At 71.4% G+C, this 112,239-nt stretch carries 107 protein-coding genes (2 of these 107 running past the window's edge); 79 read left to right on the top strand and 28 right to left on the bottom strand.

Annotation, left to right across the window (positions count from 1 at the left end):
• From ACYVAQ_RS05175 to ACYVAQ_RS05160, 4 genes are all read left to right on the top strand, one after another.
• Window positions 1–335 carry the 3' portion of a tyrosine-type recombinase/integrase gene (locus ACYVAQ_RS05175; RefSeq protein WP_460787410.1) on the top strand. The gene continues 310 nt to the left of window position 1, outside the view, so the window shows 335 of its 645 coding nt (coding positions 311–645); the start codon falls outside the window, past its left edge; it ends in the stop codon at window positions 333–335.
• Window positions 332–778, top strand: a complete 447-nt coding sequence (locus tag ACYVAQ_RS05170) for a DUF6262 family protein (RefSeq protein WP_460787409.1) — start codon at window positions 332–334, stop codon at window positions 776–778. The genes ACYVAQ_RS05175 and ACYVAQ_RS05170 overlap by 4 nt, the downstream gene beginning before the upstream one ends.
• A gap of 250 nt (window positions 779–1,028) precedes the next feature.
• A complete protein-coding gene (locus ACYVAQ_RS05165) occupies window positions 1,029–1,562 on the top strand; it encodes a hypothetical protein (protein WP_460787408.1) in 534 nt (177 codons plus the stop codon).
• 171 nt (window positions 1,563–1,733) lie between these two features.
• The gene (locus ACYVAQ_RS05160; RefSeq protein ID WP_460787407.1) at window positions 1,734–2,267 is read left to right on the top strand and encodes a hypothetical protein; all 534 of its coding nucleotides are present in this window, start codon (window positions 1,734–1,736) and stop codon (window positions 2,265–2,267) included.
• 62 nt (window positions 2,268–2,329) lie between these two features.
• Here the strand turns inward: ACYVAQ_RS05160 and ACYVAQ_RS05155 are convergent, their stop codons facing one another.
• Window positions 2,330–2,611, bottom strand: a complete 282-nt coding sequence (locus ACYVAQ_RS05155; protein ID WP_460787406.1) for a hypothetical protein — start codon at window positions 2,609–2,611, stop codon at window positions 2,330–2,332.
• Between the two features lie 94 nt (window positions 2,612–2,705).
• Window positions 2,706–3,383: a lipoyl protein ligase domain-containing protein gene (locus ACYVAQ_RS05150; RefSeq protein WP_460787405.1), complete on the bottom strand. Its 678-nt coding sequence runs from the start codon at window positions 3,381–3,383 to the stop codon at window positions 2,706–2,708.
• A 315-nt stretch (window positions 3,384–3,698) separates the two neighbouring features.
• Here ACYVAQ_RS05150 and ACYVAQ_RS05145 point away from each other — a divergent pair, with 315 nt between their 5' ends.
• Entirely contained in the window at window positions 3,699–4,946 is a 1,248-nt protein-coding gene (locus ACYVAQ_RS05145; protein ID WP_460787404.1) for a hypothetical protein, read from the top strand.
• Window positions 4,947–4,955: 9 nt separating this feature from the next.
• On the opposite strand, the gene ACYVAQ_RS05140 is transcribed toward ACYVAQ_RS05145, so the two are convergent.
• Complete coding sequence (locus tag ACYVAQ_RS05140; protein ID WP_460787403.1) at window positions 4,956–5,522, bottom strand: TetR/AcrR family transcriptional regulator; 567 nt, start codon at window positions 5,520–5,522, stop codon at window positions 4,956–4,958.
• Between the two features lie 101 nt (window positions 5,523–5,623).
• On the opposite strand from ACYVAQ_RS05140, the gene ACYVAQ_RS05135 reads away from it, so the two are divergent.
• The 6 genes from ACYVAQ_RS05135 (at window position 5,624) to ACYVAQ_RS05110 (ending at window position 12,345) form a co-directional block, all read left to right on the top strand.
• Window positions 5,624–6,826 (top strand): multidrug effflux MFS transporter, encoded by a 1,203-nt coding sequence (locus ACYVAQ_RS05135; protein ID WP_460787402.1) that lies wholly within the window; start codon window positions 5,624–5,626, stop codon window positions 6,824–6,826.
• 73 nt (window positions 6,827–6,899) lie between these two features.
• Window positions 6,900–7,925 carry an ABC transporter substrate-binding protein gene (locus ACYVAQ_RS05130; protein ID WP_460787401.1) on the top strand — a complete coding sequence of 342 codons (1,026 nt, stop codon included), beginning with the start codon at window positions 6,900–6,902 and terminating at the stop codon, window positions 7,923–7,925.
• A gap of 9 nt (window positions 7,926–7,934) precedes the next feature.
• Window positions 7,935–8,783, top strand: a complete 849-nt coding sequence (locus ACYVAQ_RS05125) for an ABC transporter ATP-binding protein (RefSeq protein WP_460787400.1) — start codon at window positions 7,935–7,937, stop codon at window positions 8,781–8,783.
• On the top strand, window positions 8,764–9,606 hold the full coding sequence (locus ACYVAQ_RS05120) for an ABC transporter permease (protein WP_460787399.1): 843 nt from the start codon (window positions 8,764–8,766) through the stop codon (window positions 9,604–9,606). The genes ACYVAQ_RS05125 and ACYVAQ_RS05120 overlap by 20 nt, the downstream gene beginning before the upstream one ends.
• Window positions 9,607–9,626: 20 nt before the next feature.
• Window positions 9,627–10,994 carry an LLM class flavin-dependent oxidoreductase gene (locus ACYVAQ_RS05115; protein WP_460787398.1) on the top strand — a complete coding sequence of 456 codons (1,368 nt, stop codon included), beginning with the start codon at window positions 9,627–9,629 and terminating at the stop codon, window positions 10,992–10,994.
• A gap of 103 nt (window positions 10,995–11,097) precedes the next feature.
• On the top strand, window positions 11,098–12,345 hold the full coding sequence (locus ACYVAQ_RS05110) for a cytochrome P450 (RefSeq protein ID WP_460787397.1): 1,248 nt from the start codon (window positions 11,098–11,100) through the stop codon (window positions 12,343–12,345).
• 80 nt (window positions 12,346–12,425) lie between these two features.
• Here ACYVAQ_RS05110 and ACYVAQ_RS05105 read toward each other — a convergent pair whose 3' ends face one another.
• On the bottom strand, window positions 12,426–13,568 hold the full coding sequence (locus ACYVAQ_RS05105) for an ROK family protein (RefSeq protein WP_460787396.1): 1,143 nt from the start codon (window positions 13,566–13,568) through the stop codon (window positions 12,426–12,428).
• A gap of 175 nt (window positions 13,569–13,743) precedes the next feature.
• On the opposite strand from ACYVAQ_RS05105, the gene ACYVAQ_RS05100 reads away from it, so the two are divergent.
• Genes ACYVAQ_RS05100 through ACYVAQ_RS05090 form a run of 3 tightly spaced genes read left to right on the top strand, consistent with a single transcriptional unit; the run spans window position 13,744 to window position 16,239 of the window.
• Window positions 13,744–14,676: a TauD/TfdA dioxygenase family protein gene (locus tag ACYVAQ_RS05100; protein WP_460787395.1), complete on the top strand. Its 933-nt coding sequence runs from the start codon at window positions 13,744–13,746 to the stop codon at window positions 14,674–14,676.
• 28 nt (window positions 14,677–14,704) lie between these two features.
• A complete protein-coding gene (locus tag ACYVAQ_RS05095; RefSeq protein ID WP_460787394.1) occupies window positions 14,705–15,226 on the top strand; it encodes a hypothetical protein in 522 nt (173 codons plus the stop codon).
• A 32-nt stretch (window positions 15,227–15,258) separates the two neighbouring features.
• Window positions 15,259–16,239: a DUF2332 domain-containing protein gene (locus tag ACYVAQ_RS05090; RefSeq protein ID WP_460787393.1), complete on the top strand. Its 981-nt coding sequence runs from the start codon at window positions 15,259–15,261 to the stop codon at window positions 16,237–16,239.
• Here ACYVAQ_RS05090 and ACYVAQ_RS05085 read toward each other — a convergent pair.
• Window positions 16,236–17,117: a sigma-70 family RNA polymerase sigma factor gene (locus tag ACYVAQ_RS05085; protein ID WP_460787392.1), complete on the bottom strand. Its 882-nt coding sequence runs from the start codon at window positions 17,115–17,117 to the stop codon at window positions 16,236–16,238. The genes ACYVAQ_RS05090 and ACYVAQ_RS05085 overlap by 4 nt on opposite strands.
• Window positions 17,118–17,215: 98 nt before the next feature.
• On the opposite strand from ACYVAQ_RS05085, the gene ACYVAQ_RS05080 reads away from it, so the two are divergent.
• Both ACYVAQ_RS05080 and ACYVAQ_RS05075 read left to right on the top strand, forming a co-directional pair.
• On the top strand, window positions 17,216–17,722 hold the full coding sequence (locus ACYVAQ_RS05080; protein WP_460787391.1) for a mycothiol transferase: 507 nt from the start codon (window positions 17,216–17,218) through the stop codon (window positions 17,720–17,722).
• Complete coding sequence (locus ACYVAQ_RS05075; protein ID WP_460787390.1) at window positions 17,715–19,061, top strand: threonine/serine exporter family protein; 1,347 nt, start codon at window positions 17,715–17,717, stop codon at window positions 19,059–19,061. Before ACYVAQ_RS05080 ends, ACYVAQ_RS05075 begins: the two co-directional genes overlap by 8 nt.
• 81 nt (window positions 19,062–19,142) lie before the next feature.
• On the opposite strand, the gene ACYVAQ_RS05070 is transcribed toward ACYVAQ_RS05075, so the two are convergent.
• The gene (locus ACYVAQ_RS05070) at window positions 19,143–20,447 is read right to left on the bottom strand and encodes an MFS transporter (RefSeq protein WP_460787389.1); all 1,305 of its coding nucleotides are present in this window, start codon (window positions 20,445–20,447) and stop codon (window positions 19,143–19,145) included.
• A 99-nt stretch (window positions 20,448–20,546) separates the two neighbouring features.
• On the opposite strand from ACYVAQ_RS05070, the gene ACYVAQ_RS05065 reads away from it, so the two are divergent.
• Together ACYVAQ_RS05065 and ACYVAQ_RS05060 are read left to right on the top strand one after the other, a co-directional pair.
• Window positions 20,547–20,909, top strand: coding sequence for a YciI family protein (locus ACYVAQ_RS05065; protein WP_460787388.1), 363 nt, complete (start codon window positions 20,547–20,549; stop codon window positions 20,907–20,909).
• Between the two features lie 2 nt (window positions 20,910–20,911).
• Entirely contained in the window at window positions 20,912–22,141 is a 1,230-nt protein-coding gene (locus tag ACYVAQ_RS05060) for an RNA polymerase sigma factor (protein ID WP_460787387.1), read from the top strand.
• Between the two features lie 13 nt (window positions 22,142–22,154).
• Here ACYVAQ_RS05060 and ACYVAQ_RS05055 read toward each other — a convergent pair whose 3' ends face one another.
• Both ACYVAQ_RS05055 and ACYVAQ_RS05050 read right to left on the bottom strand, forming a co-directional pair.
• Window positions 22,155–22,715 carry a YceI family protein gene (locus tag ACYVAQ_RS05055; protein ID WP_460787386.1) on the bottom strand — a complete coding sequence of 187 codons (561 nt, stop codon included), beginning with the start codon at window positions 22,713–22,715 and terminating at the stop codon, window positions 22,155–22,157.
• Window positions 22,716–22,896: 181 nt separating this feature from the next.
• A complete protein-coding gene (locus ACYVAQ_RS05050) occupies window positions 22,897–23,028 on the bottom strand; it encodes a hypothetical protein (protein ID WP_460787385.1) in 132 nt (43 codons plus the stop codon).
• A gap of 271 nt (window positions 23,029–23,299) precedes the next feature.
• Between ACYVAQ_RS05050 and ACYVAQ_RS05045 the strand changes: the two genes are divergently transcribed.
• The 7 genes from ACYVAQ_RS05045 (at window position 23,300) to ACYVAQ_RS05015 (ending at window position 31,261) form a co-directional block, all read left to right on the top strand.
• A complete protein-coding gene (locus tag ACYVAQ_RS05045) occupies window positions 23,300–23,563 on the top strand; it encodes a hypothetical protein (RefSeq protein ID WP_460787384.1) in 264 nt (87 codons plus the stop codon).
• A 61-nt stretch (window positions 23,564–23,624) separates the two neighbouring features.
• Window positions 23,625–25,457: a glutamine--fructose-6-phosphate transaminase (isomerizing) gene (gene glmS, locus ACYVAQ_RS05040; protein ID WP_460787383.1), complete on the top strand. Its 1,833-nt coding sequence runs from the start codon at window positions 23,625–23,627 to the stop codon at window positions 25,455–25,457.
• A 112-nt stretch (window positions 25,458–25,569) separates the two neighbouring features.
• Window positions 25,570–26,010: a hypothetical protein gene (locus ACYVAQ_RS05035; protein ID WP_460787382.1), complete on the top strand. Its 441-nt coding sequence runs from the start codon at window positions 25,570–25,572 to the stop codon at window positions 26,008–26,010.
• A gap of 80 nt (window positions 26,011–26,090) precedes the next feature.
• The gene (locus ACYVAQ_RS05030; protein ID WP_460787381.1) at window positions 26,091–27,827 is read left to right on the top strand and encodes a DEAD/DEAH box helicase; all 1,737 of its coding nucleotides are present in this window, start codon (window positions 26,091–26,093) and stop codon (window positions 27,825–27,827) included.
• Between the two features lie 17 nt (window positions 27,828–27,844).
• Window positions 27,845–28,465: an aggregation-promoting factor C-terminal-like domain-containing protein gene (locus ACYVAQ_RS05025; protein ID WP_460787380.1), complete on the top strand. Its 621-nt coding sequence runs from the start codon at window positions 27,845–27,847 to the stop codon at window positions 28,463–28,465.
• 77 nt (window positions 28,466–28,542) lie between these two features.
• Window positions 28,543–29,349 (top strand): SGNH/GDSL hydrolase family protein, encoded by an 807-nt coding sequence (locus ACYVAQ_RS05020; protein WP_460787379.1) that lies wholly within the window; start codon window positions 28,543–28,545, stop codon window positions 29,347–29,349.
• Between the two features lie 31 nt (window positions 29,350–29,380).
• Window positions 29,381–31,261 (top strand): penicillin-binding transpeptidase domain-containing protein, encoded by a 1,881-nt coding sequence (locus tag ACYVAQ_RS05015; RefSeq protein ID WP_460787378.1) that lies wholly within the window; start codon window positions 29,381–29,383, stop codon window positions 31,259–31,261.
• On the opposite strand, the gene ACYVAQ_RS05010 is transcribed toward ACYVAQ_RS05015, so the two are convergent.
• Window positions 31,262–31,918, bottom strand: a complete 657-nt coding sequence (locus ACYVAQ_RS05010; protein ID WP_460787377.1) for a pirin family protein — start codon at window positions 31,916–31,918, stop codon at window positions 31,262–31,264.
• A gap of 16 nt (window positions 31,919–31,934) precedes the next feature.
• On the opposite strand from ACYVAQ_RS05010, the gene ACYVAQ_RS05005 reads away from it, so the two are divergent.
• Both ACYVAQ_RS05005 and ACYVAQ_RS05000 read left to right on the top strand, forming a co-directional pair.
• On the top strand, window positions 31,935–33,284 hold the full coding sequence (locus tag ACYVAQ_RS05005) for a glycoside hydrolase family 1 protein (RefSeq protein ID WP_460787376.1): 1,350 nt from the start codon (window positions 31,935–31,937) through the stop codon (window positions 33,282–33,284).
• Window positions 33,285–33,289: 5 nt separating this feature from the next.
• Window positions 33,290–34,696: a GH1 family beta-glucosidase gene (locus tag ACYVAQ_RS05000; protein WP_460787375.1), complete on the top strand. Its 1,407-nt coding sequence runs from the start codon at window positions 33,290–33,292 to the stop codon at window positions 34,694–34,696.
• Here the strand turns inward: ACYVAQ_RS05000 and ACYVAQ_RS04995 are convergent.
• The 3 genes from ACYVAQ_RS04995 to ACYVAQ_RS04985 form a co-directional block, all read right to left on the bottom strand.
• Window positions 34,653–35,798, bottom strand: coding sequence for a MalY/PatB family protein (locus ACYVAQ_RS04995; RefSeq protein ID WP_460787374.1), 1,146 nt, complete (start codon window positions 35,796–35,798; stop codon window positions 34,653–34,655). The genes ACYVAQ_RS05000 and ACYVAQ_RS04995 overlap by 44 nt on opposite strands.
• Window positions 35,799–35,884: 86 nt before the next feature.
• Window positions 35,885–37,900 (bottom strand): FAD-dependent oxidoreductase, encoded by a 2,016-nt coding sequence (locus tag ACYVAQ_RS04990; RefSeq protein WP_460787373.1) that lies wholly within the window; start codon window positions 37,898–37,900, stop codon window positions 35,885–35,887.
• Complete coding sequence (locus ACYVAQ_RS04985; protein WP_460787372.1) at window positions 37,897–38,436, bottom strand: PadR family transcriptional regulator; 540 nt, start codon at window positions 38,434–38,436, stop codon at window positions 37,897–37,899. The genes ACYVAQ_RS04990 and ACYVAQ_RS04985 overlap by 4 nt, the downstream gene beginning before the upstream one ends.
• Before the next feature lie 74 nt (window positions 38,437–38,510).
• On the opposite strand from ACYVAQ_RS04985, the gene ACYVAQ_RS04980 reads away from it, so the two are divergent.
• Window positions 38,511–39,476, top strand: a complete 966-nt coding sequence (locus ACYVAQ_RS04980) for an NADPH:quinone oxidoreductase family protein (RefSeq protein WP_460787371.1) — start codon at window positions 38,511–38,513, stop codon at window positions 39,474–39,476.
• Between the two features lie 3 nt (window positions 39,477–39,479).
• Here ACYVAQ_RS04980 and ACYVAQ_RS04975 read toward each other — a convergent pair whose 3' ends face one another.
• Window positions 39,480–40,001 carry a CAP domain-containing protein gene (locus ACYVAQ_RS04975; protein WP_460787369.1) on the bottom strand — a complete coding sequence of 174 codons (522 nt, stop codon included), beginning with the start codon at window positions 39,999–40,001 and terminating at the stop codon, window positions 39,480–39,482.
• A gap of 115 nt (window positions 40,002–40,116) precedes the next feature.
• Here ACYVAQ_RS04975 and ACYVAQ_RS04970 point away from each other — a divergent pair, with 115 nt between their 5' ends.
• From ACYVAQ_RS04970 to ACYVAQ_RS04940, 7 genes are all read left to right on the top strand, one after another.
• Window positions 40,117–42,054, top strand: a complete 1,938-nt coding sequence (locus ACYVAQ_RS04970; RefSeq protein ID WP_460787368.1) for a M13 family metallopeptidase — start codon at window positions 40,117–40,119, stop codon at window positions 42,052–42,054.
• A 36-nt stretch (window positions 42,055–42,090) separates the two neighbouring features.
• Complete coding sequence (locus ACYVAQ_RS04965) at window positions 42,091–42,786, top strand: hypothetical protein (RefSeq protein ID WP_460787367.1); 696 nt, start codon at window positions 42,091–42,093, stop codon at window positions 42,784–42,786.
• Window positions 42,787–42,847: 61 nt separating this feature from the next.
• Window positions 42,848–43,108, top strand: coding sequence for a hypothetical protein (locus ACYVAQ_RS04960; protein WP_460787366.1), 261 nt, complete (start codon window positions 42,848–42,850; stop codon window positions 43,106–43,108).
• A 31-nt stretch (window positions 43,109–43,139) separates the two neighbouring features.
• The gene (locus ACYVAQ_RS04955) at window positions 43,140–45,350 is read left to right on the top strand and encodes a DEAD/DEAH box helicase (protein ID WP_460787365.1); all 2,211 of its coding nucleotides are present in this window, start codon (window positions 43,140–43,142) and stop codon (window positions 45,348–45,350) included.
• 41 nt (window positions 45,351–45,391) lie between these two features.
• Complete coding sequence (locus ACYVAQ_RS04950; RefSeq protein WP_460787364.1) at window positions 45,392–46,630, top strand: hypothetical protein; 1,239 nt, start codon at window positions 45,392–45,394, stop codon at window positions 46,628–46,630.
• Window positions 46,631–46,640: 10 nt separating this feature from the next.
• Window positions 46,641–49,406 (top strand): DEAD/DEAH box helicase, encoded by a 2,766-nt coding sequence (locus tag ACYVAQ_RS04945; RefSeq protein WP_460787363.1) that lies wholly within the window; start codon window positions 46,641–46,643, stop codon window positions 49,404–49,406.
• Complete coding sequence (locus ACYVAQ_RS04940) at window positions 49,403–50,086, top strand: SWIM zinc finger family protein (protein WP_460787362.1); 684 nt, start codon at window positions 49,403–49,405, stop codon at window positions 50,084–50,086. Before ACYVAQ_RS04945 ends, ACYVAQ_RS04940 begins: the two co-directional genes overlap by 4 nt.
• Window positions 50,087–50,155: 69 nt before the next feature.
• Here the strand turns inward: ACYVAQ_RS04940 and ACYVAQ_RS04935 are convergent, their stop codons facing one another.
• Window positions 50,156–50,818 (bottom strand): enoyl-CoA hydratase-related protein, encoded by a 663-nt coding sequence (locus ACYVAQ_RS04935; RefSeq protein ID WP_460787361.1) that lies wholly within the window; start codon window positions 50,816–50,818, stop codon window positions 50,156–50,158.
• Window positions 50,819–50,832: 14 nt separating this feature from the next.
• Complete coding sequence (locus tag ACYVAQ_RS04930) at window positions 50,833–51,561, bottom strand: PaaX domain-containing protein, C- domain protein (RefSeq protein WP_460787360.1); 729 nt, start codon at window positions 51,559–51,561, stop codon at window positions 50,833–50,835.
• 30 nt (window positions 51,562–51,591) lie between these two features.
• Between ACYVAQ_RS04930 and ACYVAQ_RS04925 the strand changes: the two genes are divergently transcribed.
• From ACYVAQ_RS04925 to ACYVAQ_RS04915, 3 genes are read left to right on the top strand one after another with little or no spacing between them, the layout of a single operon-like run.
• Entirely contained in the window at window positions 51,592–52,530 is a 939-nt protein-coding gene (locus ACYVAQ_RS04925; RefSeq protein WP_460787359.1) for a crotonase/enoyl-CoA hydratase family protein, read from the top strand.
• 19 nt (window positions 52,531–52,549) lie between these two features.
• Window positions 52,550–54,184: an acyl-CoA dehydrogenase family protein gene (locus ACYVAQ_RS04920; RefSeq protein WP_460787358.1), complete on the top strand. Its 1,635-nt coding sequence runs from the start codon at window positions 52,550–52,552 to the stop codon at window positions 54,182–54,184.
• Window positions 54,181–54,942, top strand: coding sequence for a crotonase/enoyl-CoA hydratase family protein (locus ACYVAQ_RS04915; RefSeq protein ID WP_460787357.1), 762 nt, complete (start codon window positions 54,181–54,183; stop codon window positions 54,940–54,942). Before ACYVAQ_RS04920 ends, ACYVAQ_RS04915 begins: the two co-directional genes overlap by 4 nt.
• 6 nt (window positions 54,943–54,948) lie before the next feature.
• Here ACYVAQ_RS04915 and ACYVAQ_RS04910 read toward each other — a convergent pair whose 3' ends face one another.
• Window positions 54,949–55,518, bottom strand: a complete 570-nt coding sequence (locus ACYVAQ_RS04910) for a TetR/AcrR family transcriptional regulator (RefSeq protein WP_460787356.1) — start codon at window positions 55,516–55,518, stop codon at window positions 54,949–54,951.
• 24 nt (window positions 55,519–55,542) lie between these two features.
• Window positions 55,543–55,767, bottom strand: a complete 225-nt coding sequence (locus ACYVAQ_RS04905) for a hypothetical protein (RefSeq protein ID WP_460787355.1) — start codon at window positions 55,765–55,767, stop codon at window positions 55,543–55,545.
• Between the two features lie 108 nt (window positions 55,768–55,875).
• Here ACYVAQ_RS04905 and ACYVAQ_RS04900 point away from each other — a divergent pair, with 108 nt between their 5' ends.
• From ACYVAQ_RS04900 to ACYVAQ_RS04890, 3 genes are all read left to right on the top strand, one after another.
• Window positions 55,876–57,408 (top strand): carboxyl transferase domain-containing protein, encoded by a 1,533-nt coding sequence (locus ACYVAQ_RS04900; RefSeq protein ID WP_460787354.1) that lies wholly within the window; start codon window positions 55,876–55,878, stop codon window positions 57,406–57,408.
• A gap of 131 nt (window positions 57,409–57,539) precedes the next feature.
• On the top strand, window positions 57,540–59,363 hold the full coding sequence (locus ACYVAQ_RS04895; protein WP_460787353.1) for an acetyl/propionyl/methylcrotonyl-CoA carboxylase subunit alpha: 1,824 nt from the start codon (window positions 57,540–57,542) through the stop codon (window positions 59,361–59,363).
• Entirely contained in the window at window positions 59,360–60,298 is a 939-nt protein-coding gene (locus ACYVAQ_RS04890) for a hydroxymethylglutaryl-CoA lyase (protein WP_460787352.1), read from the top strand. The genes ACYVAQ_RS04895 and ACYVAQ_RS04890 overlap by 4 nt, the downstream gene beginning before the upstream one ends.
• A gap of 127 nt (window positions 60,299–60,425) precedes the next feature.
• Here the strand turns inward: ACYVAQ_RS04890 and ACYVAQ_RS04885 are convergent, their stop codons facing one another.
• Entirely contained in the window at window positions 60,426–61,115 is a 690-nt protein-coding gene (locus ACYVAQ_RS04885) for an EcsC family protein (RefSeq protein ID WP_460787351.1), read from the bottom strand.
• A 56-nt stretch (window positions 61,116–61,171) separates the two neighbouring features.
• On the opposite strand from ACYVAQ_RS04885, the gene aat reads away from it, so the two are divergent.
• From aat to ACYVAQ_RS04870, 3 genes are all read left to right on the top strand, one after another.
• Entirely contained in the window at window positions 61,172–61,894 is a 723-nt protein-coding gene (gene aat / locus ACYVAQ_RS04880) for a leucyl/phenylalanyl-tRNA--protein transferase (protein WP_460787350.1), read from the top strand.
• Window positions 61,895–61,924: 30 nt separating this feature from the next.
• The gene (locus tag ACYVAQ_RS04875; RefSeq protein WP_460787349.1) at window positions 61,925–62,389 is read left to right on the top strand and encodes a hypothetical protein; all 465 of its coding nucleotides are present in this window, start codon (window positions 61,925–61,927) and stop codon (window positions 62,387–62,389) included.
• Window positions 62,390–62,479: 90 nt separating this feature from the next.
• Window positions 62,480–62,881 carry a hypothetical protein gene (locus tag ACYVAQ_RS04870; RefSeq protein WP_460787347.1) on the top strand — a complete coding sequence of 134 codons (402 nt, stop codon included), beginning with the start codon at window positions 62,480–62,482 and terminating at the stop codon, window positions 62,879–62,881.
• 9 nt (window positions 62,882–62,890) lie between these two features.
• On the opposite strand, the gene ACYVAQ_RS04865 is transcribed toward ACYVAQ_RS04870, so the two are convergent.
• Both ACYVAQ_RS04865 and ACYVAQ_RS04860 read right to left on the bottom strand, forming a co-directional pair.
• On the bottom strand, window positions 62,891–63,229 hold the full coding sequence (locus tag ACYVAQ_RS04865) for a rhodanese-like domain-containing protein (RefSeq protein ID WP_460787346.1): 339 nt from the start codon (window positions 63,227–63,229) through the stop codon (window positions 62,891–62,893).
• A gap of 11 nt (window positions 63,230–63,240) precedes the next feature.
• Complete coding sequence (locus ACYVAQ_RS04860) at window positions 63,241–64,125, bottom strand: Fpg/Nei family DNA glycosylase (RefSeq protein ID WP_460787345.1); 885 nt, start codon at window positions 64,123–64,125, stop codon at window positions 63,241–63,243.
• Window positions 64,126–64,188: 63 nt separating this feature from the next.
• On the opposite strand from ACYVAQ_RS04860, the gene ACYVAQ_RS04855 reads away from it, so the two are divergent.
• From ACYVAQ_RS04855 to ACYVAQ_RS04845, 3 genes are all read left to right on the top strand, one after another.
• Window positions 64,189–64,425 carry a hypothetical protein gene (locus ACYVAQ_RS04855; protein ID WP_460787344.1) on the top strand — a complete coding sequence of 79 codons (237 nt, stop codon included), beginning with the start codon at window positions 64,189–64,191 and terminating at the stop codon, window positions 64,423–64,425.
• A 67-nt stretch (window positions 64,426–64,492) separates the two neighbouring features.
• Window positions 64,493–65,689, top strand: a complete 1,197-nt coding sequence (locus tag ACYVAQ_RS04850; protein WP_460787343.1) for an ATP-binding protein — start codon at window positions 64,493–64,495, stop codon at window positions 65,687–65,689.
• Between the two features lie 10 nt (window positions 65,690–65,699).
• Entirely contained in the window at window positions 65,700–66,344 is a 645-nt protein-coding gene (locus ACYVAQ_RS04845) for an NADPH-dependent F420 reductase (RefSeq protein ID WP_460787342.1), read from the top strand.
• A 4-nt stretch (window positions 66,345–66,348) separates the two neighbouring features.
• On the opposite strand, the gene ACYVAQ_RS04840 is transcribed toward ACYVAQ_RS04845, so the two are convergent.
• The gene (locus ACYVAQ_RS04840; RefSeq protein WP_460787341.1) at window positions 66,349–67,896 is read right to left on the bottom strand and encodes an acyl-CoA carboxylase subunit beta; all 1,548 of its coding nucleotides are present in this window, start codon (window positions 67,894–67,896) and stop codon (window positions 66,349–66,351) included.
• An 82-nt stretch (window positions 67,897–67,978) separates the two neighbouring features.
• Between ACYVAQ_RS04840 and ACYVAQ_RS04835 the strand changes: the two genes are divergently transcribed.
• Both ACYVAQ_RS04835 and ACYVAQ_RS04830 read left to right on the top strand, forming a co-directional pair.
• Window positions 67,979–68,455 carry a MarR family winged helix-turn-helix transcriptional regulator gene (locus ACYVAQ_RS04835; protein ID WP_460787340.1) on the top strand — a complete coding sequence of 159 codons (477 nt, stop codon included), beginning with the start codon at window positions 67,979–67,981 and terminating at the stop codon, window positions 68,453–68,455.
• Between the two features lie 39 nt (window positions 68,456–68,494).
• Window positions 68,495–69,778 (top strand): YibE/F family protein, encoded by a 1,284-nt coding sequence (locus ACYVAQ_RS04830; protein ID WP_460787339.1) that lies wholly within the window; start codon window positions 68,495–68,497, stop codon window positions 69,776–69,778.
• Here the strand turns inward: ACYVAQ_RS04830 and eccCb are convergent.
• Complete coding sequence (gene eccCb, locus ACYVAQ_RS04825; RefSeq protein ID WP_460787338.1) at window positions 69,748–73,272, bottom strand: type VII secretion protein EccCb; 3,525 nt, start codon at window positions 73,270–73,272, stop codon at window positions 69,748–69,750. The two genes, ACYVAQ_RS04830 and eccCb, sit on opposite strands and share 31 nt — an antisense overlap.
• 185 nt (window positions 73,273–73,457) lie before the next feature.
• On the opposite strand from eccCb, the gene ACYVAQ_RS04820 reads away from it, so the two are divergent.
• The 4 genes from ACYVAQ_RS04820 to ACYVAQ_RS04805 are packed head-to-tail and all read left to right on the top strand — an operon-like array spanning window position 73,458 to window position 75,272.
• Entirely contained in the window at window positions 73,458–73,784 is a 327-nt protein-coding gene (locus ACYVAQ_RS04820) for a WXG100 family type VII secretion target (protein ID WP_460787337.1), read from the top strand.
• Window positions 73,785–73,794: 10 nt separating this feature from the next.
• Complete coding sequence (locus tag ACYVAQ_RS04815) at window positions 73,795–74,094, top strand: WXG100 family type VII secretion target (protein WP_460787336.1); 300 nt, start codon at window positions 73,795–73,797, stop codon at window positions 74,092–74,094.
• Between the two features lie 9 nt (window positions 74,095–74,103).
• Complete coding sequence (locus ACYVAQ_RS04810) at window positions 74,104–75,072, top strand: EsaB/YukD family protein (RefSeq protein ID WP_460787335.1); 969 nt, start codon at window positions 74,104–74,106, stop codon at window positions 75,070–75,072.
• A complete protein-coding gene (locus ACYVAQ_RS04805; RefSeq protein WP_460787334.1) occupies window positions 75,069–75,272 on the top strand; it encodes a hypothetical protein in 204 nt (67 codons plus the stop codon). The genes ACYVAQ_RS04810 and ACYVAQ_RS04805 overlap by 4 nt, the downstream gene beginning before the upstream one ends.
• Here ACYVAQ_RS04805 and ACYVAQ_RS04800 read toward each other — a convergent pair.
• Complete coding sequence (locus tag ACYVAQ_RS04800; RefSeq protein WP_460787333.1) at window positions 75,258–75,923, bottom strand: TetR/AcrR family transcriptional regulator; 666 nt, start codon at window positions 75,921–75,923, stop codon at window positions 75,258–75,260. The two genes, ACYVAQ_RS04805 and ACYVAQ_RS04800, sit on opposite strands and share 15 nt — an antisense overlap.
• A 126-nt stretch (window positions 75,924–76,049) precedes the next feature.
• On the opposite strand from ACYVAQ_RS04800, the gene ACYVAQ_RS04795 reads away from it, so the two are divergent.
• The 17 genes from ACYVAQ_RS04795 (at window position 76,050) to ACYVAQ_RS04715 (ending at window position 96,593) form a co-directional block, all read left to right on the top strand.
• The gene (locus tag ACYVAQ_RS04795; protein ID WP_460787332.1) at window positions 76,050–77,183 is read left to right on the top strand and encodes a VOC family protein; all 1,134 of its coding nucleotides are present in this window, start codon (window positions 76,050–76,052) and stop codon (window positions 77,181–77,183) included.
• Complete coding sequence (locus ACYVAQ_RS04790; RefSeq protein ID WP_460787331.1) at window positions 77,180–78,136, top strand: fumarylacetoacetate hydrolase family protein; 957 nt, start codon at window positions 77,180–77,182, stop codon at window positions 78,134–78,136. The genes ACYVAQ_RS04795 and ACYVAQ_RS04790 overlap by 4 nt, the downstream gene beginning before the upstream one ends.
• Window positions 78,133–79,668, top strand: a complete 1,536-nt coding sequence (gene mhpA, locus ACYVAQ_RS04785; RefSeq protein WP_460787330.1) for a bifunctional 3-(3-hydroxy-phenyl)propionate/3-hydroxycinnamic acid hydroxylase MhpA — start codon at window positions 78,133–78,135, stop codon at window positions 79,666–79,668. The genes ACYVAQ_RS04790 and mhpA overlap by 4 nt, the downstream gene beginning before the upstream one ends.
• Before the next feature lie 206 nt (window positions 79,669–79,874).
• Window positions 79,875–81,290: a tyrosine-type recombinase/integrase gene (locus tag ACYVAQ_RS04780; protein ID WP_460787329.1), complete on the top strand. Its 1,416-nt coding sequence runs from the start codon at window positions 79,875–79,877 to the stop codon at window positions 81,288–81,290.
• An 87-nt stretch (window positions 81,291–81,377) separates the two neighbouring features.
• Window positions 81,378–81,824 (top strand): TOBE domain-containing protein, encoded by a 447-nt coding sequence (locus ACYVAQ_RS04775; protein ID WP_460787328.1) that lies wholly within the window; start codon window positions 81,378–81,380, stop codon window positions 81,822–81,824.
• Window positions 81,825–81,962: 138 nt separating this feature from the next.
• On the top strand, window positions 81,963–84,350 hold the full coding sequence (locus tag ACYVAQ_RS04770; protein ID WP_460787327.1) for a xanthine dehydrogenase family protein molybdopterin-binding subunit: 2,388 nt from the start codon (window positions 81,963–81,965) through the stop codon (window positions 84,348–84,350).
• Complete coding sequence (locus ACYVAQ_RS04765) at window positions 84,347–85,066, top strand: DsbA family oxidoreductase (protein ID WP_460787326.1); 720 nt, start codon at window positions 84,347–84,349, stop codon at window positions 85,064–85,066. Before ACYVAQ_RS04770 ends, ACYVAQ_RS04765 begins: the two co-directional genes overlap by 4 nt.
• A 44-nt stretch (window positions 85,067–85,110) precedes the next feature.
• A complete protein-coding gene (locus ACYVAQ_RS04760; RefSeq protein WP_460787325.1) occupies window positions 85,111–86,346 on the top strand; it encodes a PucR family transcriptional regulator in 1,236 nt (411 codons plus the stop codon).
• 202 nt (window positions 86,347–86,548) lie between these two features.
• Window positions 86,549–88,018, top strand: a complete 1,470-nt coding sequence (locus tag ACYVAQ_RS04755; RefSeq protein ID WP_460787324.1) for an APC family permease — start codon at window positions 86,549–86,551, stop codon at window positions 88,016–88,018.
• A 196-nt stretch (window positions 88,019–88,214) separates the two neighbouring features.
• A complete protein-coding gene (gene gabT / locus ACYVAQ_RS04750) occupies window positions 88,215–89,549 on the top strand; it encodes a 4-aminobutyrate--2-oxoglutarate transaminase (protein ID WP_460787323.1) in 1,335 nt (444 codons plus the stop codon).
• On the top strand, window positions 89,546–91,030 hold the full coding sequence (locus ACYVAQ_RS04745; RefSeq protein ID WP_460787322.1) for an aldehyde dehydrogenase family protein: 1,485 nt from the start codon (window positions 89,546–89,548) through the stop codon (window positions 91,028–91,030). The genes gabT and ACYVAQ_RS04745 overlap by 4 nt, the downstream gene beginning before the upstream one ends.
• The gene (locus ACYVAQ_RS04740) at window positions 91,027–92,202 is read left to right on the top strand and encodes a CaiB/BaiF CoA transferase family protein (protein ID WP_460787321.1); all 1,176 of its coding nucleotides are present in this window, start codon (window positions 91,027–91,029) and stop codon (window positions 92,200–92,202) included. The genes ACYVAQ_RS04745 and ACYVAQ_RS04740 overlap by 4 nt, the downstream gene beginning before the upstream one ends.
• Window positions 92,199–93,389 carry an acyl-CoA dehydrogenase family protein gene (locus tag ACYVAQ_RS04735; RefSeq protein WP_460787320.1) on the top strand — a complete coding sequence of 397 codons (1,191 nt, stop codon included), beginning with the start codon at window positions 92,199–92,201 and terminating at the stop codon, window positions 93,387–93,389. The genes ACYVAQ_RS04740 and ACYVAQ_RS04735 overlap by 4 nt, the downstream gene beginning before the upstream one ends.
• A 90-nt stretch (window positions 93,390–93,479) precedes the next feature.
• Entirely contained in the window at window positions 93,480–94,349 is an 870-nt protein-coding gene (locus ACYVAQ_RS04730) for a 3-hydroxybutyryl-CoA dehydrogenase (RefSeq protein WP_460787319.1), read from the top strand.
• A gap of 2 nt (window positions 94,350–94,351) precedes the next feature.
• Window positions 94,352–95,629, top strand: coding sequence for a Glu/Leu/Phe/Val family dehydrogenase (locus ACYVAQ_RS04725; protein WP_460787318.1), 1,278 nt, complete (start codon window positions 94,352–94,354; stop codon window positions 95,627–95,629).
• The gene (locus ACYVAQ_RS04720; protein ID WP_460787317.1) at window positions 95,626–96,024 is read left to right on the top strand and encodes a hypothetical protein; all 399 of its coding nucleotides are present in this window, start codon (window positions 95,626–95,628) and stop codon (window positions 96,022–96,024) included. Before ACYVAQ_RS04725 ends, ACYVAQ_RS04720 begins: the two co-directional genes overlap by 4 nt.
• Entirely contained in the window at window positions 96,021–96,593 is a 573-nt protein-coding gene (locus tag ACYVAQ_RS04715; RefSeq protein ID WP_460787316.1) for an NADPH-dependent FMN reductase, read from the top strand. Before ACYVAQ_RS04720 ends, ACYVAQ_RS04715 begins: the two co-directional genes overlap by 4 nt.
• 5 nt (window positions 96,594–96,598) lie before the next feature.
• Here the strand turns inward: ACYVAQ_RS04715 and ACYVAQ_RS04710 are convergent, their stop codons facing one another.
• From ACYVAQ_RS04710 to ACYVAQ_RS04690, 5 genes are read right to left on the bottom strand one after another with little or no spacing between them, the layout of a single operon-like run.
• Window positions 96,599–97,711 carry a vWA domain-containing protein gene (locus ACYVAQ_RS04710; RefSeq protein WP_460787315.1) on the bottom strand — a complete coding sequence of 371 codons (1,113 nt, stop codon included), beginning with the start codon at window positions 97,709–97,711 and terminating at the stop codon, window positions 96,599–96,601.
• A 2-nt stretch (window positions 97,712–97,713) separates the two neighbouring features.
• On the bottom strand, window positions 97,714–98,598 hold the full coding sequence (locus ACYVAQ_RS04705) for an AAA family ATPase (protein WP_460787314.1): 885 nt from the start codon (window positions 98,596–98,598) through the stop codon (window positions 97,714–97,716).
• Window positions 98,595–99,767 (bottom strand): XdhC family protein, encoded by a 1,173-nt coding sequence (locus ACYVAQ_RS04700; RefSeq protein ID WP_460787313.1) that lies wholly within the window; start codon window positions 99,765–99,767, stop codon window positions 98,595–98,597. The genes ACYVAQ_RS04705 and ACYVAQ_RS04700 overlap by 4 nt, the downstream gene beginning before the upstream one ends.
• A 17-nt stretch (window positions 99,768–99,784) precedes the next feature.
• Window positions 99,785–101,230 carry an NAD(P)/FAD-dependent oxidoreductase gene (locus ACYVAQ_RS04695; protein ID WP_460787312.1) on the bottom strand — a complete coding sequence of 482 codons (1,446 nt, stop codon included), beginning with the start codon at window positions 101,228–101,230 and terminating at the stop codon, window positions 99,785–99,787.
• A gap of 2 nt (window positions 101,231–101,232) precedes the next feature.
• Entirely contained in the window at window positions 101,233–103,413 is a 2,181-nt protein-coding gene (locus tag ACYVAQ_RS04690; protein WP_460787311.1) for an oxidoreductase, read from the bottom strand.
• 162 nt (window positions 103,414–103,575) lie between these two features.
• Here ACYVAQ_RS04690 and ACYVAQ_RS04685 point away from each other — a divergent pair, with 162 nt between their 5' ends.
• From ACYVAQ_RS04685 to ACYVAQ_RS04645, 9 genes are all read left to right on the top strand, one after another.
• On the top strand, window positions 103,576–103,875 hold the full coding sequence (locus ACYVAQ_RS04685; RefSeq protein ID WP_460787310.1) for a Dabb family protein: 300 nt from the start codon (window positions 103,576–103,578) through the stop codon (window positions 103,873–103,875).
• Window positions 103,875–104,804: a cyclase family protein gene (locus tag ACYVAQ_RS04680; protein WP_460787309.1), complete on the top strand. Its 930-nt coding sequence runs from the start codon at window positions 103,875–103,877 to the stop codon at window positions 104,802–104,804. Before ACYVAQ_RS04685 ends, ACYVAQ_RS04680 begins: the two co-directional genes overlap by 1 nt.
• Before the next feature lie 31 nt (window positions 104,805–104,835).
• Window positions 104,836–106,026: an FAD binding domain-containing protein gene (locus ACYVAQ_RS04675; RefSeq protein ID WP_460787308.1), complete on the top strand. Its 1,191-nt coding sequence runs from the start codon at window positions 104,836–104,838 to the stop codon at window positions 106,024–106,026.
• Window positions 106,027–106,123: 97 nt separating this feature from the next.
• Complete coding sequence (locus tag ACYVAQ_RS04670) at window positions 106,124–106,834, top strand: SRPBCC family protein (RefSeq protein WP_460787307.1); 711 nt, start codon at window positions 106,124–106,126, stop codon at window positions 106,832–106,834.
• Between the two features lie 40 nt (window positions 106,835–106,874).
• Window positions 106,875–107,726, top strand: coding sequence for an FAD binding domain-containing protein (locus ACYVAQ_RS04665; protein WP_460787306.1), 852 nt, complete (start codon window positions 106,875–106,877; stop codon window positions 107,724–107,726).
• A 1-nt stretch (window position 107,727) separates the two neighbouring features.
• A complete protein-coding gene (locus ACYVAQ_RS04660) occupies window positions 107,728–108,228 on the top strand; it encodes a (2Fe-2S)-binding protein (protein ID WP_460787305.1) in 501 nt (166 codons plus the stop codon).
• Entirely contained in the window at window positions 108,225–110,612 is a 2,388-nt protein-coding gene (locus ACYVAQ_RS04655) for a xanthine dehydrogenase family protein molybdopterin-binding subunit (RefSeq protein WP_460787304.1), read from the top strand. Before ACYVAQ_RS04660 ends, ACYVAQ_RS04655 begins: the two co-directional genes overlap by 4 nt.
• On the top strand, window positions 110,609–111,439 hold the full coding sequence (locus ACYVAQ_RS04650) for a carbon-nitrogen family hydrolase (protein WP_460787303.1): 831 nt from the start codon (window positions 110,609–110,611) through the stop codon (window positions 111,437–111,439). The genes ACYVAQ_RS04655 and ACYVAQ_RS04650 overlap by 4 nt, the downstream gene beginning before the upstream one ends.
• Before the next feature lie 83 nt (window positions 111,440–111,522).
• Window positions 111,523–112,239, top strand: partial view of an NAD(P)-dependent oxidoreductase gene (locus tag ACYVAQ_RS04645; protein ID WP_460787414.1) — the 5' portion only. The gene runs 195 nt beyond the window's last position; only the first 717 of its 912 coding nucleotides appear in the window; the start codon lies at window positions 111,523–111,525; its stop codon lies beyond the right edge, outside the window.

The following is a 112,239-nucleotide window of genomic DNA, read 5'->3' as shown; positions in this document are numbered from 1 at the left end:
TACTTCCCAATGGCTGGTGCATGCTGCCCCCGCGCCAGACCTGCGACAAGGGCAACGCCTGCCTGTCATGCAGCGCCTTCGCCACCGACGAGACCCACCGTCCCGAACTCGAAACTCAGTTGGCCTCGACCCAGGCGCTCATCGCGACCCGCTCTGAAGCCTTCGAGCAGCGTCATGGCTGCCCCATGCCCGAGGACAACATCTGGCTCGTCGGCCGCCGCAACGAAACGCGCGCCATCCAACAGGTCCTTATCAGCCTGGACGAGATCAAGACGACGCCGACCGCAGTCCAAGGCTCAGGAGCCATCGACCGACGATCAGGGGACACCTCGTGAGCATCGAACACCTGAAGCAAGCAGCAGCCGACAGGTCGAAGGCCGCTGAGGACCGAGTGCGATCCGCCCTCACAACGATGGGGCGCACCGCCGTGCCCATCAGCTTCGCAGCGGTGGCCCGGGAAGCAGGCGTATCCACCGACTTCCTATATCGGCACCCGCAGTTCCGTCGGGCGATCACAGAGATGCGCCAAGCGAACAAGGGAACCAGACGAGGGCCGACCACCGACACAGTTCTCGCGGAAGACGACTCTTCCGGCGGGACGGTCCGAGCACTCGCGGCGCTACTTCGCGAGATGAAGGCCCGGCACCGCGATGAGGTCGCGCGGCTGAACAACGCCCTCGCCGCAGCGCACGGCGATAACCTCCTGCTGCGCCGTCGAATCGAAGGGTGCGCGCGCTGCTCAGCCAGCCGTCACGACTCCGGCCTCGATAACACTTGACACCCTCAGCCCAAGGACGTCTGATTGCCCTACCAGACGTGGGCGCGCTAGCCGCGATCACTCTCACCGACTCTTGGGGGCTGTCATGCGACGCTCTGTGGGAATCATCGGATCGCTATTGCTCGGTGGCACTGTGTTGGCTGCCTCAGCCCCCGGCGCGCGCGCTGACGGCGGTGGCGGCGCTGTGGCGCCGATCCACAACTCTGACGCCCCTTCGAGTGTCTCGGTGACGTCGACGTACAGCGGTCCCGTGACGTCCAGGATCGTCACATCATCGAACGGAACCGCCGTTGCTCGCGACGCGAGCGGTAGCGCCCCGACGCCTCAGTACGATCCGAATGCCCCTTCGTCCGAAGAGGTTATCGCGACGATCACTGCCGTCCCGCGAACCGGCCGCGTTGCGTCGGCGACCGGCGAGGCTCCGATCTCGTGCACAGTGGAATACGACTACCCGCACCCGGCAACGTCGACCGGCAAGACAACGATCAACGCGCACCTCACCGCGAAGTGCGACTACTACGTGCCCTCGATCTCAGTTGCCAGCCAGATGTGCCACGCCAACGGCGACACGTGCGGGACGATCGACACCAAGACGCGCTATGCGACGAACTACGCGCAGACTGGCGGCGACTTGGCCTGTGGACCGCTTTCTCGGGCGTACCAGGCATTCGGCTCGGTCGACATCGAGTTTCCGCCCAACTACACCCCGCCTAACTACATCGACTTTCTCGCCAGCCAGAAGCGTTGGTTCCAGAAGGTTGGCGGGATCTGCGTCGCCTCCTAACCGAGCGGGAAGTCTTTGCGTTCACTTCTTGACTACGTCGGGCGGCCCTCATCCGCCGAGGTTGAAGCCCTCGGGGGCTGGAATGGTCGTGGATGGACTCCTTGGCCATTCCAGCGCACCGTCCTCGTGCTCAATCCCTTCGAATATGTGACTAGTGGTCCGGATCGGCCCATGATCCAGCCTGTCACCTGGCGCACGGTGGCGCGCGACCTCGGGTGGACAACTGAAGAGTGGGACACCTTTGCGAGCCGTCCGTATCCGAATCCCGCGGAGTTGAAAGCCGCAGCGCACGAGAGGTCCCCCGATCAACTGAACGGACCGACCGAAGGACTTCTTGAAGCGGCCGCACGGCGCCTCGTCGTTCGACGCCTACGAGCAATGTCGCAAGCGTCTGGTGCCACCTTGGGCCTCTACTCCGGATACGAGGCAAACGATGACCGGTTGGACGCCTTTCCGCGAGTGACGGTCGACGGACTTCCATATGCGGTAGTCGAAGGAGAACTCGGTCAGGTACTCGACTCGTGGGCGAGCGACCAGCCGTCAGAGACGTGGTGGACGATGCTCGTTGCGTTCCTCTGGCCGAATGATCGGTCGTGGTTCGTTCGCATTGACCCCGACAGCACATTCGCTGCGATCGGTTGTGACGACCGCGCTGCCGACGACCTACTAGCCGACCCGGCGCTCGAATGCCGCGAGGCTGTTTGACCGGCACACGCACTCTGTGTCGTCGGCATACCGCTCACTGCATGACCAGCGAAGACATGTCCTCAACGTTTGACAGGTACTGATTCGAGGTGGTCGATCTGGAGGTACCGGCCGCCGTAGGCGTTGGTGTAGGTCTGGCCGTTGTACCAGCTGAGCCAGCGCCCGGTGGAGACCGTGCAGTAGCTGTTGCGGGTCGTGGGGACCGAGGACTCGGCGATCAGCACTCGCGCGCGGGTGTTGCAGTAGCCGTACGGCGTGTCGGCGGAGGTCCAGTCGCCGTATTCGCTGGCGCGGTCGTAGGACGCGGCGTGGGAGTGAGCTGCGACAGGCAGCGCCCTGATCATGGTGATGAGCGGCTGCGAGACGGTGGATGCCCGGGGCGCCGCAGGCCGCGCGGCCGCCGCAGGACCGTCGAACCGGCGCCGAGCATCGTTGCTCCTAGCGAGGAGGCGTATCGAGACCCAGCAGCTCGGCCAGGATCGCGTCGCGGACCTCCGGCAGCCGATCGCCGACGCCGGCCGCGACGTCCGCGAGGTCGGCGCCAGCCCGGGCGCGGTCCTCGTCGCTCAGCACGAGCCGGTCGAGCACGTCGTACGGATCCCAACGGTCGTAGACGATGCACTGGAGCCGCGCGCCGTCCTTGGTACGCCGCTGCGAGATCCCCACCGCCTTCCGGCCCTCGACGAGCACCTCGCCGGGCCCGAGCGCACCGAAGCAGACCTGCCGTCCCCAGTCGGTCGACTCCAGCCCACCTCGGTACAGCGACGCGTCGAGGCCGACGCCGGTGAGCGCCCGCAGCCACGCCTCACCCAGCCAGTACGTCGATGCGCGTACGTCGTCGCTCCACCGCGGATCGCTCTGCGGCACGACCACGTCCAGCCACAGCGAGCGGGCCGGGTCGACGTACACGGCGCCACCCCCGCTGCGCCGTCGTATGACGGACACCCCCTCGGCCGCCGCCCGCGCGAGGTCGGCCGCCGACTCCGGCTGGGCGCTGCCGAGGACCAGCGCCCGCTCCGAGGGCGTGAACAGCCAGACCTCCGCCACGTCGAGACCCTCGGGGATCACCCGCGCGTGGAAGTCGGCGACGGAACCGTCGACGTGGAGGAGGCGCATGCCCGCGATTGTGCCGTCCGAGAGCGGGCCCGAGAAGCAGCACACCCGCCGGTCGTGTGGGGCGACCCGCGGGTGTGAAAGTCCCCGCCGCGAAGTCTCGGGTCAACGCGGCGGGGACAAGCGCAAGCATGCCCCTCGCAGGTGCGTGGTGTCTCGCGAACTTCGGAATTCCCCTCGACCGGGCTAGACCGTTGGGGGCGCGTAGGGTGCGAGACGACTGACCGCCCGGCGCGATCAGCCCGGCTCGTCAGGAGTCCTCAGGTCCGCGGCGCCGGTGCCGAGTGGACGGGTCCCACCCCCGTCCCGAGGAGCCTCATGTCCGTCGTACGCCGCCTGACCGTCAGCATCCTGTGCTGTCTCGCCCTGGGAGTGGGGATCCTCGCCGTCGCGCCGGCCAGCCCCGCCCGCGCCACCGACACCGCCGCCTGCACGCAGGCGAAGGCCAAGGTCGCCCAGTCCGTGCAGCGCGAGAAGACCACGAAGCACCGCATGGTGAAGGCCAAGAGGGCCCTCGCGAAGGCCAAGCGCTCGCACCGGCACGCCAAGATCGTGAAGGCCCGCAAGGCGCTGCGGAAGCAGACCCGCGCGCACTGCCGTGCGGTGGCCGCCCTGCGCAGCGCCCGCGCCGCCCAGGCGAAGGCCTGCGCGTCCACGGGTGGCGGCGGCGGTGGTGGCGGCGGCGGTGGCGGCGGCGGCGGTACGACGCCCGACCCGGCCGCGGGCCTGGGCAGCCTGCTCGCCCTGCTCACCGCGAGCCTGAACGGCGGCTCGATCCCGGCGCTCGACGCCGGCCAGCTGACCACGCTGCTCGACACCCTCTACCCGGGCGCCAGCAGCGCGCTCAACCCGACCCAGGTCACCGAGATCCTCTCGGCGTTCGGTGGCGCCGGAGCGCTCGACCCGTCCCAGCTGACCACCCTGCTCGCCGGTCTGCCGGGCGCCGACCAGCTCGACCCGACGGTGCTCGTCGGCCTGCTCTCCGGCGGCTCGCTCGATCCGACCCAGCTGACCAACGTGCTGACCACGCTCACCGGCGCCCTCGGTGACCTCGGCCCGACCGGCCTCGGCAACCCCGCCGACGCTGCGAGCGTCATCACCTCGATGCTCGGTGCGCTGAGCGACCCGACCCAGGCCCTCGGCACCCTGCTGGGCCTGCTCGCCGCGGCCGGCAACGGCGGCAGCATCCCCACGCTGGGCTCGACCCAGCTGACCACGCTGCTCGACGGTCTCTACCCGGGGGCGAGCTCCGCGCTCGACCCGAGCCAGCTGACCACCCTGCTCGGCTCCTTCCCCGCCGCCGGCTCGCTGGACGCCGCCCAGCTGGGCGGCCTCCTCGCCGGACTCGGCGCGAGCGGCGTCGACCCGACCCAGCTGCTGGCCGTGCTCGGTGGCGGAAGCCTGGACCCGTCGCAGCTGACCGCGCTGACCGGCGAGATCACCGGCCTGCTGAACTCCGTCAGCAGCGGATCGTTCACCAGCCCGGCCGACCCGCTGGGCACCATCGGGACCCTGCTCCAGAGCATCCTCGGTGGCCTGGTCTGCGGGCTCCTGCCGATCTGCTGAAGGGCCGACTCAACTTTTCTGGGCCGTGCGCTGGGCGTCGGCCAGGATCGACTGCAGCGACCACAGGAGGTGCTCGCGGGCGTGCTCGCCCGCGAGCATCTCGTACCCGATGAGGGTGCTCAGGCCCCACACCGTGAACGCCTCGGCGCGATCCGGGCCGACGACGGCCTGCATCGCCTCGTAGACCACCTGGTAGCGGGCGTCGTCGACCAGCTTCTGCACCGCGCCCACGCGCGGGTCGATCGCGGCCCACACCCGGATCGCGCCCTCGGTGCGGTGCAGCAGGTCGTGGCCGGCCTGGACCAGGAGCTGCAGCCGGGCGACCGGGTCCTCGGTCTGCCGCGCGATCTCGATGGTCTGCTCGGTGCGCTCGGTGACCCAGTTCGCGAGCAGCGAGTCGGTGAAGTCCTGCCAGTTGTCGAACGAGTGGTAGAACGACCCGGTCGTCACCCCCAGGCGCCGGCACAGCGCGGCCAGCTTGAGGCCGCCGTACCCCTCCGTCGCGAGGATCTCCTCGCCGGCGGCGTACCAGGCGTTGCGCAGGGCCTCGTTGCGGCGCACGGGCGGTTCGCTCATGGGTGCCCTCTCGATCGGCGACGCCCCATCGTAGGACCGTCGATCCGCGCGCGGTGAGCGGAACCGGAACACCGTCGACCCGGTCGGCATTGGTCGGGGACGTGACCGCCGTGCCGCCGCGCCTCCTGCTGATCTTCGCGTTCATCGCGTCCACCTCGCCGCTGGCGATCGACCTCTACCTGGCGAGCTTCCCCGACATCGCCGCCGACCTCGGCACCACCGCGGCCCGGGTCCAGCTGACGCTGACGGCGTACCTGGTCGGCATGGCGGTGGGACAGCCGGTCTGGGGTCCGCTCGCCGACCGGTTCGGCCGTCGCTCGGTGCTGCTGACCAGCAGCTCCATCACCGTGGTCTCCACGGTCGCGGTGCTGCTCGCGCCGACCATCGGGCTGCTCATCGCCGCCCGCTTCGTGCAGGCGCTCAGCGGCTGCTGCGGCATGGTCGTGGTGCGCGCGATGATCTCCGACCTCGCCGAGGGGTACGCCGGCGTACGGGCCCTCACCTCGATGATGACCATCCAGGGCCTGGTGCCGATCGCCGCGCCCGCGCTGGGCGGGCTGCTCGCCACCTTCCTTCCCTGGCGCGGGGTGCTGGGCGTGCTGGCCGGGATCCTCGTCGTGCAGCTCGCCGTCACGACCGCCGTGGTCCCCGAGACGCTGCCGCCGCCACTGCGGTCCGCCCGTGTCGACTACCGCAGCCTGGCCCGGGTGGGCGCCCGCCCGGCGTACCTCACCTATGCGGTCACGCTCGGGCTCTCGGTGGGCTCGGTGATGACGTACGTCGCCAGCGCGTCCTTCGTCTACCAGGACGTCCTCGGCTTCTCGCCGCTGCTGTTCGGCATCTCGTTCACGGTCAACGCGATGGGCATGGTGAGCGCCGGCCTGGTCTCGGCGCGCCGGGCCGCCCGGCTGCACCACCCCGCCCGCACGGTCGGCCTCGCGCTGCCGGTCACGGTCGCCAGCACGCTCCTGATCACGGCCCTGGCGGCGTCGCCCTGGCCGGTGTTGATCGTCGTCCCGATCCTGACCAACGCCTTCGCATCCAACCTGGTGATGGGCAACTGCATGGGCCTCGCGATGCAGCAGTCGCGCGACCTGCCGGGGGCCGGCTCCGCCCTGCTCGGGCTGGTGATGTTCGGCATCAGCGCGGGCGTGACCCCGCTCGTCGGGCTGCTCGGCGGCGTGGGATCGGCGGTCCCGATGGGGATCGTGATGACGGCCGCCTCCGTCCTCGCCGCGACGGTCTTCACGCTGGGTCGGCGGTGGATGGCCCGCAACCCCGCGGCCGAGGTGGCCTTCGCGTGATGCACCCCATTCCTCTCCGCTCACCCCGATCGGAACGGTTTGTCTACTGAACTACTAGAGATTGAATGGAGTCATGTCCACCTCCTCCACCCGGCCCGGCCGTCGACGGCTCGCCGCCACCATCGCCCTCCTGTTCGCAGCGCTCGCAGCCCTGACCGCGTGCTCCGCCAACGCCGAGGGCGGCAGCTCCAACGTCGTCCGCTACCAGAGCTACGCCGGCGCGGTCGACCCGCTCCTGGTCGCCGATGCCCTCGGCAAGCTGAACGGCATCGAGCTCAAGCGGGTCGGTGACGTCACCGGTGGGCCGCAGGCGCTGCAGGCGCTCGTCTCCCATCAGACCGACATCGGCTCCTCGGCCTTCTACGGAGCCATCGCGCAGCTGGTCGCGTCCGGCGCGCCGATCAAGGCCGTCTTCCCGTCGTACGGCGCCAACGACAGGACCAACCAGAAGCTGGTCGCCCTCGACAGCTCCGGCATCACCGACGCCAAGAGCCTGGTGGGCAAGCGGATCGCGGTCAACACGCTCGGTGCGAACGCCGAGGCGTTCCTCGACAGCTGGTACCAGCAGCAGGGCCTGACCGCCGACGAGATCAGCAAGATCACCCTGGTCCCGCTGCCGCCGCTGAACACCCCGGACGCCCTCGCCAAGGGCCAGGTCGACGCCGCCGTCGTGGGCTACACCGCGTACCAGCAGCTCGCCGCGCACGACAAGGTCAAGGAGATCACCAACGACGTGAAGGCCCTCGGCGGCCCGTACGTCGGTGGCGCGTTCACCATGCGCGACGACTTCATCAAGGACAACCCCGACGTGGCCAAGCAGGTCGTCGCCGGCATCGCCGCGGCCGTGCAGTTCATCGAGACGCACACCAAGCAGCAGGTCTTCGACGTCTACTTCCCCTACCTGAAGAGCCACGGCTTCGGTGACTACATCGAGGCGATCCAGGCCAACTACCCCGGCACGCTCGGCCTCACCCCGAAGCCGGTCATCAAGCCCGAGGACATCTCGCGGTGGACCGACTGGCTCGCGGGTCGCGGCGACGTCAAGTCCGGCTTCGACGTCTCGAGCGTCTACACCAACGACCTCAACCCGAACGCCTGAGGAGGGGCCATGAGCTCTCGGATCGAGCTGAGCGGCGTCGGACAGACCTTCTGGGTCCGCGGCGACGACGACAAGCAGCTGCGCGAGTTCGTCGCGCTGGACCACCTGGACCTCACCGTCGAGCCCGGCGAGTTCCTGACGGTCGTCGGGCCGTCCGGCTGCGGCAAGTCCACCGTGCTCGACCTGATCGCGGGCCTGGCGTCCCCGTCGACCGGCCGGCTGACGATCGACGGCCGGCCGATCACCGGCCCGGGCCTGGACCGCAGCGTGGTGTTCCAGCAGTACACGCTGCTGCCCTGGCGGACCGCCGCCGCCAACGTGGAGTTCGCGCTCGAGGCTCGCGGCGGGCTGTCCCGCCGCGAGCGGTCGGCGCGGGCGCTGGAGTACCTCGCCCTGGTTGGGCTGTCCGAGTTCGCCAACCGCTACCCGCACGAGCTCTCGGGCGGCATGAAGCAGCGGGTCGCGATCGCGCGGAGCCTGTCCTACGAGCCCGAGGTGCTGCTCATGGACGAGCCGTTCGGTGCCCTCGACGCGCAGACCCGCGAGCGGCTCCAGGAGGAGCTGCTCGGGATCTGGCGCCGCACCGGTACGACGGTCGTGTTCATCACCCACGACATCGAGGAGGCCGTCTTCCTGGGCCAGCGGGTCGCCGTCATGAGCGCGCGGCCCGGGCGGATCCGCGAGGTCATCGGGATCGACCTGGACCGCAGCGCGGCCGGCGAGACCGACGTCCGCGCCACCCGCGAGTTCGCCGACTACCGGCACCGGATCTGGTCGCTGCTGCGCCAGCAGCACCTGACCGCCGCGGCCGGGGCGCATCGCCGGGAGGAGGCGTCCGATGTCCAGCTTGCTGGCTGAGAAGACCGAGGCGCGGCTGAACCCGCGCCAGGAGGAGTCCGCGCGTGCGAAGGGGGTGTCGCTCCGACGTACTCGCGCGGTGACGGTCGCCCGCGGCGTCGCCGGCCTCCTCACGGTCGCCCTGATCTGGGAGCTCGTGCCGCGGCTCGGGCTGGTGGACTCCTACCTGATCCCGCCGCTGCACGTGGTGCTGCGCGAGTGGTGGTCGATCGCCACGGACGGCTCGCTGCTGAAGAACGTCCGGGCCAGCGTCGTGCGATCGGGTCTCGGGTTCGTGGTGGCCATCGTGCTCGCGATCCCGCTCGGGGCCGCGATCGCGTGGTACCGCCCGGTGCGCGAGTTCTTCACCCCCGTGCTCGAGCTGTTCCGCAGCACCGCGGCGCTCGCGATCCTCCCGGTGTTCACGCTCGTGCTGGGCATCGGGGAGACCTCGAAGATCGCGATCGTCGCCTACGCCTGCTTCTTCCCGGTGCTGCTCTCGACGATCGCCGGCGTGGCCACGGTCGACCCGCAGCTGCTGCGCTCGGCCAAGGTGCTCGGCCTCTCGCCGGTGCAGACCTTCCGCAAGGTGGTCTTCCCGGCCGCGGTCCCGACCATCTTCACCGGCATCCGGATCTCCGGCGCTGCCGCGATCCTGGTCCTCATCGCCGCCGAGATGATCGGCGCCACGGCGGGTCTGGGCTTCCTCATCAACTACTCGAACATGAACTTCTTCATCCCCAAGATGTACGCCGCGATCCTCACCACCTCGGTCCTCGGCGTCGCCGTCAACTACGGCCTGGTCTGGCTGGAGCGGCGCTTCTCGCGCTGGCGTCCGGCCTGATCGGGCGAAGGAGAACCCTGATGTCTGCACCGAACCGTCAGCTCAACCTCAACGCCTTCCTCATGGACACCGGCCACCACGAGGCCTCGTGGCGGCACCCGGACTCGTCCGTGGAGCGCGCCAACGACATCGACTACTACATCGAGCTCGCTCGATCAGCCGAGGACGCCAAGCTGGACGCGATCTTCTTCGCCGACGCGCCCGGCATGTTCTCGGCCACGCCGTACCGTCCGACCGGGCACCTCGAGCCGATCACCCGGCTCGCCGCGATCGCCGCGCGGACCTCGAAGATCGGGCTCATCGCCACCGCGTCGACGACCTTCTACGAGCCCTACAACCTGGCGCGGCTGTTCTCCTCGGTGGACTTCGCCTCGAACGGGCGGGCCGGGTGGAACATCGTCACGACCCAGTCCGACGCGGTCGCCCGCAACTTCAACCTCACCGAGATCCCGACACCCGAGGAGCGCTACGCCCGGGCCCAGGAGTTCATCGACGTGGTGACGAAGCTGTGGGACTCGTGGGAGGACGACGCGATCCTCGCCGACCGATCCACCGGCCACTACTTCGACCCGGAGAAGGTGCACGCGATCGAGCACGTCGGCCGCTACTACCAGGTGGCCGGCGCCCTGGCCGCCCCGCGATCGCCGCAGGGCCGGCCGGTGTACATCCAGGCCGGCTCCTCCAACGAGGGCCGGGCGTTCGCGGCCCGCAACGCCGAGGCGATCTTCACCGCGCACCAGACCCTCGGCGACGCCCAGGCCTTCTACGCCGACATCAAGGCGCGGGCCACGGCCCTCGGCCGCAACCCCGATCACGTCAAGGTGCTGCCCGGCATCAGCGCCTTCCTCGGCGACACCGAGGCGGAGGCCCGTGAGCTGGAGGCCTACGTCAACTCGCTCACCGTGCCGGCGTACGGGCTCGCCCAGCTGGAGACCCTCGGCGGCATCTCGCTGAGCCACCTGGAGCTGGACGAGAAGGTGCCGGCCGAGCTGTTCGTCGGCTCCGGCGACGTGCTCGACAACAACCGCTCGCGGCTCCAGGTCGTCGCCAACATCGTCGAGCGCGACCGGCCGACGCTGCGCGAGCTGCTGCACCGGCTGGCCGGCGGCCGCGGTCACAACGTCGTGGCCGGGACGCCGCTCCAGGTCGCCGACCTCATCACCGAGTGGTTCCAGAACGGGGCCGCGGACGGCTTCAACGTGATGCCGCCGCTGTACCCGCAGCTGCTCGACGCCTTCACCACCTCGGTGGTGCCGATCCTGCAGGAGCGCGGTCTGTTCCGGACCGAGTACGCCGGCGACACGCTGCGTGATCACTACGGGTTGCCACGGCCCGAGAGCGTGTACGCCGCCGAGCGGGCTGCTGGGAAGGCGGCAGCCACCGCCTGATCGCTCCGCAGGACGGGGGATCCACCGAGGGCATCGGTGGATCCCCCTCTTCGATTTCGCCGCATCGCTGGACGCGAACGAGAACCTGTTCCAAGATGCCGGGATGCCGATGACGGAGTGCTCGCGGGGTCACGAGCCGGGCTACGTGCCGGGTGGCGGCGAGGCCTGGCGGAGCCCGTGGGCGTCGTACGCCTGGCTGCGCGACGAGGACCCGGTGCACCACGTCGTCCCGGTCAAGCGGCCGCAGGACGACTTCTACGTGCTCAGCCGGTACGACGACGTGCTGGCCGCCGCCGTCGACGCGGCCACCTTCTCCAGCGCGAGCGGCCTGACCACGGCGTATGACGACCTCGCGCGGGTCGGGCTCGATGCCAACCCGCCGATGGTGATGACCGACCCGCCGGTGCACACGGCGTTCCGGAGGCTGGTGGCGCGCGGGTTCACGCCGCGCCAGGTCGGGGAGATCGAGTCGGTGGTGCGGGCGTTCGTGCGCTCACGGGTGGCGCGGCTGGTCGCGGCCGGTGGCGGGGACGTGGTGGCGGAGCTGTTCAAGCCGCTGCCCAGCCTGGTCGTGGCGCACTACCTCGGCGTACCGGAGGAGGACCGGGCACAGTTCGACGTGTGGTCCTCGGCGATCGTGGCCGCGAACGCGGCCGGCGGTGCCGAGGCGGCCGTGCTGGGCGCCGCCGACGCGGTGGCCGAGCTGATGGGCTACTTCGCGGACCTGGTCGAGCGGCGGCGTGCCGAGCAGGCGCGGGGCGTGATGGCCGAGGACACCGTCTCGCACCTGGTGGCGGCCGCCGAGGACGGCGACGGCCCGGACCTGCTGGCCGTGTTCGGCTTCGTGTTCACCATGATCACCGGCGGCAACGACACCACCACCGGCCTGCTCGGCGAGGCCGTGCAGCTGCTGGCTCTGCATCCCGAGCAGCGCGAGGACCTCGCCGACGACCCGGCGCTGATCCCGCACGCCGTGGAGGAGTTCCTGCGGTTGAGCAGCCCGGTCCAGGGCCTGGCGCGCACGACGACCCGCGACGTCGAGCTGCACGGCGTACGGATCCCGGTGGGCCGCCGGGTCCTGCTCCTGTACGCCGCCGCCAACCGCGACTGGCGGGCCTTCGGCGCCGACGCCGAGCTGCTCGACATCCGCCGCCGCCCCACCCGGATCCTCGCGTTCGGCCAGGGCCACCACCACTGCCTCGGCTCGGCTGCTGCCCGGCTCCAGGCCAGGGTCGCCCTCGAGGAGCTCCTCGCGGTGATCCCGGACTTCTCGGTGGACCTCGACGCCGTCAGCTGGGCGCCGGGGGCGTACGTGCGGCGGCCGGAGTCGGTGCCGCTCGCCGTGCTGTAACACGTCGTCCTTGGCGCTACCAGCCCGTTCGGCGGTGCTGGAAGCACCGACGGCTGGCTGCCAGCTCGGCGGACGACGTGTTACAGCGCCGCCGCCTCCGCCACCTCCGTCGCAGCCGCCCGCCGCGGCAGCACCGCCAGCGGGTCGTCGTACACGGGGCACAGCGCGATCGTGCACGCGGCGGTCGCCTGGATGCCCGCCCCGAACCGCGTGAACGAGACCGGTACGTCGGTCAGCACGCCGGTCTGCAGCGCGGTGAGGATGTCCTCGAAGACCGGCGGGCAGCCCGTGAACGCCTGCCCCACGAGCACCACGCGGTCCGGCGCGGTCATGTCGCGGACGACGGATGCCGCCGAGCCGAGCAGCTGCGCCCGCTCGCGCAGCAGCCGCAGGACCGGCTTCTCGCCGGCGCGCTCGTAGACCGCCTCGATCTCGGTGCTGCTCGTCCAGCGGCGCGCGGCACGCACCACGGCGGCGTCGCCCGCCGCCACCTCGAGGCAGCCGGTCCGTCCGCAGGGGCAGGGCACCGTGGCGCTCGTCGGCAGGTGCGCCAGGCTGCCGACCCGCGACACCTCGACGACCTCGCCCTTGTCCACCGCGAGCGCGAACCCGACCGTGTCGCGTGCGTAGACGTAGAGCGTCACGCCGGGCGTGCCGTGCCGCCGGTGGAAGAACTCGCTCGCGGCCACCGCGGCGATGTGGTCGCCGGTGTGCACGTCGAGCCCGGTGAGCTCGTGCAGCTCCTGGCCGTACGCCGCCGGGTCGATGCCCAGCTCCCGCCACGGCCCGACCAGGCCCGCAGCGAGCGGCGCCCGCGACGGGAGCGAGCCGAGCAGCCGGGCCGCGATCCGGCCGAGCGCGTCGAGGTCGGGAGCCTCGCCGCGGGGGCGGCGCACGGTCTCGTGGGTGACGACGCGCCCGGTCAGGTCGCCGATCGCGACGGTCGCGATCCGCCGGCCGACGTGCACCCCGACCACGACGAAGTGGTCCGGGTCGACCTCGACGGGCACGCCGGGTCGGCCGATCGACCCCGACCGGATGCGGTCGGGGCGCTCGCGCAGCATCCGCGCCTCGCAGAGCGCGGTCACGACCCGGCCGACGGTCGCCGGGCTCAGGCCGCTGCGCGCGACGATCTCGTCGCGGGTGACCAGGCCGCCGGCGCGGACCTGCTCGAGCACCTGCGCCGACGTACGTCCGAAGCGGCCGCGTGCCACGGTGATCATGGGGGAGCGATGCAGCACCACGGGGAACTCCGATCTAATGTCGAGCAACTCAGTAGACAAACTGTAGAACATGCTCGACGGGAACCCCGACTCCGTCCCACAACCGGCGTGCCGTTTCGCCTCAGCCGGATCGGAACCGTTGTCGGGACCGGCCGCTCGGCGGACCTTTGACGGCATGACCATCCAGATCGAATCCCCCGTCCTCACCACCACCAAGCTCGGCTCGCGCATCGGTGCCCGCATCGACGGCGTCCGGCTCTCCGGCGACCTGTCGGACGAGACCGTCGCCGAGATCCGGGCGGAGATCCTGAAGCACAAGGTGGTCTTCTTCCGGGGCCAGGACCACCTCGACGACGACGGCCAGATCGCGTTCGGCGAGCGGCTCGGCCCGCTCACCACCGCGCACCCGACGGTCAACACCGGCAGCGCGCGCGTGCTCTCGCTCAAGGCCACCCGCGGCATGGCCGCCAACTCCTGGCACACCGACGTGACCTTCGTCGACAAGGTGCCGGCCTTCTCGATCCTGCGCGGCGTCACCATCCCCGAGTACGGCGGCACCACCAACTGGGCCAACACCGCCACGGCGTACGACTTCCTGCCGCCGCAGCTCAAGGCGCTCGTCGACGGGCTGTGGGCCATCCACAGCAACGACTACGACTACGCCCACCAGTTCGGCGAGGACGGTGCCACCAAGCCCGAGGACACCGACTTCTACCGCGACCAGTTCGCCTCGACGATCTACCAGACCGAGCACCCGGTCGTCCGCGTCCACCCGGAGACCGGCGAGCGCACGCTCGTCCTCGGCCACTTCGTCAAGCAGTTCTCCGGCTTCAACGCCAAGGAGTCCACGATCCTCTACAACCTGCTCCAGGACCGCGTCACCAAGCTCGAGAACACGGTCCGCTGGACCTGGGCACCGGGCGACGTCGCGATCTGGGACAACCGCGCGACCCAGCACTACGCCGTCGCCGACTTCGACACCCAGGTCCGCGAGGTACGCCGGATCACCGTCCAGGGCGATGTCCCCGTCTCCATCGACGGCCGGACCAGCCGGGTCCTCCAGGGCTCCAGCGACGTCTACAACCGCCTCGACGAATTGATCTCCTGAACCAGTCGGCGGGTGCCATGCTCACCCCATGCCCCCTCGCCTCCGCCTCGTGGGAGCAGTCGTCGTGCTGCTGCTGGTCGGCGGCGTGGCGTGGCTGGGGTGGGCATGGCGGCACCCTCACGCCTTCCGGGACGAGAGCGGCTTCTCCGAATTCCTGAACCGCGCCCGGGTCGGACGCACGACGTACGTCGGCCTGGCGGGCGCCGAGGTCGTGTCCATGCGGGTCACGCTGACCTCAGCCGCACCGCGCGTCGTGACGAACACCGCCGACGCGACCATCGAGGTCCTGGTCTGCGTCCTCCGCCACGGTCAGACCGGGGGCGGCGTCGGGCTGCAGGGGGAGCGGATGACGCACCGCATGTGCGACCTCGGCCCGGCCTCCGGAGCCGAGCTGCTGCCCGGTGGATTTCCCTCTCGCGAGCTCGTCGTGGCGATCACCCCGCACCGACCCGGCCGGGTGAGGATCGACGGGATCGACGTCCGCTACGACGCCGGCTGGCGCCGCGGCTCCCAGCACATCGGCATCGTCGCGGGCTTGGCCGCTCACTGACCACGTGATCGCCCCGCGGGCAGGATGGGCGCATGCTGCTGTTCGGTGACATCGCCCGGGAGTACGCCGACTTCGCGAGCTACTGCGAAGGGGACTCCCCGACCTTCGTGGAGTGGGCGCACGGCGTGGCCGAGGATCGCGAGATCCAGGAGTGGCTCGCCACGCTTCCGCCGATCAAGCGGCAGCCCAACCTGGTGTTCGCGGCGGCTCGGTACCACGGCGTCCCGGCGCCGGGCCCGTACGCCGGCCTGCGCGCCGCGCTGCTCGACGACGCCGGCCCGATCCGGGAGACGATCGAGACGCGAGCCACCCAGACCAACGAGGTCGGCCGGCTGGCGGCTCTCGTCCCGGCGTTCGCCACGATCGACGGACCGCTCGCCCTGCTCGAGGTGGGTGCCTCGGCCGGCCTCTGCCTCTACCCCGACCGTTGGTCCTATGCGTGGCGGACCAAGGGCGGCGTGACCAGGATCGGCGCAGGACCGGAGCTCGAGTGTGAGGTCACCGGGGCGGCGCCTCTCCCCACGGCGCTCCCCGAGATCGCCTGGCGTGGCGGCGTGGACCTCCACCCGCTCGACGTGACCGACGCGGACCAGATGGCCTGGCTCACGACGCTGGTGTGGCCCGAGCAGGACGACCGTCGTGCCCGGCTCCGTGCCGCGATCGACATCGCGCGGGCGGACCCGCCGCGGCTCGTGACCGGTGACCTCGTCGAGCAGCTGCCGCGGCTGGTCGACGAGGCCTCGGCGTACGGAACCGTCGTGGTGTTCCACTCCGCCGTGATCGCGTACCTCGAGCCGGAGCGGCGTCGCGAGTTCGACCGGGCTGATGCGCGGCCTCGTCGCGGTCGGCCGCTGCCACTGGATCAGCAACGAGGGCAAGCAGGTGCTTCCCTCCATCACCGCGACGGGCCCCGAGATCCCCGGTGCCACCCACACCTTCGTGCTGGGCATCGACGGCCGCGCGGTCGCGCACACCCACGGCCACGGCCGCACGCTGCACTGGCTCTGATCTAGTCGGCGGCCCGGAACCGCGCCGCCCCACCCATCTTGGTGAGATCCGCGACCGCCAGCACCTCCGGGTCCGAGAGCGACTCGATCTCCAGGATCTTCCCCGTGGCCTCGTCGATGACGAAGGAGAACACCACCTTCGGGACACCCTGCAGCTGCCAGGTGCCGGCGGCGTACCCGTCCAGCAGGATGGGTACGACGGCGACGGCCTGCCCGCAGAACCGGCCCGCGACCGCGTCGGCGCCGACCAGCAGCGCCTCGGCGCCCATCGCGACCGCGTTGCCGTCGGCGCGGACGACCGCGTTCGGGTCGAGCAGGTCGAGCAGGGCCTGGAAGTCGCCGGCCTTCGAGGCCGCGAAGAAGGCGTCGACGACCCGCTGCTGGCGGGCCTTCGCCTCGGCGAGCTCGGCGGCCTCGGGCTGCTGCACCCGGCGTCGGCCGCGTGACGCGAGCTGGCGGACCGCCGCCGAGGTGCGGCCGGTGATCGCCGCGACGTCGTCGAAGGGGACGCCGAACAGGTCGTGCAGGACGAAGCAGAGCCGCTCGGCCGGCGACAGCAGCTCGAGCACCACGAGCAGCGCCGCGTCGACGGACTCGGCCAGCTCGGCCTCGTCGACCGGGCCGGCGTCCCCGGACGGCACCTCCGCGACGACGTCGAGCGGCGCCTCGGGCCGACGTCCCCGGGCGCGGAGGCGGTCCAGGCACAGCCGCGAGGTCACCGTGGTCAGCCAGGCGGCCGGGTTCTCGATCTCGTCCTGGGCGGCCGAGGACCAGCGCAGCCATGCCTCCTGCATCACGTCGTCGGTCTCGTCGGGCGACCCGAGCATCCGCATCGCGACCGCCCGGAGCCGCCCGCGCTCCGCCTCGAACAGGTCCGTGTCCACCGGCACATCATCCCTTCCGTCGTACCCGAGCAGCTGTTTCACCACCTCGACGCGCGACACGCTCGCGATGTGACACCGGCGGCCGTAGCCTCGGATCCATGACCCCCAGCGACCTGCTCACCGACGCCCTCGGCCGGGTCCTCGAGGACGTCGAAGCCGTCCTCGACGGCCTCGACGAGTTGGCCCTGACCGCCCGTCCGACGCCCACGGCCAACTCGATCGCGTGGTTGGTCTGGCACCTCACCCGCGTGCAGGACGACCACGTCGCGCACGTCGCCGGGACGGAGCAGGTCTGGACCAGCGAGGGGTACGCCGAGCGCTTCGGCCTGCCGTTCCCCGTCGAGGCGCACGGCTACGGGCAGACCGCCGACGAGGTCGGCCAGGTCGCGGGCATCTCCGCGACGGACCTGCTCGACTACTACCGGGAGGTCCACCGTGCGTCGCTCGCCTACCTCGCGACCGTCACCGAGGCGGACCTCGACCGGGTCGTCGACACCCGGTGGGACCCGCCGGTGACGCTGGGCGTCCGGCTGGTCAGCGTGGTCAACGACTGCACCCAGCACGTCGGCCAGGCGGCGTACCTCCGCGGAATCCTGGGTGGCTGAGCAGGACCCCCGCGACCTCGCCCGGACCCTCGACCTCTGCCTGCGCGTCGGCGAGGTCCTGCTCTCCTCGGGTGCGGGCGCGGCCGACGTCACCGCCACGATGCGGGTCGTCGCGCAGGCGTACGGCATCCGCAACCCGTCGGTCGACGTGACCTTCACCCAGCTCGCGATGGGTGCGCAGACCGGGCCGGACGAGACGCCGGTGCTGCAGATGCGCGGCGTCACCCAGCGTGACATCGACTACGAGGACCTCACCCGCGTCGACCACCTCGTCCGCGAGGTCGCCGCCGGGACGGTCGACGTCACCGAGGCGCGCGCCCGCGTCGCCCGGATCGTGTCGTCCGGACACGCGCGGCACCGCTGGGCCGTGACGCTCGGGTGGGGCGTGATGTGCGCCGGCGTCGGCCTCCAGCTCGGCGGTACGGCGGCCGTCGTCGCGGTCGCCTTCGTCGCGGCGGTCGCCATCGACCGGCTGCAGCTGGTGATGAGCCGCGCGCGGCTGCCGTTCTTCTACCGCCAGATCGCGGGCGGCGCGCTGGCCACCCTGATCGCGGCGGTCGCGACCCGAGCGGCGGACCCCTGGGTGCACATGGACGCGTCCGCCGTGGTCAGCGCGAACATCATCATGCTGCTCTCGGGCATCGGCTTCATGGGAGCCATCCAGGACGCGCTCTCCGGCTTCTACGTCACGGGCGGCGCGCGCCTGCTGGAGGCGGTGCTCGCCACAGCCGGTGTCATCGGCGGGGTGACCGGCGGCCTCAGCCTGGCCGCGGCGGTGCACCTGCAGCTGCCCACGCTGGTGCCGGCGCGCACCGACCTGACCGGGATCGGGGTGGCCGCGCTCGGTGGTGCGATCGGCTCGGCGGCGTTCGCGTTCTCGTCGTACGCGCCCAGCCGGTCGCTGGTCCCGATCGGGATCCTCGGTGCGGCCGCCCTCGCCGCCGACCTGACGATCGCGCTGCACGACTTCGCCGGTGCGTGGTCGGTCGGTGTGGCGGCGTTCGGGGTCGGCCTCGTGAGCTTCGCCGTCGCCGGCCGGCTCCGGGTGCCGCCGCTGGTCGTGGTCGTCCCCGCGATCGTGCCGATGCTGCCGGGTCTCTCGATCTACCAGGGGCTCTCGCTGCTCGGCGCCTCCGACCACCCGGCGCCCGCCGAGGGCCTGCTCGCGATGGTCGCCGCCGGCTCCATCGCGATCGCGCTGGCCGCCGGCGTGATCCTGGGTGAGTACGTCGCCCAGCCCGTCGCCCGCGAGGCCCGCCGGGTCCCGCAGCGGCTCGCCGGTCCGCGGCTCGTGGGGGTCACGCGGCTGCGGCGGCGCCGCGGTTCGCAGCAGCTGTAACACGTTGTTCGACGCTGTTGTACGGCGTGATCTCGTCGTACTACACCGCAACTCGGTCGCCCTACAGCGACGAACAGCGTGTTACAGCTCGCCAGTCGGCAGCTCGCCCGCCGGCACCGCAGCCTCGATCCGGTAGCGCCAGAACACCGGCACCAGCAGCACCGCCACCACGCATCCCACGACGACGAGCACCCCGCCCCCGGCGGCCGTGATCGACGTTCCGACCAGAGCGGCGGCGGCACCGTGCGCGACGTCGGCCATCCGTGGCCCGCCGGCCACCACGACGATGAAGATGCCCTGCAGCCGGCCCCGGACCTCGTCGGTCGCCGAGGACTGCAGCATCGAGGTGCGGAAGGCGGCCGAGGCCATGTCGGCGGCGCCGCCGATCATCAGCATCGCCACGGCGACCACCAGCCACAGCGAGGACGAGCCGTGCACGGCGAGCCCGACGGCCACGCCGAAGCCGACCATCGACAGGCCCCAGACGACGATCGACCAGACCACCGCGCGCCCCTGGGCCGAGACCCGCGACACCCACCCGGAGAACACCCCGCCCAGCACGGCTCCCGCCGGGATGCCCGCGAACAGCAGCGCGAACGCGAGCCCGCCGTCGGTCGGCCCGCCGAAGCTCTCGTGCGCGATCTGCGGGAACAGTGCCCGCGGCATGCCGAAGAGCATCGCGATGATGTCGACGACGAAGGACATCCGCAGCACCGGGTGGTCCTTGAGGTAGGCGATGCCGTCGACGACCGACCGCAGCCCCGGCGTACGGCCCACGACGCCCTCGATCGGCAGCGGCGGCAGCTTCCACACCGCCCACCAGGTGGCCAGCAGGCAGCACGCGTCGATCAGGTAGAGCCAGGAGAAGCCCGTGACGGGGATGAGCGCCCCGCCGACCAGCGGGCCCGCGATGCCGCCGGCCTGCATCACCGTCATGTTGAGCGAGTTCGCGGCGGGGAGCAGCTCGGGATCCAGCAGCCGGGGCAGCAGCGCCGAGCGGGTCGGCTGGTTGACCGCGAAGAACGCCTGCTGCACCGCGAACAGCCCGAGCAGGAGCCAGACGTTGCCCACGCCGGCCGCGGCCTGCGCCCAGAACAGCGCACTGATGGCGATCAGCCCGGTCGTCGTGATCCGCATGATCGTGCGCCGGTCGAAGTGGTCGGCGAGCGCGCCACCCCACAGCCCGAAGACGACCAGGGGCACGAGGCCGAAGACACCCGTGAGCCCGACGTACGCCGAGGAGCCGGTCTCCGCGTAGATCTGGGCCGGCACGGCGACGACCGTGAGCTGGGCACCGATGACGGTGATGATGTTGGCGGACCACAGGCGCCGGAAGTGCGGGTTCTGCAGCGGACGGGTGTCAGCCAGCATCCCGCGTAGATTCACTGAAGAATTCTAGTGAGGGCTGTCGAAACGGCCGACACCGGTTCGTGGACAGGTCGAGACAGGCGGCCATCGGGGCCGCGACCAACCTGAGGAGACACCATGACGCACTACCTGATGTCCGTGCACGGCCCGGCCGAGCGCAGCGAGTTCGGCGACTACGGATCGCGGGAGGCGATGGAGCAGGCGTTCGCCGACACCGGCGCCTTCAACGAGCAGCTCAAGGCCGACGGCTACTGGGTGTTCGCGGGTGGCCTGGAGCAGGCCACCACGGCGACCGTCGTCGACGGCACCGGCGACACCCCGGTCATCACCGACGGCCCCTACCTGGAGTCCAAGGAGTACATCGGCGGCTTCTGGGTGATCGACGCCCCCGACCTGGACGTGGCACTCAAGCTCGCCGCCGCCGGGTCCAAGGCCTGCCGCGGCAAGGTCGAGGTCCGTCCGTTCGAGGGCCTCGCCTGACGATGGTCGACGCAACCGCGGCGGTCGAGCGCGTCTTCCGAGAGGAGTACGGCCGGCTGATCGCCGCGCTGGTACGCCGCTTCGGCGACATCGACCTCGCCGAGGAGATGGCCGCCGAGGCGCTGGTGGTCGCGCTCGAGCGCTGGCCCGCCGACGGCGTACCTCCCAATCCCGGCGGGTGGCTGACCACCACGGCCGCCCGCCGGGGGATCGACCGCATCCGCCGCGAGAAGCTGCGCGATGCCAAGCACCAGGCGGCCCTGATGATCGAGGACGACACGGCTCACGAGCCGACCGGTCCGGTCGAGGACGACCGGCTGCGGCTGATCTTCACCTGCTGCCACCCTGCTCTCGCGCCGGAGGCCCGGATCGCGCTGACCCTGCGGCTGCTCGGCGGCCTGACGGTCCCGGAGATCGCGCGCGCCTTCCTGGTCCAGGAGACGACGATGGGCCAGCGGATCTCGCGGGCCAAGGCCAAGATCAGGGCCGCGAACATCCCGTACGTCGTCCCGATGGCCGAGGACCTGCGCGGCCGTGTCGACACGGTCCTGACCGTGCTGTGGCTGATCTTCAACGAGGGCTACCTGGCCTCGAACGACGGCGAGCCGATCCGGCGCGACCTCACCGCCGAGGCGATCCGGCTGACCCGGCTCGTGCACGCGCTGCTGCCCGACGAGCCGGAGGCCACGGGTCTGCTGGCCCTCATGCTGCTGACCGAGGCGCGCGCCGCGGCCCGGGTCCGCGCTGGGTCGCTGGTGCCGCTCGACGAGCAGGACCGGGGTGGTTGGGACCGTCCGCTCATCGCCGAGGGGCACGACCTCGTGCGGGCCTGCCTTCGGGCGAACCGGCCCGGTCGGTTCCAGATCCTCGCGGCCATCAACGCGGTCCACACCGACGCACCGAGCGCCGACGCGACCGACTGGTCGCAGGTGGCCGCGCTCTACAACCAGCTGGCCGTCATCGACCCGTCGCCGATCGTGGCGCTCAACCGCGCGGTCGCCGTCGCCGAGCTCGACGGCCCTGCGGTCGGGCTCGCGCTGGTCGACGACCCGGCGATCGCCGTACCGCTGCAGGGGTACCACCCTTGGCACGCCACCCGCGCCGACCTCCTGCGCCGGCTGGGCCGCAGCAAGGAGGCGGCGGCGGAGTACGACGCGGCGATCGCCGCCACCGACAACGCCGCCGAGCAGAGATACCTCAGCCGCCGACGAGGCGAGCTCGTCGGCGGCTGAGAGGAGAGGTCGATCAGGCGGTCTTGATCGCGCTGAGGTCGAACTCGAGCTTGATCTTCTCCGAGACGAGGACGCCGCCGGTCTCGAGCGCGGCGTTCCAGGTCAGGCCGAAGTCCTTGCGGTTGATCTCGGCGGAGCCCTCGAAGCCGACCCGGATGTTGCCGAACGGGTCCTTGGCCGAGCCGGTCTCCTCGACGACGATGGTCAGCGGCTTGGTCACGTCGCGGACGGTGAAGTCGCCGGTGATCGTCCACTCGGCACCGTCGCGCGCGACGGCGGTCGAGACGAAGGTCCACTCCGGGAACTTCTCGGTGTCGAAGAAGTCGGCCGACGCGAGGTGGCCGTCGCGGTCCGCGCTGCCGGTGGAGACGCTCGCCGGCTTGATGGTCACCGTGACCGAGGAGTTGGCGGGGTTCTCGGCGTCGACGTGCGCGGTGCCGGTCCACTCGCCGAACTGGCCGCGGACCTTCGTGACGACCGCGTGGCGGGCGACGAAGCCGAGGCGCGAGTGCGAGGTGTCGAGGGTGTAGTCGCCGGTGATGCTCTCGACGGCGGTGGTGGTCTGCTCGGTCATGGCGTTCTCCTTGATCGTGGTGGTGTCGTCTCCGCCTCGCGGCAGATCGTTGAATCATCAACCATAACGACCGACCCTGAACACCTATTCCGTCGGCGTGAGAATTTCTCGCGAACAAAAATGCCGACGACCGCGGAGCGCGCCCCAGGGCGTTCCGCGGTCGTGGGTCTCGAAGTTGGCGTCAGGCGGCGTGGCTGGCCGGCGAGGTCGCCTGGCCCACCATGATCCAGCACGCCTCCATGTGCGTGCGGCCGTCGGCGTCAGTCACCGGGAGCCAGCGCATCTCCAGATGCTCGCTGTTGGTGTCGTACATGAGTCACCTCCTGTTCACTTTCTGTTCACCAAGGTACCACGGCCCCCACCGGGACGGTGGAAAACGCGCGAATCGCGGAACGTCCGCTCCACTCCAGGGGTCCGGCTGAGCGTGCGAGGCGGTCTCCACGCCCCACGCCCGGCGGCGCGCTGTCGTCGTAGAAGGAGGAGCGCGCCCCACGTGCCCGTGATACATCCCAGTGTTCGCGGAGTTCTGCCCGATTCCGGGCAGGAAATGGACAAATGGTGCTCCTGGGCCACAGGATCTCCCCATGTCCGTCGACCGAGGCCTGCTCAGCCACGTGGTGGCCAGCACCGGGTTGTCGGAGGCGGAGGCGCTGCGCGTCATCGAGGACGTGATCGCCTTCCACCGCGAGCCGGTCGAGGACGTCGTACGCCGACGTCATGCCGAGCTCAAGACCTACGGCGTCCGCAACGCGGACATCTACACCCGGCTGCGCGCCGAGCTCGCGGAGCGGGTCGTCGCAGCGCCGGACCTCTCCGAGCGGCAGCTGCGCCGCATGATCTACGGCTAGGTCTCGATACGCCGGCCGCTCGTTCCTCGCGTCCGGCTACTCGACCAACGAAAGGTTCACCATGTGCGGCATCGTCGGATACATCGGCAACCAGCAGGCGGCCCCGCTGCTGCTCGAGGGCCTCGCGCGCCTCGAGCACCGCGGCTACGACTCCGCAGGGGTCGCGGTCGTCGGGAGCACCGGCATCCGGGTCGCCAAGCGGGCCGGGCGGGTGCGTGACCTCGAGGACGGCCTGCCGAAGCGCTTCACCGGCCGAGCCGGCATCGGCCACACCCGCTGGGCCACTCACGGCCCGGCCAACGACGTCAACGCGCACCCGCACACCGACGTCAAGGGCCTGGTCGCCGTCGTGCACAACGGGATCATCGACAACGCCGCCGCCCTGCGCGCCGAGCTCGCCGACGACGGGGTGGACCTGGCGTCCGACACCGACACCGAGGTCCTCGCCCACCTGGTCGGCCGTTCCGAGGCCGCGACGCTGGAGGAGAAGGTCGTCGAGGCGCTGGGCCGCGTCGAGGGCACCTACGGGGTCGCGTTCGTGCACGCCGACTTCCCCGACCGGATCGTCGTCGCCCGCAACGGCAGCCCGCTGATCATCGGTGTCGGTGACAAGGAGATGCACGTCGCCTCCGACCTCGCCGCGCTGGTCCGCTACACCACGACGGTCGCGCACCTGGCCGACGGCGAGATGGCGACGCTGACCGCGACCGGCTTCACCACCTTCCGGATCGGTGCCGGCGGCGCGGTCGAGGCCGGCACCCAGCGGGTGACCGAGGTCGACGTCGCGCTGGAGGAGTACGACGCGGGCGACCACGACTCCTTCATGCACAAGGAGATGCTCGAGCAGCCCGCCGTCGCCGAGCGGGTGCTGCGCGGCCGCCTCGACGAGCGCTTCGGCACCGGCCACCTCGGCGGCCTGAACCTCGAGACCCGCGACCTGCGGGCGTTCCGCCGGGTGAAGATCCTGGGCTGCGGATCGGCGTACTACGTCGGGCAGATGGGCGCCGCGCTGATCGAGGAGCTCGCCCGCATCCCTGCCGACGCGGAGGCTGCCTCGGAGTTCCGCTACCGCAACCCGATCGTCGAGCCGGACACGCTCTACGTCGCGGTCAGCCAGTCCGGCGAGACGATCGACACCCTCCTCGCGGTCCAGGAGGTACGCCGCAAGGGCGGCTTCGTGATCGGCCTGGTGAACGTGGTCGGCTCCGCGATCGCCCGCGAGGTCGACGGCGGCATCTACCTGCACGCCGGCCCCGAGGTCGCGGTGGCGTCCACCAAGGCGCTCACCAACTCCTTCCTCGGCTTCGCGATGCTGGCGCTCCAGCTCGGCCGGGTGCGCGACCTCTCGATCGCCGACGGCAAGCGGCTCATCGCGGGTCTCACCGCGCTGCCCGAGCAGATCCAGCAGGTCCTCGACACCGAGGACGAGCTGGCGGTCGTGGCCGAGCGGCTCGCCCGGGCCGAGAGCCTGTTCTTCGTGGGCCGCGTCCGCGGCTTCCCGGTCGCCCGCGAGGGCGCGCAGAAGTTCAAGGAGATCAGCTACCGGCACGCCGAGGCCTACCAGACCTCCGAGCTCAAGCACGGCCCGCTCGCGCTGATCTCGCCCGAGGTGCCGACCGTCGCGCTCGTGCCCGACGACGAGCTGGTCGAGCGCAACGTCGCGGCCCTGCACGAGATCGCCGCCCGCGGCGGCCCGCTGGTCGTGGTCACCCACGCCGGCGTCGACCTCGGCGAGGTGGCGTGCACCCGGATCGACGTACCGCGCAGCGAGCGGGAGCTGGACCCGATCCTGCTCACCATCCCGCTGCAGGTGCTGGCCTACCGCGCGTCGCTCGCGCTCGGCCTGGACGTGGACAAGCCGCGCAACCTGGCCAAGTCCGTCACGGTCGAGTAGGGATTCCGCGACGCCATGTCGCCGACATCGGTCGATTCGGTGGCCAACCGGGTGTGACGGGCATTACGGTCGGCCCAGCGGTCCGTGGGGGACCGGTCACCAAGGGGGTTCGATGCGCGCGTTCACGGCCGTCGTACTGGCCGCGCTGCTGGCTCTCGGGCTGAGCGGGTGCGGCAGCAAGGACACCGGCACCACCGCCACGGCCGGGAAGCAGGACTACTGCGCCGCCGTTCGCAAGCTCGCCGGCCGGCACCGCCCCGCGCCCCAGCGCCTCGCGAACCTCGTGCAGGACGCGGGCAACGTCGCCACCGGCGAGATCGCCGCCGACTGGCACGACATCTCGGCGGCCGTGCTCGCGTACGCCGCGTCGACCAAGCGCGCGTTGCGCGATCCGGCGCACCCGCCGTACGGCCTGGACGCCGCGCAGACCCGCGCGCTGAACAAGCGGATCCTCGCGGCTTCGTACCGGACGAACGTGGGTCCGGTGAGCAGGCAGGTGCAGGCCGTACGCCGCCAGATCCGCTCCGAGTGCGGCGTCGGCACCACCCTCTGAACCCGGCCGGTGATCCGGGTGAGCCAGCGCACCGCGCCGTGGAATGCGCCGGGAGTGTCTCACGGCACTACCGTTGACCGGTGACTTCCCCCGACGTGCCTGACAGCGACGCGACCTCCGAGACCCCCGAGGCCACCACCTTCGCCGACCTCGGGCTCGGTGAGGACGTCCTCAAGGCGCTCGCGGCCGTCGGCTACGAGAGCCCTTCGGCGATCCAGGCCGAGACCATCCCGCTCCTGCTGCAGGGCCGCGACGTCCTCGGTCTGGCGCAGACCGGCACCGGCAAGACGGCGGCCTTCGCGCTGCCGATCCTGGACCGCCTCGACCTGTCCCAGAAGACCCCTCAGGCGCTCGTGCTCGCGCCCACCCGCGAGCTCGCCCTGCAGGTGTGCGAGGCGTTCGAGAAGTACGCCGCCCACTCCCGCGGCGTGAAGATGCTGCCCGTCTACGGCGGTCAGGCCTACGGCGTCCAGCTGTCCGCCCTGCGTCGCGGCGTGCACATCGTCGTCGGCACCCCGGGTCGGATCATGGACCACCTGGAGAAGGGCACGCTCGACCTGACCCAGCTGCGCTTCCTGGTGCTCGACGAGGCCGACGAGATGCTCAACATGGGCTTCGCCGAGGACGTCGAGACGATCCTCGCCGACACCCCGAAGGACAAGCAGGTCGCGCTGTTCTCGGCGACCATGCCGGCGCAGATCCGCAAGCTCTCGCAGACCTACCTCAACGACCCGGTCGAGGTGACGATCGAGCGCAAGACGCGGACCGCCGAGAACATCCGGCAGCGCTACCTGATCGTCAGCTACCCGCAGAAGGTCGACGCGCTCACCCGCATCCTCGAGGTCGAGAACTTCGAGGCGATGATGGTCTTCGTCCGCACCAAGAGCGAGACCGAGCTGCTCGCCGAGAAGCTCCGCGCCCGTGGGTACGGCGCCGCCCCCATCAACGGCGACATCCCGCAGGCCGTGCGCGAGCGCACCGTCAACCAGCTCAAGGCCGGCAAGCTCGACATCCTCGTCGCGACGGACGTCGCCGCCCGCGGTATCGATGTCCCCCGGATCACCCACGTCGTCAACTACGACATCCCGACCGACACCGAGGCCTACGTGCACCGGATCGGCCGCACCGGTCGCGCCGGTCGCAGCGGCGACGCGATCTCGTTCATCACCCCGCGCGAGCGCTACCTGCTCAAGCACATCGAGCGGGCCACCCGCTCGACCCTCGAGGAGATGAAGCTGCCGAGCGTCGAGGCGGTCAACGAGACCCGGCTCGCGCGCTTCGACGACCAGATCACCGAGGCGCTCGGCAACCCGCAGATCGACTTCTTCCGTGATGTCGTCAGCCACTACATCAAGGAGCACGACGTCCCCGAGGTCGACGTGGCCGCAGCGCTCGCGATCGCGATGCAGGGCGAGACCCCGCTGCTGATGGAGCCGGAGCCCGAGCCGGAGCGCCGTCCGCGTCGCGAGCTCGACCGCGACGACCGGGGCGGCCGCGACCGCGGTGACCGTGGCTCGCGTGACCGCGGCGACCGGGGCGCGCGCAGCGGGGCTCCGCTGGCGTCGTACAAGATCCAGGTGGGCAAGCGCCACCGGGTCGAGCCGCGGATGATCGTCGGCGCGCTCGCCAACGAGGGCGGTCTCGACCGCCGTGACTTCGGTCGGATCACCATCCGGGGCGACTACTCGGTGGTCGAGCTGCCGGCGAACCTCCCGAAGGAGGCCTGGGACAAGCTCAAGGAGACCCGGATCAGCGGCAAGCTGATCGAGCTCCAGCGCGACTTCGGGCCGCCGAAGGGCCGCAAGCCGCGGGACTGACCCAGGACATGACCTAAGTGGCAGCTGAGGAGAACAGGGTCGCGAGCGTCGCCGGAACGGCCGGACTCGTGGTGCTCGTCGCTGCTCTCCTCATCGCCGCGGTCCGCTGGGGCGGGCAGGGCAACGACCCGCTCGCCTCGCCGGCCGGACCGTCGGCCTCGGTCGGCGCCAGCGCGAGCAGCGGTACGACGACGCACTCCGCATCCCCGGTCGACGAGCGCAAGCGCGGCGCCATCGCGAAGGTCCCGCGGGCGGTCATCATGCGTCAGCTGGCGCGGCTGGCCGAGCGGATCGCCCGGCACACCCCGATGCCGACCGTGCCGGCGGACATCTCGCCGGGATCCAACCAGGCGCTCGGCTACCACCTGCTCATCGAGTTCGGCTTCGCCGCCGACCAGTGGCCGTACCTGAACGCGCTGTGGACCCGCGAGTCCGGCTGGAACCACCTGGCCGAGAACCCGCACTCGGGCGCCTACGGCATCCCGCAGTCGCTGCCCGCGACCAAGATGGCGGTCGTCGGCCCGGACTGGCGCACCAACCCCGAGACCCAGATCAAGTGGGGCCTGGCCTATATCGGCGCCCGGTACGGCACCCCGCAGGGCGCCTGGGCCCACGAGACGAAGTTCGGCTGGTACTGACACCTCGAGGGGTCTCGACAAGGACCTCCCCGTCGGCTTGAGTGATCCAGGTCACATCGAACGCCTCGGAGGTTCTCGTGCGCAGCTCCCGCCGTCTCGTCCTGTCCGTCGTCGCGGGGGTGCTGGCCCTTGCCGGGCTCGTCGCCCAGCCGTCCGTCGCGCAGGCGGCAGGTCCGTCGTACGTCGCGCTCGGTGACTCCTACTCCTCCGGGGTCGGCACCCGCACCTACATCAGCGACGGCACCAGCTGCCAGCGCTCGACGTACGCCTACCCCTACCTCGTGGCGCAGCAGAAGGGGTACGCGTTGAGCTTCCAGGCGTGCTCCGGCGCAACGACGTCGACGGTCACCACCGGCCAGCTCGGGGCGCTGGGCAGCACCACGAGGTACGTGACGATCTCGGTGGGCGGCAACGACGCCGGATTCACCAGCGTGATCACCGAGTGCGCGAAGCCGGCGTGGATGTCGGACTGCAACGGGAAGGTCGCGACCGCGCAGAGCTTCATCACCACCACGCTGCCCGGTCGGCTGAACACCCTCTACAGCGCCATCCGGGGCCGGGCGCCGTACGCGAAGGTCGTCGTGGTGGGCTACCCGCACCTGTTCATGGGCGAGGACTGCAACGCCGCCACCTGGTTCTCGCCGTCGGACGAGTCGCTGCTCAACCAGACCGCGGACCTTCTCGACGCGAAGCTGGCCGCGGCCGCGTCCGGCCACGGCTTCACGTTCGTGAACCCGGTCAGCAGGTTCACCGGCCACGCCGTCTGCGACAGCACCGAGTGGCTCAACGGGCTGTCCAGCCCGATCAGCGAGAGCTACCACCCGAACCGGCTGGGCCACTCCCAGGGCTACGCGCCGCTGGTGAGCGCGGTCCTCGTCGGGTAGCTCGTCGGCACCGACTGGTAGAACCGACGTCATGCGGCGGCTCTCGGTGGCTCTGGTCCTCTCCCTCTCCGGCGTGGGGCTCACGGCCTGCGGCGGGAGCAGCGCCGACCCCGCCCACCAGCAGGCCGACGCCTTAGCCACGCTGCTCAGCTCGGCCGCCGTCCCGGACGCGGCGGCGTTCGGTGGGGTCAGGTTCTCGACCTCGACCGCCTCCGTCGCCAGGGAGTACGCCGAGGTCGTCGACGGCATGGACGGCATCGTGCCGACCGTGAGCGTCGGGCAGGTCGGGGGCGGAACGGCACAGCTGCACTGGTCCTGGCCGCTCGTCGCCGGGCACACCCCGTGGACCTACGACTCCACCGTCCGGCTGACCGGGCAGGGCTCGAGCACCGCCGTGGTCTGGGCGCGGAGCGACGTGCAGCCGCGGCTCGGCAAGGACGACGTCCTCAACGCGCTCACCCTCCCCGGCCGGCGCGGCGCGATCACCGGCGCACACGGCTCGCCGATCGTCACCGATCGTCCGGTGGTCCACGTCGGCATCGACCGCAGCCGGACCTCGGCGACCCGAGCGGCAGCCTCGGCGCGTGCGCTCGCGGGCCTGGTCGGCATCGCGCCGGCGGCGTACGTGAAGGCGGTGAAGGCCGCCGGCGCCCAGGCCTTCGTCGAGGCGATCACCTACCGCGAGGGCCAGGTCCCCGCGGCCGTCGAGCACGCGTCGCTGCCCGGGCTGCTCACGGTCGACGGCACGCTCCCGCTCGCGCCGACCAAGGAGTTCGCGGCGGCCCTGCTCGGCCGGGTCGGGCCGGTCACCGCGGACGCGATCAAGAAGGACCCGACGCTGAAGGTGGGCGACCAGATCGGTCTCTCCGGCCTGCAGGCGCGGTATGACGACCAGCTCCGCGGCACCCCCGGCCGCGAGGTGCGCGCCGAGACGCCGGGCACCACCGTCACCCCCCGCACGCTCGTGCGGATCAGCGGGAAGGGCGGCAAGCCGTTGGCGCTGACCCTCGACCCGAAGCTGGAGCAGAAGGCCGAGGCGCTGCTGGCGAAGGTCGGTCCCGCGAGCGCGCTCGTGGCGATCCGGCCGAGCACCGGCGCGATCCTCGCCGCCGCCAACGGGCCCGGCACCGACGGCCAGAACTACGCGACCTACGGACGGTTCGCGCCCGGGTCGACGTTCAAGATGATCGGCAGCCTCGCGCTGCTCCGCTCCGGCCTGTCCCCGAGCAGCACGGTCACCTGCCCGTCCTCGGTCAGCGTCGACGGCAAGAGGTTCGAGAACGACAGCGACTACCCGCCGTCCGCGCTCGGCTCCATCCCGCTGAGCACGGCGCTCGCGTGGTCGTGCAACACGGCGTTCATCGGCCAGCGCGACACGATCGCGAAGGGCGGGCTCGCGAAGTCCGCCGCCACGCTCGGCTTCGGGATCGACCACGACACGGGCTTCCCGGCGTACTTCGGGCAGGTGCCGGCCGCGGCCGGCGAGACCGAGGGTGCCGCCGACATGATCGGGCAGGGCAAGGTCCTCGCCTCGCCGATGGTCATGGCGACGGTGATGTCGTCGATCGTGGCCGGCCACACCGTCGTACCTCACCTGGTGGACGGGGTGACCTCGCCGGTGCCGTCCGACGTCACGCCGCTCACGGCGACCGAGGCGAAGCAGCTGCGCACGATGCTGCGCGGCGTGGTCACCGGTGGCACCGGTCGCGGCCTGCTCGGCCTGCCGGGTCCGGCCGTCATCGCGAAGACCGGCACCGCCGAGTTCGACGCGGGCGGCGGCACCACCAAGACCCATGCGTGGATGGTCGCCGGCCAGGGCGACCTCGCCGTGGCCGTGTTCGTCGACGTCGGCGTCACGGGTGCCCAGACGGCCGGCCCGATCCTGGCCGACTTCCTGCGCGCCGCGCGCTGACTACTCCGGCAGCTCCCAGACCAGGAGGTCGGTCGGCACCGCCGCCGTGATCTCGTACGCCGGCTCGCCGGCCAGCAGGAACGCGTCGCCGGTCTGCAGCGGCTCGGCGAGCGAGGACCGCAGCAGCGCACCGCTCGCCACGAAGGCGTGCGCCCGCGGGGCGGCCGGCAGCGTCGCGGTGCCGCCCGCCTCGAGGTGGACGGGGGTCAGGACGGCGTCGCCGGCCGCGGTCGGGACGGTGAGGGTCCCCGAGCCCGTGCGGTACGCCGGCTCCGCACCCGCCGCGGCGTCCCCTGCCCGCAGCCAGACCTGGACGAAGCGCGCCGGCCCTTCGCTCGTGGCGTGCTCGCTGTGCCGGACACCGGCTCCGGTCGACAGCCAGCCCCACGAACCGGGGCCGACCTCGGTCGCCGTACCGGAGGAGTCGGCGTGCACGAGGGTGCCGGAGACCACCCACGACACGATCTCCAGACCGCTGTGCGGGTGCTCGTCGAAGCCCTGCCCGGAGCCGAGCAGGTGGTCGTCGTGGCAGACCATCGGGCCGAAGTCGATCCGGTCGGGGTCGTAGTGCTGGCCGAACGCGAAGCCGTGCCGGGTGAGCCTGCCGGCCACCCGATCGGTGAAGCGTTCGGTTCCCCTGCGGATGTCGGCGGTCACGTGGATGATTGTGCCTGTGCTGTCCTCGGTCCGGACGGAGCGGTTCCCCGCAGGGTTCCGCTTCGGGACCGCTACTTCCGCCTGCTCGGTCGAGGGTGCGTCCGGCGAGCGCGGCCGGACGATCTGGGACACCTTCGCCGCGACGCCGGGCCACATCATCGACGGCTCGACGCCGGACGTCGCGTGCGACCACGTGCACCGCTCCGTCGAGGACCTCGACCTGCTGCGCGAGCTCGGTGCGTCGTCGTACCGCTTCTCGATCGCGTGGTCGCGGGTCCTCCCGGAGGGCCGCGGCCCGGTCTCGCGACCGGGCCTGGACTTCTACGACCGGCTCGTCGACGGGCTGCTCGAGCGCGGCATCGAACCGATGGCGCTGCTGCACCACTTCGACCTGCCGCAGGCGCTCGAGGACCGCGGCGGATGGGCGAACCGGGCGAGCGCCGACGCCTTCGAGGAGTACGCCGCCGTGGTCGGTGAGCGGCTCGTCGACCGGGTCGCCCACTGGGTGCCGATGCACGAGCCGACCACGGTGGTGATCCAGGGGTACGGCGTCGGCGAGCACGCCCCGGGACACCGCCTGATCTTCGACGCGGTCCCGCTCGCGCACCACCTGCTGCTCGCGCACGGCCGCGCCGTCGGGGTGCTGCGCGGTCTCGGCGCCCGCAGCATCGGCTCCTCCAACGGGCACGCGCCGATCTGGCCCGCGTCGCTCGACGACGCCGACATCGCGGCCTCCAAGCTCTTCGACGCCATCTGGAACGGCATCGCGCTCGAGGGCATGCTGCGCGGCCGCTACCCGGCCGACCTGGCCCCGGTGATGGAGGAGGTGATCCTGCCCGGGGACATGGAGACGATCAGCCGGCCGCTCGACTTCTACGGGGTCAGCTACTACGGCGCGCACCGCATCCGGGCCGCCGACCCGGGTGCGCCGACACCCATCGAGCTCGCCGAGATCGTCGGCTACGACCGCACCGACAGCGGGTGGGCGGTCGTGCCCGAGGGGCTCACCGACTGGCTGACGGCGACGGGGGAGCGCTACCCGGGCCTGCTGCCGCCGCTCGTGGTGACCGAGTGCGGGGCGTCGTACAACGACGTGCTGGGGCCGGCGGGCGAGGTCCAGGACGACGCGCGGATCGCCTACCTGGCCGCGCACCTCGAGGCCGTCGCGGACGCGATCGCGCGCGGCGCCGACGTGCGGGGGTTCTTCGTGTGGAGCCTGCTCGACTGCTGGGAGTGGGACGACGGGTTCGTGACGCCCTACGGGCTGGTGCACGTCGACCACGGCACCCAGGTGCGCACCCCGAAGGCGTCCTTCGGCTGGTACCGCGGGCTCGTCGCCGAGCACCGTCGGCGGATGGCAAGGTGAGCCGCGTGACTGACGGGATCGGCGAGCTCGCCGGCAGGCTGCCCGCCGGCTTCCGCTTCGGCACCAGCACGGCGGCGTACCAGATCGAGGGGGCGGTGACCGAGGACGGCCGTGGCCCGTCGATCTGGGACACCTTCTGCGCCGAGCCGGGCCGGGTGATCGACGGCTCGAGCGGCGCGGTCGCGTGCGACCACTACCACCGCGTCGACGAGGACGTCGCCCTGATGGCCGGCCTCGGCACCACGGGCTACCGGTTCTCCATCGCCTGGCCGCGGATCGTGCCGTCCGGGTCGGGGCGCGTGAACCCGGCCGGTCTCGACTTCTACGACCAGCTCGTCGACGGCCTGCTCTCCGCCGGACAGGCGCCGATGGCGACGCTCTACCACTGGGACCTGCCCCAGCCGCTCGAGGACGCCGGCGGCTGGCTCTCGCGGGACACCGTCGAGCGCTTCGGTGAGTACGCCGAGGTGGTGGCCGCGCGGCTCGGCGACCGGGTCGCCGACTGGGTGCCCGTCAACGAGCCGAACGTCGCCGGCCTGATGGGGTACGGCGTCGGCCTGCTCGCCCCGGGGCGCGCGCTGCTGTTCGACGCGCAGCTCGTGACCCACCACCTGCTGCTGGCCCACGGCCGCGCGGTCGAGGTGCTGCGGGCCTCCGGCGTCGCTGGTCGGATCGGGTGCGCCAACAACCACGCACCGATCTGGCCGGCCTCCGACGACGACGCCGACGTGGGCGCCGCCAAGCTGTTCGACGCCCTCTGGAACGGCCAGTACGTCGAGCCCATGCTGATGGGCCGCTACCCGGCCGACATCGCGATGCTGATGGAGGAGTTCCCCGGCCTGGTGCGCGACGGAGACCTCGCCGCGATCCGGCAGCCGCTCGACTTCTACGGGATCAACTACTACAACCCGATGCGGATCGGGGCGGCCGGCGAGGACGCCGACCTGCCCTTCGACTTCCGCGATGTCGTCGGCTACCCGGTGACGGACTTCGGCTGGCCGGTCGTGCCCGACGCGCTGCGCGAGCTGCTGATCACCCTGCGGGCGCGCTACCGGGCGGTGCTGCCACCGGTCGTGATCACCGAGTCGGGGTGCTCCTACGCGGTCGGGCCGGATGCCTCGGGGGTCGTGGACGACCAGGAGCGGATCGCGTACCACGCGGGCCACCTGCGGGCGGTCGCCGAGGCGAACGAGCGCGGTGCCGACGTCCGCGGCTACTACTGCTGGTCGCTGCTCGACAACTTCGAGTGGGCCGACGGCTACACCCAGCGGTTCGGTCTGGTGTGGGTGGACTTCGCGACCCAGCAGCGGATCCCGAAGGCCAGCTACCGCTGGTTCGCGGAGCTGATCGCGGCGCACCGGGCGGCGGTCACCTCCGCAGCGCGACCGCCGTCCGGCGCACCACCTCGGTGAGCCGCTCGGGGCTGGTCGCCAGGTTCACCCGGACGTGACCGGTCAGCCCCGGGTGGTAGTCGTGGCCCGCGGCCAGGCGGACCCGGCCCCGCTCCAGCGCGACCGCCGCGGGGTCGTCGTGGCCGTACGCGCGCAGGTCCACCCACGCGAGGTACGTCGCCTCCAGCGGCCGCATCCGCGCTTCCGGGAGGTGCTCGGCCAGCAGGCATGCGAAGAGGTCGCGCTGCTCGCCGAGCCGGTGCACCAGGGAGGCCAGCCAGAAGTCGCCGTCGGTGTACGCCGCGATCGCCGCGACCACGCCCAGCGGTGACCACGAGTCGTTGCGGACCATCGGCAGCCCACGGACCAGGTCGCGGGTGGTGTCGTCGCCGACGACGAGCTGCGCGCAGCGCAGGCCGGCCACGTTGAACGCCTTCGACGCGGCCACGACCGCGACCGCGTGGTCGGCGGTGCCGTCGATCGACAGGTACGGGATGTGCCGCGGCGACCCCGGCAGCACCAGCGGCGCGTGGATCTCGTCGGCCACCACGCGGGCGTCGTACCGGACGACGAGGTCGCGCACGGCCTCGAGCTCGGCGCGGGTGAACACCCGGCCCCACGGGTTGTGCGGGTTGGTGAGCAGCACCGTCCGGGCGCCCGCGGCCAGGTGCTTCTCCAGCGCGCCCAGGTCGATCTCGGCGCGCGCGGCGTCCGGGCCGACGACGAGGTCCCAGCGCTCGCGGCCGGTCACGCCACCGACGTCGAGAAGCGGCGGGTAGCCGGGCAGCGTCATGACCACCGGCGCGTCCGCCGACAGCGCGTCCAGCGCGAGCCGCACCCCCGCGGTGACGTCGACGGTCGGGATCACCCAGGACGGGTCGACGTGGTGGCCGAAGTGGCGGGCCGCGAAGCCGGCGTACGCCTCACCGAGGGGGCCACCCACCGGGAAGTCCGGGTACCCGGTCAGCCCCGCCGCCACCGCCTCCTGCAGCGCCGCCGCGATCGGGGGCGCGAGCGCGAAGTCCATCTCCGCCACCCAGGCCGGCAGCACGTCCGGCTCGACCATCCCCCACTTGCACGGCAGGGCCCGCCGCGCCTCCTCGTCGGTCAGGTCGCGCAGCATGCGGCGAGCCTAGTTGGCGTCGTACCTGATCGTTTGGCCCATTTTCGATGGGAAATGGGGCCAAACGATCAGGTACGACGGGCCCCTCACAGCCCCGCGGCCACCTCGGTGCCCTGCTTGATCGCGCGCTTGGCGTCCAGCTCGGCCGCGACGTCGGCGCCGCCGATGACGGTGCGGCCCTCGCGCACCAGGGTCCGCACCGACTCCTGGCCGGCGCAGATGACGACGTGGTCGACGTCGAGGACCTGCTGCGACACCGAGCCGTCGGCCGCAGTGACGGTGAGGTGCAGGCCGGCGTCGTCGATCAGGTCGTACGTCGCCCCGCTGATCTGGTGCACGCCGTCCTGCTTGAGGTGGGCCAGGTGCGCCCAGCCGGAGGTCTTGCCGAGGTCCTTGCCGATCCGCGACGTCTTGCGCTGGAGCAGCCACACCTCGCGCGCGGGGTTGCGCGGCTTGGCCGCCCCGAGCCCGCCCTGGTCGATGAGCGGGTCGCCCACGCCCCAGTGCGCCTTCCACTCCTCGAGGGTCTCCTCCTCGTGGGTGAGGAAGACCGCCATGTCGACGCCGATGCCGCCCGCGCCGATCACCGCGACGCGACGACCCGGGACGACGCGGCCGTCGAGGACGTCGGCGTACGAGACGGCCTTGGGGTGGTCGATGCCCGGGATCCGCGGGATGCGGGGCACCACGCCGGTCGCCACGACCACCTCGTCGAAGCCGGCCAGCGCGGCGTCGTCCGCCTCCGTGTCCAGGCGTACGTCGACGCCGAGCACCTCGAGCCGACGCGCGTAGTAGCGCACGGTGTCGCGGAAGTCCTCCTTGCCGGGGACCTGCATGGCGAGCCGGAACTGTCCGCCGATCTCCGTGCCCTTCTCGAACAGGGTGACGTCCAGTCCCCGCTCGGCCGCCGACACCGCGGCCGACAGGCCGGCCGGCCCGGCACCCACGACGGCGACCGACTTCTTCACCCGGGTCGGGGCGAGCACCAGCGTGGTCTCGCGGCCGGCCCGCGGGTTGACCAGGCAGGACACCTTCTTGTTGACGAAGGCGTGGTCCAGGCAGGCCTGGTTGCAGGCGATGCAGATGTTGATCTCGTCGGCGCGCCCCGCGGCAGCCTTGGCCACCAGTTCCGGGTCGGCCAGGAACGGCCGCGCCATCGACACCGCGTCGGCAGCACCCGACGCGATGATCTCCTCCGCCAGCTCCGGGGTGTTGATCCGGTTGGACGCGATGACCGGCACGGACACGTGCGGCTTGAGCGCCGCGGTCGAGTCGACCCAGGCGCCCCGCGGCACCTGGGTGATGATCGTCGGCACCCGGGACTCGTGCCAGCCGATGCCGGTGTTGAAGACGTCGACGCCGGCCTTCTCGAGCTCCTGCGCGAGCGTGACGATGTCCTCCCAGCGCTGCCCGCCCTCGACCAGGTCGAGCAGCGAGATCCGGTACTGGATGACGAAGTCGTCGCCCACCCGCTCACGGGCCCGGCGCACGATCTCGAGGGGGAAGCGCATCCGCTTCTCCGGCGTACCGCCCCAGGCGTCGGTGCGCCTGTTGACCCGCTCGGCGAGGAACTGGTTGATGCCATAGCCCTCGGACCCCATGATCTCGACGCCGTCGTAGCCGGCCTTCTCGGCCAGCCAGGCCGAGCGCGCGAACGCGTCGACGGTCCGCTCGATCTCCCGCGCCGACATCGCCTTGGGCTTGAACGGGTTGATCGGCGCCTGGATCGCGGAGGCCGAGGCGTTGAACGGGTTGTAGCCGTAGCGGCCGGCGTGCAGCAGCTGCAGGAAGATCCGGCCGTCGTGGCGGTGGACGGCGTCGGTCACGGCCCGGTGCCGCATGGCGTGCAGCCGGGTCGACATCTCCGAGCCGAACGGCTTCAGCCAGCCGCGCTTGTTGGGGGAGAAGCCGCCGGTGATGATCAGCCCGACGCCGCCGCGAGCGCGCTCCTCGTAGAACGCGGCGAGCTTCGCGACGTCCCACGGGTGGTCGTCGAAGCCGGTGTGCATCGAGCCCATCACCACGCGGTTGCGCAGCTCGAGGTTGCGGACGCGCAGCGGCGCGAGCAGGTGCGGGTACGACGAGGTCGTCGTGGCGGTCATCGGTTCTCCCAGGTGTCCAGGTATTCGGTGAGCCACGCGATCTGCCCCTCCTCGAGGAGGAGCCCGCCACGCAGCACGAGGTATTGATCGAGCTCGAGCCCGTCCAGGCCGGCCGGCCCGTCGGGGTAGTCCCGCTTCATCAGGGACGTGTAGACGTCCAGGCGCACCCGGTGGTCCGCGACCAGGTCGCGCACCGAGGCGAGCACGGCCGCCCGGTCGCCGAACGACGCGCCGCGCAGCTTGACGGCGAGCTCGCTGCGCACCGCCTGCTCCTTGGTGGGGGCCGCCAGCCAGTCGGCCAGCTCGGCGCGGCCGGCCGCGGTGACGGCGTACACCTTCTTGTCGGGCTTGCCCTGCTGCACGACGATGTCGACCGACACCCAGCCGTCGGCCTCCATCCGGCCCAGCACCCGGTAGATCTGCTGGTGGGTGGCGGACCAGAAGTAGCCGATCGAGCGCTCGAAGCGGCGGGACAGCTCCAGGCCTGAGGACGGGCGCTCGCGCAATGCGACGAGCAGCGCGTGTTCCAGGGCCATGTCCTCACTGTGGCAGAGCTATGCAACTCGTTGCAAGGTGACCTGTCCCACGACGGTGGCGCTAGGTTCGCCCCATGCGCGCTGCCCAGGTCCTCGCCACCACCGGTCCCGCCGACGTCGTCGTCCGGGAGGTGCCCGAGCCGACCCCGCAGTCGCACGAGCTGCTCATCGATGTGCACAGCGTCGGCGTCTCCTTCCCCGACCTGCTGCTGAGCAAGGGGGAGTACCAGCTCAAGCCGGAGCCGCCCTTCACCCTCGGCGTCGACATCGCCGGCACCGTCGTCTCCGGGCCCGGCTTCGCGCCCGGCCAGCGCGTCTGCGCCGTCGGTCCGTACGGCGGTGCCGCGGAGCGGGTCGCGATGCCGGCGGACATGGTCTTCGCGCTGCCCGACGAGCTCAGCTTCGAGGAGGGCGCGGCCATCCCGATGAACTACCTGACCGCGCTGTTCGCCCTCGACGAGCGCGGTGGCCTGAAGGAGGGCGACACGGTTCTCGTCAACGGCGCGGCCGGCGGTGTCGGCAGCGCCGCGTTGCAGGTCGCGCGCGGCATGGGCGTGCGCACGATCGCCCTGGTCAGCACGCCGGAGAAGGCGGAGTTCGCGAAGGCGGCCGGCGCCGACGAGACGGTGCTGGTCGAGGGCTTCCGCGACGCCGTCGCCGAGCTGACGGGCAGGCGCGGCGTCGACGCCGTGCTCGACGTCGTCGGTGGCAGCCTCTTCACCGACTCGCTGCGCTCGCTCGCGCCGCAGGGACGCCTGCTCGTCGTCGGGTTCGCCGCCGGGGAAGGGATCCCGGAGGTCAAGGTCAACCGGCTGCTGCTCAACAACATCGATGTCCGCGGCGTCGGCTGGGGCGCCTACGCCTTCATGACGCCCGGCTACCTGCAGAAGCAGTGGTCGCAGCTGGTGCCGATGATCGAGGACGGCGTCATCAAGCCGCCGATCGGCCGGACCTTCCCGCTGGACGGGTTCAGCGACGCGCTGCTCGAGATGGACGCACGCGGCACGCTCGGCAAGTCCGTGGTCCGCGTGCGCGACTGACGATCAGTGGCGGCCGAAGTCCTGGGTCCACCACACCGTGCCGTAGTCGTCCACCCGTACGCCGACCCCCAGGTCGCGCAGCCGGCAGTCGAGGATGTTGCGCCGGTGCTCGGGGCTGTTCATCCAGGCCGTCATCACCGCTGAGGGCGAGGCGTAGCCGACCGCGATGTTCTCGGCGAGCTGGGTCCACGGGTGGTACCCGACGCGTAGGATCCGGGCGACGAGACCGAGCTCGCTCGCGAGCAGGTGGGAGAGGATGTCGGTGGCCGACATCAGGTTGGTGTGCTGCTGGGCCGAGCGCCGCAGCTGGTTCTGCCAGTGCAGCGCGACGCACCCGTGGCGTGCGCGCTGACGGTTCGTGAGGGTCAGCACGCGTCGGCCGTACGCCGCCGTGTCGATCGTGCGGGCCATGGCCACCGATCGGGGAGCGGCGGCGTCGGCGGCGGGGGAGTGGATCGATCCGGGGAGCACGCCGACGATGAGCGCGGCGGTGACCGCGGCCATTGTCCGTCGTACGTGGGTCATGACGTGCACTTCGACGCAAGCCGGCCGGACCTGAGCGTCGGCTGACCGATCGGGACCACCCCGGGACCCCGTCCCGCCCGGTCCCGGTCTACCTCGCGTGCCCTACATTCGAGGAGTGAGCATCCTCGATGACGCCCGTCCGGGCATGGACACCACCATCCGTCCGCAGGACGACCTGTTCGGCCACGTGAACGGCACCTGGCTCGCGGAGACCGAGATCCCCTCGGACCGCTCGAGCTGGGGACCCTTCGTGGAGCTCGCCGACCGGGCCGAGGAGCAGGTGAAGGCGATCATCACCGACCTCGCGAGCACCGGCGGCGACAGCGCGGACGCGCGCAAGATCGCGGACCTGTTCAACTCCTTCATGGACACCGACCGGATCGAGGCGGCGGGCACCGCTCCCGCGCAGCCGCTCGTCGACGCGGTGCAGGGGCTGCGCGACGTACGCGACCTGGCGGCGTACCTCGGCGAGTTCGAGCGGGTCGGTGGCCACGGCCTGTTCGGTTCGTACGTCGACACCGACGACCGCCAGTCCGACCGCTACCTGTTCCACCTCGGCCAGGGCGGGCTGGGCCTGCCGGACGAGTCCTACTACCGCGACGACAAGTTCGCCGAGATCCGCACCGCCTACGTGGCCTACCTCGAGAAGCTGCTGACCCTCGGCGGGCACGCTGACCCGGCCGGCGCCGCGCAGCGGATCCTCGAGCTCGACACGCTGCTCGCCAAGGGGCACTGGGAGCGCGCCGAGACCCGTGACGTGCAGAAGACCTACAACCTCAAGACGCTGGCCGAGCTGCACGAGCTCTGCCCGAGCTTCGACTGGCACGCGTACATCACCAACCTGGGCGGCTCCGAGGCGACCATCGCCGAGGTCTGCGTGCGCCAACCCAGCTACTTCGAGCACCTCTCGAAGGTCCTCGACGAGGTACCGCTGGACACCTGGAAGGACTGGCTGACCTCGCACGTGTGGCGGCACGCGGCGGCGTACCTCACCGACGACTTCGTGCAGACCAACTTCGACTTCTACGGCCGCACCCTCAACGGCACCCCCGAGCTGCGGGCGCGCTGGAAGCGGGCCGTGTCCTTCGTCGAGGGCGCCATGGGCGAGGCCGTCGGCAAGGAGTACGTCGCCCGGCACTTCCCGCCGACCAGCAAGCAGATGATGGACGAGCTGGTGGCCAACCTGCTCGCGGCGTACCGGGCCTCCATCGAGAAGCTCGACTGGATGACGGACGCCACCAAGGAGAAGGCCTACGAGAAGCTCGCGACCTTCCGGCCGAAGATCGGCTACCCCGAGAAGTTCCGCGACTACTCGTCCTTGACGGTGACCCCCGACGACCTGTTCGCGAACGTCCAGGCGGCCGCGTCCTTCGAGACCGCGCGCCACCTCGCGAAGATCGGCAGCCCGGTCGACCGCGACGAGTGGTTCATGCTCCCCCAGACCGTGAACGCCTACTACAACCCGGGCACCAACGAGATCTGCTTCCCGGCGGGCATCCTCCAGAAGCCGTTCTTCAGCCCGGACGCCCACCCGGCCGAGAACTACGGCGGCATCGGCGCGGTGATCGGCCACGAGATCGGCCACGGCTTCGACGACCAGGGCGCGCAGTACGACGGCGACGGCAACCTCAACGACTGGTGGACGCCGGAGGACAAGGCCGCCTTCGAGGTCAAGAGCAAGGCGCTGGTCGAGCAGTACAACGGCTTCTCCCCCCGCAACCTGCCCGGCGAGCACGTCAACGGCGCGCTCACCGTCGGCGAGAACATCGGTGACCTCGGCGGGCTCACGATCGGGCTGAAGGCCTACAGGATCTCCCAGGGCGGCGACGCGTCGGTCGAGGACCAGGAGCGGGTGTTCCTCAACTGGGCCTACGTCTGGCGCACCAAGCGTCGTGAGGAGCAGGAGCGGCAGTACCTCACCATCGACCCGCACAGCCCGCCGGAGTTCCGCGCCAACATCGTGCGCAACCTCGACGAGTTCCACGAGGTCTTCGCGACGTCGGCGGGCGACGGGCTGTGGCTCGACCCGGAGGAGCGCGTCCGGATCTGGTGAGGTGTGGCCCGCGCCCGTGCAGGAGAGGATGGGCGCGTGAGCAAGGGGAGCTGGGACGTCTACGAGACGCCCGACGGCGGTGCGCGTCCCGAGGACCGCGCCGCCGCGGGTGATCCGCTGCCGAGCGCGATCCAGGAGGTCGGCTCGCGCGGCATCGTGCGGATCCGACGGAGGACGCTCGTCGTGCTGGGGGTGGTGCTGGCCGCGGTCGCGGCCACGCCGCTGGTGCTGCTCGCGCACCACGACCCGCGGTCCGCGCAGTCCGCACAGGCTGAGCCGGTCATCGCGTTCGCCCCGACCCTCGGGCAGGCCAGGTTCGACGCGTTCGTGAAGGCCCTGCGCAAACGGGTCGGCAGCACCCGCGTCTCGTCCTTCTCCGCCTACCAGTCGGACTACTCGGTGGTGGTGCCGCCGGCGCACCCGGGCGAGCCTGCGCAGAGCTACTACTTCTACGGCGACAGCGGCCTGCGCAGCGGCGGCGATGCGAGCTCCTACGTCCTCGGGAAGACCTTCGACCTCGCCGCTCTCGACGTGGTCGCGCTGGAGAAGCTCTACGAGCGGGCCTGGCACGACGCGGGAGGGAAGGTCACGAACACCTCGCTGACCGTCACGCCGCCCGCGGAGTCCGACGACCACTGGGTGACGATCTACATCGACCACCCCGGGGACAGCTTCTACGCGGTCGACGGGAACCTTGACGGCGGCTATGTGTCCGGCGAGCTCATTGACTGAACCGCCCGACCCATGACATCCGGCACTTGTCCGCCGGCGGGGCGCGCGGTGTCATGGAGGCATGTCCGAGCCCACCTACGAGGTCTACCGGCCGACCCGCCACCCGGTCCCCGAGCCGGGGCGCGAGCCGGATCGACCGGCGTACGACGAACGGCGGCAGCCGGCCTGCGCACAGCGGCGCGGGATCCCCGCACCGCTCGTCCCGGGCGCGGTCTGCACGGTGATCTGGCTGATGAGCGGCGGCGGCTACTTCTGGCCGATGTGGGTCTTCCTGCCGGTGGTCATCGCGATGCTGCGTGGGGGAGGTCGCCGCTGGTGGTGAGGTTGTCGGGAGCGGTTGGTAGACAGGGCGCATGACCGCACTCACGACCGATGTCCGGGGCCGCGCCGAGGAGCACCTGCGGGCGCTGGTCGGCAACCCCGAGGCCCGGTTGTACGACGACCAGTGGGCCGCCATCGCCGCCCTGGTCGTCGACCGGGCGCGCGCCCTCGTGGTCCAGCGCACCGGGTGGGGCAAGTCGGCGGTCTACTTCGTGGCGACGCTGCTGTTGCGGGAGGCGGGCTCCGGCCCGACCGTGATCATCTCTCCATTGCTGGCCCTGATGCGCAACCAGATCGCGGCCGCCGAGCGGGCCGGTATCCGCGCCGTGACGGTCAACTCCACGAACATGGAGGAGTGGGACCGGGTCCACGCCGACATCGCGGCGGGCGCGGTCGACGTGCTGCTCGTCAGCCCCGAGCGGCTCAACAACCCCGGGTTCCGCGACGAGGTGCTGCCCCGGCTGGCCGCGACCTGCGGCCTGCTCGTCATCGACGAGGCGCACTGCATCTCCGACTGGGGCCACGACTTCCGCCCCGACTACCGCCGCATCCGCACCCTGCTCGGCGAGCTCCCCGACGGCATCCCGGTGCTGGCCACGACGGCGACCGCCAACCAGCGGGTCACCGACGACGTAGGTGCCCAGCTCGGCGCCGACACCCTGGTGCTGCGCGGCTCCCTCGACCGGGAGTCCCTGCAGCTCGGGGTGGTGCGGCTGCCCACCGCCGAGCAGCGCCTCGCCTGGCTCGCCGACCACCTCGCCGAGCAGCCCGGCAGCGGCATCGTCTACTGCCTGACCGTCGCGCAGACCCAGGAGGTCGCCGACTACCTCCGCTCGCGCGGCCACGAGGTGGCCGCCTACTCCGGGCAGACCGAGCAGACCGAGCGCCTCGCCCTCGAGCAGGCACTCGTCGACGGGCGGATCAAGGCCCTGGTCGCCACGAGCGCGCTCGGCATGGGCTTCGACGCGGCCCTTGGCTTCGTGGTGAACCTGGGAGCCCCCAGCAGCCCGGTCGCCTACTACCAGCAGGTCGGCCGCGCGGGGCGTGGAGCGGTGGACCGGGCGTCCGTCGTACTCCTGCCGGCGGTGGAGGACCGCGACATCTGGGCCTACTTCGCGTCGCTGGCGTTCCCGCGCGAGGAGCTGGTGCGCGAGACGCTGGCCGTCCTGGCCGAGGAGGGGCGCCCGATGAGCACCGCCGCGCTCGAGCCGCGCGTCGACCTGTCGCGCACCCGGCTGGAGACGATGCTCAAGGTGCTCGACGTGGACGGAGCCGTCCGCCGCGTGCGTGGCGGGTGGGAGTCGACCGGCCAGGGCTGGGAGTACGACGCGGAGCGCTACGCGCGGGTTGCCCAGGCCCGCGAGGCCGAGCAGCGGGCGATGCTCGACTACCTGGCCAGCGGCGAGTGCCGGATGGCCTACCTGCGGCGGCAGCTCGACGACCCGGAGCTCGTCCCATTGACCGAGCGCGTCTCCGACACCGTCGGCGGAGGCACAGATCCGCTGTCCGGCCCGGACGGGATTCCGCCGACGGCGTCTCCCGCCACGCTGCCGGTCGTGGCCGATCCGTCCTGGACCTGCGGGCGCTGCGACAACTGCGGCGGCCTGACCCTTTCCGCCGACGTGTCCGAGGCCGCGGTCAGCGAGGCCGCCGACCGGATCGCCCGCCCCGGCGTACCCATCGAGCCGCGGAAGCTGTGGCCCACCGGCCTGTCCGCGATCGGGGTGCCGCTGTCGGGCAGGATCGCGCCGCCGCTCGAGGAGGGCCGTGCGATCGCGCGGCTCACGGACCTCGGACACGGAGGGTCGCTGCGCGCGCTCTTCGCCGGCGACGACGGGCCGGTGCCGGACCACCTCGCCCGCGCGATGGTGACGATGCTGCACGACTGGCGCCCCCAGGTGGACGCCATCGTCGTGGTGGAGTCCGAGCGGCGACCGCAGCTGGTCGCCGACCTGGCCTCCGGGCTCTCCCGGTTCCTGCAGGTGCCGGTGGTCGGCAGGTTCGCGATCGTCGATCCCGAGGTCCCCCCGGAGAAGGGCGCCACGAACTCCGCCCAGCGCGTCGCCGCGGTCCGCCGCCGCAGCGCGCTGCGGCTCGACCAGGGAGCGTCCGTGTCCGGCCGCCGGGTGCTGCTCGTCGACGACCGGATCGGCACCGGCTGGACGCTCACGATCGCCGGCGCCGAGCTGCACCAGTCGGGCGCCGACGCGGTCCTCCCCTTGGTGCTCGCCGTCTCAGGCTGACATCCACAGGATCGGCCTGTCCCGCACCTAGGCTCGGAACCATGAACGACGCTGCGAGCTCGGACGACGCCACGGACGCGAAGCCGGAGGCCGACAAGGCCGCCGAGCAGGGGGCGCCCCAGCCGCCGGAGGGTGCGTTCGACCCGGATCCGGCGGACGAGCCGGCTGAGGACCCGACGCCGACCGCTGCCGTGCCGCGGGTGCAGGTGGGCGACGACGGCGACGGCGGCGGGTTCGGTACGCCGATCGACACCGACTTCCCGACCGCACCGACTAAGGGCGGTCTCACCGCCGCCCTCGTCTCGGTCGGTGCCGGTCTGCTCGGTGCGGGCGTGGTGATCGCGGCCGGCCACGGGCGGCACGGGTCGCCCAGCACGATCCACTGGTCGACGTACGGCGTCGGCCTCGCCGCCACCGCCGTTCTCCTCGGCCTCGCCCTCTTCGGCGCGATCGGGGTCGGCCGCAAGGCCGGTGGTCAGGCGCGGGGCGACCTCGTGACCTGGCCCGGCGTCGTCGGCATCCTCGCCACCGCGCCGATGATCGGGGTCGGGGTCGGCCCGGACCACGACGGGAAGTGGGAGGCCTACCTCGTGGGTGGGGTGATCGCCTGCCTCGCCGCGATCGGCTACGTGATCGCCCGTCGTCCGGCGTTCGTGGTCGTCGCGATCGCGGGCCTCGGCGTGCTCTACGGCCAGGTCTTCTCCGACACGGTGAGCGACTCGTTCAAGCACGACAACCGGATCGTCGTCTTCGCGATCGCCCTCACGGTGTTCGTCGCGGCCGTCACCGTGCTGGGCTGGTTCCTGCCCAGTCGTGCGATCAGTGGTGTCGCGGTCGGGGTGCTCGGCCTGGTCGGGCTCGTCGGCAGCATGGGTGCCCTGTTCGCTGAGCGGAAGATCGCCGGCGTGCTCGGCTCGTTCGGCGGGATGTTCCCGGGCTTCGGATCGGCCTCGTCGGGCTCGGGTGCCTATTCCTCGTCGATGTCGTTCGCGCCCAGCTCCAACCCGGCGGACTACTCCGGCGACGTCGCGTGGATCCTCGCCATGGTCGCCGCCCTCACCCTGCTCTGGGCGCTGGCCGCCCTGGTCTCCGACCACTCCGGGTTCAAGGTGCTCGCGGTGGCGCTGCCCGCGATCGCGGTCCCGATCGGCACGGCCGTCCTCGCCGTCCGGCACCCCGCGATCTGGGAGGGTGCGCTGGGCGGTGCCGGCGCGCTGCTGGTGCTGGCGGCCTTCTTCGTGTCGCGCCGCAAGGCACGTGCTGTCGGTACGTCCGGCTAACTTCCTCTGAGTGAGCTTCGTGCCCCTGGTCGGACCGGCGACCTTCCGCCCGGCCGACCCGCCGCGCGACAGCACGATCGAGTTCACCGGTGCCGAGCGCCGGGTGGAGCTGCCCGTCCGGGCCGCGCTCCCGGCGCTGAGCCGGTCGCGTCAGGACCCGACGACCCACCCCAGCGTGGCGCTGCTCGCGGCCTCCGCGCTGCTGGCGACCCGCCTGGTGGGCGCGGGCCGGATCGCCCCGGAGGACGGTGCCTGGCGGGTCGACGGCCTCGACGAGCGCGAGCGGGAGAGCATCGACCTGCTGGCGCGCGCTCGGACGTACGACGACGTCGACGCCGCCTCCGCGCTCGGGATCGTCGAGGGCATGGTCGCCGCGGTCGCCGATGCGCTGCCGCGTGCGGCGCCGGTGCGCCTGGCCCGCCCGGCCGGTGCGGTCCACGCAGCCCCCGACACCGGGTTCGCGCAGCGGGTCCAGGAGCGGGTCGCCGCCCGGGCGAGCGCTCGGCGCGGCCTCGAGCTGCCCGAGCTCGTGCGGATCTCGCTGCGGGTGGAGGCGGACGAGGAGGAGCTGGCGGCGGGCGGCGTACGCCTCGTGCTGCAGGTGCACGACGAGCAGGAGCCGCTGCACGTGTGCGACGCCGCGCTGCTCTTCGCGGACGTGCCGGCCGGCGACCTGCCCGAGCACGGCTTCGGCCCCCGCGCGCGCATCCACGCCGGCATCGCGCTGCGGGGGGCCGCGGAGGTGTGGCCGGTGCTCGACCGGTTCCTCGCCCTGGCGGTGCCCGACGAGATCGCGCTCGACGGTGCTGAGGTGTCCTCGCTGCTCGAGCACGTCGGCGCGCTGCGCGATGCGCAGGTCGACGTGCACTGGCCGCGGGCGCTGGGCCGCGACCTGACGACCCGAGCGGTGCTGGACCAGAGGGTCACGCCGCGCGACAACGAGCTGCCGCTGCAGGACAGCATGTTCGGCGAGGGAGCCCTGTTCGAGTTCTCCTGGCAGGTGGCACTGCACGGCGACCCGCTCACCGACGCCGAGCTCGCGGAGCTGGCGCTCGCTGCCACCCCGATCCTCAAGCTGCGCGGCGCGTGGACCGTCGTCGACCCGAGCACGGCGCTGCGGGCGCGCAAGCGGCTCATCCGCCGGGCGTCCGGTGCCGACGCGCTCGCGGCCGCCCTCACCGGCGTGGCCGAGGTGCCTGCAGGGCCTGGTGAGCAGCCGCTCGCGGAGCAGGTGATCGTGGGTGCCTCCCTGCTGCGGGTGCGCGAGGACCTGCTCGCTGCCGCCACCCGTGAGCCCCTGACGGCCCCTGCCGGCCTCGAGGCAGAGCTGCGCGACTACCAGCGCCACGGCCTGACCTGGCTCGCCGACCTCACCCGGCTCGGCCTCGGTGGCTGCCTCGCCGACGACATGGGCCTCGGGAAGACGATCACCCTGATCGCGCTGCACCTGCACCGGCTCGAGAGCGGCCTGTCCGGTGGTCGGCCGACGCTGGTGGTCTGCCCGGCCAGCCTGCTCGGCAACTGGCAGGCCGAGATCGAGCGGTTCGCGCCCGGCGTACCGGTGGTCCGGTTCCACGGCTCCGACCGGGAGCTTCCGGAGACCGGGTTCGTGCTGACGACGTACGGGACGCTCCGGCGCAGCGTCGACGCACTCGCGTCCGTGTCCTGGGACCTGGTGGTCGCCGATGAGGCGCAGCACGTGAAGAACTCGCGGACCGCGACGGCACGGGCGCTGCGCAAGCTGCCCGGCCGCGCGCGGGTCGCCCTCACCGGCACCCCCGTCGAGAACGACCTGGCCGAGCTCTGGTCGATCCTGGACTGGACCGTGCCGGGGCTGCTCGGCAGCCGGCTGGCCTTCCGGCGCCGGTGGGCGGCGCCGATCGAGAGCGGTGTCGACCCGATCGTGGCGCGGCAGTTCGCGGACCTGATCGGTCCCTTCTTGCTGCGGCGCCGCAAGAGCGACCCTGGCATCGCGCCCGAGCTGCCGCCGAAGACCGAGACCGAGCACCTGCTGGGGCTGACCCGCGAGCAGGTCGTGCTCTACGAGGCGTTCGTGAAGGACACGCTCGCGCGGATCGAGCTGTTGCCCGCCGACGACCCCGGCCGCCGCGGCCTGGTGCTCGCCCTGCTCACCGGCCTCAAGCAGATCTGCAACCACCCGGCGCAGTTCCTCAAGGAGTCCGGCGGCCGCGGACCCCGGCTGCGGGGGCGCTCGGAGAAGCTGGAGCTGCTCGACGAGCTGGTCGGCACGGTCCTCGCCGAGGGCGGTGCGGTCCTCGTCTTCACCCAGTACGTCGCGATGGCACGGCTGATCGAGCGGCACCTGGCCGCGGCCGGCGTACCCCACCAGCTGCTGCACGGGCAGACGCCGGTCCCGGAGCGTGAGGCGATGGTGCGCCGGTTCCAGGACGGCGAGGTGCCGGTGTTCCTGCTGTCGCTCAAGGCCGGAGGCACCGGGCTCAACCTCACCCACGCCGACCACGTCGTGCACTTCGACCGCTGGTGGAACCCGGCCGTCGAGGACCAGGCGACCGACCGGGCCTACCGGATCGGGCAGACCCAGCCGGTGCAGGTGCACAAGCTCGTGGTCCGCGGCACGATCGAGGAGCGGGTGGCCGAGCTGCTGCGGCGCAAGCGCTCGCTCGCCGACTCGGTGCTCGCCCGGGGCGAGGCGGCGCTCACCGAGCTCGGCAACGAGGAGCTGCGCGACCTGGTGACGCTGCAGGAGATCGCTCGGCGCGAGGCGTACCGAGCTGCCCTGGACGCCGACGAGTGAGGACGACGTACCCCCGCCAGCACCCGCCCGCCCGCGGCCTGCGGACGTGGTGGGGCAAGGCCTGGGGCAGGGCGGTCGAGGAGGCGGCGTACGCCGAGGGCGACCTGCGCCGCGGACGGGCCCGCGCCCGCAGCGGCGAGGTCGGCGGGATCAGCGTCGGACCCGGGTCGCTGCTCGCGGCGGTGCGCGAGGGCGACGATGCATGGACGGTGTCCGTCGAGGTGCCCGAGCTGGCCGCCGAGGACCGCCGCGCGCTCGTCGAGGTCGTCGCCGCCGAGTCCGGCCGGATCGCCGCCCTGCTCGCCGGCGATCTGCCGCACGACCTGGTCGAGCACGCCGAGGAGACCGGCGTCGAGCTGCTGCCGTACGGCGGCGAGCTCGCCTGCTCGTGCACCTGCCCCTACGTGCTCGACCCCTGCAGCCACGCCCTCGCCGTGCTGGTGCAGGTCGGCTGGCTGGTCGACGCCGACCCGCTGGTGCTGTTCGCGGTGCGCGGGCTCGACCGGGAGGCGCTGCTCGGCGAGCTGCACGCGCGGGTCTCGACAGGCTCGACCACCGGCGTGCTCACCGCGGCCGACCTGGCCGACGACGTCGAGGTCGCCGCCGACGCTGTCCTGCGCGCCCGGCGGCTCGCCGAGCTGCTCGAGCGGGGTGCCGAGATCCCCGACGGCCTGCTCTGACCTGCGTCGTACCTGATCTTTTGGCCCCTTTCACGCCGAAAAGGGGCCAAACGATCAGGTACGACGGAGCTACGAGCCAGCCAGGGCGGCGAGGGTGCCGGCGTACATCTGCCGCTTGATGGAGGCATAGGCGTCGCCGCGGAGGGGAGCCAGGGCGGTGGCGCGCTCGACGGCGGTGGCGAGGACCTCGTCCTCGGCGACGGCGACGTCGACGATGCCGGCGGCGACGGCCTCCGAGCCGCCGTACCGACGGCCCGTCGTCATCATCTCGTGGGCGGCGGCGGGGGTGAGTCGGGCCTGCACGATCGCGCCCATGCCGGGCGTGAAGCCCATGCCGAGGTGGACCTCGGGCAGGCAGACGAAGCCGCGGTCGGCGCGCATCACCCGCTGGTCGTGGGCGAAGGCCCAGAACATCCCGCCCGCGAAGCAGTGGCCCTGGAGCGCGGCCACCGAGGGGACCGGCGAGGAGAGCAGGCGGGCGATGAGCCCGTGGTAGGAGCGGAAGTACTCGTCGGCCCCCGGGGCGGTGAACCGCTCCGGCTCGAGGCCGTTGGAGTAGAACTTCCCGACCGCCGTGGTCACGATCGCCGCGGGGCCGGTCGTCGCCTCGGCCTCGTCGATCGCCGCCTCCAGTGCCGCGATCCGCTCGGGGTTGAAGCGGTGGTCGTCGTCCTCGCCGGCGTGGCCGAGGTCGAGCAGGAGCACGTCGCCCTCACGGGTCAGGTTCGCCATGTCTCCAACCCTACTCACTCCGCGGACCCGGTGAGGGCGAGGTCCCGCAGCTCGGCCTGGTAGGCCGCATAGCCGGCCCGCAGCTCACCGGCCGGCCAGTCCGCGGGCAGCAGCGCGGGTGGGAGCAGCGGGTCGGAGGTCAGGTGGCGCACGACCGCGGCGGCCGCGGCCAGTCGGGGTGCGGGCTTCCGGGTGCGCTCGAGCGCGCGGAGCAGGTGGCGCCCCTCCCGTGCCCAGGCGGGCAGGTCCCACAGCGCGCCGGCCAGGTCGACGGGGTCGTCGGGGGTCGAGCTGAAGGTGCGCAGGACCGGCTCGTCGGCGTACCCACGCGGCCGGCGGAGATTGGCCGGACGCGTCCAGACCCCCTCGCGCAGCTCGCCGAGGCGGTACGACGACAACAGCTCGCGCAGCGCCGCCCGGTCGGCCCCGGACCGGCCGGCCACCACGACGACCGCCATCTCCCAGGTGCCGTCCCACGGCGTCTCCGCGTCGTCGACGGCCTCGTCCTGCCGGCGCTGACGGCGGACCAGCCGCTCGCCGAGCACGTAGTCGCCGTCGACCCGCACCAGGTCGCCCGCCGCCACGGCGCGGGTCAGCGCGACCCGCATCGTCGAGGCCGGGATGCCGAAGTGGTCGCCGGCTCGGGTCAGCGCGGCGGGGCTCAGCCGATCCGGGTGGGAGCCGAGCAGCAGGCTCAGCACGACCGATCGGGCCGGGAGAGCGGGCGCTACAGATCTGGACACAGTTGTGAGCATAGTTGTAACGTCGCGGGCATGACAGATGCAGCGCCGTGGCGCCGCGATGCGTTCGAGGGCGCCGACTCGCCGTACGCCGGCCTGCCGGTCGACGACACGGCGGCGACGTACGCGACCCTCACCTACGAGGTCGACGGCCGGATCGCGCGGATCACCTTCAACCGCCCCGAGCACGGCAACGCGATCACCCTCGACACCCCCGGCGACCTCGCGCACGCCGTCGAGCGCGCGGACCTCGACCCGCGGGTGCACGTGATCGTCGTGAGCGGTCGCGGCAAGGGCTTCTGCGGCGGCTACGACCTCGGCGCGTTCGCCGAGCAGGCGATCCCGAACCACGACCCGGCCCAGCAGTGGGACCCGATGGTCGACTACGCGATGATGAGCCGCTTCACGAAGGGCTACGCGAGCCTGCTGCACGCCAACAAGCCCACGGTCGCCAAGATCCACGGCTTCTGCGTGGCCGGCGGCACCGACATCGCGCTGCACTGCGACCAGATCCTGATCGCCGCCGACGCGAAGATCGGCTACCCACCGACCCGGGTGTGGGGCGTGCCGAGCGCCGGGATGTGGGCGCACCGGCTCGGCGACCAGCGGGCCAAGCGGCTGCTGCTCACCGGTGACACGCTCTCCGGCCGGGAGGCGCTGGAGTGGGGCCTCGCGATCGAGGCGCCCGAGCCGGAGGACCTCGACGCCCGCACCGAGAACCTGCTCGCCCGCATTGCCGCCATGCCGATCAACCAGCTGATGATGGTCAAGCTGGCCCTCAACTCCGCGCTCCTGGCGCAGGGCGTGCAGAACAGCCAGATGATCAGCACCGTCTTCGACGGGATCTCACGCCACACCCGCGAGGGCTACGCGTTCGCCGCGCGCGCCGCCGAGGTGGGCTTCAAGCAGGCGGTGCAGGAGCGCGACGCGGCGCCGTACGACGACTTCGGACCCTCCACCAACAAGGGCTGACGAACAAGGGATGAACGAGATGAGCACGACGCACGAGGTCTTCAACCAGGTCCCGCCGCTGGTGGGTCACGACACCGCCGACGACCCGGTCCTGCTCGAGGGGGTCGAGCGCGAGGGCGCCGGCTGGGCGCTCGACGAGATCCACGAGCTGGGCCGGATGGCCGGCAGCGAGGAGTGGATCGACCGCGGCCGTTGGGCCGAGCGGGTCCCGCCGAAGCTGCACACGTTCTCGCGGACGGGGGAGCGGATCGACGAGGTGGAGTACGTGCCGGCGTACCACCAGCTGATGGAGGCCGCCGTGACCCACGGCGTGCACGCCGCACCCTGGGCCGACGACCGCCCCGGCGCGCACGTGGCGCGCGCGGCGAAGTTCGCGGTCTGGAACGTCGACGCGGGCCACGGCTGCCCCATCTCCATGACGTACGCCGTGGTGCCGGCCCTCCGCGCCAACGCCGAGCTCTCGGCACAGCTCGAGCCACTGCTGACGAACCGGGTCTACGACTTCGGCCTGCGCGACCCCGCGAACAAGCGCGGCCTCATCGCGGGCATGTCGATGACGGAGAAGCAGGGCGGTTCCGACGTACGCGCCAACACGACGACGGCGACGCCGCGACCCGACGGCACGTATGTGATCCGTGGTCACAAGTGGTTCACGTCCGCACCGATGAGCGACCTCTTCCTCACCCTCGCCCAGGCACCGGGCGGCCTCTCGTGCTTCCTGCTGCCGCGGGTGCTCCCGGGCGGCGACGCGAACCCGATCCGCTTCCAGCGGCTCAAGGACAAGATGGGCAACAAGTCCAACGCCTCCTCCGAGATCGAGTACGACGACGCGATCGGCTGGCTCGTCGGCGAGGAGGGGCGCGGCGTGAAGACCATCGTGGAGATGGTGAACATGACCCGTCTCGACTGCGTCATCGGCTCGACGGCGGGGATGCGGTCGGCGCTCGCGCAGGCCACGCACCACGCGCGGCACCGCTCGGCGTTCGGCAGGGCGCTGATCGACCAGCCGCTGATGCGCAACGTGCTGGCCGACCTGCAGGTCGAGTCGGAGGCGGCGATGACCGCGATGCTGCGGCTCGCGGGGGCCAACGACCGCGCGATCCGCGGTGACGCGGGGGAGGCGGCCGTCCGGCGCCTCGCCCTGGCCGCCACCAAGTACTACGTCTGCAAGCGTGCCCCCGTCGCCGCCGGCGAGGCGCTGGAGTGCCTCGGCGGCAACGGCTACACCGAGGACTTCGACCTCGCGCGCATCTACCGCGAGATGCCGCTGCTCTCGATCTGGGAGGGCTCCGGCAACGTCGCCGCGCTCGACGCGCTGCGGGCCATCGGTCGGGAGCCGGAGTCGCTGGACGCGTTCTTCGGCGAGGCCGAGCTCGCCGCCGGCCTCGACGTCCGGTACGACGACGCGCTGGCGAAGCTCAAGAAGGAGCTCACCTCCTTCGACGACATCGAGCTGCGGGCCCGCCGGATCGTCGAGCAGGTCGCGCTCGTGTTCATGGGTGGGCTGTTGCTGCGGCACGCGCCGTCGGCCGTCGCCGACGCGTTCTGCGCGACCCGCCTCGGCCGCGACTGGGGCGGCGCGCTGGGCACCCTGCCGGCCGGCCTGGACCTGGCCGCGATCCTCGAGCGCACGCCGGCCGGGCTCGGCGGATGAGCATCCACGTCGAGCGGCGCGGGCCAGTCACGATCGTCACGATCGACCGGCCCGACGTGCGCAACGCCGTCGACACCGCCCACGCCCAGGAGCTGTACGACGCCTTCCTGGCCTTCGACGCCGACCCGGACGCCGCGGTCGCGGTGCTGACCGGCGCCGGAGGCACGTTCTGCGCGGGGGCCGACCTGAAGGCGGTCAGCGCCGGCACGATGCGCGCCGACCCGCCCGGCACGGACGGCCCGGATCCGATGGGTCCCTCGCGGCTGCTGCTGTCGAAGCCGGTGGTCGCCGCGGTCGAGGGGTACGCCGTGGCCGGCGGCCTCGAGCTCGCCCTCTGGTGCGACCTGCGGGTGGCCGACCCCGCGTCGGTGTTCGGCGTCTTCTGCCGGCGCTGGGGCGTCCCGCTCATCGACGGCGGCACGGTTCGGCTGCCGCGCCTGATCGGTCAGTCGCACGCCCTCGACATGATCCTCACCGGCCGTCCGGTCGGGGCCGAGGAGGCGCTGCGGATGGGGCTGGCCAACCGGGTGAGCGCGCCGGGTGGGGCGGTGGCGGAGGCGGTGGCGCTGGCCGAGCAGCTCGCGGCCTTCCCGCAGACGTGCCTGCGCGAGGACCGGTTGTCGGCCTACGAGCAGCACGGCCTGCCCCTGGAGCGGGCCCTCGACGTCGAGTGGGTCCACGGTGGCCGCTCGCTGCTCGAGGCGATGGCGGGCGCGGCGCGGTTCCGCGACGGCGCGGGTCGGGGCGGCGCCTTCTAGGTCCCGTCAGCTGCCGGCGACGCCCAGCGAGCGCTCGGCGAGACCGCCCAGGAGCGCCCGCAGCTCGGCGTCGGAGATGCCGTGCCCGGCGCGCGGCGTGGAGTTGAGCAGCCCGAAGACGGCCTGCGCGCAGGCGTGGGCGGCCGCGGCGGACAGGTCGGCGTCGAGGGCGCGCAGCTGGTCGGCCCACAGGCCGACGTACTGACGCTGCAGCCGGCGGACCTGGTCGCGGGCGTCGGCGGGCAGCGACTCCCAGTCCCGGTCCTGGACGATGATCAGTGCGCGGTGCCCGAGCGCGAACTCCAGGTGCCAGTCGATCAGCCCCCGCAGCGCCCGCACCGGGTCTCCGCCGCCCGCCTCCACGCGCGAGCGACCGACGGCGAGCAGGCGCTCGGAGATCGAGGTGAGCATCTCGGCGAGCATCGCCTGCTTGGACGGGAAGTGCTTGTAGAGAGCCGGTCCGCTGATCCCGCAGGCCGCGCCGAGATCGGCCACCGAGACGCCGTGGAAGCCGCGCGCCGCGAAGAGATCGGCGGCCGTGGCCAGGATCTGCTCACGGCGGGTGGGCGCACTCACGCCCCCAGGTTAGTGCTCGTTCACCTACTGGGGCATGGTCTTCGGCGTCATCAGCCAGTCCGCGGGCTCGGCGTCGGACTGCTGCAGCGCGTCCATGAGCGCGCTGGCGGTGGCCTCGGCGACGTCCGGGATGACGTCGGGGAGCTCCTCGACGACGGTGCCGACGGTCTCGACGGGGTGCACGATGGCGTGGGCGATCGTGCGCAGGCTGCTGCGGACCAGGCGCTCGGCGGTGACGATGACGGACATCTTTCGGTTCCTCTCTCGCGAGCACCTCGGCTCGCGCCGCCCAGTACCCCGACGGCGCCTGTTTCACCCCATTGACCGCAGAGGTTAATGATCATTAACCTTGGGTCCGTGTCCGAACCGACGATGAGCGAGCTGGCCACCGAGCTCCGCGAGCGCCTGGCGCGCGTGCGCCAGGGAGGCAGCGAGGCGGCCCGCCAGAAGCACACCGACCGCGGCAAGCTGCTGCCCCGCGAACGCGTCGACCGGCTGCTCGACCCGGGCAGCCCGTTCCTGGAGATCGCGCCGCTGGCGGCGTACGGGATGTACGGCGAGGATCCCTACTCCGTGCCGTCCGCCGGCGTCGTCGCCGGCATCGGTCGGGTCCAGGGCCGTGACTGCATGGTGCTCGCCAACGACGCGACCGTGAAGGGCGGCACCTACTACCCGCTGTCGGTCAAGAAGCACCTGCGGGCCCAGACGATCGCGGGCGAGAACAACCTGCCGTGCCTCTACCTGGTCGACTCCGGCGGCGCGTTCCTGCCGATGCAGGACGAGGTGTTCCCCGACAAGGAGCACTTCGGCCGGATCTTCTTCAACCAGGCCACCATGAGTGCACGCGGCATCCCGCAGCTCGCCGCGGTCATGGGCTCCTGCACCGCCGGCGGCGCCTACGTGCCGGCGATGTCGGACGAGACCGTCATCGTCAAGAACCAGGGCACGATCTTCCTGGGCGGTCCGCCGCTGGTGAAGGCCGCGACCGGTGAGGTCGTCTCGGCCGAGGACCTTGGTGGAGGCGACGTCCACGCCCGTACGTCGGGCGTCGTCGACCACCTCGCCGACGACGACGCGCACGCGCTGCGGATCCTGCGCGGCATCGTCGACACGCTGCCCCGCCCGGCCGGCTCGACCACCGAGGCGACCTGGGACGAGCCGGTCGAGGCCCCCGAGACGCTCTACGACGTCGTGCCGACGAGCACCCGCACGCCGTACGACGTGCGCGAGGTGATCCGTCGCCTGGTGGACGGGAGCCGCTTCCAGGAGTTCAAGCAGCTGTACGGCGAGACCCTCGTCTGCGCCTTCGCCCGCATCTACGGCCGCGAGGTCGGGATCGTCGCCAACAACGGCATCCTGTTCAGCGAGTCGGCGCTCAAGGGCGCGCACTTCGTCGAGCTGTGCAACCAGCGCGGTATCCCGCTGCTGTTCCTGCAGAACATCACCGGCTTCATGGTCGGGCGGGAGTACGAGAACCGCGGCATCGCCCGCGACGGCGCCAAGCTGGTGACGGCGGTGGCATGCTCGGTGGTCCCGAAGCTCACGGTCGTGATCGGTGGCTCCTTCGGTGCCGGCAACTACGGCATGTGCGGACGCGCCTACGACCCGCGCTTCCTGTGGATGTGGCCGAACGCCCGCATCTCCGTGATGGGCGGCGAGCAGGCCGCGAACGTGCTGGCCACCGTCGCGGGACGCGAGGACGACGACGCGTTCAAGGCACCGATCCGGGAGCAGTACGAGACCCAGGGCTCGCCGTACTACGCCAGCGCGCGGCTCTGGGACGACGGCATCATCGACCCCGCCGACACCCGGCGGGTGCTCGGCATGGCGCTCGAGGTGACCTCGCACGCGCCGGTCCCCAGTCCCTCCTACGGCATCTTCCGGATGTAAGGCGCTCCGCGCATGCAAGGCATCGAGCGGCTCCGCCGCACTCATTGGCTGTTCCCACCGACCAGGCTCGCTCCGCTCGCGGTCGGCCGGGCAAACACTCGCAAGCTCGCGTTTGCAGAGGGGCTCATCTCATGACGACCATTCGTTCCGTCCTCGTCGCCAACCGGGGGGAGATCGCCCGCCGGGTCTTCCGCACCTGTCGTGAGCTCGGGATCACGACCATCGCGGTCCACACCGACCTGGACGCCGACGCGCTGCACGTGCGTGACGCCGATGTCGCGGTGCGGGTGCCGTCCTACCTCGACGCGGCTGCGGTCCTCGACGCGGCTAGGTCCGCGGGCGCGGAGGCGATCCACCCCGGCTACGGCTTCCTGTCCGAGAACGCCGCCTTCGCCCGCGCGGTCACCGATGCCGGCATCACCTGGATCGGCCCGACGCCCGAGGTCATCGAGCAGATGGGCCGCAAGGACGCGGCGCGCGACATCGCCGTGGCGGCTGGGGTTCCCGTGATCCCGTCGTACTCGCTGGACGACGACCCGACCACCTTCGCCTACCCGGTGCTCGCCAAGGCCGCGGCCGGTGGTGGCGGCAAGGGCATGCGCGTCGTGCGGTCCGCGGAGGAGCTGCCCGAGGCGGTCGCCGCGGCGAAGCGGGAGGCGCTCAGCGCCTTCGGTGACGACGCCATGCTCATCGAAAAGTACGTCGAGCGTGGCCGGCACATCGAGGTGCAGATCGTCGGCGACCGCAACGGGAACGTGCTGCACTTCGGGACCCGCGAGTGCTCGGTCCAGCGGCGGCACCAGAAGGTGATCGAGGAGGCCCCGGCGCCCGGGCTGTCCGACGAGCTGCGCGACCGGATCCACGCGGCGGCAGTCGCGCTGGGCGAGGCGGTCGGGTACACGAACGCGGGCACCGTGGAGTTCCTCCTCGACGCCGCGACGGACGACTTCTACTTCCTGGAGATGAACACCCGGCTCCAGGTCGAGCACCCGGTCACCGAGCTCGCGAACGGCGGTCTCGACCTCGTGCGGCTGCAGCTGGTGGTCACCGGGCACGCCGCCCTCGGACAGGCCGAGGTGGAGCGCGCGCCCGTCCACGCGATGGAGGCGCGGGTGTACGCCGAGGACGCCTTCGGCGGCTTCCTGCCCCAGGCCGGCCGGGCCACGACGGTCCACTGGCCGGCCGGCGCCCGCGTCGACCACGCGCTCGAGTCGGGGCAGGTCGTCTCCACGTCGTACGACCCGATGCTGGGCAAGGTCATCGTCTCCGGTGCCGATCGGGACGAGGCGCGACGCAGGCTCGTCGCGGCCCTCGACGACACCGCGATCCTCGGTCTCACCACGAACACCGGCTTCCTGCGGGTGCTCGCGGCGAGCGAGGAGTTCGCCGAGGAGGGCGGGATCGACACCGCCTGGCTGGACCGCAACGAGGTCCCCGCACCCGACCCGACCCCGGCGCGCGAGCTCGCGGCCCGGCTCTGGCTGGACGCGCACCGCGAGCACGCCGGCCCGTTCGCCGGCGACGGCTTCCGGATGGGCGGCCCCGCCGAGCCCGCGGTCGTCCAGTTCGCTGACGGATCGGTGGACCTGCCCGGACGTCATACGGACGGAGCGCTCGAAGGCTCCCACCGTATGACGTCCCGCGTCACCGACCACGAGGTCGAGCTCGCCTTCCACGGCCAGCGCTACGTGTTCGTCCGGCCCGACGCGTCCGCCGACCACGGCACCGGCGCGGCCGACGGCACCATCGTCAGCCCGATGCCCGGCACCGTCCTCGACGTCCGCGTGGCACCGGGGGATGCTGTGAGCGAGGGCCAGGTCCTCGGGGTCGTGGAGGCGATGAAGATGGAGCTCGCGCTGAAGGCGCCGTACGACGGCGTGGTGACCGAGGTGGGCGCCGCGGTCGCGCAGCAGGTGGCCCTGGGTGCGACGCTCTTCGTGGTGGAGGCGTCATGAGCGTGCTGCCGATGGTCGTGCCCGAGCCTGGTCTCCCGACCCGGGTCACGATCTACGAGGTCGGCGCCCGCGACGGCCTGCAGAACGAGAAGGCCGCCGTCCCCACCGCCGTGAAGAGCGAGTTCATCCACCGGCTCTGCGCGGCCGGTGCGCCGGTCGTGGAGGCGACGTCGTTCGTGCACCCGACGTGGGTGCCGCAGCTCGCCGACGCGGCCGAGCTGATGACCGGACTCGTGCAGGAGATGGGTGACTCGGCGCGGCAGATGCCGGTGCTGGTCCCGAACGAGCGCGGCCTGGACCGGGCCCTCGAGCTCGGGCTGCGTCACGTCGCCGTCTTCGGCTCGGCCACGGAGACGTTCGCCAACAAGAACCTCAACCGCGGCCTGGAGTCGCAGTTCGAGATGTTCGAGCCGACGATCGCGCGCGCCCTCGAGGCGGGCATGGACGTCCGCGGCTACGTGTCGATGTGCTTCGGCGACCCGTGGGAGGGGGCTGTCCCGATCGAGCAGGTGGTGACGGTCGGTCGCCGGCTGCTCGACCTCGGCTGCGCGCAGCTCAGCCTCGGCGACACGATCGGCGTGGCGACCGCCGGGCACGTGAAGGCGCTCGTCGGTGCCTTCGTCGAGGCCGACGTCGCGGTCGACCGGCTCGCGCTGCACTTCCACGACACCTACGGCCAGGCGCTGACCAACGTGCACGCGGGCCTGCAGTCCGGGGTGACGACCTACGACGCCAGCGCCGGCGGCCTCGGCGGCTGCCCCTACGCGAAGTCGGCCACGGGCAACCTCGCCACCGAGGACCTCGCCTGGTTCCTCACCGGGATGGGCATCGAGCACGGCATCGACCTGCCGGCGTACGTCGCCACCAGCCGGTGGATGGCCGAGCAGCTGGGCCGTCCGAGCCCGTCCGCGGTGGTGCGGGCGCTGGAGCTGTAACACGCCGTTGCGCGAGCTGGGCGCCCGTTTTCGCTGCCACCAGCCCGTCCGAACGGGCTGCCGGCGACCAGAGCCGGCTGCCAGCTCGCGCAACGACGTGTTACAGCGCGAGCGGCGGCGCGGCACCTCAGCGCGGCAGGAGCTCCCGCTCGGCGTACCGCCCCACCCGCCACGTCGAGACCGCGTCAGCGACCATGCCGACCGCGCCGCCGACCACGGGCATCCGCTTGCCGACGGTGGCGGCGAGGCGCTTGCCGATGACCCGGCTGATCAGCTCGCCGGCGATGGCGTTGGCGATGATCGGGTCGGTCTGGGCGTCGTACGCCGGCGACGTCGCGATCGCCATCGGCGGGCCCGGGATCCGGTGCGTCCGGACCATCTTCGCCACGACCTCGTCGCCGAGCAGCGCGACCAGGATCGCGTTGCGGACGCGCGGGTCGTCGAGGTCGTAGCCGCGCAGGTGCGCGATGCCCGCGACCATCCGGCACTGCACGAGCGCGAGGCCGGAGATCGACGCGGGCGCGACCACGGCGGCCGTCACCAGACCACCCAGGTTGGTGACGAGGCCCTCGACGCCGGCGTACCGCACGTGGTTCTCGATGACCTCCTTGATGGCGCGGTCGACGTCACCGTGCTGCTCGCGCAGCTGCGCGTCCGCGGCCGCCGCCGCCCCCGGCAGCGGGCCGACGCCCACGATCGCCCGGTGCAGCGCGTGCCGCACGAACGCCTCGGTCGCCCCCGGCGCCATCGTGGTCACCTTCGGGGCGAGCTGGCGCGCGACCTCGGCCGCGACTCCGCTCTTCACGCTCTTCCGCATGTCATCCATCCCATCACGAGGACCAACGGTCGGTGCCGGCCGCTAGTTTCGGTCCTGTGCCCATCGAACCGCCGCCGACACCCTGGGTGTTCCCGACGACGGCCGAGCTGAGCACCCTTCCGGCCGCGGCGTCCGGCACACCCGAGGACGAGCTGGACCCCAGCGACCTCGTCGCGATCGGCGCCGACCTCGCGCCGGGGACGCTGCTGGCGGCGTACCGCTGTGGGCTGTTCCCGATGCCCGAGGGCCCGCGCTCGATCGGCTGGTGGTGCCCCGCGCGCCGCGGCGTCCTCGAGCTCACCGACCTCCGTGTCTCGCGCAGCCTGCGCCGCAGCGTGCGCGACTTCGAGATCCGCATGGACACCGCCTTCGAGCAGGTCATCGCGGCGTGCGCGGATCCCGACCGCCCGCACGGGTGGATCGACCGCCGCATCCAGCAGGCGTACGTCGAGCTGCACCGGCTCGGCTGGGCCCACTCCGTCGAGGCATGGCGCGACGGGCGCCTGGCGGGTGGTCTGTACGGCGTCGCCCTCGGCGGCCTGTTCGCCGGCGAGTCGATGTTCCACCACGAGCGCGACGCCTCGAAGGTGGCCCTCGTCGGCCTGGTCGAGCACCTGCGCGCCGACCCGCACAGCGCCGGGCGGCTCATCGACGTCCAGTGGCCGACCCCGCACCTGCGCTCGCTGGGCGTGACGGAGCGGTCGCGCGCGGCGTACCTCTCCGGGCTGGGGATGCTCCTCGACGTGCCGGCCGCCGATTTCACGGGTCGGTGCGGTTAGAACACGAGGGCGTCGGGCATGGTGGCCGGCATGACGACGATCAAGCGATCCGCTCTCGCCCTCAGCGCCGCGGCCCTGCTGGGCCTCTCGCTCACCGCCTGTGGCAGCGGCGGCGGCTCCAGCGCTCCGACGAGCGCGTCCAAGGCCGACTTCTGCGCGGCGTACGGTAGCGGCGACCAGGCGTTCGCCAACGTCGGCGACTCGGACTACTCCGGCGCGGCCGACGCGATGCACACCATGGCCGACAAGCTCAAGAAGGTCGGTACGCCGTCCGACATCCCGGCTGACGCCCGCGCGGGCTTCGAGGCGCTCGTCGACGCCGCGGGCAAGGCCTCGGCGGACAAGCTCGAGTCCGGCGCCAAGGCCATCCAGTCCGCCGCGGCGAACGGCGACTCGGGCTCGGAGAGCGACCTCATCGGCAAGATGTTCGGCCTCAGCTCCGACCAGATGACCAAGGTCACGACGTTCACCACCTGGGCCAAGACCTACTGCTGAGACCCGACCCGATCCGGACGCCGGCCGGCCCTCTCGGGGGCCGGCCGGCGTTTGCTTGCATTTCCCGGGCGCGGCCAGTTGGCTGCACCCATGACCCTCACTCGTCCCGCCCTCGCGCTCGGTGTCGCGGCTCTGATGACTGCCACGCTCACCGGCTGCGGAGGTTCCGGAGGGGCCTCCGCGGGGGCGTCCAAGGAGGCGTTCTGCAACGCCTGGGGATCGGTGAAGGCGGCGAACGACGAGGGCAGCAGCAAGGCGGCGTTCACCGCGATCCAGACCGCGGTGAAGCAGCTGAAGGGGGTCGGCACCCCGAGCGACATCACCGCCGATGCCCACGCCGGCTTCGACGTCCTGGTCGACTCGGTCCTCAAGGCGACCTGGACGAACGTCAAGGGCTCGAACAGCGCGAAGGGCTTCCCGACGGAGTCGGGCGCGGACCGCGCGAAGGTGGCGGCGTTCGTCTCCTGGGTCGGCCAGGAGTGCCCCGCCTGAGCAGCCGCCTCAGCCGACGTACGCCGGCTGGCCGGTCTCGCTGACCATCGGCCGGCCCGCCGCGGCCCAGTCGAGCATGCCGCCGGCCAGGTTGACCACGTCGTACCCCTGCTGGGAGAGGTAGGCGACCGCCTGCGCCGACCGTCCTCCGACCTTGCAGACCACCAGGGTCTGGGCGGCGTCGAGCGCGGCGACCTCGTCCAGCCGGACCGGCAGCGTGCTGAGCGGGATGTGCAGCGCGCCCTCGATGTGGCCGGCCGCCCACTCGTCGGGCTCGCGGACGTCGAGGACGGCCACACCCTCGGGCAGCGGGTTCGGGACGTTCTCGATCGCGATGGTGGGGATCATGGCTCCTCGTTCTACTTCAACAGCTTCGACATCCGGCGGTCGGCGAGGGGCTTGCCGCCGGTCTGGCAGGTGGCGCAGTACTGCAGGCTGGAGTCGGCGAACGACACCTCGCGCACCACGTCGCCGCACACCGGGCACTGCTGACCGGTGCGGCCGTGCACGGCGAGGTTCGACTTCTTCTCCGACTTCAGCTCGCTCGCGGCGAGTCCGCGGGAGCGCTCGACCGCGGCGCCCAGGGTGTCGCGGATCGACAGGTACAGGGTGGCGAGGTCCTCGTCGACCACGCTCTTGGCCGGTTTGAAGGGCGACATCCGGGCCGCGTGCAGGATCTCGTCGGAGTAGGCGTTGCCGATCCCGGCGATGGTGCCCTGGTGCCGCAGCACGCCCTTGATCTGCTTGCCGCCCTCGGACTCGAGGATCTCGGCGAGGGCCTCGATCGTGAACTCCTCCGACAACGGGTCCGGGCCGAGCGAGGCGATGCCGGGGACGTCGAGCGGGTCGCGCACCAGGTAGCACGCGAGCGACTTCTTGGTGCCGGCCTCGGTGACGTCGAGGCCGGGGGTCACGTCGCTGCCGTCATCGGGGGAGAGCACGACCCGCACCGCGAGGGTGGACTTCATGCTCGGCTTCGGCGGCAGCGCGGGCACCTCGTCGCGCCACCGCACCCAGCCCGCCCGCGCCAGGTGGAAGATCAGGTGCAGCCCGCTCGCCTCGATGTCGAGGAACTTCCCGTGTCGTCGTACGCCGTCGACGAGCGTGCCCTCGATCGCCGTCAGCGGCGGGTCGTAGGTCTTCAGCGCGCTGAACTGGGGCACGTGGATCGTGGTGATCGCGCGCCCGGACAACCGGCCGGTCAGGTCCTGGGCCAGCGCCTCCACCTCGGGCAGCTCGGGCATGGGCCCCACTCTAGGCAGGTCGGACCCTGGCGCGGTGTCGGTGGTGCGGCGCATGATGCGGGTATGAGCACGATCCGCCCGGTGCCGAGCGTCGGCTCCGTCCACCTGGACGGCCGCGGTGACCGCGCGCTGCGGGTGAGCTGGCACGCGGAGGCCGGGGTGGTGGTGCTGTCGATCTGGCACCAGAACGTGTGCACGGGGACGGTGCGGTTGACTCCCGAGCAGGTCCCCGACCTGATCGAGACGCTGCGCCAGGCCACCGGTCCCACCCCGGTCGAGCAGCGGCCGCTGTTGGCGTGAGCAGCGCACGATCCGACACGCTAGCGATGTCTACGGCGCCTGCTAGAGACGCCGATACGGTCTGATCGTGGACCCGATCCGGAACCCCTACGCGCCCGGCGCGGGGCAGCGGCCGCCCGAGCTGGCGGGCCGTGACGAGCAGCTGGCGGCCTTCGACGTGGTGCTCGAGCGGGTGGCCCGTGGGCGTCCCGAGCGGAGCCTGGTGCTGACCGGGCTGCGCGGGGTCGGCAAGACGGTGCTGCTGAACGCGCTCCGGGGCGCGGCGGTGCGCAAGGGGTGGGGCACCGGCAAGCTGGAGGCGCGACCGGAGCAGAGCCTGCGCCGACCGCTCGCGGGCGCGCTGCACCAGGCGGTGCGCGAGCTCGGCCACCCCGAGCCCGACGAGACCGCCCAGGTCCTCGGCGTGGTGCGGGCGTTCGTCGAGCGCGACGCCGGTGCCGACGCGAAGCTGCGCGACCGCTGGAGCCCGGGGATCGACGCAGCTGTCGTGCGGGGTCGTGCCGACTCCGGCGACATCGAGATCGACCTGGTCGAGCTGCTCACCGACGTCGGCGGGCTCGCGGCCGACGTGGGCAAGGGCGTCGGCATCTTCATCGACGAGATGCAGGACCTCGGCGCCGACGACGTCTCGGCGCTCTGCGCCGCCTGCCACGAGCTCAGCCAGAACGGCCTGCCCGTCATCGTGGTCGGGGCGGGTCTCCCGCACCTGCCCGCCGTGCTGAGCGCGAGCAAGTCCTACTCCGAGCGGCTGTTCTCCTACCAGCGCATCGACCGGCTCTCCCGCGAGGCCGCGGACCGGGCGCTGGCCGCGCCGGCCGCGGAGGAGGACGCCGAGTACGAGCCCGCCGCCCTGGCCGCCATGTACGAGGCCACCGGTGGCTACCCCTACTTCATCCAGGCCTACGGGAAGGCTGCGTGGGACCTCGCCCCGCGCAGCCCGATCACCGCCGACGACATCGCGGTCGCCGCACCCGAGGCCGAGCGCGAGCTCGCCGTGGGCTTCTTCGGGTCGCGCTACGAGCGGGCGACACCGGGGGAGCGGGAGTACCTGCGGGCGATGGCCGACGCCGCCGGCACCGAGGCCGACGACCCGGTGGGCACCGTGGCGACGGCGGACGTCGCCGGCGTACTCAACAAGAAGCCGCAGTCCCTCTCGCCGGCCCGCGACGCACTGCTGAAGAAGGGGCTGATCTACTCGGGCGAACGCGGCAGGATTGCCTTCACGGTCCCGCACTTCGGCCGGTACCTGCGCACCCAGTCCTGAGGAGCAAACGATGAAGTACGCCGTCCTGGGCACCGGCATGGTCGGCAACGCCATCGCCGCACGACTCGCCGAGCTGGGCCACGAGGTCACGATGGGCACCCGCGACCCCGCCGCGACGCAGGCGCGCGAAGGCTACGACCCGATCGCGGGCGTCGCGCTCGCCACCTTCGCCGACGCGGCTGCCGGTGCGGAGGTGGTCGTCAACGCCACCAACGGCGACGCGACCCTCACCGTCCTGGAGCAGGCCGGTGCGGCCAACCTCGCGGGCAAGCCGCTCGTCGACATCTCCAACGGGCTCGACTTCTCCGGCGGGTTCCCGCCCCTGGTCACCGCGCCCCAGGACGACTCGATCGGCGAGCAGGTGCAGCGCGCCTTCCCCGACGCGTTGGTGGTGAAGACGCTGAACACCCTCAACGCCTCGGTCATGACGCACCCGGAGGCGCTGCCGGAGCCGACGTCGGTCTTCGTCTCCGGCGACGACGCGGGGGCGAAGGCGACGGTCACGGCGATGCTGCGGGAGTTCGGGCACACCGACGTCATCGACCTCGGCGACATCACCACCGCCCGCGGCACCGAGTGGATGATGCCGTTCTGGCTGCGGCTGATGCAGGCGCTCGGGACGCCTGCGTTCAACTACCGCATCGTCCGCGCCTGACGCGTCAGAGGGGCTCGACCCCGTGCCGGCGCGGGGTGACCGTGTCCATCAGCCGGTGGCGGGGCAGCTGTGCGAGCAGCTCGGCCAGCCAGGCCCGGGTCTCGCTGGGGCGGATGACGGCGTCGTACCCGAAGCCCTCGGCGCCCCGGACCGCACTGGCGCGGTCGTCGAAGGCGGCGGCGATCTCCCGCTTCTTCGCCGCCCGGTCCTCGTCGGCCACTGCCTCGAGCTCGCGCTTGAAGACCAGCTCGACCGCGGTCTCGGCCGCCATGACGGCCGTTTCCGCGTGCGGCCAGGCGACGACCAGCTCGGGGGAGAACGTGCGACCGCCCGACATCATCACGTAGCCGCCGCCGTACCCCTTGCGTGCGACGACGGTGAACAGCGGCACGGTGGCGTACCCGTACGCCGCCGACATCCGCAGGCTCGCGCGGCCCAGCCCGCTGCGCTCCGCCTCGATGCCGACCGCCAGGCCGGGCAGGTCGATCAGCGTCAGCACGGGGATGCCGAACGCGTCGCACAGCGACACCATCCGACTCGCCTTCGCGCACGCGGCGGTGTCGAGCATCCCGGCGCGGACGGCGGGCTGGTTGGCGACGATGCCGATCGGGTTGCCGTCGACGCGGGCCAGCAGGGTCACCATGTTGCGTGCGTACGCCGGCCGCAGCTCGACCTCGCTGTCCTCGTCGACGATGCCCGCGATGACGTCGTACATGTCGTAGGAGCGGCGGGCGTCCGCGGTGACGGTGTCGTCGAGGGCTCGCGCAGCGGCCGGGCGGGGCAGGGAGGACGCGCGGACCGGTAGCGGTGCCTCGGCGTTGCTGGGGAGCGTGTCGAGGTACATCCGGATCGCGTCGAAGGCCTCCTCCTCGCTGTCGACGGCGAGGTCGATGTTGCCGAACTCCGCCTGGGCATCGGGGCCGCTCACGTCGTCGCCGAGAACCTCGCCGGTCGCGGCCTTCACCAGGGGCGGCGGCGCCATGCCGAGGGTTGCGATGCCGCGTACGGCGATCACGTAGTCGCACAGCGAGGCGCTCAGGGTGGGGGCGCCGAACCCGGGGCCGAGGAGCGCCGCGACCAGCGGGACCCAGCCGCTCATCCGCGTGTGCAGGTGCTGGATGTCGACGCCGATCGCGAACTCCTTGGCGTCCAGGCCCTCGTGGATCCGGTGGCCGCCGCCGTCGAGCAGCATCACGACGGGGATGCCGCGGGTTCCGGCGAGTGAGTAGACGCGGCGGATCTTCTCGTTGCCGACCGCGCCGTTGCTGCCGCCCGCCGCGGTGAAGTCGCTCGCCACGACCACGACGGGACGCTCGTCGATCTCCGCCGTCCCGCACACGACGCCGTCGGCCGGGACCGGTCCGCCGTCCGGGCCGGTCCCGGTGACCAGCGCGCCGAACTCGCGGAAGGTGCCGGGATCGGTCAGCGCGGCGATCCGCTCTCGGGCGGTCAGCTTGCCGCGTCGGTGCTGCTTCTCGACCGCCTCGGGGCGGCCGGCGTCGAGGACTGCGGCGAGGGCGGTCTCGTGGGGCAGGGGTGCCGGGTGCGTCACGGGGCCAACTCTGCCGGGTGGAGGTGGCGGGCCGGCAACGGCTCAGGAAGTTTCCACGGCAACCAAGCGGTACCATGGGTCTGTGGGAACGCGTTGGTTGGACGACCGCGAGGAGGTCGCGTGGCGGGGATGGCTCGACGCGCACACCCTGCTGTCGGCGGCGCTCGGGCGTGAGCTGCAGCGGACCAGCGGGCTGTCGTTCGCCGACTACGAGGTGCTCGTCAACCTGACCGACGTCCCGGAGCGGACGCTGCGGATGTACGAGCTCGGCGAGCGGATGCAGTGGGAGAAGAGCCGGCTGTCCAAGCAGGTCTCACGGATGGCGGCGCGGGGGCTGGTGGCCCGTCGTGAGTGCGCCGACGACCGCCGCGGTGCGTTCGTCGACCTGACGCCGGCCGGAGCCGCGGCGATCGAGGCGGCCGCGCCGGCCCACGTCGAGCTCGTACGGGAGCTGTTCTTCGACCACCTCACGCCCGAGCAGGTGGACGCCTTGGCCGCGGTCACCGCGATCGTGCAGGAACGGCTCGCGACCACGACCTCCACCGTCGAGCAGCCCTAGCCTCGATCCCGGTGCAGACCCCGCCACTACCCTGCTCGTGTGGGTCACGGTCACGGGCACGGCCACCGAGCGGTACGCAGCGTCGACGCATCGGTACGGGTGGACACCCTGCCGCGGTGGCTGCTCCTCGGTGGTCTGGCGCTGGCGCTGCTCGGGACGATCGCCGGCCTGGTGGTGTGGTGGCCGAGCCACAGCGTCAAGGTCGACCAGGCGTCCGCAGGCCAGGCGGGCGTGCTCTTCGCCGCCCCCGGGGTCACGTTCCCGCACGCCACGGTGGAGACGGTCGGTCCGCTGTGCCCGACCGGCGGCACCCCTGCCCCGAAGACCACCCCGCCCTGCGGGACGCTGTCGGTCGACCTCGGCGCGGGGCAGGGACCGATCGACGTGACGGTGCCCCCGGAGGTCATCACGTCCGGGCTGGCCACGGGCGACCGCGTCGAGCTGATCCGCACACCCGGTGGCGACGGCTCGCCGCCGACGTACGCGTACTTCGCGACGCTGCGAGGCGGGACGTTGCTCTGGTTGGCGCTGGTCTTCGTGCTGGTGGTGCTCGCCGTGGCCCGGCTGCGTGGCCTGCTCGCCCTGGTCGGGCTCGCGTTCGGCGGTGCCGTGGTCTGGTGGTTCCTCCTCCCGGCCCTGTACGACGGCGCGCCCGGCGCCGGGGTTGCCCTCGTCGGCGCGGCCGCGATCATGTTCGTGGTGCTCTACACGACCCACGGCCTCTCGCTGCGCACCAGCGCGGCGCTGGCCGGCACGCTGCTCGGGATCGCGCTGACCGCGGGCATCGGGGCGTGGGCGATGAGCAGCGCCCACCTCACCGGGATCGCCGACGAGGGCGGCTCGACCCTGCAGACGCTCAGCCCCTCGCTCGACTTCCGCGCGCTGCTATCGGCTGCGGTCGTCATCGCGGGCCTGGGCGTGCTCAACGACGTCACCATCACCCAGGCGTCGGCGGTGTGGGAGCTCCGCGCCGCCACCCCGAACGCCTCGCGGCGGACGATCTTCACCAGCGCGATGCGGATCGGTCGCGACCACATCGCCTCGACCATCTACACGATCGTGTTCGCCTACGTGGGGACCGCCGTGATCGGACTGCTCCTGCTGCAGGTCTACGGTCTGCCGATCACCCGCCTGCTCTCCCACGAGCAGCTCGCGGAGGAGGTCGTGCGCACGCTCGCCAGCGCGATCGGCCTGGTCCTGGCGGTGCCGGTCACGACGGCGCTCGCCGCCCTGCTGGTGTCGCCGGGGGTGCGGCAGCCGGCCGGCCGGCGGATCGCGGGCATGCCGGCCACTCACGACGAGGGCTCCGTCCAGCCCAGCTGAAGCCCGGTCGGCGGCCCGTCGCGGCTGACCAGCCGCGCCCGGCCCGGCACCGCCCGCACCGGCCGGAGCCCGCCGATCAACGGACCCTCCTCGGGGTCTCCGGACAGCAGCAGACCCGGGTGTCCCAGGTCCAGGAGCGTGCGTAGCACCGGGTCATAGAGCGCCCGGGCAGCGCCGCCCGTGCGTCGACTCAGCATCAGGTGCAGCCCGACGTCCGCGGCCTGGGCGAGCAGCGGCTGCAATGGTGCCAGCACGCCGTCGGCGACCAGGTCGTGGTCGTCGACGACCACGAACACCTCGGCGCCCTCCCACCACGACTTCGTGCGGAGCCGGGCCGCGTCGACCTCCGGCCCGGGCAGCCGCCGGGTGAGGTACACCGCCAGGTCGGCCAGCGCCCGCTCGGCTGCCACGCCTCCGGTGACGTGCCCGAGGAGGTGCTCGGGTGGCACCTCGCCGAGCAGCGACCGGCGGGGATCGACGAGCAGCAGGCGCGCCTGGTCGGGGCCGCGGCTGCGGACGACCTCGCGGCAGAGTGCGCGCAGCACGGCGGTCCGCCCCGATCCGCGATCGCCCAGGACGAGCAGGTGCGGGTCGGCGTCGAGGTCCAGCATCACCGGTGCGAGCGCGGCTTCGTCGACGCCGACGACGACCTCGCGTCCACGAGCGCGCGGGTCCCCGATCGCGTCCAGGGCGATCCGCCGGGGGAGCAGGCGCAGCTTCGGTCCGGGCGGCCCGGTCCAGGCCGCGGCGATGTCGGCGACGAGATCGCTCAGGCCGCCACCCTCGCGGCCGGGCAGGGCCGAGAGGAAGTGCAGCCCCTCGGTCGTGAGGCCGCGCCCCGGCCGCGCCGGAACCCGCGCGGCCGCCCGTCGGCCGATCTCGGAGTCCATCGGGTCGCCCAACCGCAGCTCCAGCCTGCTGCCGAACAGGTCGCGGCTCGCGGCCCGGAAGTCCGACCACCGCAGCGCGCTCGCGACCACGTGGATGCCATAGGCCAGCCCGCGTGCCTGCAGTTGAGCCAGCCCGGGCTCGAGGTCGTCGAAGTCGGCGCGCAGCGTGCCCCAGCCGTCGACCACGAGGAACGCCTCTCCGTGGTCGTCCCCGGTCGAACCGCCCGCGGCCTGGCGGTGGTCCAGGAGCGCGGTGAGCTCGGCGACGACCCGACGGACGACCTCGGGCTCCGTGCGTCCGGCCGCACCGGCGACGTGCGGCAGGCCGGTCAGTGGCGCGAGCCCGCCGCCGAGGTCGAGGAGGTAGACCTGCACCTCCTGTGGTGTGTGCGCGAGGGCCAGGGCGGTGACGAGCGTCTGCAGCAGCGTGCTCTTGCCGCTGCGCGGAGCACCCACCACCGCGACGTGCCCGCCGGCCTCGGTCAGGTCGAGGAGCAGCGGGTCGCGGCGCTGCTCGCGTGGCCGGTCGACCACGCCGACCGGCAGGACGAGACGCCCTGCCGCAGACTCGTCGACGAGCCGCCCCAGTCGCTCCGGCTCCTCCAGGGGCGGCAGCCACACCTGCCGGGCCCGCGGGCCGTGCCGGGCCAGGCGTCGTACGGCGACGTCGAGCTGGGTCTCGTCGGTGGTGGCCCGCGCCGGTTCGGAGGACACCGGCACCTCGCCCAGCGTGAAGGGCAGCACCCGGGGCGACCGGCCGGCCGGTGCGGCCGGCCTCGAGACGTACGCCGCCGTGAACCGCCGCAGGGTCGTCGGGTCGGACCGCAGGTAGCCGACGCCCGGCACGGCCGGCAACTCGTGCGCGTCCGGTACGCCGAGGACGGCACGTGACTCCTGCGCGCTGAACGTGCGCAGGCCGATCCGGTACGACAGGTGCGAGTCGAGCCCGCGCAGCCGCCCCTCCTCGAGCCGCTGCGAGGCGAGGAGCAGGTGGATGCCGAGGGACCGGCCCAAGCGGCCGATCGACACGAACAGGTCGATCAGCTCGGGCTCGGCGGCGAGCAGCTCGGAGAACTCGTCGATCACGACGAGCAGCGAGGGGAGCGGGTCGAGGTCGGCGCCGGCGAGCCGGGCCTGCTCGTGCTCGTGCCGCGACGCGAACCCGCCGCCGTCGCGGAGCAGCTGCTGGCGGCGTACCAGCTCACCGGTCAGGGCGTCCCGCATCCGCTCGACCAGGGCGAGGTCATCGTCGAGGTTGGTGATCACGCCGGACACGTGCGGCAGGGCCGCCAGGCCGGCGAAGGTCGCGCCGCCCTTGAAGTCGACGAGCACGAGGGTGAGCCGATCGGGCGGGTGCGCGGTGGCCAGCCCGAGCACGAGGGTCCGCAACAGCTCCGACTTGCCGGAGCCCGTCGCGCCGATGACCAGGCCGTGCGGACCCATGCCGCCGCGCGCGGACTCCTCGAGATCCAGCAGGACCGGGCCGTCGTCGCCGACGCCGATCGGCACGCACAGCCGGTCCTCCGAGGCCCGCGCCGTCAGCAGGGTCGCCAGATCGGGAACCGCGCCGGGAGCATCCGCCCGGTCCGGCGCGATCGCGGCCAAGCGCCGCGCGAGTGCCTCCGCCGACGCGATCGAGCACCGGTCGGCACCTTCCTCGACAGCCGCGGAGGCAGCGCGCCCGACGGACAGGACCGTCATCCCCTCGCGGGGAGACGTCTCGGCGTCGCCGTCGACCACGACCAGCAGGTGCGGACCACCCGGCGGCGGCAGCAGCGACTCGAGCGCGCCGGGATCGTGGTGCACCAGCCGCACCGGACCGACCGCGTCCCCGCGCAGCGGGCTGCCGGCGTGCGGCAGCCACTTCACCCAGTCCCACCGGGCCAGGGCGGAGGGAGCGGCGAGGACGGCGATCGCGAGGTGGTCGGGAGGATGGGCCGCGACCGCCGAGCACACCACCGCGCGGGCCCGCGCCCGGGCGTCGTCGCCCGGGCCGGGGACGTCGATGCGCGCCTCCTCGCGCAGGTCGAGCGTGAGCGGCAGATCCGGCCCGGTCCGGTGCGCCAGGGCTAGCCGCCGCGCCAGGGCGGCCGCCGCCGGGTCCGCCTCGGGGTGCTCGTCGGGCGCCACGGGCTCGAGCGCGACCGGCTGCTCGCCGACGCCCCACCGCACCCGGAGGAACCAGGGATGGTCGGGGTCGCGCTGCTCCACCCGCCCGAGCGTCACGAGCGTCGCCAGGTCGTCGGGTGGCGGGTGGTGGCGCAGCAGCTCCTCCCGCTGCTGATCGGCCGCGTCCCGGACCTGGCCCCGCGCCTGCGCGAGGTGGCGCAGGTAGTCGGTCCGTGCCGCATCGGTACGCCGGGCGCGGGTCACCCGCTGCCGGTCGAGCTGGAGCGCCACGACCACCGCCGTGGTGAGCAGGAGGAACCCTGCGGCGACGTACCGCAGCAGGCTGTGGCCGCCGGCCCCGGCGAACAGCGCGACCGACCCGATGCTCGCCAGCATCGGAAGCACGGTCATCGCGGCCCCGCCCGCCGACTCGCGCTCGGGCAGGCGCGGGGGAGCGTCCAGCTGCAGCTGGTCGGACGTGCTGGCGGCGGTCATCGACGGTCCCAATCCCCAAGAGAACGCCCACCCTGGCACCGCCCGCCGACAACGGCGAGCGTTCTCCACAGGGCCCACCGGTGGCCGCCTGTGGACAACCGGCAGCGCCCGTTTCCGCGCCGCCGCGAGCCGGGTAGCCGACGTACCCCGGCACCCACCGCGTGCCCCGACCGGAAGGATGAACCATGGGATCCACCGCACCCGTCCTCGGCCAGGCCCACGGCGCGCTCAGCCGCGCCGCCGGCCTCGTCACCGAGGCGAAGATCGACTTCGAGAGGCAGAGCCAGCGGCTCGACGGGCAGATCGCCGCGATCCGCGGCCGATGGGGAGGAGACGGCGCGAGCGCCTTCTTCGCGCTGCACCGGGCCTGGCAGGAGCAGCACCGGGTCGTCGTCGGCGCGCTCGACCGCTTCCACGCGGCCCTCCTCGCCACCGAGCACGACAACACGCGCGTCGACCAGCAGACCGGTGACGCGATGCACCGCCTCGCCGGCCAGCTCGGCACGGTCTGAGGAGGCGGCGATGACCGACCTCGACGGCCTGCGGGTCGAGCACGCCGCGCTCGACGGTGCCGCGGCGGACATGGACGACACGGTGGGGCGGATGGACGACCGGCTGGACCGGCTGGAGTCCGACCTCGCGCCGCTGCGCTCCGAGTGGGCCGGTGCCCAGCAGGAGGCCTACCGCACGGCGAAGGCGCAGTGGGACGGCGCGATGCGGCAGATGCGCAACCTGCTCGACCAGAGCCACCGCACGGTCTACTCCGCCAACCTGGACTACGTCGCCGCCGACAACCGCGGCGCGTCCCGGTTCGAGTTCTGAGCGGCGCCGATGGGCGCGGCGGTGCGGGTGAGTGTCGCGGCGGGCACCCGCCGGGTCGACGTCGCGCTGCCTGCGGCCGTCCCCGTCGCCGAGCTCGTACCCGAGCTCGCGGCGGTGCTCGGGATGACCGGCGCGGCCACGATCGCGACGGTCACCGGCCGTCGGCTCGCGACCGACCAGAGCCTCGCCGTGCAGGACGTCGTCGACGGCAGCGTCCTCGTGCTCACGACCGGTCGCCTCCCGCCGCCGCGGATCCACGACGACCCCGCCGAGGCGATGGCCGAGGCGGTCGAGGAGTACGTCGCTCCCTGGCCGTCCGGCGCCCGACGCCCGGCCGCGCTCGTGGCGAGTGCGCTGCTGCTCGCGACCGCACTCGGCGCCGCGCTCCACCCGCTCGCCGCCGTCGCGCCCGTCCCCGCCCGTTGCCTGCTCGCCGCGGCCGCGCTGCTGGTGCTGGCCGGCGACACCTTCCCTCGCTGGGCGGTGACCACCGTCGTCCGTACCGCCGGCGAGGGCCCGGTCGACCTCGACCGCACCCGCGCCGATGCCGGCAGGGCCCACCGGTTGTTGCTGGGGATGGTCGCCGGCACCGGCCTGCTGCTCGTCGCCATCGCCCCGCTCGCCGCCGAGCTCGGCCCCTGGGCGATGGTGCTCGTGGTCGACGCCGCCGTCGTGCTGGCGCTGCGGGCACGGCGTCACCACAGCGGAGCCGAGGTCCTCGCGGCCCTCGTCACCGCCCTCGCCGCCGTGCTGGTCACGGCGACGCTCGCCACCGACCAGCCCCGCTCCCTCGCGGCAGCGACGGCCGGGACGGCGGCCACCGGTGCGCTCCTCCTCACCGGACTGGCCGTACCCGCCTCCGCCCGCCGCGCCAGGGCCGCGGAGCTCCTCGAGGCGCTCGCGGTCGTGGCGCTCCTCCCGCTGGTCGTCGCCGCGACCGGGCTCCTCCCCTGGCTGCGTACGGCGGTCGCGCGATGAGCAGCCGCGACCTGGTCGACGCGGCGGTCTTCCACCGGCGCCGCCTGGTGGCCGCCTTCCTGACCGCGCGTGCCGACGCCCAGGCCCCGCCACGCCCCGGCCGTCGCGTGCTGGTCGGTGCGGTCATCGCCGGTCTGTTGCTGGTGGGTGCGGCACTCAGCGGGCTCGCGGCGGTGGCGGCGTACCTACCCGGCAGGTGAGGGGGTCAGCACCGCCGCCACGTCCGGGAGCGGGGCCCGGCACACGGCAGCGGCGTCGTCGGGCGACAGGCCGAGCATCCGCAGGATCCCGTCGGTGACCTGGTCCGTGAGCCCGGCGTCGTCCCGATCCGGGTCGTCGTGGATCGCCTGTCCGAGGGCGAGGGCGGCTCCGGCCGCGACGAGGTAGGCGGCGTACGGGTCGGACACGGTGAACCTGCCGCTCTCGCAACCTCGCCGGATGTCGCGCAGCGCGCGCGGACCCAGCCCCTGCTCGGAGGTGATCAGCGCGGTCCCGCAGGACAGCAGGACCCGGCTGAGCTGCGGCTCGACCCGGTGAAGACGCCCGGTCAGGCGGTAGCTGCGGGCGAACACCTCGGCGGGGTCGTCCAGGTCCTCGGTCCAGGCGTCCAGAACGGCGCCATGGACCTCGAGCGCGGCCTCGACGGCGGCCTGGAAGAGCGCCTCCTTCGTCTCGAAGTGGTTGTAGAAGGAGCCCATCCCGACATCCGCGAGCTCGGTGATCTCGAGGATGGGGATGTCGGTGCGGTTCTCGGCGAGCAGCTGCTGGGCCGCGCGCACGAGCGCCGCCCGGGTCTGCGCCTTGCGGCGCTCTCCCCGCTTCCGGGCCGCTGCGGCAACCGCTTCGGACATGGGACACCTCCTGATCGCCGCGACTCTAACCCAGCGACTCCCAATTCTGACGAATTCGTCAAGAAGTCTTGACTGACGGTCCGTTCGTGGTTGACGATTCCATCAAGAACGATTGAGCGAGGGCAGATGACCACCCACCACACCCACAACGACCTGCACAGCGAGCAGGGCGCCCTGCCCGGAGAGCACCCCGGGCGCGCCAAGAACCCGGTCATCAAGGTCACGGACCTCGCCTGGCTGGAGTTCGAGAAGCCCGACCTGGACCGCGCCGAGCAGTTCGCCCATGCCTTCGGCTTCGCGACCGTCGCCCGGACCGGCGACGAGCTGCAGCTGCGCGGAGCGCTCGAAGGCTCTCCCTGCGTGATCATCCGCAAGGGACAGCGGTCACGCTTCGCCGGGGCCGCGTTCCAGGCAGCAGATGCCAAGGACCTCGTGCGCCTGGCCGACGCCACCGGGACTCGGGTGACCAACCTCCCCGACAGCATCGGGGGCCTGGTCGTCGACCTGGAGGACCCGAGCGGGGCCGGCGTCCGCGTCACGGCCGACAACCATCGCCTGCCGGAGCTCGGGCTCCAGGACGCGCACCGCTACAACATGGGTGGCACCGTGCAGCGCACCAACGCCACGCAGCGTCCGCCGCGGGCGCCCGCCGTCGTCGAGCGCCTCGGCCACGTCGTGCTGCAGTCGACGCGCTACCGCGAGACCCTCGACTGGTACCTGGAGCACCTGGGCCTGATCGTCAGCGACTTCAAGTACTTCGACGGCCAGCGTGAAGCCGGCCCGACCATGAGCTTCATCCGCTGCGACCAGGGGTCGAGGGCTGTCGACCACCACACGCTGGCGCTCACCCTGGGTCCGCGGAACCGGTACGTGCACTCGGCGTACCAGGTGAGCGACCTCGACGCCCTCGCCGCCGGTGGAGAGTTCCTCCTCGACCAGGGATACGACCGGTCGTGGGGGATCGGGCGTCACATCGAGGGGAGCCAGATCTTCGACTACTGGCGCGATCCCGACGGTTTACTCGTCGAGCACTTCACCGACGGCGACCTGTTCGACTCCAGCCTGGAGCCCGGTTGGTCGCCCATGACCGCCTCGGGCCTGGCCCAGTGGGGCCCGCCCGCCTCCGCCGACTTCCTCGGCGTCAAGCCCAACCGCCTGGACACCTTCCTCGAGCTCGGCTCGATGGTGTCCGCCCTGCGGGACGACAACGAGTTCACTCCCCGGCGCCTCGCCGGCCTGCTGAAGGTGGCCCGCTCATGAGCACGACCGTCCTCCGCACCGCTGACGCCTGGTGGGTGCAGACGCCCGCCGGCGCGATCCGCATCGACACCGCAGCCGCCACGACGGCCGACCTCCTGGCCGATCGCGCGAGCATCGACGCGGCTGCGACGAGTGGCGCCGACGCTACGCCGATCGCCGACCTCACGTTGGTCTCCCCGGTCACGGCACCGTGTCGCGTGGTCGCGCAGATGACCAACTTCCGCTCCCACGTCGCCGACGCCGGGATGAACCCCGACACCATCCCGATGACCTTCTTCCGCAAGGCATCGGGCTCGATCTGCGGTCCCTTCGACGACATCGTCAAGCCGGCGCACGTGAAGCTGCTCGACTACGAGGTCGAGATCGGGCTCGTCTTCGGCAAGGCCGTGCCGGTCGGGACCGAGATCACCGAGGACAACCTCGCCGACTTCGTGGCCGGTCTCGTCGTCACCAACGACGTCAGCGCGCGCGACCTCCAGCTGCCGAAGATGCAGTTCTTCGAGTCCAAGTCGTACCCGACGTTCACGCCCGTCGGTCCGGCTCTGGTGCTCCTCGACGCGGACGAGCTCGCACGGTTCGGCGATCTGCGACTGACGCTGCGCGTGAACGGTGAGGTACGCCAGGAGAGCATCGTCGAGGGCGACATGGTCTACCGCCCGCTCGAGGTCGTGCGGTACCTCACCGGCTTCCAGCGCCTGGACGCCGGCGACCTCCTGCTGACCGGCACCCCGGTCGGGACAGCGCTGAGCGCGCCGCCCAAGCCGATCGAGATCATCGGCAGCCTGCTGCCCGCGGAGGTGAAGTGGAAGGCGTTCTTCAAGCGTCAGGCCGCCAACCCCAAGTACCTCAAGGACGGTGACGTCGTCGAGGCGACGGTGGCGACCGCCGACCGCTCGATCGACCTGGGCGTCCAGCGCACCCGCGTCCGCTTCGCGACCCCGGGTGCCCAGTGACCGCGAGCGCCGCGCCCGAAGTGGTCGTGGTCGGAGCCGGACCGACCGGCGTCACCGCGGCCATCCTCCTGGCTCGAGCGGGTGTCCGCACCCAGGTCCTCGACCGCTGGTCGGAGGTGTTCCCCCAGCCCCGTGCTGTCCACCTCGACGACGAGGTCTACCGGATCCTGGCCGGCCTCGGGGTCGCCGAGGAGTTCGCGGGCATCTCCGTCCCGGGCGCCGGCCTCCGGCTGTTGTCACCCGGGCACCGCATCCTGGCGCAGTTCGTCCGCACCGAGACCGAGACCGCGAACGGCTACCCGCAGGCCAACATGTTCGACCAGCCGGCCCTCGAGGCGGTGCTCCGCGCCCGGATGCGCGACCTCGACCTGATCAGCTTCCGCGGGCAGGTCGACGTGACCGACGTACGGGAGGAGGCGGGCCGGGTGGAGGTCGAGTACGTCGACCGCACCACCGGCCGGAGTGACGTCGTACGGCCCCGGTTCGTGCTCGGGTGCGACGGCGCCAACAGCGTGACGCGTCGGTGCATCGGTGCGTCGATGGCGGACCTCGGGTTCCCCGAGCAACGTTGGCTCGTCGTCGACATCGCGACCCCGCGCGACCTCGGCCACTGGGACGGCGTCCACCAGGTGTGCGACAGCCGGCGCGCCGCCACCTACATGCGGATCGGCGAGACCCGGCACCGGTGGGAGTTCCAGCTCCTCGACGACGAGAGCGCATCGGGATTCCAGACTCGCGAGGCGCTCGCCCCGCTCCTCGCCCCGTGGGAGACCCGTACCGACGACCTCGACATCATCCGGGTCGCCGAGTACACCTTCCGCGCGCAGCTGGCGGACACCTGGCGACGAGGCAGCGTCTTCCTCCTCGGGGACGCTGCTCATCTGACGCCGCCGTTCATCGGCCAGGGCATGGGCGCCGGTGTCCGGGACGCGGCCAACCTGGCGTGGAAGATCGCCGCGGTCGTCGACGGCACGCTCGACGCCAGCGTGCTCGACTCCTACGAGACCGAGCGGAAGCCACATGCTCGGGCGATGATCAGGCTCGCGGTCACCGTGGGTCGATGCATGACCAGCGGTGGCCGCGTCGGTGACCGGCTCCGTGGGTTCCTCGTGCCCCTCCTCGAGTACCTGCCCGGCGTACGCGGCCGGGTCATGGACAGCGCCACGCCGGCGCTCGTCGCGTCGTCCGTCAACAGCCGCTCCGGGCGTCGAGGTCTCGCCGGCACCTTGTGCCCGAACGTGGTGCTCAGCTCCGGCGATCGCTTCGACGCCGCCGTCGTTCACCGGTTCGCACTGGTGGTGCGCACCGCGCCGGACCGCTCGACCGGCGAGCGGCTCCGCACGCTCGGGATCGCGGTGATCACGACCGAGGAGGTGCCCGATCTCGCCGACTGGCTCGGCCGGCACCGGGCCGCACTGGTCCGCCCCGACCGGACCGTGCTCGCCGCAGGAGCGGTTGACGACGTGCTGCGGCGGGCGCCGTTCCTGACGAGGGCGGTCCGCGCGGAGAGAGAAGCGGCGGAGCCCCGCTGACCCGACGTCGAACCGAAAGACCTCTCGGCCAGGTCCGGAGATGCCACACCCCTCGCGGCGAGTCAGCCACGAGGGGTGCATCGGCGGATCTGGGGGGATTCGAACCGACCATATGAGGTGTCTGAGCGTGACCACACCTGTCCAGGTATGTCAGTTCGAATAATCGCTTTGACGTGCTAATACGCTGTAATTTGGCGCGCGCTCGGGTGGTCGCGAGCGGACGGAGTTACCCTGTCATCTGGCACGTATCTGGCACGAAATCTGCACTTGTGCCAGATACGTGCCAGATGGAGGGAGGGGTCTCGGTGGCCCACCGTTTCGAGAAGTCCGGGTTCGGCAGCATCCGCCGGCTGCCGTCCGGCCGCCACCAGGCGCGGTACACCGGGCCGACCGGAGAAATCGTCGCCGCGCCGACGACCTTCGATGCGAAGATCGACGCTCTTGCCTGGCTCGCCGCGGAGCGCAAGCACGTCGAGGACCCCGGGAGCTGGCTGGCGCCGAAGGCTCGCCTCGCGGCGGAGCGCGCAGCGGCCGAGGAGGCTGAGCGCAACCGGCCGCCACTGTTCGCCGACTATGCCGAGATCTGGCTGCGCGAGCGGCGGGTCAAGGGTCGACCACTGGCCTCGGAGACGATCCGCAAGCACAGGACCCAGCTGGACCTGAGGCTGCTTCCGGTGTTCGGCGCGCTGCGCCTCGACGAGATCACGCCGCAGATGGTGAACGTATTCTTCGACGACCTGTTCACCGCCGGACACTCCGAGAAGGTACGCCGCGAGACGTACTCGACCGGCAGCGCGATCCTGTCGACGGCCGTGAGCGCTCACGGACCGCTCGTCGGACGCGTCTCCCCGTTCGCGATCCGCGGCGCCGGGAGCGGATCGACTCCGAAGAGGCACACCTTCGCGACGGCAGCCGAGGTCGCACAACTCGCCGATCTCGTTCCGTCCGAGATGCGGATCGTCGTCCTGCTGGCCGCGTGGTGCGGTCTGCGAGCCGGCGAGATCCAGGCGCTCCGTCGATCGGACCTCGACCTGGCCGCGAAGCCGCCTGTCATCCGGATCCGGCGCTCGTACGACCCGCACGCCCAGGCTTTCAAGACGCCGAAGAGCGACGCCGGTGTTCGTGACCAGCACGTTCCAGAGCACCTTCTGGAGCCCCTGCGGGCGCACCTGAAGTCGGTGATGACGGGCCCCGAAGGGCTGCTGGTCCCGTCGTACATGAACACAGGGCACCCGATCTCACGCGACACCTGGAACGGCCGGCTCAAGTGCGTGACCTGCGGCAAGAAGTCCTCGGACTGCGCGAGCGCTCAGCGATCGAATAAGCAGTCGCCGGACAGAGGTGAGAGGCATGAGTTCCAGCCGCAGATGAACGGCTGGTACGCCGCCCGCTCGGTGATCGGACGCGACGACCTTCACCTGCATGACCTCCGCGCGGCCGGCGCGACACAGCTCGCTCGGCTGGGCTACCAGGTCAGCGAGATTCAGGCTTGGCTCGGCGACTCGACGCCGGAGGCGGCCCTGCGGTACATCCGTGCGACGGACGATCGGAAGGCGCGGATGGCCGCCGATCTGTCTCGGATCGCCTCGGCCGTCACCTCGAGGGCTCCCGGTCTTCCGTGATCGACCCCGTTTCGGATCATGCTGATGGTCTCGTTCCCAGTCCGGTGCAGCATCGATCGCGTGTCACGTCGTTACACCGCGGACTACATGAGGATCGGCGAGATAGCGCAGACTTTAGGCGTCAGCGTCGACACGCTGCGTCGCTGGGAGGTCGAGGGGCACGTCACCTTCGAGAGGCGAGGAACGTGGCGTGTGCTTCACGTTGACAGTCTCGCGCAGCTCCTCGCGTGGGCTGACCAGCGATCGAGCCGGTCGAGTTCACAGAACCGCCTCGATGGCGTCGTGGTGCAGGTCGACCGCGACGCGGTCACGGCACGGGTCGAGTTGATCTGTGGTGACTTCCGCCTTGTCTCGCTGATGAGTCGCCATACGGCCGATGAGCTAGGGCTTGAGCCCGGAGTGCGTGCCACCGCCGTCGTCAAGTCCGCCAATGTCGTCGTCGATCGCACGATGCGCGCTGATTCGACGGCATCACACGGCTCGCCATGCACGTTCGCGGAGCTTGACGGGAGGGCCACGGTCGTGACGAGGTAGGGACGCCGACCGTCGTTCGTTGCGTCAGGTTTGCTCTGCACTTTCCGCCAATCCGGCCACCGGTCTTTTGCATGACACCAGCAAGGTCATCCGCTTTGAACCGCCGATACTTGCCACTTCCAATGGAGGAGGACGCAGGTGAGCGGAGCCATCAGTACCCCCGGTGCCTCGGGGGGCCTCGGCAGCGGAGCCAAACGCTTCATCGGGCAGCCGGTGAAGCGGCGGGAGGACCGACGTCTCCTGCGGGGCGACGCGCACTTCGTCCACGACGTCGACCTTCACAACCAGCTGCACCTGGCAGTGGTGCGCTCGAGCGCGGCCCATGCCCGCGTCCTCAGCGTCGACGTGGAGGAGGCGCGCCGGATGCCGGGCGTGCGACTCGTCATCACGGCCGAGGAGCTGTCGGCCGTCGTACCGCTCGAGCAGATCGGGTACCACGATGCGTATCCGTGGATCGAGGACTTCGCGCACCCGGTCCTGGCGGGGGAGAAGGTCACCTACGTCGGCCAGCCCGTCGCGGCGGTCGTCGCCGACAGCCCGTACCTGGCCGAGGACGCTGCCGCCGCCGTGAAGGTCTCGTACGACCTGCTCCCTCCTGTTCTCGACCCGCAGGCCGCGCTCATGCCCGATGCTCCGCAGCTGTTCGAAGGGCGGCGGAACGAGGCGGTGCGCATCGACAAGGAGTACGGCGACGTCGAGGGCGCCTTCGCCGGTGCTGCCCATGTCATCTCGGGTCGGTACGCCGTCGGACGCCACTCAGGGGTCCCGATGGAGCCGCGCGGCTGCGTTGCTCAACCCGACCCGGGCCGCAACCAGCTGTTCGTGTGGGGCCCCGTCCACGTGCACGACTGTCAGCGGATCCTCGCCCAGGTGCTGGGTCTGTCGGTCACCGACGTACGGCTCAAGCACGCCGACATCGGTGGCAACTTCGGTGTCAAGGGCGGGGTCTTCCCGGAGTACGTCATGGTGGGCTGGGCCGCGCTGAGACTGGGACGTCCGGTCAAGTGGAGCGAGGACCGGCTCGAGCACATGGTTGCCACCGCGCACGCCCGTGAGCAGGTGCACGAGATGTCGGCAGCCTTCGACGAGGCAGGCCGCTTGCTGGCGCTCAAGGACGAGATCTGGCACAACCACGGCGCCTTCCTCCGCCAGGCGGAACCGCTGGTCAGCGACATCACCGTGGGTATGGTTCCCGGGCCCTACCGGGTCCCGGCGTACGCCGGAACGCTGCACGCCGTGCTGTCCAACAAGACCCCGCTCTCGGCGTACCGTGGCCCGGGGCGCTACGAGGGCACCTTCGCGCGCGAGCGACTGCTCGACGAAGCCGCTGACGCGATGGGAATGTCCCGTGTCGAGATCCGGCGCCGCAACCTGCTGTCGACGGCGGACCTGCCGTTCGTACCGGGCATGGACATCTGCTTCGAGCCGTACCACTTCGACTCCGGCGACGTGGTGAACCACTTCGACGCCGCTCTTGCCAACGCCGACTTCGAGCAGTGGGAGAAGGATGCGGCCGAGCTCCGCAGCCAGGGACGCCTGGTCGGCAACGGCATCGGCGTCCTGATGGACAAGGCCGGACTCGGCCTCTACGAGACCGGTGCGGTCGACGTCGACGCGAGCGGCAGGGTCCGAGTTCGCACGGGTGGTTCCTCGGTGGGGCAGGGCATCGAGACGGTCCTGGCCCAGATCGTGGCCGAGGAGCTGCAGATCGCCCCCGAGCTGATCGACGTCATCCACGGTGACACCGAGCTCGTCCCGGATGGCGTCGGCTCGTGGTCGAGCCGATCCACCGTCCTTGCAGGAGGGGCCGCGCGTCAGGCTGCGCTCGAGACGATCGACAAGGCCAAGCGGCTCGCCGCCGACATGCTCGAGGCGAGCATCGAGGACCTTGAGGTCCGCGACGGCTCGATCGCGGTCGTGGGCAGCGACGTCGCGCTGAGCCTGGGAGAGATCGCAGGACGTTGGGATGGCTGGTCGGCACGGCTGGCCGGCGACGAGCCAGGCCTCGGCGCACAGTCGGTGTACGTCGACAACCACATGAACTACCCGTACGGAGTCACGTTGGTGCAGATCGAGATCGATCCGACCACGGGAGGTCACACGTTGCGGCGGTTCTACACGACCACCGAGGCCGGGCGGGCGATCAACCCGATGACGACTCGTGGTCAGGTGATCGGGGCGGCGGTGCAGGGCATCGGGGGAGCGCTGTACGAGGAGTTCCTCTACGACGACAACGGCCAGCCGATGGCGACGTCGTTCATGGACTACCTGCTTCCCGGCGCCGAGGAGATGCCCGACGTGGAGTTCTTCATGACCGAGGACGCTCCCACGCCCAACAACCCATTCGGCGCGAAGGGTCTGGGCGAGGTCGGACTGATCGCTGCAGGCGCTGCGATCGCCGGCGCGATCGATGACGCGATGGCAGACGGCGTGGTCGTGGCCAAGCTTCCCGTCACTCCCGAGACGATGTGGCGCAGGGCGCACTCGCGCGCACTCGTTCATGTCGGCGACCGGGGCGAACGATGAACGCACCGGCAGATCCGTTCGACGACGAGCGGCTGGTCAGCCAGGAGCAGGGCGTGCTCACCGTGTGGTCCGACATCGGCTGCCCGTGGGCGACGCTCGCGTTGCACACGCTGCGCACGGTGGCTGCGGACAAGGACGCCGACCTGGTGATCGACCATCGCGCCTTCCCGCTGGAGCTGTTCAACAAGAGGGGCACCCCGCGGTGGATCCTCGACCCGGAGATCGCCGCCATTGCGGCGCTGGCCCGCTCGCTGGGGTGGCGCACGTGGTCGTCGGACCTGTCGGCGTACCCGGTCACCACGCTGCCCGCGATGGCGGCCGTCCAAGCGGCCAAGCACCCGACCGTGGGAGGCCTGCGTGCCAGCGCCGAGCTCGACACCGCCCTGCGGCGCGCCTTCTACGAGGACGGCCGGTGCATCTCGATCCACGCCGAGATCCTCGATGCCGCCAGCGGCTGCAGCTCCGTGAACGTCACCGCCCTCGACGACGCGCTCCAGCGCGGCGGGGGAATCGGCGAGGTCTTCAGCCAGTGGCACACCGCGAAAGAGTTCCCCATCCAGGGCAGCCCCCAGCTCATGCTGGGCGACCGGTACTCCGAGCACAACCCCGGCGTGCTCTACCACTGGACGGCTCCGCCGGGCGAAGGGTTCCTGCGGTTCGACGCGTACGACGAGGCGTGGGCCGAGCGTCTCCTCGAGCTGGTGGTTGTGTCCTGACCGAGCAGCCAGCAGCGGGACGGAACTCGGAATACAGTGGCTTCGTGTCGATCGAGCAGGACCTCAGAGCGGTCGCTGAAGGCGTCCGCCGCCGTATCCCGGACCTGGTCCGCGAGATCGAGCGCGAGGTCGGCGAGCAGGTGCCCGAGTCGCACGGCAAGGACGATCCCGTCCTTTCCGAGTCCGAGCGCCCCAGCATCGTCTCGGCACTCACCAGCATCGTGGACGGTCTGGCCGAGGGCCGACGTCTTCCTGACCGTGCCTCGGACGCCGCACTGCAGGAGGCGCGCGTGGTCGCACAGGCGGGTATCGATCTGCACGCGCTGCTGAAGACCTATCGCATCGGCCAGGCGATCGTGTGGAACGCGATCCTCGAGGAGGCCATGCGCCTCGTCCCGGACGACACCCGCCGGATCGCCGTCCTCCGCCAGGCCTCCGACTTCCACTACGCGTGGAACGACAGGGTGACCGAAGGAGTGGTCAGCACCTACCAGGCCGAGCACAACGCCTACTTCTTCCGCAGCCAGGACCGCCGCCGGCGCGCCATCGTGAGCGACCTCCTACGCGGCGTCCCGACCGACGCTGATCAGCTCGGCTACAACCTGCGCACCGAGCACCTCGCCGTCGTCGCCTGGGGCCGGTCTCCGGAGGCGAACATTCGCACGATCGCACAGGCGCTCGAGGCACGGCACCTCACGGTCAGCGGCACGTCCGGCACGGTCCTCGGCTGGCTGGGTGGATCGAACCTCGCGCGACGCGTCGAGGAGGGCGGTGCGAGCTTCAAGGCGCTGCCCGAGACGTACCTGTCGTTGGGCGAGGTGGCTCCGGGGCTCGAAGGCTTCCGGCTCAGCCATCGCGAGGCATGGCAGGCCTACCGGGTCAATCGCATCCGGCCGCGCGAGGTGGTGCGGTACGACGAGGTCTCGCTCGAGGCACTCGTGCTGCGGGACCGTCAGGCGATGCAGGACTTCGTGGCTCGCGAGCTCCGTGGCATCGACGAGGAGGACGCGCGCAACGATCGTCTCCGGGAGACATTGCGGGCCTACTTCAAGACGGGGCAGAACGCGGCCGCGGCGGCGAACGAGATCCACGTGCACGAGCGCACGATCGCTTACCGGTTGCGCTCGATCGAGCAGCGCCTGGGAGTGTCGATCAACGCTCGACGCGACGAGATCGCCGTGGCGCTGCGCCTCGCCGACATCCTGTCGGCGCTCAGCGGGGGCGAGGATCACGCTGAGGATCCGATCATCTCGCTCGACCTGAGCAACGACGCCATCTGATCCTCACCGGCGTTCGGCTCGATCCTGTCGTGCTCGAGCCTCGGTCGTCGTGTTGTGGATTGACGCGCATCCGGCTCGCGACTTTTGTCGTATTGCGCATAAGCAGCCGAGTGGCCGCAGACTTAGTGTCCCGTCTCACATCGCCATCCGAAGCGTCGTCGAGATGCCGGGATGGAAGGGCACAGAGCGAAATGGAGCTGGCGTGAGCACCACCGACAAGGCGGAAGAACAGCTGAAGGCGGGCGCCCTCGGCGTACCGGGACTCGTGGCCATCGCTGCGGGTGGAGTCGCCCCGGAGTACTCCATCCTGCTGACGGGGTCGGTGGTGGCGGGCATCGCCGGCGGGGCCACCCCTGCGGCGTTCGTGATCGCGGCGGTGGGGATGTTCGCCTTCGGTCTGGTGATGGCGGGACTGTCCCGGCACGTATCCGCGGCCGGCGGCCTCTACAGCTTCGCGCGCAAGGGCCTCGGTCGCGATGTCGGCTACCTGGTGGGTTGGCTGTACCTGGGCATCGGCATGGTCGTCGCGCCGGCCACCTTCATCTCGTCGGCGTTCCTCACCCAGAACTTCTTCGCCTCGGTCGCGCCGAGCCAGCACTGGCTGTCCTCGTCGTGGGTGCCGTGGGCGATCGTGCTCACCCCTCTCGTCATGATGGCGGCCTACTTCGGAGTGCAGATCTCGGCGCGGCTGCTGCTCGTCCTCACCGCGCTCGGCATCGCGTCGATCGTGCTGCTCGACCTGGTCGTCCTCGCGCAGGGTGGCAAGGACGGCATCGCGTGGTCCTCGCTCAACCCGTTCTCGCTGCACGGCGTCTCGGTCCAGACGTTGCTGCTCGCCGTCGGTCTCGCGGTCACCTGCCTCGCCGGCTCGGAGGGCGCGGTGTTCATGGCCGAAGAGGCACACGACGCCCGTCGTACGGTCCCGCGGGCCATCATGGGCACGATGGCGCTGGTCGTCGCCTTCTACCTGCTGACCTCGCTGGCCGTGACGAGCGGCCTCGGCACCGCTGGGACGTCGGGCTGGGGACTGCTGGGTGCCGACGTCGTGGGCGAGCTCTCCGACACCTACTTCGTTTCCTGGTACGGCTCGTTCCTGCTGGCGATCGTCGCGATCGCCGGCATCACGGGTGCTCTCGCGTTCACCAACTACCTCGCCCGGCTCATCTTCGAGTGGGGGCGCGACGGCCACCTGCCGGCCTTCGTGGGTCGCACGCATCGGGAGCACAAGACGCCGCACATCGCGCTCGGTGCGATCGCCGTCATCTGCGTGCTCGGCTATGTCGCTAGCTACCTCTGGAAGGGTGGCAGCGCGGAGGGCGGTCTCACCTCGTTCAGCTGGATGTACACGGTCGATGCCGTGCTCATCGCGCTCGTGTACCCGATCGTCGCGCTGGCCGGTGTGGTGGTCGGCCTGCGGACGAAGGCCAGCTACGTGACGAGCATCGTCGCGCCCGTCCTGGTGTTCTTGATCATCGGCATCTCCATCAAGGCCCAGTTCTTCCCGCTCCCGCCGAGCCCCTACCGGGCCGCGGTCCTCGTCGGCCTGTTCTGGCTGGTCGCGGGCGTCGTCGTGCGCGCGACGACCCGTGGGCGTTTCGCGGGGGACGAGCCGCTCGATGAGGAGCGTCTGGCACTCGACGCGACCGGCGGGCCGCGCAAGCTGCCCGTCTGATCCAAGGCCTCCTCTCGGCCCTGCCATCGCCTGTCCCGGGCGGTGGCAGGGCCGTCGTCGTGCCGGGCGGCGGTCGGCTGCGCGGAGGCACTGAACATTCCGTTGAACAAGCGGCCAATTTGGTCGGATTCGTCTAAAGACGTTGGGGAGCGTCGTTCCTAGCCTCGTCCCATCACAACCTGATGGAGGTAGGCACATGTCGTTGCCCGAGCAGCGCCGCATCCTGGCGACGGCCATTCCCGGCCCAGCGTCGCAGAAGCTCCAGGAGCAGCGACGTACCGAGCTGGCCAACGGGCTCGGCACCACGATGCCGGTCTTCATCGAGCGCGCTGGCGGTGGCGTGCTCGTCGACGTCGACGGCAACCACATCATCGACATGGCGTCCGGCATTGCCGTCACCAGCGTGGGCGCTGCGCACCCTGCGGTCACGCGTCGGATCACCGAGCAGGCGGAGCGGTTCACGCACACCTGCTTCCTGGTCACCGAGTACGACGGCTTCGTCGACGTCGCCGCGGCCCTGAACCGGTTGACGCCGGGCGACCACGCCAAGAAGACGGCGCTGTTCAGCACCGGGTCGGAGGCGGTCGAGAACGCCATCAAGATCGCTCGCACGGCCACCGGTCGTCCGGCCGTGGTGGTGCTCGGTCACGCGTACCACGGCCGCACGCTGCTGACGATGTCAATGACGGCGAAGAACGTTCCGTACAAGGAGGGCTTCGGGCCGTTCGCGCCGGAGGTCTACCGCGTGCCGTCGCCGTACCCCTACCGCTGGCCGACCGGCCCGGAGAACGCAGGTGCTGAGGCGTTCGCCGCGTTGAAGGAGATCATCACGACCCAGATCGGGGTCACCAACGTCGCCGCGATCGTGGCCGAGCCGATCCAGGGCGAGGGTGGCTTCATCGTCCCGCCGGCCGGCTATCTCAAGGCCGTGCAGGAGTTCGCGAACGACAGCGGCATCGTCTTCGTCGCCGACGAGATCCAGACCGGCCTGGCTCGAACGGGCGCCATGTTCGCGTGCGAGCACGAGGGCGTCGTACCAGATCTGATCACGACTGCCAAGGCACTCGCGGGCGGCATGCCACTCGCGGCCGTCACCGGTCGCGCCGAGATCATGGACGCGGTCGCGCCCGGCGGGCTCGGCGGGACCTACGCCGGCAACCCCGTGGCCTGTGCCGCTGCCCTCGGCGCCATCGAGGCCATCGAGACCGAGGGCCTGGTCGACCGCGCCCGAGAGATCGAGGAGCGGGTGCTCCCGCGTCTGCAGGCGCTCCTCGGCCCGGACTCGGTGGTGGGAGACGTCCGTGGTCGGGGCGCGATGCTCGCCCTGGAGTTCGTACGCCCAGGCACCACGGACCCGGCCCCGGAGATCGCGAAGGCGGTCGTCGAGCACTGCCACCGCGAGGGCGTCCTGACCCTGGTGTGCGGCACTTTCGGCAACGTCATCCGGTTGCTGCCGCCGCTGGTCATCCCGATGGATCTGCTCGACGAGGCTGTCGGAGTGCTCGAGGACGCCGTGAGGAGCGCCGGGTGAGTGCCACGTCCTTCGACCCGCGCACGGGCGCGGTCGTCGCCACGGTGGCGGACACGAGCACTACCCAGCTGACGTCCGTGCTCGCGGCGGCCGCCGAGGCGGCCGGTCCGCTCGCTGCGACCAGCCCCGCCGTACGTCGTACCTGGTGGTACGCCGTCGCCGACGCGCTCGAGCTGCACCGTGACGAGCTCGCTCGACTTGCCGATCGGGAGACCGCGCTCGGTCTCGAGCGGTTGACCGGCGAGGTGACGCGGGCCGCCGGGCAGCTGCGCTTCTACGCCGATGTCGCGGCGGAGGGTTCCTACCTCGACGTCACCGTCGATGAGCCCACGGCGACGTCGCCCGGCCTGGTCCGAGTCAACCGGCCGCTCGGCCCGGTCGCGGTCTTCGGCGCGAGCAATTTCCCCTTCGCGTTCAGCGTGCTCGGCAACGACACCGCTGCCGCTCTCGCCGCTGGGTGCCCCGTCGTCGCGAAGGCCCATCCCGCCCACGTGGGTCTCTCGATGCGTCAGGCCGAGATCGCCGGCGAGGCGCTCGCCGCAGCCGGGGCGCCGCGCGGCACCTACGCCGTCGTCAGCGGTCGCCAGACCGGCGTGGACCTGGTGAAGGCGCCGCAGGTCACCGCCGTCGGGTTCACCGGGTCGCAGGCCGGGGGCCTGGCGCTGTGGCGGATCGCCAACGAGCGCGAGCTCGTCATCCCGGTCTACGCCGAGATGGGAACAGTCAACCCCGTCGTCGTGACCAGCGCCGGAGCCGACGACATGGAGGCTGTCGCGAAGGGCCTCGTCGGCTCCTTCACGCTGGGCAGCGGACAGTTCTGCACCAAGCCCGGCCTGATGCTCGCGCCGGCCGGATCCGGTGCCGCCGAGGCGGTCGCCCGCGCATTGCATGACGCCGCCCCGGCACCCGTCATGCTCACCGAGGCGATCGCGAAGGGAGTCTCCGGCGGCATCGCGGCCATGGTCGCTGCTGGCGCCGAGCTCGTGGGCGAGATGCCTGCCGGGCCCGAGGGGTGGACGGCGCCGGCGGCGGTCCTCGCCGCACCCGTGTCTGCGCTTGTTTCCGGTAGCCGGCTCCTGGAGGAGACCTTCGGGGCTGTGGTCCTGGTGTGTGAGTACGACGGTGAGGCGGAGCTCGCCCACGCGGTGGGCCGCCTCCAGTCCTCGCTCGCCGCCAGCGTCTTCACCGGCGGCGCCGAGGACGACCAGGGCGCACGGGTCGTCGGCCTGCTCAGCGGCAAGGTCGGTCGGGTCGCGGTCGACGAGTGGCCGACCGGCGTCGCGTTCACCTGGGCGCAGCAGCACGGCGGGCCCTGGCCTTCGACATCCGCCCCGGCGACCACGTCGGTCGGGGCGGCCGCTCTGGGCCGCTTCGTCCGGCCGGTGGCCTACCAGTCCACTCACGACGGCTGGCTGCCGCCAGAGGCGCAGGCCGCCAACCCGTGGTCTGTGCGACGCCGGGTGAACGGCCGACGGCAATGAGCCTCCCGCTCGAGGGCCTGCTGGTCGCGGACTTCAGCCGGGTGCTGGCCGGTCCGCTCGCTGCCGCGACGCTGGCCGACCTCGGAGCCGAGGTGATCAAGGTCGAACGTCCGGGTGTCGGGGACGACACCCGGCACTGGGGTCCGCCGTGGACCGAGACGCCGACGGGCGGCTCCAGCTCGTACTTCGAGTGCGCGAACCGGTCCAAGAAGTCGATTGAGCTCGATCTCTCCGATCCCGATGATCTCGCGGTGGCCCACGAGCTCGCGACCCGGTGCGACATCCTGATCGAGAACTTCAAGACAGGCGCGCTTGACCGGCACGGCCTCGGGTACGACGCCGTCGCGGCCCGCAACCCCGCCGTCGTCTACGCCTCCATCACAGGCTTCGGCAGCCGGCAGGGCGCCGACCTGGCCGGCTACGACTTCCTGGTGCAGGCCGTCGGCGGCCTCATGAGCATCACCGGTCAACCGTACGAGCCGACCAAGGCCGGCGTTGCGCTCGTAGACGTGCTCACCTCCAAGGACGCCGCAGTCGCGATCCTCGCCGCCCTGCGGGCCCGGACCGAGGACCCCCAGGGCATCGGACAGCACGTCGAGGTCAACCTGCTCTCGAGCCTGCTCGGATCCCTGGCCAACCAGGCATCGGCGTACCTCTCGACCGGCGTGACGCCCACCGCGATGGGCAACCGGCACCCCTCGATCGCGCCTTACGAGACGTTGCGCGCCAAGGACGGTCACCTGGCCGTGTGCTGCGGCAACGACGGGCAGTTCGCCCGGCTCGCCTCGGCGGTCGGTCACCCGGAGCTCGCCGACGATCCGCGGTTCGCCACGAACAGCGACCGGGTCGCGCATCGCGCTGCACTCGTCAGGCTGCTCGAGGACGTGCTCGCCGCCGACACGGTCGACACCTGGGTCGAGCGGCTCGCGGGCACCGGCCTCCCGGTCGGCCGGGTCGGCACTGTCGCGGACGGCTTCGCACTCGCCGAACAGCTCGGTCTCGAGCCCACGATCGATGTCGGCGAGGGCCGGGCGCGGCAGGTCCGCAGCCCTCTGACCTTCTCGGCCACCCCGGTGACCGCCTACGCCGCGCCGCCCGGTCTGGGCGAGCACAACGACGTCGTACGAACCATGTTGAGCAGCCCTCAGGACGACCAGGAGAACCTACGATGAGCCACCCGACCACCCTCCCGCCCTTCGAGCCGCTCGACCCGATCGGGATCGACGACCTGCTCAGCGAGGACGAGAAGGCAGTACGAGCCACGGTCCGCCAGCTGTGTGCGGACCGGATCGACCCTTACGTCGCTGACTGGTTCGAGCGCGGCACCATCGACGACATCCGCGGACTGGCCAAGGAGCTCGGCTCGATCGGGCTGCTGGGCATGCACCTGGAGGGCTACGGCTGCGCGGGTATGTCGGCTACCGACTACGGCCTCGCCTGCCTCGAGCTCGAGGCCAGCGACTCCGGCATCCGTTCGCTGGTGTCGGTGCAGGGCTCACTCGCGATGTTCGCTATCCACCGCTGGGGGAGTGAGGAACAGAAGAGCGAGTGGCTGCCGCGGATGGCAACGGGGGATGCCATCGGCTGCTTCGGCCTGACCGAGCCCGACGCCGGTTCTGACCCCGGCAGCATGCGGACCCGGGCCCGCCGCGACGGATCCGACTGGGTGCTCGACGGGCGGAAGATGTGGATCACCAACTCCTCGGTCGCCGATGTCGCCGTCGTGTGGGCGCAGACCGATGAGGGCGTGCGGGGCTTCGTCGTGCCGACCGCGACCCCCGGTTTCAGCGCCCCGGAGATCAAGCACAAGCAGTCGTTGCGCGCCTCGGTCACCGGTGAGATCGTTCTCGACGGCGTCCGGCTGCCCTCCTCGGTGGCCTTCCCCGAGGTGCGCGGCCTCAAGGGCCCGCTGTCCTGCCTCAACGAGGCCCGCTACGGCATCGTCTGGGGGGCGATGGGCGCTGCTCGTTCCTCGTTGGAGGTGGCGCTCGACTACGCCAACAACCGCGTCCAGTTCGGCAAGCCGATCTCCGCCTTCCAACTGACCCAGCAGAAGCTGGTCGAGATGAACCTGGAGTACACCAAGGGTGTTCTCCTCGCGCTGCACCTCGGTCGCCGCAAGGACGCCGGCCGGCTGCGGCCCGAGCAGGTCTCGCTCGGCAAGCTCAACAACGTCCGCACGGCGATCGAAATCTGCCGCACCGCCCGCACCGTCCTCGGAGCCAACGGCATCTCGTTGGAGTACCCGGTCATCCGGCACGCCAACAACCTCGAGTCGGTCCTCACCTATGAGGGGACCGTCGAGATGCACACCCTCGTGGTCGGTCAGGCCATGACCGGTCAGCCCGCCTTCCGCTGACCGCCCCTTCGCTCCGCCGGCCGCGGCGCACTCGTTGGCAAACTCCCGCCGCGGCCGGCGGATCTCCACCTCCACCACCAGGACAGGACCATGAACTCCCTCCGCAAGATCGCCGTCGTCGGTGCCGGCCAGATGGGATCAGGCATCGCCGAGGTGTGTGCCCGCGCGAGCCTCGACGTGCTCGTGTGCGAGACCGACGACGCGCGGGTCGACCAGGCGCGGGCGAGGATCACCGGCTCCCTGGCGCGTGCGTTGCGCAAGGGCAAGCTGACCGACGAGGTGCACGAACGGGCCTTGGGACACCTCCGGTTCACCAGCAACCTGGCCGACCTGCACGACCGCGACCTCGTCGTCGAGGCGGTCGTCGAGGACCCGGCCGCGAAGAGCGCGCTGTTCTCGCAGCTGGACTCGATCGTCGGTCCGGACGCGATCCTCGCCTCCAACACCTCCTCGATCCCGATCATCAACCTCGCCATGTCGACCGGCCGGGCTGACAAGGTGGTCGGGATCCACTTCTTCAACCCGGTGCCTGTCCTGCCGTTGGTCGAGATCGTCACCTCTCTCAAGACCTCGCCGCAGACGGTCGAGATCGCGACCGACTTCGTGACCTCGGCGCTCGGCAAGCAGGTGATCACCTCGCAGGATCGCGCTGGTTTCGTGGTCAACGCGCTGCTGATCCCGTACCTGCTGTCGGCGGTCCGGATGCTCGAGTCCGGCTTCGCCTCCGCCAACGACATCGACGCGGGCATGCGGCTGGGCTGTGCCCACCCGATGGGCCCGTTGGAGCTCGCGGACCTGATCGGGCTCGACACGACGGCCGCCATCGCGGAGTCGATGTACGAGGAGTTCAAGGAGCTGCACTTCGCGCCGCCGGCGCTGTTGTTGCGGATGGTCAAGGCACAGCAGCTCGGACGCAAGACCGGACGCGGGTTCTTCGACTACACGACCCCGGGAGCCTGACGATGACGCTGGCGGTGGAGCGCGGCGAGGCCACGACGGCGACGCCCCTGCACAATGCCCGGCTACAGCTACGGGCAGCGGTCGATCTGCTCGGGTACGACGACAGCGTCTACCAGATGCTTGCCGTCGCGCGCCGCGAGATGACGGTCAGCATCCCGCTGCGCCGTGACGACGGTTCGATCGAGGTGCTCACCGGTCACCGGGTCCAGCACAACCTGTCGCGTGGGCCGGCCAAGGGCGGCCTCAGGTTCAGCCCGTCGGTCGACCTCGACGAGGTGCGTGCTCTCGCGATCTGGATGACATGGAAGTGCGCGCTTCTCGACGTGCCCTACGGCGGTGCCAAGGGCGGCGTCGCGATCGATCCGAGGCGCTACAGCCTCGCCGAGCTCGAGCGGGTCACACGTCGCTACACGAGCGAGATCGCCACGTTCATCGGCCCGGAGATCGACATCCCGGCCCCTGACATCGGGACCGACGAGCAGACGATGGCGTGGCTGATGGACACCTACTCGGTGGCGCGGGGACAGACGGTGCTCGGTGTGGTGACGGGTAAGCCGCTGAGCCTCGGCGGATCCCTCGGCAGGGCGATGGCGACGTCGCTGGGGGTCGTCCACGTCGCGGTGTGCGCGCTCGCGGACCAGTCCTTGGTCGTGGCGGACGCGTCGGTCGCGGTCCAGGGCTTCGGCAAGGTCGGTCGTGGCGTCGCACACATCCTCCACGAGAGGGGGGTCAGGGTCGTCGCAGTCAGCGACCAGTACGCCGCGGTCCACGCCGCCGGCGGGCTCGACGTCCCCGGGCTCGAGCGGTACGTCGACGAGACCGGCTCGGTCGCCGGGTTCCCCGGCGCCGACCAGCTCGCCTGCAAGGAGGAGCTCCTCGAGCTCGAGGTCACGGTGCTGGTACCGGCCGCTGTCGAGAGCGTGATCCACGCCGACAACGCGCGGCGCGTTCGGGCCGGGATCGTCGTCGAGGGCGCGAACGGACCTGTCACCGCGGCCGCCGACGAGATCCTGGCCGCGTCGGGTGTCGTCGTCGTTCCGGACATCCTCGCCAACGCGGGTGGGGTCGTCGTTTCCTATTTCGAGTGGGCGCAGGCCAACCAGACGTACTGGTGGTCGGTCCGGGAGGTCGAGCAGCGACTCGAGGAGCGGATGGTGCTGGCGTGGCACCGGGTCCGGGACCACGCCGTCCAGCACGGCCTGACCCTGCGAACGGCAGCGACGTCGATCGCCGTCGAGACCGTGGCCGAAGCACACCGAGCGAGAGGGCTGTACCCGTGACCACCACGACCGCACCGACGTCCACAGGGGTGACCACCACCCTCGTCCGCGCCTCGGCAGCCCCGCTGACCGGTGCCGACGTGCTGCGCGCCTTCGACCGCCTCCGGAACGAGGTCGTCGAGTCCGAGGTCGGCACCGCCGGCGCAGCCATCGGGTACGACGACCTCGAGATCGCGTGGAACGCGCTGCGCACCGCACCCGAGGACGCCGCTGTCGCGCTGTCGGCGGTGGTCGTCGATCGACGTCCGTGGGCCGTCCAGGTCGAGTACCTCGCCACTCTCTGCGCCGATCACGCGCTGACCGATCCACGCACCCCAGTCCTGGCACGCGCCCGTGGCTGGACCCTCACCCCCGGAGCGGGATCCGCTCGCTCCGTCGACAAGGAGCTGTCATGACCCTGCCCGTTCTCCAGATCATCGTCGCCAGCACCCGCCCCGGCCGCCGCGGGGACGCTGTCGCGCATTGGATCGCCGACGTTGCCCAGGCCCATGCCGGGTTCGAGGTCGAGCTCGTCGATCTCGCGGAGGTCGGTCTCCCCCTCCTCGACGAGCCCCACCACCCCAGCATGCAGCGCTACACCCAGGACCACACCCGGGCCTGGAGCAGCACGGTGGCCCGTGCCGACGCCTTCGTGATCGTGACTCCCGAGTACAACCACTCGTTCCCTGCCTCGCTGAAGAACGCCCTCGACTTCCTGTTCGTCGAGTGGGCCGACAAGCCGGTCGGGCTGGTGTCCTACGGCGGCGTGTCGGGGGGCCTGCGGTCCGTCGCATCGCTGAAGCCGGTGCTCGCGGCACTACGCATGGTTCCTGCGGTCGAGGCCGTGTCGATCCCGAGCTTCGCGTCCCGGATCGAGCACGACGCGTTCGTCCCGGACGCCGGACTGGACGGTGCCGCCAAGGCCATGCTGGACGAGATGTCGCGCCTCACCGCCGCGCTCGCCCCGCTTCGCGACCGGGACTGACCGCCTCACACCTCGGCGACGAGGTCGAGAAGGTCGGCAAAAGCCGCGACGGAGTGTCCTGCGACGAAGTGGTCGACGTGGGGACGGATCGCCAGAACCCCTCGCTGCACGGGCCGATAGCCGACCTTGCCGCGGTGCGGGTTGACCCACACGGTCCGGTGGGCGAGCAGGTGGAGCCGACGGACCTGGTCGCCGAGCAGCGTCACGTCTCCCGCCTCCCATCCGTCGCTGAAGATCACGACGACGGAGCCACGGACCGCCTGACGAACGACACGATCGCGCAGGAGTGCCCGCAGGTTGTCGCCGAGACGGGTCCCGCCGGACCAGTCCGGGATGGCGCTCGCCACGGCGCTCAGCGCCCGATCGGTCGACCGCGTGCGCAGCTGCCGGGTCAGCGATGTCGCCCGCGTGCCGACCGCGAACGTCTCGACCGGCCCGGGGAGTGCCTGCGTCATCCGGTGGGCCAGGCGCAGGGTCGCGTCGGCGTACGGGGTCATCGAGCCGGAGATGTCCAAGACCAGGACGATCCGACGCGGTCGTCGGGTCGCGCGGCGGTGCTCGATCGCGCTCGGCTCGCCGAACCGGCGGAGCATGGCTCTCAGCGTCCGGACGGCGTCCAGCTCGCCGTGGCGATGCCGCTCCCGCCGGGCGGTACGCCGAAGGGCGGAACGCGGCACGAGTCGGCTGATCAGCTCGTCGACCCGGTGCTTCTCCGAGGCGGCCAGCTCGCCGAGGTCGCGGGTGCGGAGGACCTCGGTCGGACTGGCGGTGACGGTGACGGGCGAGCCGGGCGCGTCGTCGGCGTGGACGTCAGGGGTGTCCGACGCGGCGAACGGCGAGGGCTCGACCTCGGTCGGAGGTAGGTGCGGGCCGGGGTGCAGGGTCAGGTCGCCGTTGAAGTACAGGTCGAAGACAGCGTCGTGGATCTCGAGGTCGCCGGGACCGGAGCACAGGGTCGCGCGACCGGCTCCGCGCAGCCCGTCGGCTGTCGGTCCCAGCATCTCGGCGGCCTCGAGGAACACCCGCGAGCGGGCGGAGCCGACCGCGAGCCCCGCGGCCCTGAGCGCGTGGGTGAACCCGACCAGGATCTCGTCGGCATCACGGTCCGGGGCCACCACGGTCAGTCGCTCAACAGGCCGGCGAGCCTCGCGCGGACCTCGTCGGTGTCCTCCCGGTGCTTGACCAGGGCTCCGATCGCGGCGGTCGCCGACACCAGGTCCAGCTCCACTGCGCCCAGGCGGTGCAGGGCGCGAGCCCAGTCCAGCGACTCGGCGACGCCCGGCGGCTTGAGCAGGTTGGCCTCCCGCCGCAGCGCGTGCACGACCTCGGCCACCGCGCGTGCGAGCCGCTCGGAGACCTCGGGTGCCCGTGATCGCAGGATCGCGACCTCCTGATCCAGGCTGGGGTGGTCGATCCAGTGGTAGAGACAGCGGCGCTTCAGGGCGTCGTGGAGTTCACGGGTCCGGTTCGAGGTGAGGACCACGAGGGGAGGCGTCGTCGCTCGGATGGTGCCCAGCTCCGGGATGGTGATCCGCTCAGTCGCGAGGACCTCGAGCAGGAAGGCCTCGAACTCGTCGTCGGCCCGGTCGATCTCGTCGATGAGGAGCACGGCGGGCTCGCCGCGCAACGCCTGCAGCACCGGACGGTCGAGCAGGAAGCGCTCGTCGTACAGGCTGTGCTCGAGCTGCTCCGGCGAGCCCGTGTCGCCGATGCGGGATCCGGCGGCCTCCAACGCCCTGAGGTGCAGGATTTGGCGAGGGAAGTTCCAGTCGTAGAGGGCCTGGCTCGCATCGATGCCCTCGTAGCACTGCAGCCTGACCACCCGGCGGCCCAGGGCGACGCCCAGCGCTTCGGCCAGGGCCGTCTTCCCGGTACCCGGCTCGCCCTCCAGCAGGAGCGGCCGCCCCATCCGGATCGCCAGGAACGTGGTGGTCGCCAGGTTGGTGTCACAGAGGTAGCCGGTGCCGGCGAGGCGTTCGACGAGGGAGGGCACGTCCTCGGTCATGACACGACCGCGCGGTGACCGGCCGGCTGGTGGATCGCACCGCGCGTCCGGTTCAGAGAGCTGCCGGACCCGCCCCAGCGGTGGGCGGTGATCTCCGCGGCGATGCTGAGGGCCGTCTCCTCGGGGGTCCGGCCGCCGAGATCGAGCCCGATGGGGCTGTGCATGCGCGCGATCTCGTCCGGGGTGACGCCGACCGCCGCGAGGCGGGACAGCCGGTCCTCGTGGGTACGGCGTGACCCCATCGCGCCGATGTACGCGACTGGGAGACGCAGGGCGACCTCGAGCAGCGGCACGTCGAATTTCGCGTCGTGGGTGAGGACCACGATCGCGGTCCTCTCGTCGATGCGTCCGGCGTCGCGTTCGGCCGCCAGGTAGCGGTGGGGCCACTCGACCACCAGGTGGTCCGCGGTCGGGAAACGCCGTCGGGTCGCGAAGACGGGCCGAGCGTCGCACAGGGTGACCTCATAGCCGAGGAAGCTCCCGAGTGAGCACACGGCCGACGCGAAGTCGATCGCTCCGAAGACCAGCATCCGCGCCCTCGGTGCGTGCGAGTCGACGAAGACCTGCATGCCCGAACCGAGTCGTTCGCCGTCAGTGCCGTAGGTGAGCACGGCGCTCTCACCGGCGGCGAGGAGGCCGAGCGCGTCGTCGTACGCCGCCCGGTCGGTGTGGTCGCTCCCTAGTGTTCCGCGCTCGCCCAGTGCCGGATCGCCCGGGCGCACCAGCATCCGCATCCCGACGCGCGCCGGGTCGGGGTGGGCGATGACCGTGGCGACCGCGACGGGTCGATCGGCAGCGATGTCGTCGAGGAAGAGGCCGAACTGGGGGAACGAGCGTGCGTCGACACGCTCGACGAAGATGTCGAGCTCGCCGCCGCAGGTCAACCCGACCGCGAACGCGTCGTCGTCGGAGAAGCCGTAGCTCTCCAGGACGGGGGTGCCGTCGGCGATGACCTCCTGCGTGAGCTCGTACACCGCACCCTCCACGCAGCCGCCGGAGACCGAGCCGAGCGCCGCGCCGTCGCGGTCGACGGTCATCCGCGCGCCCAGCGGGCGTGGGGCCGAACCGCGAGTCCCGACCACGGTCGCCATGCCGAACGCCTCGCCGGCCAGCCAGGTGCGGCGTGCGGCGGCGAGGACCTCGTCGTTGGTGATCACCCCGGTGCTCATGTGCCCTCCGGTCCTCCTCAGCCGACGAACGAGGTCGGGTCGATCCGGCTCACCAGCCGGGTGAGCGGGTCGATCGGGCGGGCCGCATCCGCCAGCCGGTCGCCCCGGAGCAGGGCGGCCTTGACGGCCTGGCCGCCCAGGAATCGGAACGGCTCCGGCGGGAGCCCACGCCCAGCCGGCTCCCTGGTCAGGAACGACGTCGACAGCTCGTCGCGCACGCCCATCACCAGGCTTGCCAGCACGCGCCCTCCGAGCACCGACGGTCCGATCCCGTCGCCGGAGTAGCCGGTGCCGCAGAACACGCGCGGATGCCCGGCGAGCGGGACGAAGAACGGCAGCGACGACACGGAGTACTCGACCGGCGCACGCCACGCCGACACGGTCCGTGCGCCGGAGAGCTCCGGCAGCGCAGTGAGGAGCTGCCTCCGCAGCCGACCTGCCCGCGGCGCCCGCTGGTACAGGGTGCTCGCGCCGCGTCCGCCGAAGCCGAGGCCCAGCCCGGCCTTTCCGAACAACAGCTTGCCGTCCGCGAGCGGCCGCCAGTAGTCGAGCAACCGACCCGCGTCCGACACGCTGGCCAGGCCGCGGTCCACCAGCGGCCTGTCAGGCTCCAGGACAAGATTGTCGGAGGCGGTCATGACCAGGTGCCGACGGAACTGCCGGTAGCTCGCCGCCCACGCGTTCACAGCGAGGACAACGCTTGACGAGCGGACCGAGCCGGTCGGGGTGGTGACGACGGGATCGCCCGTGGAGTACCGGATGCCGGTCACCGGGGTGCGCTCGTGGATCCGGACGCCGAGCCCCTCGGCCACCCGCGCGAGCCCGCGCGCCAGGAGTCCCGGGTGCAGGTGTGCGCAGGTGCTGTCCAGCACACCGCCGCGGACCTGCGTGCCTGCGAGTTCTGAGGCCGCGGTCGCATCGAGGACCGTGAACGGCGAGCCGTCGTACGACGAGGCGGTCCGGACCACGTCGTCCCACGCGCCGTCCTGGGTGCGGTTCGTCGAGGCCCAGAGCCAACCTGTCTGCCGCACCTGCGCGTCGATGCCGTTGGTCTCGCAGAAGTCGATGAGGAAGTCGACGGCGCGCGTCGAGGCGTGCGCGAGGGCGACGGCCTCGTCGGTCCCGCCCGCAGCCATCATGGCGCCGAGCTTGGGCCACAGGTTCATCGCGATCCCGGCATTCGCCCCACTCGCACCGGCGCCGCAGATGTTGGCCTCGATCAGCACGACATCGATGCCGGGGTCGCGTCGCTTCAGCTCGATGGCCGTCCACAGGCCGGTGAAGCCGCCGCCGACGACGCACACGTCAGCACTGAGATCCCTGTTCAGGGTCGGCCGCGTGAGGACCTCGTCCTCGGATGCCACGGCATCGACCATCCAGTACGACAGGTGCTCGGCGTGCGTGCCGGTCAGCCGGCGCACGTCGGTGAGACGAACGGCCGTCGCACGTGGGTCGGCGGCCATGGTCAACGTGCCGGCTGCGTGGCGGAAGTGCGCGAGACCGGAGTCAAGGGCAGGTGCCGGTGGATCAGCTCGGCGTCGTAGTCGTCCTCGCGCCAGCCGAGGATCCGCTGCTCGCGGATGAAGGGGAGCGGGACGGCCGGGTCGGGTGCATCGATCTCGCGTGCCAGCCGATGTCCCTCGAACACCGACTCCGCGATCACCCGCGGCTCGACGCAGTCGCCGATGCGGAAGACCTGCTCGATGTCGTTGGCGGCGAGGCGCGCAGGGTCGCTCGTCAGGTCGGCGTACAGGTCGTTGCGAGAGCGGCGCTGCGTGACCATCACGACGGAGTCGGCGGCCCACGTCGTCGTACGACCGGAGTGGTAGCTGTGATGACCGTTGACCCTGCCCGGTTCGATCGACGTGACCAGGTGGCTGGGCACGATGTCGACGCCGAGCTGCAGCAGGCTGTGCATGTTGTGCCCGCCCTCGTCGGTGAAGAAGAGGTAGGACCCGACCTGGTCCGCCGGGCACACCAGCGTGACCGACTTGCCGTCGTTGGCGAGCTTCTCCGCGATGCTCGACCCCATGTAGTAGCCATCGCAGTCGTAGACGACGACCGTGTCGCCGGGCAACTGCACGCGCTCGACCATGACCTGCTCGGGGGTGAAGACCATCCCCGGGTTCTCGGCGACGCCGTCGATCGGAACGTGCGTGATGGGGTTCGTCCCCGTGGGATCCCAAGCGGAGCCCGTCGCCAGGACGACCGTCTGAGCGCCGTACTCGAGGATGTCATCGACGCCCATCGGGTGGTTGGTCAGCACGGTGACCTTCGACAGCTTCGCGAGCTGTGCCTCGCGGTACTCCACGACGCGGCGCCAGGTGCGGAATCCGGGCAGCTGGGAGACCCAGTTGACGTGGCCGCCGACCTCCGCCTCACGTTCGACGAGGTGGACGTTCTCGAAGCCGCGCTCGCCCAGCACGCGGGCGCACTCCATGCCGGCCGGGCCGGCACCGACGATCAGGATGGGCCGCTCGGCCGCCTCGGACGCGTTGAACCTCTCCGGGTGCCAGCCGCGGCGGTACTCCTCGCCGACGGTCGCGTTCTGGGTGCACACGATGCGGCCGCCTCCGTTGTTGAAGCGGGAGACGCAGATGTTGCATCCGATGCACTCGCGGATGTCGTCGCCGCGTCCCTCCTTGATCTTGAGGGGGATGAAGGGATCGGCGATCGCCGGGCGAGCGGCACCGATGATGTCGATCACCCCGTCCTTGACGGCGCGGGCCATCAGCTCCGGGTCGGTGAAGCGACCGACGGCGGCGATCGGCTTCTTGGCGTACGGACGGACCTGCTCGATGTAGCTGCGCTGCCAGAAGGGCTCGAAGAACCGCGAGGAGCTGACGTCGTCCTCAAGGTGACCGACCTGCATGTCCCACAGGTCCACCAGGTCGTCGAGCAGCTCGACGACGGCGATGCCGTCCTCGTTGACCTTGAACGCACGCTCGGACTCGTCGTTGAAGGAGTCGAGGCAGAACCCGGCCACGATCGCGCAGTCGTCCCCGACCGCGTCGCGGACCTGCTCGATCGTCTCGCGCCAGAAGCGGACGCGGTTCTCGATGGAACCGCCGTACTCGTCCGTGCGGTGGTTCCAGTAACGCCACAGGAACTGCAGCGGCAGGGAGAAGCCCTCGCGGGCCGCGACCTGGACGAGGTCGAAGCCGATGTCGCGCGCCCGGATCGCCGCGTCGACGTACGACTTCTGGATGCGGCGGATGTCGCGCTTGTCGAGCTCGTAGCAGGAGTGCCCGGACATGGGGCTGGTGACCTGTGACGGGCCGCCGGCGGGGAGGCGGGTCACGAACCCGGTGTGGTCGGGTCCCATGTAGACCAGCTGTACGCCGGCGAGCGCGTCGAACTCGTGCACGCGCTCGACCATGAGCCGAAGGTTGGCCGCGTCGCGCTGGTCGATGAGCCGGGCCTGGACCCACGGCGCGTCGTCGCTCTCGGCGTCCACGGCGCAGTACTCGGTGTTGACCGCAGCCCAGCCGCCCTCGGCCCGCATCCCGCGCAGGTAGGCCTGCGCTCCCGGGTACTCGACGCCGAGCCCCGAGCAGTGCGGGGCAACGTAGAAGCGGTTGCGGAACGTCTTCGGGCCGACCTGGAGGGGCTCGAACAGCGGAGCGTGGCGCGGATCAGTGGTCACCATCACAACGTAGACGCGCCGGAGGAGCGCCTGACCCTCACCAATCCGACAAACCGCGTCGCGATCTTGTCAGAGCATGAAGAGGCACCTCATGTCCAGCGCTCCGAGACTGACGCCACACGAAATCCCGTGAGTCGTCCAGCGTTCTTGAAGGAGAAGCCCATGATCCGACACGTGTTTTCCTGGCGGGTGGCCGAGGGCCACAGCAACGATGACGTCATCGAGCTGCTGAACACGCTGCGCGAGCCGTACCCGTACATCAAGTACTGGGAGCTCGGCGCGCACGAGGGCGACCCGGGCGACAACGGCGCCCCCTTCAGCGGCGTCCTCATCAACGACTTCGCTTCGTGGGAGGACCTGCAGCGCTACTCGATCGACCCCTTCCACCTCGAGGTCGTCGCGAAGCTCAAGCCGCAGCTCGCCGAGCGAGCTGTCGTCGACTTCGTGCGCGAGGGCGAGTGATGGGGGCGCAGGCCGGGATCAAGGTCGCGACGAGCCCCTGGGGGCCCGACGACGAGCTCGGCGCGCTCAACCACCTCACCCCTGAGAAGTCGGCGGCGGTGCTGGCCCGGGTCGACGGCTCGCGCTCGTACGACCTGAGCATCGACTACTTCGTCGGCATGCCCAGCTTCCAGGCGGCGGGCGACCCGAGCTACCAGATCTACATGAGCCACACCCCGGCGGGCACGGTGGTCGACAACCTCAACGGCGTCGGCGATGCGGTGAACCGCCACGTCTGCTACTCGGGCGACGTGATCTTCATGTACACCCACACCGGGACCCACATCGATTCGCTGAACCACTTCGGTGTGGACGGACAGATCTACAACAACTTCAAGGCCGAGGAGAACCTCGGTAGCCGCGGCTGGGTCAAGGGTGGCGCCGAGGTCATCCCGCCGATCATCACCCGCGGGGTGCTGCTCGACGTCGCGAAGGTGATCGGTGTCGACTGCCTCCCGGACAGCTACGCGATCACCGTGGAGGACTGCCAGAAGGCCCTCGCCGCGGCGGGACTGACCCTGGAGCCGGGCGACGTCGCCTTCGTGCGGACCGGACGGATGCGCTACTGGCCCGACGGTTCCAAGGTGCTCGGCAACCCTCCGGGACTCAGCCTCGAGGCCGCGAACTGGCTGACCGGTCAAGGCATCTCAGCCATCGCCGCCGACCAGGAGTGCGTCGAGGTCGGTCCGTCGCAGCACGAGGACAACTGGCTGCCCGGCCACTGCCACTTCCTGGCCGAAGCGGGCGTTCCGATGATCGAGCTGGCCAACCTCGAGGAGCTGTCGCGCGACGGTGTCGAGGAGTTCTGCCTGATCGCCGCGCCCATCCGGCTGCGCGGCGCCAGCGGCGCCCCGCTACGCCCCATCGCCCTGCCGCTCCGAGCCAACTGACCGACACACGACGAGGGGAAGCACCACGACCATGAGCATGCCGAAGGTAGCCATCATCGGCGGGTCGATCGGCGGACTCACCGCAGCCAACCTGCTGCGCGACATCGGCTGCGACGTCGACGTCTACGAGCGCACGCCACAGCTGTTGTCCGGGTTCGGGACCGGGATCGTGGTCCAACCCGAGCTGGTCCGCTATGTCGTCGAGCGTGCCGGAGCAACACTGGACGACGTCAGCGTGCCGAGCTCGTCGATGCGGTACTACGGCGCGTCGACCAGCGTGTTGACCGGTGAGGTCGACGCGGAGTGGCGCTTCACGGCGTACAACGCGATGTACCGGCAGCTGCTGGATGCGTTCGGCACCGAGCGCTACCACCTCGGCAAGGCGCTTTCGGGCCTTCGTCGGGAGCACGGCCGGACGGTCGCCGAGCTCGCAGACGGAGAGGTCGTCGAGGCCGACCTGTTCGTGTGCTCGGACGGTGGCGGCTCTGTCGCGCGTGCTGCCCTCCTCGGCGTGATGCCGACGTACGCCGGCTACGTCACCTGGCGGGGCATGGTCGACCGTGCCGACGTGTCGGCTGAGACGTGGGAGTTCTTCCAGGACGCCTTCAGCTACGGGCTCCTCGACGACAGCCACATCATCGCCTACCCGATCCCCCAGGTCTCTGCCGAAGGCCGGCTCACCGGGGACGCCCGTCTCAACTTCCAGTGGTATTGGAACGTCGCGGAGGGCCCTGCCCTGGACGACCTCATGACCGCGGCCGACGGCGTGCGCCGCCCGGTCTCGGTCCACCACGAGGCACTCGCCCCGCACAACCTCGACGAGTTCCGTGCACGGGCGGCGCGGGAACTCGACGGCCCGTTCGCCGAGCTGATCGGGTCGGCGTCGAAGCCGTTCGTGACCATCGTCTCGGACGCCTCGATCGACCGGATGGTCTTCGACGACGTGGTCCTCATGGGTGACGCTGCGATCACGCCGCGCCCCCACGCCGCGGCCGGTGCGGCGAAGGCGTGCTCCGACGCGTGGGGCCTGGCGGACAACCTGGCGGCGACCGGCGGCGACGTCACCGCGGCACTCGCGTCCTGGGAGCCCCGTCAGCTCCAGATCGGCCACGCCTACCTCAACAAGGTGCGGGCGATGGCGGCCGTGCTCCAGCACGGCGGAGCCTTCCCGCCGGGTGCGCCGGAGTACCGGTTCGGGCTGCCTCAGCCACAGCTGCAGTAGCGCCTCCTGCGCGGCGTGATCGGCCGAGTCGCGGGCCTTCCGCCGGCGTCCGGCAGTGCCAGGATTCCCATACGAGCAGATAGAAGGAGACACAACGATGCAGTTGCTTAACGAGTTCGAGGTGGCACTGCCGCCGGAGCAGACCTGGACCCTCCTGACCGATCTGGAGAAGGTCGCGCCCTGCCTACCCGGCGCGTCGATCACCTCGCGCGAGGGCGATGACTTCCTGGGCCAGGCCAAGATCAAGGTGGGTCCGATCACGGCGCAGTACAAGGGGGTTGCACAGTTCACCGAGCTGGACATCGACAACCGCCGGGCCGTCCTACTGGCCCGCGGCAAGGATGCCCGCGGACAGGGCGACGCCACAGCCACCGTGACCGCCACGCTGCACCCCAACGGCAGCGGCACCCGGGTGAGCGTCGAGACCGAGCTGGCCCTCACCGGCAAGGTCGCCCAGTTCGGGCGCGGGGTCCTGGCTGACGTCAGCGGCGCGCTGATGGGTCTGTTCGCCCAGCGTCTGCAGGAGATGGTCGCCGCCGAGGGACTCGCGCCCGCCGCGGCCGGCACCGTCCACCCGTCGGCACCTGCCTCTGCTGCTGTGGTAGCCGCGGCTGCTCCGGCGATCACCCCCGCCGCGGCACCGCGCCCGGCCGACGACGAGGTGCTCGACGTCCTCGCCCTCGCGGGCGGCATGTCGTGGGCCAAGGCGATCCCCGCGGGCGGCACGCTAGTGGCCGTCGGCGCGGCCCTGATCAGCGTGTTCGCCGCTGGATACGCATCGGCCAAGGCGCGATCCGTAGGACGCTAGCCGGGCGTGCCCGAGCTGGCGGACGCAGGAGAGGAAGATCGTGAAACCACCGAAGTTCAGGTACGTCGCTCCGACGAGTGTCGAGGGTGTGGTGAGTGTCCTTGCTGCCGAGCCGGACGCGAAGGTGATCGCAGGCGGCCAGAGCCTCATGCCGCTGCTGGCCATGCGGCTCGCCGGACCCAGCGTGCTGGTCGACCTCAAGGATGTTCCCGGGCTCGGGCGGATCCAGGTCGCCGGCGACGAGGTGCGGATCGGCGCGCGGGTGACACACCGGGTGATCGAGGAGTCGGAGGCCCTTGCTGGGGCGTTGCCGCTGCTGCCGTACGCCGCCCGGTACATCGCCCATCCGCAGATCCGGTCGCGCGGTACCTTCGGCGGCAGCACGGCCCATGCCGATCCGTCCGCCGAGTGGCCGACCGTGCTGCTCGCCACGGAGGCCACGGTCGACGTGGTGGGCTCCAACGGTCATCGGGCGATCGCCATCGACGACTTCTTCACCGGTCCGTTCACCTCATCGATGCAAGCGGATGAGGTCCTCGTCGGCGTACGGATCCGACGCGAGGAGCGCCGGTGGTCCTTCCAGGAGGCGGCCCGCAAGGCCGGCGATTACGGCCTTGCCATCGTGGTCATGACCGCTGACGTGGCGGGCGGCGCCGTCAGCCGGCCCCGGGTCAGCGTGGGTGGCGCGGTCGGCACCGTGACCCGGTTGCCCGAGGTCGAGGCGGTCCTCGAGGGGGCCGAGCTGGGGGAGGAGCTGGCCCGCTCCGCAGAAGCAGCAGCCGCCTCGAGCCTCGAGCCGATCTCGGACATCCACGGCAGCGCAGCGTTCCGGCGTGCGCTCGTCGGAACGCTCACGCGCCGCGCAGTACTCGATCTCAGCGAAGGAGCCTGACGTGTCCACGACCCCCGACGACCTCCACTCGATCGCAGTGTCCATCAATGGTCGCACCTACCGCAGCACGGTCGAGGCCCGCCGAACGCTCGCCGACTTCATCCGGGAGGACGCCGCTCTCACCGGCACCAAGCTCGGTTGCGAACACGGCGTGTGCGGTGCGTGCACGGTGCTCGTCGACGACCTGCCCGCCCGCTCGTGCCTGATGCTCGCGGTGCAGGCCGAGGGTCGGCTGGTCCGGACCGTCGAGAGCCTGTCGGACGGTGCCGAGCTGAACGCCCTCCAGCAAGCCTTCCGCAACAACCACGGTTTGCAGTGCGGGTTCTGCACGGCCGGCTTCCTGATGTCGGCCACCTCGCTGCTCGAGACCAACCCGACCCCGTCGCGCGACGAGATCGTCGAGACCGTGTCGGGATCGCTCTGCCGCTGCACCGGCTACCAGACCATCATCGAAGCCGTCGAAGAGGCAGCTGCCGCCGGGCAGGAAGGGACCGAGCGATGAAGGAGTCCTACGACCACCTCCGGACGCCGAAGGTCGCCGCGCGGTCGATCGGGACCCGGGTCCTGCGCTCGGAGGATCCCCGGCTGCTGAGCGGCCGCGGCCAGTTCCTCGCCGACGTGACCCTGCCCGGCGAGCTGCACGTCGCCTTCGTCCGCTCGCCCGTGGCACATGCGCGGATCACCAGCATCGATGTCTCCGGCGCGCTTGACCTACCGGGGGTCTTCCTCGCGTGGACCGGAGCCGATGCGCTGCAGCACAGCGAGGGCCTCGTCGGCGAGTTCGCCGTCGAGGGGTGCAACCCGACGACGATGCCGCTGCTCGCGCACGACGAGCTGTGCTATGTCGGAGAGCCCGTCGCGGTCGTCGTCGCCGAGTCGAGGTACGTCGCCGAGGACGCCGCCGAGCGGGTCGAGTGGGACTTCGAGGAGCTGCCGGCCGTCGTCGGGGCTGACGCCGCAGTCGCGGTCGAGGCGGTCGCCAACGGCCAGCTCCCCGACAACGTCGGCCTGTCCGGAGGCGACACCCACGGCGATGTCGTCGGGGCCTTCGACGCCGCCGAGACCGTGGTGCAGGGCCGTTTCTACACCTGCCGGGTGTCGGCGGCCCCGATGGAGACCCGCGGCGTGATCGCGACCTACGACTGGGCGTCGCGGCAGCTGAAGGTCTGGACCGGGACCCAGATGCCGCACTACCTGCGGTACTGCCTGACGGCGTACCTCGGCTTTCCGGAGCAGGGCATCGAGGTCATCACGCCGGACACCGGCGGTGGCTTCGGCCAGAAGGCGCACGTGTACGTCGAGGAGATGCTTCTGCCGCTGCTCGCGCGCGAGGTCGATCGGCCCGTGAAGTGGGTCGAGGACCGTCGGGAGAACCTCATGGCCGGGACCCACGCGCACGAGCAGTACGTCGACATCTCCTACGCGCTCGACGGCGGAGGACGGATCACCGCGGTGCGCACGCATGCCCTCGGTGACGGTGGTGCGTACCACCAGCCGCCGTGGTCGATGGCCGTGGAGCCCTGGTGTGCCGCCGTCATGACACCGAGCGGCATGTACGACGTACCGGCCGCCGAGTACTCCTACAAGGCGGTCGCGACCAACAAGACCCCGGTCGGTGCCTACCGCGGCGTCGGCTACATGGCGGGCACGCTCGCTCGGGAGTGCCTCGCGGACGACGCGGCGCGTGCCCTGGGAATGTCCCCGTTCGACTTCCGCCGGCTCAACGTGGTGCGCGACTTCCCGTGGACCAACGCGCAGGGCATCGTGTACGACGAGGGCAGCTGGCTGGAGACGATCGACAGCCTCGAACGGATGGTCGACTACCCCGCCTTCCTCGAGCGCCAGGCGAAGGCGCGTGCGGAGGGACGCTACCTGGGCCTCGGCCTCAGCTGCTTCGTCGAGAGCAGCGGCGAGTCCACCGCGACCAGCCAGAAGCACGGCCTGGGCGATGTCTACCACGACACCGCGACCGTGCGGATGGACCCGAACGGTACCGCGACGGTCACGATCGGGCTCACGGCGCAGGGCCAGGGTCTTGCCACGACGATGGCTCAGATGGCCGCGGACACGCTCGGCATCGCCGTGGAGGACGTCACGGTCCACACGGCCACCTCGACCTCGCACGCCTACGGATCGGGAACGGTCGGCAGCCGTGGTGCGGTGATCGCGGGTGGCGCGGTAGCGCGGGCTGCAGGTGTGATCCGCGAGAAGGTGCGGATCGTCGCTGCCAACCTGCTCGAAGCCGCCGTGGACGACATCGAGCTCGCCGACGGCAAGGCGTCCGTGGTCGGTGCGCCCGACTCCGCTCTTCCCATCTCCGACGTGGCCACCTCGATCTACTTCGACATGTCCTCGTGGCCCGATGACTTCGACCCGACGTTGGAGGCGACGCTGGCTTACGACGCCGCGCGGCCGATGTTCAGCAACGGCGGTCACGCGATGATCGTCGAGATCGATCCCGACACCGGCTTCATCCGGTTCGAGAAGGTCTTCTCCGTCGAGGACTGCGGCACCGTGATCAACCCGAACATTGTCGAAGGTCAGATCCGTGGCGGGGTGGTGCAGGGCATCGGTGCCGCGGTCTTCGAGGAGCTCGCGTACGACGAGTCGGGCCAGCTGCTCGCCACGACCTTCCTCGACTACGGCCTGCCGACCATGGACGTCTCGCCTCCCTTCGAGATCCACCACCTGGAGACCCCGTCCTCGCACACCGCCTCCGGCGTCAAGGGCATGGGGGAGTCGGGGCTGATCGCCTCACCCGCGGCCGTGCTCAATGCCGTCAACGACGCGCTGGTCCCCTTCGGCGTCGTGCTGCGCGACCTTCCGCTGACGCCCGAGAAGATCCACCGGGCGATCCACTCGCACCGATCGGAGACCACTGCATGACCTCCCTCGTCCGGCTCGCCCTGGTGCAGGTCGGGTACGGCGACGACGAGACCCTCGAGTCGCGCGTCGACCGTGTCACGGCACAGCTCGATGAGCTCGCCGACGTCGACCTCGTCGTGCTGCCCGAGCTGTGGGCCCACGGCGGCTTCGCGTCCGACCGGTGGGCCGCCCAGGCACAACCGATCGACGGCGCGCTCGTGCGACGCCTCCGCGAGGTGGCTGCCCGTCGCGGCTTCTGGTTGCACGGAGGCTCGATCATCGAGAGCGCTCCGCCCGGCGCCGATCGCGGGCGAGAGGGCCGGGGGCTGTGGAACACCTCCGTCCTCATCGGGCTGGACGGCGAGCTGCACGCCACCTACCGCAAGATCCACCGGTTCGGGTTCGGCGACGGAGAACCCCGCTTGCTCGAGGCCGGGACCGAGCTCGCTGTCGCCGACCTTGAGATCGGGCACGGCGACGTACGTGCCGGACTCGCTACCTGCTACGACCTCCGCTTCCCCGAGCTGTTCCGGGCCTTGCTCGATCGCGGTGTCGGACTCGTCCTCGTCCCCGCTGCCTGGCCGCTTCCGCGCGTCGAGCACTGGCGGCTGCTCGGGCGCGCCCGCGCGGTCGAGGACCAGGTGTGGATCGTGCAGTGCAACACCGCCGGACGACACGCAGGCCTCACCATGGGCGGCCACAGCCAGGTGGTGTCGCCGACCGGCGAGGTGGTCGCGGAGCTCGACACCGACGAAGGGGTCCTCCTGGTCGACATCGACCTGGACCTGATCGGCGAGACCCGAGCGGGGTTCCCCGTGCACGAGGACCGCCGACTGCGTTCGTCCTGACAGTTCGCTTCCTGCGGAAGACGCCAAGGCGCACGGGCGGATCTGTCCGGATCCGCATAGGCGTTCACCGGCGATGAGGACGACTGTTCGGTGACCTGAATCACTCCTCTCGCATTGAAGGCGGACAGATATACTACTCAGTCCTCGGCACGGGCCTCATGGGCTCCGCGGTCGCCCGTGCCCTCGCGGCAGCGCCCGCGTCGACCGGTGCCTGGAACCGCACGACCGCTCGGGCAGAGGTGCTCGCCGACGCCGGCGTGACCGTGCACGACGACGTCGCATCCGCCCTCGCGGACAGCGACGCCGTGATCCTCATGCTCGTCGACCTGGACGCGGCGCTGGAGGTTCTGGACGGTCATCTCCCCGTGCTGCGTGGCAAGTCCGTGATCAACCTGATGTCAGGAACCCCGACGTTGGCCACGCGGGCGGCCGAGCTCATCGAGAGCCACGGCGGGCGCTACCTCGACGGCACGATCCAGTGCTACCCCTCCGACATCGGGGGAGCCGCCTCGCTCGTCAACTACTCCGGCGACCGGACGGTCTGGGACGAGCACGAGTCGGCGCTGAGGGCCATCGCCGGCGGAAGCGTGTACGTCGGCGAGGACCCGGGTGCGGCGAGCGTCCTCGACGCCGCGCTCGCGGGCACCTTCTACACCGCCGGCTTAGCGGCCTTCTGCGAGGCGTTGGCCTTCCTGCGCGGGAGCGGCATCGACCCGTCGCGCCCCGAGGTCTCGCTCGACTACTGGTTCGACCTCTTCCGCGCCCAGGCGACCCAGCTCGTGTCCGAGCTCGCCAAGGAG

Source organism: Nocardioides maradonensis, from assembly GCF_054777115.1.
The sequence above is the reverse complement of the archived record's forward strand: the minus strand, read 5'-3'. Positions and strand labels throughout refer to the sequence as shown.

What these genes read in the sequence shown, in the direction of transcription:
- ACYVAQ_RS05160 (WP_460787407.1), top strand. Translation starts at nt 1,734, where the DNA reads ATGATCCAGCCTGTCACCTGGCGCACGGTGGCGCGCGACCTCGGGTGG.
- ACYVAQ_RS05155 (WP_460787406.1), bottom strand. Translation starts at nt 2,611, where the DNA reads ATGATCAGGGCGCTGCCTGTCGCAGCTCACTCCCACGCCGCGTCCTAC.
- ACYVAQ_RS05150 (WP_460787405.1), bottom strand. Translation starts at nt 3,383, where the DNA reads ATGCGCCTCCTCCACGTCGACGGTTCCGTCGCCGACTTCCACGCGCGG.
- ACYVAQ_RS05145 (WP_460787404.1), top strand. Translation starts at nt 3,699, where the DNA reads ATGTCCGTCGTACGCCGCCTGACCGTCAGCATCCTGTGCTGTCTCGCC.
- ACYVAQ_RS05140 (WP_460787403.1), bottom strand. Translation starts at nt 5,522, where the DNA reads ATGAGCGAACCGCCCGTGCGCCGCAACGAGGCCCTGCGCAACGCCTGG.
- ACYVAQ_RS05130 (WP_460787401.1), top strand. Translation starts at nt 6,900, where the DNA reads ATGTCCACCTCCTCCACCCGGCCCGGCCGTCGACGGCTCGCCGCCACC.
- ACYVAQ_RS05125 (WP_460787400.1), top strand. Translation starts at nt 7,935, where the DNA reads ATGAGCTCTCGGATCGAGCTGAGCGGCGTCGGACAGACCTTCTGGGTC.
- ACYVAQ_RS05120 (WP_460787399.1), top strand. Translation starts at nt 8,764, where the DNA reads ATGTCCAGCTTGCTGGCTGAGAAGACCGAGGCGCGGCTGAACCCGCGC.
- ACYVAQ_RS05115 (WP_460787398.1), top strand. Translation starts at nt 9,627, where the DNA reads ATGTCTGCACCGAACCGTCAGCTCAACCTCAACGCCTTCCTCATGGAC.
- ACYVAQ_RS05110 (WP_460787397.1), top strand. Translation starts at nt 11,098, where the DNA reads ATGCCGATGACGGAGTGCTCGCGGGGTCACGAGCCGGGCTACGTGCCG.
- ACYVAQ_RS05105 (WP_460787396.1), bottom strand. Translation starts at nt 13,568, where the DNA reads ATGATCACCGTGGCACGCGGCCGCTTCGGACGTACGTCGGCGCAGGTG.
- ACYVAQ_RS05100 (WP_460787395.1), top strand. Translation starts at nt 13,744, where the DNA reads ATGACCATCCAGATCGAATCCCCCGTCCTCACCACCACCAAGCTCGGC.
- ACYVAQ_RS05095 (WP_460787394.1), top strand. Translation starts at nt 14,705, where the DNA reads ATGCCCCCTCGCCTCCGCCTCGTGGGAGCAGTCGTCGTGCTGCTGCTG.
- ACYVAQ_RS05090 (WP_460787393.1), top strand. Translation starts at nt 15,259, where the DNA reads ATGCTGCTGTTCGGTGACATCGCCCGGGAGTACGCCGACTTCGCGAGC.
- ACYVAQ_RS05080 (WP_460787391.1), top strand. Translation starts at nt 17,216, where the DNA reads ATGACCCCCAGCGACCTGCTCACCGACGCCCTCGGCCGGGTCCTCGAG.
- ACYVAQ_RS05065 (WP_460787388.1), top strand. Translation starts at nt 20,547, where the DNA reads ATGACGCACTACCTGATGTCCGTGCACGGCCCGGCCGAGCGCAGCGAG.
- ACYVAQ_RS05060 (WP_460787387.1), top strand. Translation starts at nt 20,912, where the DNA reads ATGGTCGACGCAACCGCGGCGGTCGAGCGCGTCTTCCGAGAGGAGTAC.
- ACYVAQ_RS05055 (WP_460787386.1), bottom strand. Translation starts at nt 22,715, where the DNA reads ATGACCGAGCAGACCACCACCGCCGTCGAGAGCATCACCGGCGACTAC.
- ACYVAQ_RS05050 (WP_460787385.1), bottom strand. Translation starts at nt 23,028, where the DNA reads ATGTACGACACCAACAGCGAGCATCTGGAGATGCGCTGGCTCCCGGTG.
- ACYVAQ_RS05045 (WP_460787384.1), top strand. Translation starts at nt 23,300, where the DNA reads ATGTCCGTCGACCGAGGCCTGCTCAGCCACGTGGTGGCCAGCACCGGG.
- glmS (WP_460787383.1), top strand. Translation starts at nt 23,625, where the DNA reads ATGTGCGGCATCGTCGGATACATCGGCAACCAGCAGGCGGCCCCGCTG.
- ACYVAQ_RS05035 (WP_460787382.1), top strand. Translation starts at nt 25,570, where the DNA reads ATGCGCGCGTTCACGGCCGTCGTACTGGCCGCGCTGCTGGCTCTCGGG.
- ACYVAQ_RS05015 (WP_460787378.1), top strand. Translation starts at nt 29,381, where the DNA reads ATGCGGCGGCTCTCGGTGGCTCTGGTCCTCTCCCTCTCCGGCGTGGGG.
- ACYVAQ_RS04995 (WP_460787374.1), bottom strand. Translation starts at nt 35,798, where the DNA reads ATGCTGCGCGACCTGACCGACGAGGAGGCGCGGCGGGCCCTGCCGTGC.
- ACYVAQ_RS04990 (WP_460787373.1), bottom strand. Translation starts at nt 37,900, where the DNA reads ATGACCGCCACGACGACCTCGTCGTACCCGCACCTGCTCGCGCCGCTG.
- ACYVAQ_RS04985 (WP_460787372.1), bottom strand. Translation starts at nt 38,436, where the DNA reads ATGGCCCTGGAACACGCGCTGCTCGTCGCATTGCGCGAGCGCCCGTCC.
- ACYVAQ_RS04980 (WP_460787371.1), top strand. Translation starts at nt 38,511, where the DNA reads ATGCGCGCTGCCCAGGTCCTCGCCACCACCGGTCCCGCCGACGTCGTC.
- ACYVAQ_RS04975 (WP_460787369.1), bottom strand. Translation starts at nt 40,001, where the DNA reads ATGACCCACGTACGACGGACAATGGCCGCGGTCACCGCCGCGCTCATC.
- ACYVAQ_RS04960 (WP_460787366.1), top strand. Translation starts at nt 42,848, where the DNA reads ATGTCCGAGCCCACCTACGAGGTCTACCGGCCGACCCGCCACCCGGTC.
- ACYVAQ_RS04955 (WP_460787365.1), top strand. Translation starts at nt 43,140, where the DNA reads ATGACCGCACTCACGACCGATGTCCGGGGCCGCGCCGAGGAGCACCTG.
- ACYVAQ_RS04950 (WP_460787364.1), top strand. Translation starts at nt 45,392, where the DNA reads ATGAACGACGCTGCGAGCTCGGACGACGCCACGGACGCGAAGCCGGAG.
- ACYVAQ_RS04935 (WP_460787361.1), bottom strand. Translation starts at nt 50,818, where the DNA reads ATGGCGAACCTGACCCGTGAGGGCGACGTGCTCCTGCTCGACCTCGGC.
- ACYVAQ_RS04925 (WP_460787359.1), top strand. Translation starts at nt 51,592, where the DNA reads ATGACAGATGCAGCGCCGTGGCGCCGCGATGCGTTCGAGGGCGCCGAC.
- ACYVAQ_RS04920 (WP_460787358.1), top strand. Translation starts at nt 52,550, where the DNA reads ATGAGCACGACGCACGAGGTCTTCAACCAGGTCCCGCCGCTGGTGGGT.
- ACYVAQ_RS04915 (WP_460787357.1), top strand. Translation starts at nt 54,181, where the DNA reads ATGAGCATCCACGTCGAGCGGCGCGGGCCAGTCACGATCGTCACGATC.
- ACYVAQ_RS04905 (WP_460787355.1), bottom strand. Translation starts at nt 55,767, where the DNA reads ATGTCCGTCATCGTCACCGCCGAGCGCCTGGTCCGCAGCAGCCTGCGC.
- ACYVAQ_RS04895 (WP_460787353.1), top strand. Translation starts at nt 57,540, where the DNA reads ATGACGACCATTCGTTCCGTCCTCGTCGCCAACCGGGGGGAGATCGCC.
- ACYVAQ_RS04890 (WP_460787352.1), top strand. Translation starts at nt 59,360, where the DNA reads ATGAGCGTGCTGCCGATGGTCGTGCCCGAGCCTGGTCTCCCGACCCGG.
- ACYVAQ_RS04885 (WP_460787351.1), bottom strand. Translation starts at nt 61,115, where the DNA reads ATGCGGAAGAGCGTGAAGAGCGGAGTCGCGGCCGAGGTCGCGCGCCAG.
- ACYVAQ_RS04875 (WP_460787349.1), top strand. Translation starts at nt 61,925, where the DNA reads ATGACGACGATCAAGCGATCCGCTCTCGCCCTCAGCGCCGCGGCCCTG.
- ACYVAQ_RS04870 (WP_460787347.1), top strand. Translation starts at nt 62,480, where the DNA reads ATGACCCTCACTCGTCCCGCCCTCGCGCTCGGTGTCGCGGCTCTGATG.
- ACYVAQ_RS04865 (WP_460787346.1), bottom strand. Translation starts at nt 63,229, where the DNA reads ATGATCCCCACCATCGCGATCGAGAACGTCCCGAACCCGCTGCCCGAG.
- ACYVAQ_RS04860 (WP_460787345.1), bottom strand. Translation starts at nt 64,125, where the DNA reads ATGCCCGAGCTGCCCGAGGTGGAGGCGCTGGCCCAGGACCTGACCGGC.
- ACYVAQ_RS04855 (WP_460787344.1), top strand. Translation starts at nt 64,189, where the DNA reads ATGAGCACGATCCGCCCGGTGCCGAGCGTCGGCTCCGTCCACCTGGAC.
- ACYVAQ_RS04845 (WP_460787342.1), top strand. Translation starts at nt 65,700, where the DNA reads ATGAAGTACGCCGTCCTGGGCACCGGCATGGTCGGCAACGCCATCGCC.
- eccCb (WP_460787338.1), bottom strand. Translation starts at nt 73,272, where the DNA reads ATGACCGCCGCCAGCACGTCCGACCAGCTGCAGCTGGACGCTCCCCCG.
- ACYVAQ_RS04820 (WP_460787337.1), top strand. Translation starts at nt 73,458, where the DNA reads ATGGGATCCACCGCACCCGTCCTCGGCCAGGCCCACGGCGCGCTCAGC.
- ACYVAQ_RS04815 (WP_460787336.1), top strand. Translation starts at nt 73,795, where the DNA reads ATGACCGACCTCGACGGCCTGCGGGTCGAGCACGCCGCGCTCGACGGT.
- ACYVAQ_RS04810 (WP_460787335.1), top strand. Translation starts at nt 74,104, where the DNA reads ATGGGCGCGGCGGTGCGGGTGAGTGTCGCGGCGGGCACCCGCCGGGTC.
- ACYVAQ_RS04805 (WP_460787334.1), top strand. Translation starts at nt 75,069, where the DNA reads ATGAGCAGCCGCGACCTGGTCGACGCGGCGGTCTTCCACCGGCGCCGC.
- ACYVAQ_RS04800 (WP_460787333.1), bottom strand. Translation starts at nt 75,923, where the DNA reads ATGTCCGAAGCGGTTGCCGCAGCGGCCCGGAAGCGGGGAGAGCGCCGC.
- ACYVAQ_RS04795 (WP_460787332.1), top strand. Translation starts at nt 76,050, where the DNA reads ATGACCACCCACCACACCCACAACGACCTGCACAGCGAGCAGGGCGCC.
- ACYVAQ_RS04790 (WP_460787331.1), top strand. Translation starts at nt 77,180, where the DNA reads ATGAGCACGACCGTCCTCCGCACCGCTGACGCCTGGTGGGTGCAGACG.
- ACYVAQ_RS04775 (WP_460787328.1), top strand. Translation starts at nt 81,378, where the DNA reads ATGAGGATCGGCGAGATAGCGCAGACTTTAGGCGTCAGCGTCGACACG.
- ACYVAQ_RS04765 (WP_460787326.1), top strand. Translation starts at nt 84,347, where the DNA reads ATGAACGCACCGGCAGATCCGTTCGACGACGAGCGGCTGGTCAGCCAG.
- gabT (WP_460787323.1), top strand. Translation starts at nt 88,215, where the DNA reads ATGTCGTTGCCCGAGCAGCGCCGCATCCTGGCGACGGCCATTCCCGGC.
- ACYVAQ_RS04740 (WP_460787321.1), top strand. Translation starts at nt 91,027, where the DNA reads ATGAGCCTCCCGCTCGAGGGCCTGCTGGTCGCGGACTTCAGCCGGGTG.
- ACYVAQ_RS04735 (WP_460787320.1), top strand. Translation starts at nt 92,199, where the DNA reads ATGAGCCACCCGACCACCCTCCCGCCCTTCGAGCCGCTCGACCCGATC.
- ACYVAQ_RS04730 (WP_460787319.1), top strand. Translation starts at nt 93,480, where the DNA reads ATGAACTCCCTCCGCAAGATCGCCGTCGTCGGTGCCGGCCAGATGGGA.
- ACYVAQ_RS04725 (WP_460787318.1), top strand. Translation starts at nt 94,352, where the DNA reads ATGACGCTGGCGGTGGAGCGCGGCGAGGCCACGACGGCGACGCCCCTG.
- ACYVAQ_RS04715 (WP_460787316.1), top strand. Translation starts at nt 96,021, where the DNA reads ATGACCCTGCCCGTTCTCCAGATCATCGTCGCCAGCACCCGCCCCGGC.
- ACYVAQ_RS04705 (WP_460787314.1), bottom strand. Translation starts at nt 98,598, where the DNA reads ATGACCGAGGACGTGCCCTCCCTCGTCGAACGCCTCGCCGGCACCGGC.
- ACYVAQ_RS04700 (WP_460787313.1), bottom strand. Translation starts at nt 99,767, where the DNA reads ATGAGCACCGGGGTGATCACCAACGACGAGGTCCTCGCCGCCGCACGC.
- ACYVAQ_RS04695 (WP_460787312.1), bottom strand. Translation starts at nt 101,230, where the DNA reads ATGGCCGCCGACCCACGTGCGACGGCCGTTCGTCTCACCGACGTGCGC.
- ACYVAQ_RS04685 (WP_460787310.1), top strand. Translation starts at nt 103,576, where the DNA reads ATGATCCGACACGTGTTTTCCTGGCGGGTGGCCGAGGGCCACAGCAAC.
- ACYVAQ_RS04680 (WP_460787309.1), top strand. Translation starts at nt 103,875, where the DNA reads ATGGGGGCGCAGGCCGGGATCAAGGTCGCGACGAGCCCCTGGGGGCCC.
- ACYVAQ_RS04675 (WP_460787308.1), top strand. Translation starts at nt 104,836, where the DNA reads ATGAGCATGCCGAAGGTAGCCATCATCGGCGGGTCGATCGGCGGACTC.
- ACYVAQ_RS04670 (WP_460787307.1), top strand. Translation starts at nt 106,124, where the DNA reads ATGCAGTTGCTTAACGAGTTCGAGGTGGCACTGCCGCCGGAGCAGACC.
- ACYVAQ_RS04655 (WP_460787304.1), top strand. Translation starts at nt 108,225, where the DNA reads ATGAAGGAGTCCTACGACCACCTCCGGACGCCGAAGGTCGCCGCGCGG.
- ACYVAQ_RS04650 (WP_460787303.1), top strand. Translation starts at nt 110,609, where the DNA reads ATGACCTCCCTCGTCCGGCTCGCCCTGGTGCAGGTCGGGTACGGCGAC.